Here is a 115,343-nt window from a genome sequence, read left to right on the forward strand (position 1 = left end):
CTTGCGTGATCTAATTACAAATTATTTAGAATACTTTAATATTAAGCAAGAAGTTACATTCACTCTTAATATTTATCTAGATAAGAGTCTTAAGCATAAGCAAAACTTTGATGCTAAGCTTAAGTTTGCGCTACATAGTCTATTAGTTTTTATACTGTTAGGAGGAATTGGAAGGAAAACAAGTAGAGGATTTGGTGGTTTATCAATAGTTAATGCAGAATGTCACGACGGATTATGTGGTGAAATATATGGAATAGTAAATAATATGGAGTCAGAAAAAGAAAAAAAGGATCTCGCTACAGTTCTTCCAAATATCATTTTTTCGCAAACTATTGAACAATATTTTAGTGAGCTAATAAATAATGAAAGCTATAAATTGAGATCATGGAATAATAACTCAGATTTTTTTGTTTATTATTTTATAAAAGATATCAATATATTGAGAATTAATAGAATAGACACTAACGTTAACAGAAATGGGATAGAAAATATCTTAAATAGGATATCTAATGAACTATCAGCCTCTGGTAACTGCCTTAAAGACCTCATAATGCAAGAAATGAGAAGGAGAGCCTTTGCTTTAGCATTTCTTGGAAATAGAAAATTTAGAAATATTCATGAAATTTATCCTAGAATATTGGAATTTCTATACGCTAATTACATCAAAAGAGAATTTGTAAATTTGATAGGAAAAGAAAGAAGGTTATCCAACTTAAGGTTTAAGATTCTTGAGATCAATAATACTTATTATATAATTTCATATTTACTTTATTCCAGTTATCTTAAAGATCCAAATTCGAGCATAAAGGATACGTTATATCAGTTTGCTAGATGTGTGATTTAAAATGAAAATGAGTATAAGTACTCATTTACCAAGAATTTTAGACACATTAAATAGAAATAATATTAATCTATTCTCGGCACTGAGTTTAACCAGCATAGTATACAATAACTTTGGAGAATTTCTCTCGAATAAACAGTCATATAGTGCTAATAACCCACTATTAAAGTATCAAATTATAATCCTAAAAGATAAAAATAAAACTAAGGATGTCGAAGAGAAGAAAAGCCTATTTAAGAGGGAAATAGCTGAACTTGTCTCAAGGAACTTTAAATTAGAGGGCGAAAAAGTAAAGAAATATTTTGATAATCTCAAAGAAATACTAAAGTCGTTAAAATACACGATAGTAGACTTTGAAATAACTACTAGGACGAGGGCTTTAATAGGAGTTTCAACTTCTTTAGGTAAGCTGATTTTTGACTCTGGGATTTCTTTCGATCCATACATGAACTTGCCTTACATACCTGCATCTGAAATTAAAGGTATTGTGAGAAGTTATATTGAGGATAAACTAGGCGAGCAAGATGCTGAGGAAATTTTCGGTAATGAGGAAATGGAAGGTAATGTAAACTTTACAGATGCCTATCCTACTAGGCCTGAGAATTTCTTGTTTGTACCAGACGTAATTACACCTCATTATAATAAGAAGAAGTCTGAGGCTGATGCTGAGCCTAAGCCGGCTATTCATTTAACTATAGCTCCTAAAGTTTCGTTTAGATTTTTAATTTACTATAAGAGGGAAGATGTAGGAAAACCAATTTGTGATTCCTTACCTCTGGTGATTATGAAAGGTTTAGGTGCTAGATCTTCTGTTGGATATTCCTTATTTGAATTAAGTAAGATAGAGGTGATTAGATGAGTACTGATGATAATTCTAGAGAAGAATTCTTAAACTACAAAATTATGGCATTACTTCATGATCCTCCAAATAAGGCGTGGGTGATAACAAGTCGTGCACATAATCTAACAGTGCAGTTAAGAAGCGTAAGAGCTAGGAAAAGTCATGAAAGAGTGGCTAAGTATATAATCAATCAATTATTCGGCGATATTAATTCTAAAACAGTTGATAATGCAGACAAATTAGCTAGTTCCATAGATAGATATCTAGGTAGTATCGTATATAAAGAATATAGCTTATTCAGAAATAGATCAATATTCTTAAAGAACATACTTCTATCAAATATTCAAAGGGATGTAGGCAATTTATTTCCTAAAGATAAATCTAAACTAGATAATTTAATATCAGAATATAAAAAGCTATTAAATGTTACAAATACAACTAATCTTAATATTTTGAAATATCAATTGTTTTATCTAATTTATGAACTAATATGGATAGATTCTAGATATGAAAATACTCCTGCAGAGACTAGAAACCCTACTCACACAATATTTGACCATTTATATGCAACTGCTGCAATGATGAACTGGATATTTAGTCTAGAGAAAGAAGCAAAAGGTTACTTACTAGGAATAGATACTATAGGAGTTGCGGACTTCATAAGCAAGGGAAAGAAGACTAGGGACTTATGGATTTCTAGTTATTTAGTGTCAGCCCTACTCTGGTACGTAATTACCTGGTTTATTGAGGAGTACGGCCCTGACGTTATACTTTTCCCCTCGTTAAGGTTTAATCAATTTTATGCGTTTTACCTTTTAGAAAAATTAAGAAAAGAAAAAATATCAGAGGATGTTATAGATGAAATAAAGGAGTTAATAACTAAGTACATATTTAATGGTGACGATCTGTTTGAGAAATTGGAAATCCCGCCCTATCCGATAATACCTGGTAGGATTACGTTAATCTTACCGGGGTTAATAAGGGAAGGTGAAGAATATACGCAAGTTCCAGACGATAATTACTTCATTTCTAAGGTAAAGGAGAGATATAATGAAGGTTGGCGTAAGCTAATTGAGGGATTAAAGTGTTATTCTGAACTAAAGAGGGAAGATGGTTTCTGGAATTTAGTATGTAGAGTGTTAAAACTGACGGAGGATTTACTTCAAACTACTCCTTTAAACATTCGTGTGAAACAAGTGAGTGTAACTAAGGATGAGATATTTAACAATAGCAAATTACGCTCAGATTCGTGGAAGATTTACGACAATAAATATCGTCAATTAGTTAGTGAGTTTAAGAAGAGTAAATTAGTGAAAGTTACTCCCGAGTCACGCTTAAAATTATTTGAATTAACTAAATTTGACAAGTTACCTCAAATTGGTGAGAAATCTAAAAGAGGTTACGAATTCTGTACTTCATGTGGTGTTTTGCCAGCGGTAATTATAATGCCCAAGGAAGACGAATTCGAGAAAAAATTAATTGAGCTCGGAATTGCGAGAGACGAGAAAGACGTAAGATCTATAAAGAATATGATTTCACCAGGTGAGAGGCTTTGCCCATGGTGTTTAGTGAAAAGGGCCTTAGGTGCTGAGCCCAGACTTATGAGAATTCTTTTGCTAGGAGATCTTTGCAGCGTTGAGAAGATTGTAAATGAAATCGTTAGTAAAGATGTTAAGATAGAAATTCCGTCAACTAGTGATATTGCATCGATTAAAACTTTTGAGGAAATGATTGAGAAGAAAAACGAAATCTGTGAAGATCTAAAGGAAGAGGAAGTTTGCGAGAAGCCTAATGAGAGTATGCTTTCTATGTGGCAGCGGTTTAATAAAAATTACTATACTGGGATAAATCTTACTATAGATCCTGAGGAGTATTGGTTTAGTGAAAAGAGGAGGAGATATTATTTCTCTCTCTTTAGAAGACATAGAATAACTTTTCCATCACCTTATTACGCTTTAGTTAGGGCTGATAGCGATTACTTAGGGGATTTGTTAGAAGGTAAGTTAACTCCTTATTTGGCTGGAATTATTGATTCTGGAGATTATGCTAATATTAGTGAGAAGAAAGAGGAAGTAAATAAATTATTAGAGGAATATTTAGTAAATGCCGGAAGTGGGCCAATAGTAGATTACGTTAAGACAGTATTAGAGTGTATAAGGGGAAATTTAAATAAGTGTTCATGTGCAGTGAAAATTTATTCTAACGAAGTTGCCGAAGTAATGTTTAGGGCAAATCGTCTGTTACGTAAAAAACTCGAAAAGATAGACGTAGAGAGAGAAGTCGAAAACAGTCTTAAATATTTTAGAACTATTTTGAAAGAGGGAAGGATAATAGTTACTCCCGCTTGGCATGTATCGATTTCTTCAGCACTCAATAGGGGGCTTCTCGTAGAATTAGAATTGATTAATAAACATAAGGGATTTGTAATTTATGCGGGGGGAGATGATTTATTGGCAATGTTGCCAGTAGATGAAGTTTTAGATTTTGTTAAGGAGAGTAGGAGGGCATTTGCAGGAGTTAGTACTGGAAGATTAGGTAACATGTGCTTAGAGAATGGATTCGCTAGAATCAATAATGCTTACTATCCTTCATTACCTATAGTAGGCAGATCGTATTCTGTAATTATAGCACATTATGCCGATCCTCTATTTTTCGTCATAAATGATTCTTATAATCTTTTAGAGGAGGGGAAGGAAATGATAAGATATAGAGTAATGTATAACGGAGAATATAAGGACGCTAAGAAGGATGTTGCAATATTTAGATATCAAGGTTTAACATCAGTAATTCCATTATCGTTAAAGAGACCTATAGTTAACTCTGTGAGTGACTTTAATGAAATAGCCTCTATCATAGACTTAATATTAGAATTAAAGAAGAGGATCGATGAGGGTCATATTTCCGTGTCCTTACTTTATGATTATGAGGAGTATAAACACTTAATCGTAGCTAGTGATGAGAAGTATTTAACTGAATTCTTAGTAAAGGATTGGATAAAAAGAAATTCTCTTAGAAAACACGTTGAGTTTACTATAGACGAGAAGTTATACGGTGTTAGGTTAACTATTGAAAATTATCCGATTAAAATTCCTAATGACCTAATTTCTAACATTGTTTATACTCTTAGAATAATTTACGGTGGCGAGAAGTGATGAAGAGAGTGTTAATAAAACCATTAGAACCGTTAATGTTTAGAAGTCAGGGGGAATTTGAGCCCTTAATTACCGGTTCCCACACTGCAGCACAGTCTTTAATAATACCAAGACCTTCTACAATTGCCGGAATGTTAGGTTATATATTATTTAACAAGAGTTCTGGGACTGGGGACTGGTTATCGGACTTAACGAATTTGCTAGATACTATATATGGAACTTTCATAGAGACTAATGGAGAGTATTTATTTCCTCTCAGAATGGGCAATCATTTAGCTTTAGTAGACCAACAACATCTTATAAATCTACCTATTTTGCTAGAAAAAGAGTACGAACAACGGGAGAAGGGGATTTATGAACTTTTTTATGATAAAAATAAACTATTCCAGATCATAAATCATCAAGATAGGATAGGAATAAGTATAGATAAAAGTACCAGAACTGTTAAGGAACATTATCTTTACTCAGCTAGATATTTAGCATTTAAGAAGGAGGTTAATTACGTAATATTCATAGATAATGATGCGATAAGTGATAAGATAAATGGTAAAATAGTGAACTTTGGAGGAGAAAATAGAATAGCTAAGCTTGAAGTTGATGATTATAAAGTGGATACAAGTATTGAAGAAGAGTATTACTTAACACTATCTCCTATCTTAATTCCCGATGAAGCTTTAGATGATTTACTTGATAACATAAGCGATTATGTTACAATGGGTAAGGTGGATAAGATAAGCTTAGGATTCGATATTGCTAATACTAAAAGAAAAGAGATGCTAACGGCTATTTTAGAGGGTAGTATAGTCAAGAGAAGTATTATTGATTTTATTAAAAAGGAGATTAACAACAATTTGCTAGATAGGTTTACTAAATATGAAAAAATAGGATATAACACTCTTATGAATCTTTGCAAGTTAGCGTTCAGAAAGATATTAAGCTAATTAATGCTATTACATTCCTACGTTTGTCCCTACACTTTCATCTCACTCCTATCCTTAGAAAGCCTATATATGGAGTGAATTATCGAATATTGGGGATGTCCACAATTAAGGGTCATTCAAGGTTTTCACAATTTTCTGAAAAACTTCTAATTTATAGACCGTATTTAAGTCTATGTTTCTTATACGTTTAGGTAAGTCACTCTTTTCATATCTATCATGCGTTCTCAAATATTCTAACGGATTGTTCTCTTGTGGTGCTAAGAGTATTTCAATATGAGGATTGAAAACAATGATACAAACTCTATTCATATCTACACCATTTCTTTTTAACATATCTTTTATCCTATTTTCCAGTATTTGGGAGTCTTCATTATCGCTGTCCACAAAGATCATGATTTTGTCGTATCCTTTAAAAATGGAACTTTTTACAATTCTTACTGTCTTTGCAGAGATTATATTTCCTTTTCCGCCCATAGAATGACAATCTAATTTGATTTCATTTTCTATCTTTTTGTTCTCTTCAAGTTTTCTGATTAATTCAGCGATTGCACTGCAACCGTATTTATCTTCTGTAATTGCTAGAATTATTTTCATTATTTTTCACTTAGTATAATAACCATTCACTTAACAAGATACCGTTCTCAGTCAACTTTTCCTTCAATTTCTCTGGCTCTTGTACTTTATTAACTTTAGTCTCTCCTCTTTCTTTATCAAGAATTATTATTTCTGAAGGATCCATGAAGTCGATAATTAGTGGCGAATGTGTAGTTGCTATGAACTGTGAGTCGGAATAGCGCATTATATCAACTAGTCTTTCAATGTACTTAAGGTGGAGGGAGTTCTCTATTTCGTCGATAATGATTGTCGACATTTTTAACAGATACACAGCTATAATGATTGTCAACATTTTTATAAAACCGTCAGGCACTGATGCGGGCAGTAAAATCAGCTCTTTGTTGTTTTCACTCTTTTCAATGAAATGTAGTCTTATATTTCCGTCCTCAGTGAAAACCGGTCTTAGAGAGATGTTGTTTTCAACTAAGAAATCATAAACTTGTTTAGTCTCATTAATTCTAGACAAGTTATTGCTTATCACCTTAACTAACCCGCGACCGTTTTCGTCTAACGCTTCTGGGAATGTGAAATGGACTGGAGATACTGCTATTTGAGGAACTATTCTAAACACTCCTACGTCATTTAGGAAATTCGTCATAAAATTCAAGAGTTCAGGTGGAAGGGTGAAATTGAGATTATATGCTATTATAAAAGGTTGTGCAAAAAATAAGTTAAATACACTTAAATTATCAGGAATTGTCATCTCTTTATTTTCATATCTTATTACGTTGCCTCTTCTTTCCATACTGTAAGAGTCAAAATTTATAATTTCCTTTTTTATCTGCAACTTATTTAGCGAAATCTCATAATGGTAATCTTTACCCTTATATTCACCATCGATCTCAAAGGAGATGTCCAAATTCTCATCTTGCATAAATACAACGTTCTTGTAATCTCCCCATCGAATGAAAGGATAAGGCGGGTAAGATAGAGGTCTGATAAGTTGCTTTAGAAAACTAAAAGCGTCGACAAGATTAGTTTTACCAGAACCGTTAGGCCCTACAACGATACTTACTTTCTCAAACTCAAACTCGCTGTCACGGTAACTCTTGAAGTTCTTTATCTTTAATCTTTTTATCACATGATAAAATAAGAAATCTCGTTTAAAACTCTTGCTTTGTTGATGACTTTACGCTTTAATATTTTCTGGCATTAAGCTCTAGGGTTTGGGCTTCATAGGATTTCATAATATTTAATATCAATCCTCAGCCCTTGGACTTCACCAGAGTCACGGGGACATTGTCCCCTTCACACCCCTCCGCCCCTTTACGGTAGACCCAAAATCGTATTATGAAAAATAATTCTGACAGAATAATATCGATTCATGATAGATAACAGGATTTATATGAGTATTAAGAATTCAGTTGAAGAAAGGTTTAAGGTGAGGGAGATGTGGTATTACCACGTGAGTAAGTGAGATGGTAACACCGGTACTCCCTCACCAAACATTCAACAAATAGGATATAAATTACTTTCCATGTTGAACTTCCAAGGGGAAAAGGTAGAGAAGGTAGCGAAAACTCTCATCCCCGCGTGTTTGTGGAACAACTCTGTAGAGAACAAGTCCAGAGCGTATGACGTATCCCCACAGACCGTGAGGAATTACGTAGAGAAACAAGGGATGGAAGTGATTGAAAAGCTATTGGAAAGAGCTAGGAAAATATCCTTGAAGGTACTGAAGGGAGTCAAGGAGATAGATCTTTCAATAGACTGGACAACCAAGACGTGGTATGGGAAACCAGTGAAAGGGAGCTCTGAAAAAGGAAACTCGTGGAACTACGCAACAACCAAGTATAAGGGGAAAGTACTTTTACTTGCCTTTATTCCGCAAGTGAACGGTATGACTAAGGACGAGATAGTGAAGGTTCTTGTGGAGCAAGTAATGGCAATGGGATTCAAGATAAGGTTGATAACTCTTGACGCTGGTTTCTACACAGTTGATGTGCTCAATTTCATTTCACAGTTTAAGTATATAGTTGCTGTGCCTGTTGGGGATGTTAAGGTGTATGAGGAGTTTGACGGGGATTACAAGACTAATAGTAAGAGGCATAGGAGGGATGAGCAGGTCAAGTTCAGGCTTCTCGTGTACAGCAAGGGAAAAGTGAGGAGAAAGAGTCTTGTTTATTTTGCTAGGGCTACTAACCTAGACCTATCCAAGAGGGAAGTGTTGGATTTATACAATAAGGTAAGAGGTCCCATAGAGACCTCTTATAGGAACATTAAGGCTTTTCTTCCATTTACTGGTTCTACTAAGTTTGTTTTCCGCACGTTGATCTTCGTGCTGGCCCTTGTACTCTATATACCATATTCAAGGGGGAGGTGGGGAGAGAGGAGTTTAGATTATTATTAATTCTTTTATTTCCTGATTTATTCAATCCAGAGAATTTTACATTTAATCTAGTAGATACACTTATTTACACTATAGATTTATTTTTAAGGAGGTGATTTTGGGTCTACCGTTTAGGGCGGGGAGGAAGTCATCTTCTACTTTCAATTCTATAGTAGATTAGCAACACATTGCTCATATAACTACACCATTCACTATTGCCTCCTTTCAATTCTATAGTAGATTAGCACAATGTATGACTATGGATATCAATGGAGCGTCGGCTTAACTTTCAATTCTATAGTAGATTAGCCAAATAATCTAGCATTTTCTTCATAAAGTTCATTACATACCTTTCAATTCTATAGTAGATTAGCCTTAAAAGTGTTGGAGTTTGTGCAGTTAGTTGAATTTCACTCTTTCAATTCTATAGTAGATTAGCGTTATTCCTAATTGTTTTCGGAAATTATTTTGAGAATGAACTTTCAATTCTATAGTAGATTAGCGCCGTACTGACTTCTCCCCTGCCAGCGAGGGTTCTCCTCATCTTTCAATTCTATAGTAGATTAGCTTCCCCACCATTATGTACCACTATTATGCTTCCATTTATTCTTTCAATTCTATAGTAGATTAGCATGTTCTTTTTCCAGAACTGTAACTATAATTTTGTTGATACTTTCAATTCTATAGTAGATTAGCTATTTTTGCGTATTTACACGATTTATTTATTTCGCAGAATTCTTTCAATTCTATAGTAGATTAGCAGTGATGCGTACTACGACCGTGAAAATGAGTTGAAAAAACTTTCAATTCTATAGTAGATTAGCCATCACGCAGAATAATGGTTCAGGTAACTTTTTAAGGCTTTCAATTCTATAGTAGATTAGCTGATTATATTCAAGGACAATATGTTGAAACGCCGATTTTATCTTTCAATTCTATAGTAGATTAGCAGATGCTATTGGAGGATTTCACCAGGTTGGGTTATAATGTCAAATACTTTCAATTCTATAGTAGATTAGCTCAGAGTTTTTTTATTTTTTCTATTTGAAATTAAGCACGCTTTCAATTCTATAGTAGATTAGCTTGGGTGTTTTGTTTAGGTTTGAAAAAGATTATCTTATTTTCTCTTTCAATTCTATAGTAGATTAGCCCAACGGCTCTTACGCCCTCCTCGGCATGTACAACGGGACGCTTTCAATTCTATAGTAGATTAGCAAGATACCACAACACTTGGAGTTAATGCATTATTGAATATGGATACATCTTTCAATTCTATAGTAGATTAGCGGAAAGGCTAATGGAGACAAAAAGAAGTCTAAAAAGCAGCTTTCAATTCTATAGTAGATTAGCTTCTTCAGCTTCTTCCCAACGCTATATGTGCTATTAGGTGTAACCTTTCAATTCTATAGTAGATTAGCCGGCACAGTACTACTATCTGAAAGTGTTGCATCTCCAAATACTTTCAATTCTATAGTAGATTAGCAACACGTCCTTTTTCATTTGTAATATCTGAACCTGGAACTTTCAATTCTATAGTAGATTAGCCCTAATATCCTCGGGTACTTATAGAACCCTCCTTCTGGTCCTTTCAATTCTATAGTAGATTAGCCTGTTAGTAAGCCCCTTGCTACAACTCTATAGAAGTGCGGGTTTTAAACAGCTGTTTGAGAATATAAACATGGGGTAAAAAAGCTACAACTCTATAGAAGTGCGGGCTTTCAATTCTATAGTAGATTAGCATATTTAAAGTTTTTGCTCAACCAGTTAGGTAACAAGTATTCTCTTTCAATTCTATAGTAGATTAGCAAAGCGGTTGTTTTCCAGTTCCAGAAACTGGAATTCTTATCTTTCAATTCTATAGTAGATTAGCGGATTTTTAAATGGAGTGAATTGATAAAATGATAAAGCCTTTCAATTCTATAGTAGATTAGCTTGGTGGGGCGATGAACGGCAACGATATGTTGGACGTCATCTTTCAATTCTATAGTAGATTAGCCTGGAAAACAAATTGAAGAAAGTAAAAAAATTGAAATTTTAACTTTCAATTCTATAGTAGATTAGCGATAGAGAAAAGTTTATAAAGGAGAGTGAAGATATGTATATCTTTCAATTCTATAGTAGATTAGCTCTAACACTTTATGATTTCAAGAACTTTGCAAGAAATAACTTTCAATTCTATAGTAGATTAGCTTAGCATGCGAAACAAATGAAGAATTCAGAAGAGAGTTAGCTTTCAATTCTATAGTAGATTAGCAAAGAATGAGGAAAGAGGCATTGGAAGGCATTGAAGAAGGTACTTTCAATTCTATAGTAGATTAGCTGGAGATTTAATTAGATATCATCACTTCGTTCCTTTCTCTCCTTTCAATTCTATAGTAGATTAGCCTGTTACGCCGGTGCTGGAGGGTAAGTTAGTTGGAGAGCTCTTTCAATTCTATAGTAGATTAGCTTTCCCAGACTTAGTAAAGGACATTTGGAAGGTTCTAATCTTTCAATTCTATAGTAGATTAGCATGAAACAGAAAAAGTTAACATTTTAGACCACCAATTAAACTTTCAATTCTATAGTAGATTAGCAAGACCCCGACTTTTTAAGGTTTACAGATCCCGCAGAAAACTTTCAATTCTATAGTAGATTAGCATGAGGTTCGTCGTGTAGGGATTAATCCCGTGTCTAAAGCTTTCAATTCTATAGTAGATTAGCTAATTATCAATGGCAAACCGCATATAATTGGATGAGATTACTTTCAATTCTATAGTAGATTAGCTTTACTACACATGTAATAAGTATGTTGATTATGGAATAGAATCTTTCAATTCTATAGTAGATTAGCTTGAACACGTGATATAGAACCAGTTGTTCTAATACGTTCTTTCAATTCTATAGTAGATTAGCAACAATAGCAATAGCTTTGCTTATAGTCGGTGTAATAATCTTTCAATTCTATAGTAGATTAGCTTGTAAAGACTAGGTAAAACTTTGTTATCATAATAGCAGTACTTTCAATTCTATAGTAGATTAGCAGGAGGGGCTATACGTACGATCACGAATGTAACATTATCGTGACTTTCAATTCTATAGTAGATTAGCAGTATCTGGCTTTTCGACACAAAACTTCCTTTACCAACCTTTCAATTCTATAGTAGATTAGCACGACGATGCTATGTGTTGCACTGTATTTGATCACGGTTATCTTTCAATTCTATAGTAGATTAGCTACGGTTAAAAGTTGGCAAAAAGCTTAAATTTTTGCATCTTTCAATTCTATAGTAGATTAGCCTTATGAGCCTCTTTGAGATGTGTCTCTGACTTCTGACTTTCAATTCTATAGTAGATTAGCATAAATAAACTAGGTTTGTATTTATCACCTCCAACAATTCACTTTCAATTCTATAGTAGATTAGCAAACGATAAATTAGCACTATATTATAACTATGATTCTACACACTTTCAATTCTATAGTAGATTAGCAACTGTAACTGGTAGCCTTGGTCAGGTGTTACTGACAGTGTCGATGCTTTCAATTCTATAGTAGATTAGCCAAAATGATATACATATAGTACCATCACCTAGCGCAAGACCTTTCAATTCTATAGTAGATTAGCGGATATCCAGCAATTGCAACAGGTGGGTCGGGGATATCATTGCCTTTCAATTCTATAGTAGATTAGCTTTAACTATGACTTTTCAGAATACAACAATTTCGCCAATTCTTTCAATTCTATAGTAGATTAGCATGTATACAATAGATCATATGTTATATATAGAGAATGTACCAATCTTTCAATTCTATAGTAGATTAGCTCTTGTACAAACTCTCATACACGTTCATTGCAAAACAGTTCATCTTTCAATTCTATAGTAGATTAGCTACACTGTTGCTTTCCTAACGCTCTACATCGCGTTGTCTTTCAATTCTATAGTAGATTAGCTGCAGGAGGGCGAGGAAGAATGATAAAGATGGAGGAAAACTTTCAATTCTATAGTAGATTAGCTTGTCCCTTCCATGGGCATTTGTCACTTTCACAAAACCTACTTTCAATTCTATAGTAGATTAGCATAAAAAAAGAATTATAACTTATTCATCATTCTTTTAATACTTTCAATTCTATAGTAGATTAGCTTATAATCCCCGTGACACAGAAAGAATTTTAAATATCATAATCTTTCAATTCTATAGTAGATTAGCTAAACTAACAAGTAAAATTATAACTCCTAACGGAATTGCCTTTCAATTCTATAGTAGATTAGCTGACGATTATAACACTGAACATGAGTATGCAGTAAGTGAAGTCTTTCAATTCTATAGTAGATTAGCAGAATAATCAGTGATGAACAGTGTGAGAAACTTGTCCAAGTTTTCTTTCAATTCTATAGTAGATTAGCATGATGTTGAAAATGGACTAAAACTTTTAGATGAAAAACTCTTTCAATTCTATAGTAGATTAGCTGAACGGAACATCTATTTTTACTCCTAACATCATTCAATCACTTTCAATTCTATAGTAGATTAGCAAATAATGATAAATAAGGATGAGGTGATAGTACAATGAAATTCTTTCAATTCTATAGTAGATTAGCAGCCCTCCAAAATCGTAAAACCTTGAATATATGAAGTTAAATTTACTTTCAATTCTATAGTAGATTAGCGTGCTGTAGGCTGTAGGACTGTCGAGGTAGCGTTTGAAGCTTTCAATTCTATAGTAGATTAGCAGAGTTAATAAACATTTCGAATCCCCACGCTAACGAAAAGCTTTCAATTCTATAGTAGATTAGCACAAATAACGAAACGAATAAATATAATAAATTATGAATACTTTCAATTCTATAGTAGATTAGCTTGGTGAACCGGTGATAATATTCGTTACGGCGTCCAATACTGTCTTTCAATTCTATAGTAGATTAGCCCTTACCCTTCAGGAAGCTGCAGAAGATGGTGGAGTACACTTTCAATTCTATAGTAGATTAGCCATCCGTTACGCTGAGCATACTAAGATCTGTCCTATTTGCCATACTTTCAATTCTATAGTAGATTAGCTATGGGGGTCAGTGACACTTATTCCACCGTTCAGTATTTCTTTCAATTCTATAGTAGATTAGCTGGAATTTTGAATTTTTTGCACCGCTCCAATTATTATTTGGCTTTCAATTCTATAGTAGATTAGCTTGTCTGTCGGTGAAGCAGTAGTATTTCTAAGAGGCCGTCCCTTTCAATTCTATAGTAGATTAGCTCTACTTCTGTCTTCTTAGCCATTCAGCTCACCTTTGCTTTCAATTCTATAGTAGATTAGCGTAAGAATAATTTTACAAAATCTTAGTAATTATATAGTTTATATCTTTCAATTCTATAGTAGATTAGCCCTCGCTTTAACCGAGGTGTCTCGGTGACGCTTGCTCCGTCTTTCAATTCTATAGTAGATTAGCAGATTGGTGTATAGTAACAGAAAAGCAGACAACGAAAGGACTTTCAATTCTATAGTAGATTAGCATGTTAGTTATCGGCGTTATAATGGGTATCGGAATCGGTGTAGCTTTCAATTCTATAGTAGATTAGCCTATTTTTGTCAATAATTTTTTTATTTTTGCATTTTTCGAAATCTTTCAATTCTATAGTAGATTAGCGTAATCTTATTTCTGCGGTAAATTGAGATTATAGATGGTACCTTTCAATTCTATAGTAGATTAGCATCATTTATGCACATTTCAACTCCATTTCCAATATGAATCTTTCAATTCTATAGTAGATTAGCCCACGTTTTTTGTCTTAACTTTAATTGATTTATTAGAATCTTTCAATTCTATAGTAGATTAGCAAGGTCAATCCATTCTGGGGGCGTTAAACCCGCATCCCTGTCTTTCAATTCTATAGTAGATTAGCGGCAGTGTTAGAATACTAACGGGCGAAGAAGAATGGGTTTATTCTTTCAATTCTATAGTAGATTAGCAAGAAGAGAAGGAGGGTATCATAGTGAGGGTAGCCAACTTGTTGGCTGTGGGCTTCCTCTATAGCGAGTCTCCAACACTAGTGGATAGGTTTGCTAATGCCTTATCCAAAGAGGCTGTGACTAAGGTTCTATATGATGTTCAAAGGATTGTACAGATGGGTATTGATAGGGGTGAGATAGTGAGCACGACAACTATGATTCAAGGAAAGGAATATCCCGCTGTTAACGTGTCTTCAAGTGAGGGGAAGTACACGGTAGTGGGTTATCTACCGACTAACCAAGATATAGAATATTTTCTTAGGATGATTGAGGAAGATGTGTATTATGCTAGGAAGGCTGGTGCGTTAGCCATGAGTATAGCAAATAGGACTAAGTTAGTTAGTAAGAGTGAACAAGGTGGTGAAAAGAAATGATAGGCGGTTCAGGTAGATTTTTAGTAAATCTGGAGTCGCTGAATGGTGTTGAGAGTATAGGGAACTTAACCAAGCACAGAACCGCTCCAGTTGTGTTAAAGACTTCAACCGGTTATTTAGTGAGATATGTTCCAGTGATTTCCGGAGAAGCCTTAGCTCATGCCTATCAAGCAAGCCTAGTGGATATAGCTAAAAAAGAGGGATTGCCTGTAGGTAATTTATCTTCTCAATACGAGTTCATAAAGTTCTCAACCGATGAGGCGTTAAAGATTGAAGGGATAAAGGAACCCAAGGATTATAATGATGCGAGGAGGTTCGAGGTAGAGGTGATGCTTAAGGACGTCATTGCTGATGTTGGAGGTTTCATGTACGCTGGAAGTGCTCCGGTGAGAAGAACATCAAGGATAAAGTTAGGTTATATGATACCGGCTTTAAGGGGAGACGAAATACCTGCACAACTAGAAGCGCAATTTCACGTGAGATTCTCAAATAAGCCTGTTAAAGGTTCTCAAGCTATCTTCAACGTGGAAGTGTCCTCTGCTCTCTACACGTTTTCGTTTGAACTTGACGAAGATTTGATAGCAGTTCCATCTACTGTGGGGGAAAAGGTTAAAGGCGAAGAGGAGTTAGAGAGGCAAAAGGCTCGAAGGGTTGACTCTGCAATTAAAGCCCTTTACTCTTTGCTAGCGGGTAATTTCGGAGGGAAGAGGTCTAGGTTCTTACCATCCATGAAGTTGATGTCTTTAGTAGTGGTGAAGACTGATTTCCCATTCATACCGGAACCTGGGCATGACGATAGTTACATTAAGACCACTGTTATGAGGTTAGAGAAGGCTAAAAGTGTGTTGAACGGAAATGTAGCTAAGGTCTATGTGATTAACAATGAGGGTATAGAAGTGGGTGAAGGAGCTACAGTACTGTCAAGTGTTGAGGATTTGGTAGCTAAATTAAAGGAAAAGTAGTGAGGCAGGGGAGATTTGATCTACTCTAAGGTTTTTTTAAAACTTCATTGGGGTTTTTCCGTAGTTAAGCCCTCAGCAGCTAAGGCAAAGTCAGGGTTCTATTTACCACCTCCTACTACATTGATTGGAGCTTTATCCTACGGTAAATTTAGGGGGATTGATAATACTAATTTAGGCAAGATTTACGGTAGTCCGGCGTATAATTTTAGGAACGTTATGGCTACTGCTAGATTAGAGTCTGAGGGAGCTTACACTGAGGATATTGTTAGAAACGTTATATCTTATTTCCAACGTAAGGATAGGAGGGATAATCCGAGATATATTTACGGAGTGATCCCTACTGGTAAAGTGTATATGCCTAACGGTACGTTAGTTGTCGTCTACGTAACTGATTCCATGAGCAAGGAAGAGCTGGAAAAACTCAGCTGGAGTATAACTAGGATAGGAGGTAAGGAGTGTTTGGTAAGTGTGGAGAACGTTGAAATTGGGGAGGCTAAGAAGGTTTCAGGTAGGATGAAAACTAGATATTATTTTAGAGATACTGTAAAGGTAGTAGGTAAGAAGGAGTTTTTGGAATATGTTACTTTTTGGGAAGAGAACGGGTATATATGGGGAAAGGAGGGAGGACCAATAAGGTACATCTTGCCGGTGGCTACCTATCCCTTAGCTAGTAAGGAGGTTGAAGTTGAGGCTAAGGAAGCATATGAGGTTGGTGGAGAATATGTTGTCTTTAGCTGATTTCTATAACGATTTCATAACTCGTCATGGCTTTGAGGAAAGGAAGGGTATTGAAGAGACTTTACTAAATTTGGAAAACGGGCATAGCGTTATACTTAAGGCTCCCACTGGTTACGGTAAAACAACGTTAACTATGATTTTAGCTAATGCCGTTAGTAGTGATATTGACCTAGGTAGTAGGGTTATTCACGTATTGCCGTATAGGGCTATTGTGCAAGATTTGTATCTAAAGCTGAAAAATTACGCTGATAGAGGGGTAATTTACACTAAGAATATTGGTGCCCAAGACATGGATTATCAAGATTCCCCTTTTTTCATGAAGAAAGTTAACGTTACGACTCTAGATACCTTCATTCTCAATTTGTTTAAATTACCTACTGTTGATTTTAAGTTAATTTTTAAAAATTACGGTTCTCATTATGAGTTCCCTAGGGCGTTAATATATAGTAGTATTGTAATATTTGATGAATTTCACTTATTGGGAGAGGATGGTAAGAGTTTAGGAGCTGGACTTGCCGCTTTAGAAGTTTTGAGGGATGCGGGTGTTCCGATAGTAGTTACTTCAGCTACAATAGATAAGGGGTTGGAGAGGGTTTTGATGAACAAGCTGGGTAAGAATGTAAAGGTAGTTAACGCGGATGATTTTAAAATTGATAGAAAGATATACGTTAACGTATTGGAGAATGATGAGATTTCCATTACTGAGGAAAAGGTAAAAGAGGGTAAGAGGGTTCTTTTGGTTTACAATACGAGAATGGGGGCAATTGAAGCCTATAAGAAGTTAAAGGGAAGGGGGTTATCTCCTATTCTAATTCACAGTAAGTTCAGTAAAAAGGATAGGATAGATAAAGTGAACAAGATAAACGAGGCAAAGCTGGTAGTTTCAACTCAAGTTATAGAGGCCGGTATTGATACTTCTTTTGACGTTTTAATAACTGAAGCTTCTCCCTCTCATAATCTAATTCAAAGGGCTGGTAGGGTTGCGAGGTATGGGAAGGGAGGAAGAGGGAAATTAGAGGGCGAGGTTTACATTTTCCCGTTTAGTGGAAAGGTTTATGATGAGAGGGAGGTTAAGGAGACTGTGGAAAGGGTAAGGGAACTAAAGACTATTGATGAGAACTTACTCATTGAAAGGGATTACACAGAGGTGATTGATTCGATTCTGGCTAAGGATCTATCTGTAATAGATAACTCCGTTTTCGTGGACTCTAAAAAGGTGAAGTCGATATACGAGAAGATTTGTTCTATTACTAGGAATGCAAGTATCATATTGGGATTTCCGCCAAACAGTAATGACGTTAATGATGCTATACCCTTAACTGAGGAGGAGGCAATTAAAATAATAGAGAGTAAGGGAAGTTCTGCGTTTGTTGGGAATGGTAATGTTAAATTATATAACAAGAAATGCCTTCAATTGGAAATGTTGAAGAATGATATTTTAGGAGTTAGGATTCAAGATTATAATAGTGAAATAGGTGGTGTGTATTGATCAAGCCTTGCGCTTATGAGAAACAAGGTTTAATTGATCACGCTATTGGTTCTTATAGGGTTTTAGATGGTAAAATAAGTGAGTCTTATTATAAGATTATCTCGAGAAGATTGGAGAGATATGGAATAGTTCTTGATCTAAACGGTGTTAAGGAAATGGTTAAGGACGTCGTTGTCCTTCACGATATGGGAAAAGCCGGCGAGTATTACCAGAATCAGTTCGACGATAATTGTAATCCTCTAAAGAGTAACTTCTCTTTCATATATCATGAACTCGGTTCGGCTCTATTTTTCTATTATGATTATGAACCTATTGACGTCGAGAAAGCTGAGGAGGTTAAGTCTTTGTTGACTTTAGCTGTTCTAAATCACTTGAACGCAATTAGGGTGATATCTGATTATCTAGTGAATAAGTTTCCAGACAATTTTGATGAAAGGATGATAAAGCTTAATAAGTACGGGAGTATTATGTTGCAAAACCTAAGAGGTGTGATTTCCAAGAGCTTAAAAGTTAGGGATTACACTTTTGATGACTACCATGATATGCTGTATGCGTTTTCTAAGAAGAGTGATAAATATTTAAAGTTGTATAATCTTTTTTTAGCCCCAATAATGTTGGGGGATAATTTAGATAGTAGTTTAGTTCGAAATAATGGAAGTAAAACCGGATTTGTTCGTATATTGGAGGGTGAGTTAAATGGAGGTTCCACTCTATAATATATTTGGAGATAATTACATAATTCAGGTCGCAACGGAAGCAGAGAATTCATCTATATACAATAATAAAGTGGAAATAGACGATGACGAGTTAAGAAATGTACTGAACTTAGCTTATAAGATAGCTAAAAATAATGAGGATGCGGCAGCGGAGAGGAGAGGCAAGGCAAAAAAGAAAAAGGGAGAGGAAGGGGAGACCACTACGTCAAACGTAATTTTACCTTTAAGCGGAAATGACAAGAACCCTTGGACAGAGACGTTAAAATGTTATAATTTCCCCACGACTGTAGCTCTATCTGAGGTCTTTAAGAACTTCTCACAAGTGAAGGAGTGTGAGGAAGTAAGTGCGCCATCCTTTGTAAAGCCTGAGTTTTATGAGTTTGGAAGATCACCGGGAATGGTGGAGAGAACTAGAAGGGTGAAACTGGAAGTAGAGCCACATTACCTAATTATAGCTGCTGCTGGGTGGGTTTTAACTAGACTAGGAAAGGCTATGGTTAGTGAGGGTGACTACGTAGGAGTAAACGTGTTTACTCCAACGAGGGGTATTCTCTACAGTTTGATTCAAAACGTTAACGGAATTATACCCGGTATAAAGCCAGAGACTGCCTTTGGGCTTTGGATAGCTAGAAAGGTGGTAAGTAGTGTTACTAATCCCAACGTTAGTGTGATGAGAATTTATACCATTTCTGATGCTGCTGGGCAGAACCCCACCACAATAAATGGAGGCTTCTCCATAGACTTGACTAAATTATTGGAAAAGAGGGATCTATTGAGTGAAAGGTTAGAGGCAATAGCTAGGAATGCATTAAGTATAAGTAGTAATATGAGAGAAAGATACATCGTTTTAGCAAATTACATTTATGAGTACTTGACTGGATCTAAAAGGCTCGAGGACTTGCTATATTTCGCCAATAGGGACTTAATTATGAACTTAAACTCCGATGAGGAAAGGGTTAGAGATCTTAAGTTAATTTCAACATATGTTAATGGAGAGTTAATAAGAGGAGAAGGATAGTGCCATTAATTTTTAAGATAGGGTATAACGTTATCCCTCTACAAGACGTTATTTTGCCTACTCCATCATCTAAGGTGTTAAAATACTTAATACAGAGTGGAAAATTAATCCCTTCGTTAAAGGACTTAATTACATCAAGGGATAAATACAAACCAATTTTTATATCCCATCTCGGTTTCAACCAGAGGAGGATTTTCCAGACTAATGGAAACTTGAAGACTATAACCAAGGGAAGCAGGCTTTCCTCAATAATAGCCTTTTCTACACAAGCTAACGTTTTGTCTGAAGTTGCAGATGAGGGTATCTTCGAAACTGTTTATGGCAAATTTCACATAATGATTGAGAGTATAGAAATAGTGGAAGTTGAGAAGCTAAAGGAAGAGGTTGAAAAGCACATGAACGATAATATAAGAGTGAGGTTTGTTTCCCCTACATTGCTTTCGTCTAAGGTTTTACTTCCTCCTTCCCTTTCTGAAAGGTATAAGAAAATCCATGCGGGTTACTCAACTTTGCCATCAGTTGGCTTAATTGTTGCTTACGCTTATAATGTATATTGCAATTTGATTGGGAAGAAGGAAGTTGAGGTCAGAGCGTTTAAATTTGGCATTCTTTCTAATGCCTTATCTAGAATTATAGGTTATGATTTACATCCAGTTACCGTTGCCATTGGTGAGGATAGTAAGGGAAATTTAAGAAAAGCGAGGGGTGTTATGGGTTGGATTGAGTTCGACATTCCAGATGAGAGGTTGAAGAGGAGAGCTTTGAATTATTTGTTAACATCTTCTTACTTGGGTATAGGAAGAAGTAGGGGTATTGGGTTTGGTGAGATAAGATTGGAGTTTAGGAAAATAGAGGAAAAAGAGGGTTAAATATACTTCCTCAGACTTTAAAGGTTAAGGTCAGCATTGCTTTGTGGACTAATTCAATTTTCTAAGATGTTAAGCTCATCAATCTTTCTTAAATTCAAAATCAAGCGTTGATTTAAAAGTAAGCTTAACGTTAGCTTTGATAAAAATTGAAGAAATCCATAAAGTAGGTCAGCATAAGTCTACTCATAAGTTATTAGTTCACACGTTATCATTACCCAATTTTACCTTGCCCTTTAATGGTAATTAGAAAACCGTGTATATCATTACATACGTTTTCAATCGCTTCATTCTCTGATGTTGCAGCCTTTGTATCATCTAATGTTGATTCTAGTTTATATCCTCTGAGTCCAATTCCAGCTTTACATAATTCATTAGCATGTTTACCACCTAATGTTATATAGACTTCAGCAAGATAGACTGAATGCCAATGCTTTAGTGAGTTACCAGTTAATACGGGTATGTCATAAACTCTAATTTCAACTACTATTCTAGCAGTTGTGTTAGTATTTCCAAAAAGTTTATAGACTAGTATTTCCAAATTGAATTATACAAGATTTGGTTCAAGCTTATGAGGAAGAGAAGGACGCTAGGATTAAGGAGAGAATTCTCTCAGTAAAGTTGCACTTAGTTGACGGTAAATCGGAGAAGAAAGTTTCGAAAATGCTGAACAAGGGTTATTCCACAATAAAATTGTGGGTTGGCAAGTACAAGAAAGAAGGTCTTAATGGACTAAGAGACAAGCCCAGATCGGGAAGACCGAGAAAAGCTGAAAAAGGAAAAATAAAACAAATTCTAGAAGACCAGCCGCAAAAATATGGAATACAAGAAGAGTACTGGACAATGAGAACATTCAAGATAGCATTACAAGAACAAGGAATAGAATACAAGAAATCCAGGCTATACGAGCTAGTTCACGAACTAGGATATAACTTGGTAAAACCTAGGCCTACTAACGTTCAAGCAAAAAAGGACATGTGGGACGACTTTAAAATTGGAAGGAGAGGCTCTCTTCTTTCTAGACGAGAGTAGGATAGTCATTAGTACGGCAATTAGGAAGGTTTTGGCTAAGATTTATAGTAAGCCAGTAATGCACGTTAATATGGGTTTTTCTTCACTTCACGTTTTTCTCGCTATAAACGCGTGGACTGGTGAAGTGGTTGTTGGTATTCTTAGGAGGACTAATTCTGAGTCTTTGAAGTACTTCTTGAGGTACTTTAAGATGGTAATGGGAGGGTCTACATGGTTATGGATAATTATTCTCCTCACAAGACTAGGCTTGAGGTTTGTCGCAGGAAGGGCATTCATCCCATATTTACTCCTCCCTATTCGCTTTAGCTTAATATGGCAGAGGCGGTCTTCAAGCCCTTCAAGATATACATAAGTAATAAAGTATTTCACTCGATAGATGAGGTTGTAAATTGTATTAAACAGTTCTTTGAGGAAAATAAGTATAAGTTTAATCTTAAGGCAATAAAATACTTAGGATTAGATAAAATTGAGGTCTAAAGACTTTCCGGCGTTCTATATAGGAAATACTAGTGATGTAAGTTCCCCGAAAAACATTAATACTAATATCGTGAGTATGAAGTGTGAAGTGTAAGGTTGCAATCGATATTGGAGGAACTTTTACTGATTTCATAATACTCTCCGAGGTAGGTGAAGTTAGTACGATAAAATTTTTAACTAATCCCAGAAATCCTGGTGAGGTAATACAAAATGTAATAAAAGGCTTAAACTGCGAGGTAGAGGAGGTAGTGCATGCCACGACATTAGCTACAAACGCTTTATTAGGGCAGGAGAATCTTAACATTCCCAGAACTGCTCTTCTTACTACTAAAGGTTTTAGAGATGTAATAGAAATAGGGAGACAAAATAGGCCTAGATTGTATGATCTGTATTTCGAAAAACCTAAACAAATAGTCCCCAGAGAGTTAAGAATAGAGGTAGATGAGAGAGTTAATGCAGATGGTGAAATTTTAAAAGAGGTAGATGAGATAGAGGTAGAGGAAAAGGTAAGCAAGATAAAAGCCGAAGCCGTAGCAGTGAGTTATTTACACTCTTATATTAATCCACATAATGAATTAAAGACTAAGGAGGTCTTAAAGAAATATTTTAAGTATATCTCAATATCCTCAGAAGTAGCTCCAGAACCACGAGAGTACGAAAGAACTTCTACCACGGTAATTAATGCAGCTTTAATGCCAATAGTCTCCTCTTATCTTGAAAATATCCAGTCTTCTTTACCGACTGATAATTTTTATATAATGTCAAGCTCTGGAGGGCTAGTAGATATTAATGAGGCTTTAAATAAGTCCGTCCAATTAATAGAATCTGGTCCTGCAGCTGGAGTGATAGCGTCAGCCAGTTTCCTTCCCGAGGAGAACTTAATAAGTTTTGATATGGGAGGGACTACAGCAAAAGCGGGAGTCGTAATAAACGGCAAATTCGAGATAACTTCTGAGTATGAAGTAGGAGGAGAGGTTCATCACGGTAGAGTGGTTAAGGGTAGCGGGTACCCGATAAGGTTTCCCTTTGTGGACTTAGCAGAAGTTTCAGCTGGAGGAGGTACGATTATATGGAGAGATGAGGCTAACGCTTTAAGGGTGGGACCGATAAGTGCTGGTGCAGATCCCGGACCGATATGTTATAACAAAGGGGGAAATAAACCAACGATAACTGATGCTAATTTAGTCTTAGGTAGACTTGGAGAGGAATTATTAGGAGGAAACATGAAACTTTATAAAGAGAAGGCCTTAGAGGGCTTATCTAGACTAGGTGATCCATATGAGGTAAGTAAAGTCGCGTTAGATTTAGTCAATTTAGAAATGGCTAGGGCTATAAGGTTAGTTACTGTTGAGAGGGGCTTAGATCCGTCAAATTTCTCTCTTATAGCTTTTGGAGGGGCTGGTCCTCAACATGCGTTATATTTAGCCGATGAGATAGGTATAAAAAGGGTAATAATTCCACCTTATCCTGGACTGTTTAGTGCATTAGGACTTTTACTTGCTGACTGGCGTTTTGAGGCTAGGAAATCTTACCCTAAAGACTTAGAGAGGGACTTCAAGGAGTTAGAAAATAAATTAATTGAAAGGCTCAAAAAGGTTGATTACTTCATTAGATATGCCGATGTTAGATATAAGGGGCAGGGATGGGAACTGACAATTCAGGTTCCAGAAAACGTTAATGAAATTAGAAAGGTGTTCGAGGATAAACATTTAGCTACATATGGTTTCGTTATGAGTGATAGGGAAATAGAGATAGTTACTATAAGGGTGTTCGCAATTAGAAGGAGAGTTACGCCAAAAATATCACCTACATTTGGGAACGAAAACAAACCTAAGGAAATTAGAAAGGTTCTAATAGAAGATGATTGGGTTAATACAGAGGTCTACGTTAGGGAGAAGTTACCTAAGGGATTTGAAATAAGGGGTCCGGCAATTATTGAGGAGTATAGCTCTACTATCGTGGTCAAGCCAGGTTGGAAGGCTTTAGTAGATGATTCAATTATAATGGTGAGAGAATGACGAGTTGGGAAATAATTCATAAGGCTTTTGAATTTATTGCAGAAGAAATGGGAGTTATGTTAAAGAGATCGGCGATGTCACCTAATATTAGGGAGAGAATGGACCACAGTTGTGCCATTTTAGACGCTGAGGGAAATATCATAGCTCAGGCTGAGCATATACCCGTTCATCTAGGTTCCTTCAGTGTAGGAGTTAAGAATACTCTGAAAATCGTTAATTTAGAAGAGGGCGATATGGTTATATTAAATGACCCTTACATTTCTGGTACTCACTTAAATGACGTAATGCTGTTAGCCCCTATTTATTATAACGGTAAACTCATAGGATACGTTGTTAATAAAGCTCATCATGTAGACGTAGGAGGACCTTCTCCAGGGAGTTTAAACCCTTATGCCACTACAATATATGAGGAGGGACTTGTAATACCTCCAGTAAAGATAATTAAGAAGGGTAAGCTAAACGAGGAGATAGTTGAGATTATTAGAGAGAACTTTAAGGTTCCAGAAGTATCCTTAGGTGATTTAAATGCTCAGATCTCAGCTAACTTAAACGGTGTATTGAGAGTAAAGCAGCTAATAGATAAATACGGCTTAGATAGAGTTTTATCTTCCTGGGCAAAATCAATTGAATACGGAAGATCCTTAGCTCTTTCTGAAATTTCTAAATGGAATGAGGGTTCATTTGAGGATGAGGATTACTTAGAATTGGATACTTTAAAGAGAATAAGGGTTAAAATAACTATTAGTGATAAGGGAATAATTGCAGACTTTAATGGAACTGATAATCAAGTTGAAGCTCCATTTAACGCAGTATACGGTGTTACTTTTTCTGCAGTGAGTTTTGTGGTTAGGTCTTTAATAGGGAAGGACATTCCTACTAATGAGGGGTTTTATAGCGTAATTAAGGTAATAGCACCAGAGGGTACTATAGTTAATCCATTAAAGCCTGCAGCAGTCGGAGGAGGAAACGTTGAAACTTCACAGAGGATTGCAGATGTCACATTTAAAGCGTTTTCACACTCAATTCCAGTACCAGCTGCAAGCTCTGGTACCATGATGAACGTAATGATGGGGGGCACTTATAAGGGAAAATATTGGGCTTACTATGAGACTATAGGGGGAGGTATGGGGGGAAGACCAAATAAGGATGGAGTGTCTGGGGTTCATGTAAATATGACGAATACGTTAAATACTCCCATAGAAATAGCTGAAAGGCATTATCCAATACTTTTCACTACATATAGAATAAGAGAAGGAAGCGGAGGAAAGGGTATGTATAGGGGAGGAGATGGAATAATAAGAGCATTTAAGGTTTTAGAGAAAACTAAGCTCTCAATAATGGCTGAAAGATTTAAGGTTCCACCTTGGGGATTAAAGGGAGGAGAGAACGGAAAGCCAGGGAGGGTTACAATTATCAGAAAGGGTAATGTTGTAGAGGAAATGCCCAGTAAGTTCTCCACTATTTTAAATCCGGGAGATGAGGTAATAATTGAAACCCCAGGGGGAGGAGGATATGGAAGCGAGAAATAGTGATCTATTACTCTTTTTTCATTCAATTTTAGCTAAACATTTTAAATTATAAGAGGCATGTAAGTAACAGTTTATGGCTATAAAATTAGAAAAGTTAATTTTCTTTCATAATTTTACTATGCTTCGTAAACTGCCCACCCAGATACTCACCATCGTACCTAGCAAACTACTTCAAGGGGAAATCAGCCAGACAAGTCTTGAAGAAATTCCCAGAGTTAAGAAAATACACAAACCCCGTCTGGGTGAGGCTTGTCATTCTTTGTCAGAAAAAGTTAAAAGTGTGTTTTATAATGTTTATTGTAATGAGTATAAGTACTAGTGCAGAAATATATTACGAGGAAGCGGAGGAGTTTTTATCTAAGGGTGATCTTGTTCAAGCTTGTGAGAAGTATTATAAGGCTGCTGAGGAGGCTATAAAGCTTCTTGTTATAGAAAATAACCTAAAAGAAATAATAAATGAGGCAGAAGAGCACGGGTGGGATTCTAAGACATTAAATGATGCGGTAACTGAACTGTCTTATAAGCTTGGAGATAATATAATAGACATGTGGGCATCAGCGGTAACACTTTTTACTGCAAGGAAATTTATGGATAAAGATTTAATAGAGAATTATAAGAAAGACATTAAGACGCTAATTGAGGAGGCCAAGCAAAGATTTAGCATTAAAGTTCTTAAATGAGGCTGAGGAGTTTTTATCTAAGGGTGATCTTGTTCAAGCTTGTGAGAAGTATTATAAGGCTGCTGAGGAGGCTATAAAGCTTCTTGTTATAGAAAATAACCTAAAAGAAATAATAAATGATGTTGAGAGCAAGGGAAGATGGGAAAGCGAAAACTTGTTTAAAGCTTCCAAATTATTACGAAGTAATAATCTTGAAATACTAATTCTATGGAAAAGCGCATGGACTCTTCATGTGGAAGGATTCCATGAGCTTAGTTTAAACGAGAAGGAAGTTAAAAAACTTAAGGAAGATGTTAAGAAACTAGTTATATTTGCCATTAATAGTTAAGGATTTTACTCCTAATTATAGCTTTTTTCCTTAACCTTTCTTCTATACTTGATAATACTAAACATAAAATATTACTAGTAAGAATAAACTGCTTTTGAATTGTTCTTTAAGTGTTTACTCATAATTTATCTATATATTATATGAAATAATTATTTTTAGATATTTTATTAAAAATTTATCTCTTCCAAAGGGAGTGTGGATAACAATTTTGTTAATTCAGTATAAATTATATAAAGTATAATTTTATTTTCAATTCACCACAAGATTTATCAGTTATTAAAGTATGGTGCTGTAATTTTAACCTTATTCAAAATTTTTATTGTGAATCAGAGGTTTATAATGATATATGGCTTTTTTGGTGCTTTAATAGGAAACGAAGTATTGGTAGCATTAAGTGTCGAATGGAGTGGAAAAACTACTGATAATAGGCTAATAGCAGTTTATTTATCGTCTGCCATCTTAGGTTCAATTTCATTCCTTTTCCTTAGTCAACAATTGGGACTTATTTCTATCCTACTTAGTATGGGAATCCTCCTTTATCATTCAAAGGAATACTTAGGTGTATCAAAAATAGGCTTGTCACCTACAACCTACAATTGGTTACTATTTTACTCTATCATGATATCATCTGCTATAGTAGCGTTCCAACTTGGATTGGGATGTACAATACCTTACATAAACCTAATATTCCCTGCTAGCATGATTTTGGCAGTGATGGATAGAGATATCGCCCTTGTAACTGGAGTAAAAATTGCTAGACATTGGGAAAACGTATTGGCTTTCATACTATTAGCTATTGGGATGGGAATTTACCCTAATGGTAGTATTTTAATGATTTTAGCGTGGATTTTATCGTTTCACGCTTCTGGGTTATACAGATTTAAGGGAAGGAGGTATCCGATTCTCCACTTGGGCATTGCTTGGATATATCTTTTGATTGCGTCAATATTAGTTTTCAGTTATGATATATACATTCACGCAATAGCAGTGGGTTTTCTCTTCAACACAGTATTTGGAGTTGATGTAGTAATGATGGATTTGTTTGTCAATGCCTTCAATAGAAGGATACACGTAAAACCTTCATATATTCCATTTATCTTGTTAAATGTTGGTTTAACAATGAGGTTCTTGTACAATTTCGGATTATCAATACCAATTCTTTTATTGGCCTCTCCATTACAAGGAATTGGAATACTTTCATTTTTTGTATTAACACTTAAACAAGTGGTGAGGCTAAATGAATAGAGGTAAAGTTAGAAATCATGCGTTATATTTCCTAGGAGTACTCACTTATGTAGTTGCTCTACTACCGTTCCTCAGTGTTAATTTAGTAAAGGCATTGGTACTTATTCCAATAATAGCTTACACTTTACCTATAATGGAATATTTACAACCTAAAATTATGTCCTTAAAGATAGGATATAAGGACATTCTGGTAATGAAACCTCCGATTATCCCTTATGTATTTCTCCCTTATAACGAGATAAGGATAGTCTACGTTTCGATACCGTTAGTGCTAATGTTACTCACATTGACATTATATCTTACAAAATACACCATGTGGGGGAACGTAATAGGTACTGCATTTGAAGCATCTATATCGATTGTATGGGGATTATTCATTAATAACCCTCTCTTCCTTATACCATCAATATACTAGCTTCTCTACATTTTTACTGGCGCATTATACGTGGAATATAAGATACCGTATAGGAAACTAGATAGGAGGGTTGTACAGATAAGTTGGGTTATCTCATTAGTTCTACTAATAGTGCTGAGTTTAAAGAACCCAATCACTCTAATAACGTTAATTGAGCCGTCAACTAGATACCTAATACCGGGAGAAAAGCTGAAATCTCCTAAGGAAATAAGGGAATTAGGCAGGAGAGGATCAAAGAAGGATATACTCTTTGTAGTGTTGTTAATGATAACTTATACTTTATCAAGAATATTTCTCACCATCTAGTTTCTATAAGGGAAGTATTTGATCTGAGCAAAACTTTCGCTGTTGTTACCTTTTTCCCCCAACTTTTCCCTAAGTTAAATGACTAAGCATTCTACCTTCTGGGTCTCTAACCTGAGCCTAAGTTAAAGCCAATTATAAATATCAGAGTACTAGTCTATTAGAAAAATTGCATGACTTATAAATACAATCGACACTAAATATATTCAGAGAAAGTAAGAAATAACTCGATTAATGGGATAAGAGGTACTAAATTAAAAAAATTTGCATATATAAGAAGTTTTATAAACCATAAGGAGAATCTTATATTATGTCTCAAGAGGTTAGGATTGCAAAGACGTTAGATGCTAGGGGGATGTATTGCCCCGGCCCAGTTTTAGAAACTGCAAAGGCAATTAAGCAAATAAATGTTGGTGAGGTTTTGGAAATACTTGCAACTGATCCTGCTGCGAAACCTGACATTGAAGCGTGGGCTAGGAGAACCGGAAACCAAGTAGTTGACATACAACAACAAGGAGGAGTAACAAGGATATTAATTAAAAGAATGAAATAATTAGGAGTAAGTAATTATTGATTTCCTTTTTTTATACCATTTTCTTTAAATTTCGGTATTAAATTGATAGGATAGGATTGCCTTATATTCCATTTGTCAGTCTTAAATGGTTCTCCATCTATTGTAATTACTCTTTCAGCTATGATATCACAATATTTACATTCCTTGCAACTTCTCGTATCGCAATCGTTGGTAAGGAAGAACTTTATCCATCCCTCAGGGAACTTTGTATTGTCTATCTTCACTTTAGTTAGTACAGAATAGGATGATGGCCCATTAACCATCTGAATAGCCTTTGTTGCCGCTCTCCCTTGAGGGTAGCTAACAAGATCTAAGAGATCTCCTTCATACATTCTCTCGGTAAAAGCCTTAACCACGTTCAATATCCATTCTGTCTTTTTATTTCTCCCAGCGATCTTAAACCTATTTATCCCTATCTCCTCGTAGTATTTTATATCCTCTGGCCTAATCCACCTACTCCTTATCAAATTTACTGGATCGTTTAAGACATCAGTTGCACATAATAATATAGGATACTCAAACCAAACGTCATTTACTCCGTTTACCATAGAAGTAATTGATGAAATTCCGTCATGTGTAAGCCTAAACGGGCAACCGTAAAGACAAGAATTGTTGAGTATTAACTCCACGTCGAATTTATTAGTTTTAGATAATGAAGCAATCTCCTTTAATAATTTGAAATCCCTATTTGCATCCTCATGCATAATAATAGTGTTTACACCTAAATTCGCATACTCCTCAACTTCCCTCACATTGTGAATTCTAGAAAACGATGAGGCTGATACTTCTAAGTCAGGGTATTCACTTCTTATTAGCCTAATAAGAAAGGGTACTGCTATTATGAAACCATCAACTCCTAGACTTACTAACTTGTCGATCTCTTTCATTACTTTACCAATAAATTCTGCGTCATATTCCTTGCCTAATAATGTGTTAGTATTCATTGTGTAAAGAAATTTTATGCCATAAGAATGTGCTATACTAATGTGATTCTTGAACTGTTCTTCCTTAATATCGGGTATGATAAAACCAGCCCTACCGTGTCCAGTTATTGTCCTCTTAAAACTTCCAAAAATGTATTTAACCTCTGGATACTTTTTTAATTCTTCCAATAGGGAATCATCGAAATTTGTAGCAACTACCAGCTTCATATGATATCAGACTTTTTCCATTTAAATAAGATTGGCTAAGGAAAAACATGTGGGAAATAGTTTAACGGGGTTTATTAGGAAAAAGTTATTTAGGAACTTCACATCCAGCGGTCGTTATTTCCCTTTAAATACTGGTCTCCTTTTTTCAAAGAACGCCCTAGCTCCCTCCTTAGCGTCTTCTGACGCTAACGCTTGGTTTTGCATTTCCCTTTCTAGGGCAAACGCATTATACCAAGGTAAATCCATTCCTTCGTTTACCGCTAATTTCGTAAATCCTACAGCTAATGATGGACCTTTAGCCACTTGTCTTGCAAATTCAAAGGACTCTTCAAATAGTTTTTCGGGTTCTATTAATCTGTCCAATATTCCGAGTTCATAGGCCTCTTTAGGAGAGAGCGTCTTTCCGGTTACTATTAAGTATATTGCCTTAGATCTACCCACTAACCTAGCTAAAAACTGTGTTCCACCCTCCCCTGGTATTAGGGCCAAATTGGCTACTTCTGGCATACCAAATTTTATATTTTCATCGTTAGCTCCAAATCTTAAATCACTCGCCAACGCAAGTTCTAACCCACCTCCCATACAATGCCCGTTTATGCTAGCAATTATTAGTTTCTTAGTGGACATCATCCTAAGCATAACCTCCTTACTAAACTGACTCGATAATCCAATATACTCGGGGGACTTATCCTTTATTTCATTTATATCAAATCCTGCAGAGAAGAACCTAGGAATATTACTAGTTATGAGTATGGCTTTAACGTTTTGGTCGAATCTCGATTCAACTATTATATTATCTAATTCCCTCAACATCTCAAGATTATGTGCGTTTGCTGGAGATCTATTTAATTTAATAATTCCTACTCCGTCTTCGACTTCTATTTTGAAGTACTTTGGATTTAACTCACTTAAGCCCATCAGTCTCACCTAATATACCCTTCTATTCCTATTTATATCTGGTAACTCTAAACCTAGAGGAGTAATTAGTTCTTTAATATCCTTAATGTATAACTGTCTCATTTCATCATTCCTCATTTTCTTTATCCCATACTTGTATGCCAAATCTATTGTAATCGACTTAGAGTGGCCAAACATGTCCAAGCCTCTAGGGAACCACTTATTTATTAATGCCTGCGCTAAATCCCTCTTGCCTTCCTCAACTAGCTTCTTAATACCAGTATATCCAAAGTTGATATGAAATTCCTCCTCCATCATCATGGTGGGTATTATCCTAGATAAGGGACCAAAACTAGAATCCTCAAAGGCTAATAGCTGGAACATTCCTACTCTATCTATTAAAAAGGTGAAGCCTAAGGTATCTTCCCACATATTGAATGGAATATTAAATGCGTCGAGCTTATGTCTACCCATTCGCCTAGATAGTAGATCTTCAGCTATTTTCTTTCCCTCCTCACCGAATTCCTTTAATATCTGAATTACTTGCCATCCGTGCCTCATCTCATCTACCATAATTCTCGAGATAGTTACCCTATCAGATAGTTTTGGTGCATGAATTAACCAAGGCATATGCTGCTCTATTGACGCAAATTCTGTATCCCCTTGAACTGACAATAGCTTAAATAAGACTTCAACTGCTTCTGGTGGAAGATCATATATTGACTCAAACTTTCTTAATCCCTTATACTCTCCCCATCCAACGACTCTTTTAGGCTTTTTGTATTCCACAACTACCATCATTATACCAATTGTACTTAAAAGTATATAACGTTTTCTGTACGTAGAAAGAAAAAAGCGAAAAGCATAAAAGTTTCTAAAAAATAGATACTTAATGAGTTACTATGCAAAAATTTAACAGTGTAAGGGAACTGTCACAAGATCTAAAAAACACCTTAATAGAGATAATAGTGTTAAGGGCAGACTTCGAATTAGGCATGGTAGAACAAATTTCACCCTGGCTAGTTAACGCGCCAACAGTAGATGATAGATTATTTACGGCTAAGCTAGTTTCAGATGAGCTGAATCATGGTTGGCAACTAGTGAGATTACTGGAAGAGTTTAACGTTAAGGATAGAGTAGTTAAAATTGAAGAAGCTAGATTGGGAATCCATATGTTGGATATATCTAATATGCCTCTATTTAACTGGGAAGATGTCATAGCGTTTGTATTTCTAGTAGATAGAGCTGGGTTATATCAGTTGAGAGTAATTAAGGATTGTTCATTTGAACCATTAGCCAATTTGGCCTCTAGCATGATTAAGGAGGAAGAGAGCCATTTATTTTTCTCTAAAAACGTATTGAAGGCCTATCAGAATAAGAATAGGTTACAAGCTGCGCTCAACTTCTGGTTCCCTAGAGCCTTAGAGATGCTATATAAAGTGAAATCCCTAAATGAGGTTCATCTTAGAGACCTTAACGTTTCCGAATTGATAAGTGATAAACTCATTGAAGACTACGTAAGATCGACTAATGATGAGATGAGGAATTTTGGATTTGTTGAAGTAAACTACGATAAAAATCTCCACTATAATATTGTACTAAAATAAATTGCGAGATTTTAACGTACTAGATTAACAGCGTAAACTATATAAATTGGTTTAAAAAATTAAATAATAATGACTGCTAAGTATGGTAGAATTTTAAATGTAACTGATGCGTTGTTTTCAAAATGGGAAGATAGTGAGGCAGATAAAAGAATAGCAATTTATTATAAAGATGAAGTTTGGTCATATCGCAAGGTAATAGAGGAAATAAATAGGGTAGGTAATGCCCTAAGGGAATTAGGAGTGGAGAAAGAAAATAGAATATTGATAATAGCGTATGATACACCGTTCTTTATATCGATTTTCTATAGTGCCATGAAAATTGGTGCGATCCCGGTACCAGTTAACACTTATTTAAAACCAGAGGAGTATCTTTTCCTTTTGGAGGATACTGGAGCTAAGGTATTGGCAATTGAACCAGACATTTGGCCCAAGTTATCTCCATACCTTAAAGGTAGAGCTGATAAACTTAAACATGTTATAATTTTGCCCAGTATATCAGAAACGCAGAAGATCACTTTCGAGGATCATAATCACAAGGCAGAGTTGAGTTTTTATCATGGACTTGTTTCTACAGCCTCCACTCACTTAGAAGCTGAAAAGACTTCTCCAAACGATATGGCGTTTTGGCTCTATACGTCAGGGACTACGGGACATCCTAAAGCAGCAGTTCACTTACATAAAGACATATTAGTTGTTCTCGATACCTATGTGAAAAACGTTCTCAAAATCAGTGAAAAAGATAGACTATTCAGCGCCTCTAAACTATTTTTCGCTTATGGATTAGGAAATGGATCCTACTTCGCCTTTGGTAACGGTGCCTCGACAGTTCTGATGCCAGATAGAGTAGAACCCAGAAGGGTATTGGAGACCATACATAAATACAAGCCTACTATCTTCTTTGGAGTGCCTACTTTATATAACGCAATGCTACATGTAGAGGATTGGAAGAATTACAACTTAACTAGTTTAAGATTTTGCGTTTCTGCTGGAGAACCCTTACCCCCGTTAATATATATTAAATGGAAAGAGAGATACGGCGTAGAAATTCTAGATGGTATTGGTTCCACTGAGGCACTTCACATATATATCTCTAACATTCCAAGTAATTCTAAGCCTGGATGTACTGGGAAACCAGTCCCTGGATATGAGGTTAAAATAGTAGATGAAGATGGCAATGAGGTTCCTCCTAAAACTATAGGGGATCTCTACGTAAAAGGAGATAGTGTAGCCATGTTTTACTGGAATGATTACGAAAGTACTAGAAAGAACATGATGGGATCTTGGTTTAGAACTGGAGATAAGTTTTACAGAGATGACGAGGGATATTATTACTACGTTGGAAGGTCTGACGATATGGTTAAGACTGCGGGATTATGGGTTTCTCCAATAGAAGTGGAATCTGCGCTATTATCACATCCTGCAGTTCTTGAGGCTGCAGTTGTAGGTATTCCAGATGAAGTAGGATTAGTAAGGGTAGTTGGGTTTGTTACGCTAAAACAAGGGTATTCGCCAAGTAGTGAATTAGCTGAGGAGATAAGGAATTACCTTAGGGAAAAATTAGACCATTATAAGGTTCCTAAAGAAATAAGGTTTATTACGGAAATTCCTAAGACTGCAACCGGTAAGATACAACGATATAAGTTTAGGCTAGGGGAGATCAAATAATTTATAAGGACAGTTAAAAAAGAAACTAACCCTTTGTAAACATGTCGATGAGCTTTATAACACTTGCTACAACTAAGAAAATTTTTTAGTATTAATTTAAAGGTTATTATTAATGAAGATACAGTCATTGTTCTTTACACTCTATGGAGATTATGTGAAGGATTCTGGAGGAACGATAAGTTCTAAAAGTCTAATCGTAATCTTTAAGGAATTTGGATTTTCCGAAGGAGCAATAAGGGCAGGATTACATAGAATGAAGAAAGCAGGACTTATAGTAGGAATAAAAGGAGAAAATAGGAAAGTTAGCTACAAATTATCAGAAAAAGGTATGCTAAGATTATTGGAAGGAACTAGGAGGGTTTATGAAAAAGTTAGGAGAAGATGGGATAATAAGTGGAGGATAGTAGTATATAATATCCCAGAGAACAATAGAGAACTAAGAGATAAGTTAAGGAGAGAGCTGAAGTGGCTTGGATTTGGTATGTTAGCGCAATCGACGTGGATCTCACCAAACCCAATTGAAGATACCTTAAAGAATTTCATTAACGATCACTATGGTTCATCTAATGGTATACAAGTAGACATTTTCGTTGCAAATTATCTAGGAGAACCTAAGGGACTAGTAGAAAAATGTTGGAATTTATCTGAAGTTGAACAAGCTTATAGAGCGTTCTTAGAAAAATGGACTGGAGTACTAGAAAAGGTAAGTAGTCTAAAAAGTAATGAGGCGTTCGTAACTAGGATACTACTTGTCCACGAATATAGAAAATTTTTAAACATTGATCCAGATTTACCTGAGGATTTATTACCTCCAAATTGGATAGGGTATACAGCATATGATCTATTTATGAAATTAAGGGAGGAACTTACTCCTAAGGCTAACGAGTTCTTTTATAAGGTTTATGAACCATGAAACATTTTTATCCCCTCACATCATCTATTAAAATAACATGTGTAGAATGTTAGCATACCATGGAGATGATAAGGAGTACTTAAAGAGACTTACGAATTGCCTAGCTAAGGCATCACTAAATGACCCATTAACCAATGAAACCCATGGGGATGGCTGGGGAATTGTGGCAATTGCTAGTAATAATTTAATACATTACAGAAGCCATCTCCCAATATTTAAGGACGAAAATCTAGAGAAAATCCTAAACTTGCTAGATGGTGAAATGAAAGTAATAATTCACGCTAGGCAAGCCAGTGATAAGAGATTAATCTCCCCCTATTATTCCCATCCTTATTTAGAAAGTACTCCAAAATCAATACTATTCTTAGCCCATAATGGTAGTGTCGATAAATACAAATTGGGTAATGTACTAGGAATAGACCCCATGCTAATGGTAGACTCAGAACTTGTTGCCAAATATTTTGCAACATACAGCATTAAAGAGATTGACAAGTTGCAGGACGTTACACAATCCGCATTAAATCTGCTAATCATGGAGATAAATAGGATTGATAGATCCTCTACTATCTACTTCTATAACTATTATAGAAAGGATAGGATAAAAAGAAAGGAAGAGTACTATAAGTTATATTTTAATAAAGGTGCTATCTACTCTTCATCTTTAGCCTATACTGGTTGTGAAAAAGGTGAGGAGGTTAAGTTCGGTAATCTGGGAGAGCTATAATGAGTAACATTTTACTGAGGATACTCTGGAGTTAGGTTTTAACTAGAGTATCTTTGGAAGAGGCTAGAAATATTAACGCTAAATTTAGTATTTACGCTAAAAATAGGGAAGGTGTCGCAACAGTAGATCTAGATAGAATAATAGAGGCAAGAGATATGATGAGAGGACCAGTAATTATAGTTAATGGCGGTTTAGGAAGTAAGGAGCTCATAAAGGATAAGAGTTTTGGCGTTAAGGATTGGGAGGAAGCCTTGGATAGTATAAATGAGATTTTTGAGGAGGAAAATGAGTTTGAACTCATATATGGGAGATTGCTAAGAGTTTAAGATGGAAAACCACGCCGAAAGGTTAAAGGAATTGATGGAAGAGGCTAGTTTGCGTTGAGAATAGAGGAGTTAAAAACCAAACCTCCCTCATTAAGAGAATATCTTAACGTTAAACCTTCAAATTTCCCGTCTATATTATTCCTATTTTAAAACATACATTAACTTGAGGTATTTTAACAGATTTCTTAAAATAAATGAATGATATACCAAACTACTAAAGGTGGAATATGATGACATGACTTCAGCCTATGAGAGTAAGGGTAACAAGATTGTGGTTGACGCAGTTACTTTAGACTCTCTTGGCCTAAAAAAGGTAAAATTATTAAAGATTGATGTCGAGCGTGGTGAATTGGAAGTATTGAAAGGAACCACGAATACCTTAGATATAACTGATAAAATTTTGATAGAAGTTAGGAAGGAGTTAGAAAAAGATATAAACTCGTTATTACGTGCAAAGGGATTTAAACTAGTTAAAGTCTACATGACTTATGATAATATTGGAAATTTCTTATATAAGAGAGCTTTATAGCAATTATTGAATAGTTAAAACACTTTTTATATATTACATTCATCTAAGATTTAGTATTTCTATGAAAATACAGAGCCTTACAGTTAACTTTTTAACTATCACATTCTAATATCCCTCATGGATCTATCGAAGCTACTGGAACCAATAAGAATTGGAGATATTGTTTTAAAGAATAGAATAGCCATGTCACCAATGATCAGTAATCTAGGTACGCCGGAGGGTTATCCTAGTGATGCTCATATAGCTTACTTAGCTGAGAGAGCTAAGGGAGGAGTTGGGTTAATAATAACAGAATACACATACGTCAGTATGGGAATCTCATTTTTTGCGTAAAAAACGAGATGAATGGAATACAGAAAAAGTTGAGAGGATGAGAATTTCTGGAGAAAAGTTTGTATATACGAGGGCGAACCTGAATATATGAAACATGAGAATACAACTAAACCGGCGAAGTTCAACCGGGACTTCGCCAGGTCCGCCCTCAAGATAATTTACTCGGTCCTCACTAAAATACTTTTCCCTGAGGAACTCCTCAGTGCCTTGCTTAAGGCGAGTGGGAGCTACTTGAGCAGGTTGGGGAAAGATGGGAGAAGAGCGTTGAGAAAGTTGAACGCGGTTCAAGTTGAGGACGTGAGGGATGCGTTGAGGAAGATGGGAAGGATGACGTTAAGGGGAGTCAGGGACAGGAGGGTAGCAGTGGACTTCCATGCCATACCTCAATATCACGCTGACAAGAGTTTCTTGAGTAGGATAAAGCCAACTAAGGGGACGTCGTGGGGACTGGTTCAAGCTGCGATCTTCCTCCTGGGGAGGACGAGGAGCTTCTTGGACGTGATCCCAGTGACCGTGAAGAACGTAGCTGAAGGTTTCAAGGCGGTGATGGAGGTAATCGTGAAGGAGTTGGAGGAGGACAAGCTGAGGCTCGTCATGGTCTTCGCGGACAGGGAGTTCGCGGTGAACGAAGTGATTAGGTTCCTCTTGGAGTTGGGCTTGGACTTCGTCATATCTGCCAAGGCCCAGATGTACAAGAAGTACAAGGGGATGTTGCAAGATGTGGATGTGAGTTTTGGCGGAGTTAGATATACTGGATTTCTCTGCGTGAGACATGGGAGTGGAGCTTATCTCATTATTCTGAGGAAGGAAGACGGCAAGATTATTGCCTTCCTCGTGAGGAAGGAGATGGATCTTTATGATGCCATAGTCCTTGCCGAGATGTATAGGGAGAGGTGGGGGATAGAGAACGCCTTCCGCTCTCTTGAGGAGTTCAGGATCAGGACTAGGACTTGTGACGTGAGGAAGGAATTGGTTCTCGTTCTGCTTTCCTATCTTCTCTTGAATGTCTGGTTCTTGATCCGCTCTTGGAGGAAGGTAAAGTTGTGGGAGTTCTCGGTCTCCCTCTCGAATCTCCTCGATCGGGAGGTAAGAGTGGAACAAGAACGCGCGTTCCGTGAAGTGAAGACGTCATTCCCCCAGACTCCAGCTAACCCTATGCACCTCCTTCCAGCTACGTGAAATTAATTCTATATATTTATATTCTGCTATTGAAAACTGACTTATTAACTGTCATTTTCATAAAATATATGCAGTTATATTTGAATAAAACTGGTGCGGTTCAATCTTACATATATTATCATTTATATCAGAAAAATGAGATTCCCATACTGACGTTAATCACGTAGACGCTAGGGGATCAGTTAACGAACTGGGAATGGATTCAGATGAGTTAACGCCAAAGTTCATGAGGTTAACTGAGTTAATTCACGCTTTGGGAAGTAAGATTTTTGTGCAACTAGTTCACGTTGGTAGGAAGACTAGAAAGGATATAATTTGGGGTAACAAACCAATAGCCCCTTCTCCCATTCCTATAATGGACGAAGTAAGGGAGATGACTAAGGAGGATATAGAGAGGGTTAAAAACGATTTCATAGACGCATCAATAAGAGCTAAGAGGGCTGGATTTGACGGAATAGAACTTCATGGAGCTCATGGGTATCTATTAGCCCAATTCTTATCTCCCGCGACAAATAAGAGGAATGATGAGTACAAAGATGGTGTAAGGTTTATAGAGGAAATCCTTAAGGGCATAAAGGAAAAAGCTAAAATCACTGTAGGTATAAGAATCAGTGTAACCGAATTCGACAATGAGGGCTTAACTCCAGAAATTGTTGCTGAAATAGGTAAAAAGTTGGAGAAGGCTGGGATAGATTATATTCACTTATCAGCTGGAAGAGATGGTCCTTTGGGTTCCAGCATGCCATACTACTATAAGAGATTGGCATTTCTTGAAGAGGCAAAGGTAGTAAGGGATGCAGTTAATATTCCAATATTTCTTGTTGGATCTGTGATAACTCCAGTAGATGCGATTAAGGCGAGAGAAATTGCTGACGTCGTTGTATTAGGAAGACAATTATTAGCCGATCCCTATTGGCTAGAGAAAGCTAAAAGGGATCTACCAATAAGACCATGTATTAGGTGTAATCAGACATGTAGAGGGGTTGTATATAAAGAGGTAAGATGTGATGTCAACCCCGAATTAGGATGGGAGTTGTTACCACCATTAGAGAAGGGCAAGGGAGAGGTTATTGTAGTGGGAGGAGGCGTAATGGGTTTAGAAGCTGCTAGAGTCTTAGCTTTGAGGGGCTTCACGGTAACTTTATATGAGCAAAACAATAAGTTAGGAGGACAGTTCCTACTTTACAAGGATCCTTGGAAAGTTAAGGAGTTCCAAGAGTTAATTAATTACTATGAGAGGGAGTTAAAGAGACTTAATGTTGAGGTTAAGCTTAACTCTAAGATTGAGTGCTCTGACTGTATAATGGCTATACCTGACTATGAAATACCTAAAATGCCCGACGTCAAGGGAGAAAAATTGCTGATAGATTCTAACCTTTACGTTTATCATGACTATGCGTTTGAGCTAGCTAAATATAATGAGATTTACATTACTGAGAGATCGTTTAAGGGATTGGATAGAACTAGGGAGTACCTCCTAAGAAAGGAGTTAAGTGAAGTTGGTGTGAAGTTCTTAGAGGAAAAAAATAGTATGAAGTTTGACGTGGAAATACATAATATTGCTGATGACCAGCCGAGTATTGGTAAGGCTATACAAAGAGGTTATTGGTTAGGTAGAACTTTCAAGTCATATTAAAAACATTTCATCACGTTTTTTCAGTCCTGGCCACTTTAATCATTCAAATGACATATTGTGTTAACTCTTTTTAAAACTTATGAAGAATATGGTCGGAAACGACTATTTTATTTTGCTAATTATCAGACCAAACACAATATTTGCTCAACAAAACAACGATATAAATAAGAAAAACAAAAAGAATTTAGCTTTTAATACTCATTCATTAGCTTACTTCTTTTGTTTCTCTAACATTTGTAATAGCTCTTTTGGAGCATCTTTCTCGCTTACTGCTCCTCTACCAGTCTTTCCTCCACCCTCATCATAGGTAAAGCTTATCATCTTTCCGACTCTCCATACCTTCTTTATCTTACTTATGTCTACTTGTTTTTCTTCTCCTTTATACTTGAACTTTACTGTTGCCATATTTCTTCAAGATATCCTTATGTTATTCTCTTAAATATACTTTACGGTTTTAACTCAAGTATAACTTAAGGTAATATCATAAGACTAAAAAGAGTTAATCCTTTAAGAGAAGAATATAACTTATTTTCAGAAATATAGGTTCTAAATAACAAACATTCAAAAAGCTTAATTTAGAAGAAGATAGAAATTTAAAAAGGTTTTAGTTAAGGTTAGGAATACCAGATCCAACCATAATAAGATTTCTTTTCTTTTTGCAATGAACGCCACTCTTCTGGAAACTCATTTCTCAAGTATTCCTCTGGTAATCTAGCCATGTCGTAAGTAATGGGAGTGTTAACTCTAGAATTGTCATTCTTTTTATCTTCTTTCTTGTGACTAATTTTGAGACCTATCATATATTTCACCCTAACTATATATAAGTCTTCTAATTTATAAACTTATCTAACATAAGTTAAAAGGGTTAAAACGTATAAAACCTTAGGAATACTTTCCCATCTTCAATGAATAATACTTTCAGTGTACTGGATCTAATTCTTTTTTGAAGAAACGATAATGAGATGTACCCATACTTGATTGGAATAACTAGGAACACTTATTACATAGCGATGGAATCTGAGAGGAACCCATTAGAGTCATACCTAGTAAGGATAGTGTACAAGGATAAAAGCGTAATCAATTATTCGTGTAGTTGCAAGGGATTTGCAATGAGAGGAAAATGCAAACACATAGCAATTGCTAAAAATAAGGTGAGATTTATAAGCGAGGAGAGGGTATGAATCTTGTGAGGCTCAGAACCCATTACATCTTCTCAACCGGTTTATTAACGCTTCTGGACTCTGTACTCTTTCATGAATATTTTTACTACGCTTTAATCTTGAGCGGAATAGTTTCGGTAATAGGTAATTCCTTGATTGATAGGATTGGCCATAAGGAGATTGCCACTAGGTATGGGTATATCCCGGTAAGGACACCTTTAACCCATACAATTCCTAGAAGTGTAGTTTGGGGTATTGTCTCCGTAGTCCCGGTCTTTATTCTCTTATTGATTTATTATTATGGGTTTAGCTATCACGAGTACTATTTCTCCCTTAGCAATAAGGTGGTGTTGTTAATATTGTTAAATGGTGTAGTTGTTGGGCCCTCTCATTTGTTCCTGGACGTATTTACGGAAAGGGGAATTTACGTTAAAAAATACGGTAGATGGAGAAGATTTGCCTTGGCACATTTCAGATATGATAACCCCTTAGTAAACGGTTTAGCAATAATAGCTGGTGCCGTAATGATATATCTGGCTTATCTCTGAGAGCTTCGCCTTTAAGAAAAAGCTAGTTCTGATATCTTCCACGCCTTAAAAGGCAAGAGTTACGCTTATCCATTCGGGTCTACATCTTTAATATTAACTAATTTGTTGCACTACAGCCCATCTCTCCATTAAATTCTTTCCTTCTCTTATTATCTTAAATTGACCAAGTATTTTCTTCCATTCGTCTCCACTAACATCCATTTTATCCTTTATGAGAAAGCTTCTTGTAACGCTTATGTAAGCTAAACCATTATCCTTTAGAATCCTCTTAATTTCCTTTATAGCGCCATTGTGGTCTGAAGTACAACACAGCATTAGGTTAGAGAAAACAAAGTCAATACTTTTATCTTTAATAAATTCCAGTTTTTGAGCTGGAGCTACATACGGTATAACGTTATTCAAAGACAACTTTTGGACTTTTTCCTTTAATCTTCTTATTGCCCTCTCGTCAGGATCTACTGCGTAAACGGTTTTCACAATTCTAGCGAGGATTGTAGTGAAGAACCCAGGACCACATCCCAAATCCACTACCGTGTAGTCTTCTTTTAGATATTTCACGAATCTTGATAGTATCCTATTAGGAGGTGAAACCAAAGACCTTAAAGAATTATCAAGAACTAGTGGATTAATGTATCTATCGTTTTTGCTCATTAATGTGTACATTTCTCTCTATCTAATTAAATTTTTCCCAATATTTAAAGGGGAACAAAAGTATATAACCTTAAAAATTAGTGAAAACACGTGTATAGAGCGATTTTCGTAGACTTTGGAAACACGCTAGTTGGTTTTAAACCAGCATTTTATGAGAAATTACAAACTATTCTGAGAGAACACGGTTATGATGTTGACATTAGAAGGGTCTTCAGAGCTTATGTGAAAGCCATGGCTGTTAATAACTATTCCCAACCAACTGATATTAAGGAATTCCTATATAATTTGAATATTCCTCCAAGTGATAGATTGATCAGCCATATAAGGGGTTCTGATATAAGGGACGGGGAAGCGTTCATATATGATGATGTGATGGAATTTTTAGAAACTATTAGAAGTACCAACACTAAATTAATCTTATTAAGCAACTCATCACCTAGGACTAAAAAGTTGTTGGAAGAATTGGGATTAGTAAAGTACTTTGATGACTTAGTCTTATCTCACGAGATTGGTATTGTTAAGCCTAATCCTAAAATCTTCGCCATTGCAATTTTAAAGGGCGGATATCCAGCTTTGCATATAGGGGATATATATGAAATTGATTACGTGGGAGCTAGGAGAAGCTATGTAGATGCGATATTGTTGGACAGATACGACTTTTATCCAGAGATCAAGGAAAAGGTAAGGAATTTAAGAGAGATAATTCCAATGGTCACGAAAAATCTCTAAATTTCAGGTAGATATTACCAAAAGTAAACTATATAGTTTATAATATCAATATAGGAAATCCTTTTAAATATTTGTGCCAGAAATTAAATATGGCATTCAATGGGATAAAATTCGATACTTCTGTTCCAGGTATGGTGCCTTGGGAGATAGTTACTATCTACTTTATAGTAGGGCTTGCAATAGTATTTTACTTCGCTAGGAGATTCGGCTTAAAGAGTTTTACAACAATTGATTTAGTTTACATTGCAGTGGGAGCAGCTTTTAGCGTGGTTTGGGAATTCTATATAGGTAGTTTCATTGGTAGATTTTTACCTAGTACACCTTTCATAGGAGTAGGATTTTGGGGGAGAATGTTCATTCTCCTTATTGTAGCTGCCTTAGTTAGAAAACCAGGTACTGGGATACTGAGTTTACTGATCTTTAATATACTGTCAGATTTATTCTTCTATGGTTTTGGCGGAGAACCCATGTATACAATTTATGAAGCCCTAACTTATGGATTATTTCTTGACCTTGTAATTGTAGCTAGTAGGGGAAAATTATTCGGTATTGGATATAAAAGTAGCAATGGGTCATCTGTGTCAACTAAAACTGTTGTGGGATTGGCAATATTAGAAGGTATAATAATTGGTATATTGTTTGCAATTCCAGACCCAATCTTTTATCAATTCCAGACCCAATCTTTTATCTTGGCTTCTTTAGGCCCTTAATAAGTGGGGCTATAGTGAACTGGGCTACTATACAATTTGACTTTCTAGCCTTTATACCTGGAGATGTGGTCATAGGAATTTTAGGAGCTTTAGCCGGGCAGAGGATAGCTAAAGCGGTGGGACAGTGAAGTTTGTGGAGATTAGGGATCTCCAAGTAACCTATATGGGAAAAGATAAGCCCAGCATAGTGGTAGATAAGCTTGATATAGAAGAAGGAGAATCCGTTTTAATAACTGGTAGGTCGGGAAGTGGTAAGTCGACGCTAGTAAGTGTAATTAATGGCGTAATTCCACACTTAATTAACGCTGAAATAAAAGGAGAAGTTAGAGTTTTTGGATTTGACGTTAAGAGTACGCCAATACATGAAATATCTAAATATGTGGGTACACTATTACAAGATCCGGATACTCAAGCTTTTAATTATACTATAATAGATGAGGTGGCTTTCGGCGTCGAGAACTATATGATAAGTAGGGATGAGATGATAGAGAGAGTTGAAGAGTCAATGAAGATATATGGCATTTCACACTTAAGGGATAGGGAGATTAATACTTTATCTGGAGGGGAACTTCAAAGAACTATCTTAGCGTCAGTTTTAGCCATGAGACCTAAGGCGTTAATTTTAGATGAGCCAACTTCCAATATAGACCCTCAAGGTACTAGGGAAATTTTAGAACTAGTAAAGACCTTTAGATCTGAGGGAATTAGCCTAGTTTTAGTTGAGCATAAAATAGAGAGAGTATTACCCTTTGTTGATAGAATAATTGTAGTAGAAGAAGGAAAAATTGCTGTAGATGTCAGAAAAGATGAGATTGTGGATAAGGCCGATTTTCTCTACTCTTTGGGTCTTGAAATACCAGATTATATGCTATTTTTAAAGAAAAACGGTTTTAGGAAAATAGATTACGAGTATTTAAGGAAAACTTATACTTATAGACCACCTTCTAGAATTGGGGGAAAAGGAGAAGCGCTATACGCGAGCGTAAAGGTTAAGACGAAAAATGGAATTTATCTGATTAATACTAAAATATCATTAAAACAAGGTACTATAACAGCGTTAATGGGTAAGAATGGCTCTGGAAAAACTACTTTATTGAAGGTAATTGTTGGTTTAATAGACAAGAAGAGGCTGATCGTAGAGGAGGAGAAGGTCATAGTCAACGGTGTAGATTTAAGTAAGACTAAGCTGGTGGAAAGGGGAAAATTCATAGCGTATTTACCTCAGTTCTTTGACGTTATGTTTATAAAGAGAACTGTTGAGGATGAGATTAAGTTCTCAATGAAGAATAGAGGTACATACGACGAGAAGAGGTTAGGAGAGGTTTTGAAGATGTTCTCTCTAGATGCCTATAGGAAGGAAGATCCTTTAGTTCTCTCCATGGGGCAAAGGAGAAGAGTTGCAATGGCCTCAGTACTAGCAGGTGGGGCTAAGGTTATACTAATGGATGAGCCGACAAGTGGACAAGATTGGTATCATAGGCAAATCTTGGGAAAAGAACTCTTAGAATTGAGAGATAAGGGATATACTATACTGGTTGTGACTCATGATTCCAGATTTGTTGATAGATTTGCTGATTATCTGTTAGTAATGAATGAGGGAAAAATCGTATTGGAAGGGAAGCCAGAAGAGGTTTTCATTAAATCACTAAGACATGGCATAGAACCTCCATTAGAATATGAGTTGGGAGGATTGATAAAAAATGAACACTTTAGTTGATCAAATAATAAGTTGGATAATTGTTCTCTACGGATCCGCAGTGCCAGCTTTATTCGTAATTTTCTTGATAGGAATAACAGGTTTAAGGGAAATAACGCGTTATGAGACTGGAAATACGTTTCTATATAAGTTAAACCCCGTTACGAAGGTAGTACTCACAATAGTAGTTATGACTGTAGCTGCTACTACGATATGGTGGATAGGCGCCATATTAACCCTAGTTCTCTTATTATCATATCTTACGCTAAACGATGGAGTAAGGAAATTCGGATATGCGTTTTTCTTAGCGCTTTCAACAATATTGGGTGGAACGTGGAGCATTGCTCCTTACACTCCACCTAGTACACTACAGTTAGCCTTCCCTAGTGTGAAACAGTTTACGGTAATTTGGACATTCCCATCTTATTTCCAAGTAATGGGGTATGAGCAACAATTAACGTTAGAAGCTCTAATTTACGGCCTTCAGACTACCTTTAGAGTAGCTCCAGTATTATTGTCAGCCTTACTGTTCATTACTACAACAACTGGATCCGATATCTTCAGGATGTTCACTAAAATAAAGATACCTATAGCAATTACGTTTTCAGTGTTAGTTGGCATAAGGATGATACCTAGGATATTTGAGCTGTTAGACACTTCAGTGAAGATGCAGTATATAAGAGGTTTAGGGTATAGTAGACCGAAAATAGTTTCTTCACTGTTAATAGTTTACGCGATTTTTGAAGCAATAATACCAACTATGGTGTATTTGTTTAGGGGAGCTAAGAACTTGGCAATTTCAGCTGATACTAGGGGATTTAGAGCTTATCCAAGTAGGACTAGTCTAGTAGAACTTAAGTTTACAAGAGTTGACTACTACGGTACTGCAATAATTGCGGCATTAATAATTATAGCAATTGTAGCTAATTTACTTGGATTTGGGAGAACGATACCATACGTTGGACTTTAATTTTTTATAATTTTATAATAATTTATCACTTTTAGATTAAGATATTAATTTTAAAGCTTCTTTTATCTGGTAATTAAATAACAAAAGGAATCTGGTTAAGGCGAGAATACCAAGGAGGTATCAAGGAAAGTTGAAATATATTGAAGAGGAAACAAAAGAATTATTAAAGAGAATACTGACATTGTAGTTATTGAGATAGTAACTATGGCTATTGCTATAACCACTGGAATTAGGAGTTTCCTTTTTATATCATGAAGATGTTTGACAATATTTAAGAGTCTTTTCGAAGGATGCTGGTCGTAATTTAAGCTAACCTCCCTTTGTTCTTAGGCTTTCTACGTTATTCCTTACAAACTCCTATCTTTCTAAATCCTAAACATGCTTCACTTCCTCTACATTCCTAGCTTAATTTGATCATCGTCAATGGATGGCATTTGTTAATAGTTGTAATTTCCATTAATAATCATGTATTAATACGGGAGTGTATAGATGAGTTAATGAGATTTAAATGTTCAAGTAGCTTAATATCTCCTTTACCTGAGCAAATGAAGCTTGATACCCATCTAAGGTTATTTCTACTAAAGTTGAGCCCTTATAAGCAACTATAATTGTTTTAGGATACGTAAAAGAAGTAGCTGAATAAGTAATGTAATATCCGTTATATTTATAATAATTGGTATTATTACCGAAGATTTCACTCCAACTACTATTTGAAGAGAATTTTACGATAACTATAGTCATTTCCACTTTAGTATTATTTACGTCTCCCACAAGTACTTCTTCTTCAATTGATTCGACTTCTAGTGAATGTTGTGTAGTAAGATTTGTACTATTAGCATAATATATTGTTATCGTACCAATAGACTTTAAATTAGTATTGTTTTGCAGAACCTCCCAATTTCCCCCAAAGATAGCTTCAGCCTCTTGAGGAGAGAACAAAAGGTCTTTTGAGGGATATACCATTATTAAAGCAAAAGATATTATAACTATTAATACTATAAAAATCAAGATTTTCTTATCCATGTGGATATGCACAGCCTTACAGTTATTTAAATTTTCATCTCTTAACTGCTTTGTGGATTGCTTCAGAATTGTACAAAAAGTTTATAAATTATTCGTTTAAGTATTACCTATGGGAAAGAGTAAGTACAAGAGGGACTGGAGCAAGTACGACGAGAACGTCATTACTAGATATAAGTTGATGTTCCCCTTCTACGTATTCGAACATTGGTGGGACTTATTAGCAGAGGAGAACAGGAACGCTAGGACAAAGTATAAAGCTCCGAAGGAGTTCGACGAATTCCTAGCCTTCCTCCACATCTTCCTACCTTACAGAGCAATAGAAGGAGTATTAAGAGCCTTAGAACAATTGAAGATCATCCCCACAAGCCTCGATTACTCAACAATATGGAAGAGAGTGAGGAACATGAAAATAACCTTCCCCGAGGCAAGTGACGAACTTGAAGTAATTGCAGACGCTACAGGCATTAGCACAAACACGGGAGGACAATACATTGTTGCCAAGTGGGGTAAGACTAGGGATTCAAAATTCCTCAAGATCGAGATAGTAATGGACAATAACGAATTCAACGTGATAAACGCTGAGGTCACTAGCAACGAGGTTGAAAGCGCTGTAAAAACAGTTAAGGATCTTCAAGATAAGGGAAAGAAGGTCAAGAAGTTTTATGGAGATAAGACATATGACGCCAATGAGGTTTACAAGACCGGAGTTGAGGTTGTAGTTCCTCCCAAGAAGAACGCTTCTACTAAAAGGGGCCATCTTGCTAGACGTAAGGCTGTGCGGGAGTTTAGGAAGTTGGGTTATGATCGTTGGAGGGAGGAGAAGGGTTATGGCGTTAGGTGGAGGGTCGAGTCCTTGTTCTCTGCGGTGAAGCGTACTTTTGGGGAATCGGTTAGGGCAACAAGTTTTGCTGGACAAGTAGTTGAGGCTAAGCTCAAGTTCTGGGCTTACGCGTGGATGGTTCACTTGGCGAATTCTGTAGTCGGTAGGGCTCCGGGCATTAGGGTGTAAGCTTGAGAGGAACGTTGAAATAAATATTAATTACTGAAAAATTAGTGTTATACAATATCGTTTTAATGAGACAAATTGAACAAATCAACAAAGTATCTCTTAACCATAATATTATCATTCCAAAACATCTTGAAGAAAGCTACTGCAGTAATGGCAACTGGTATTATTAGGGCTGAAATGGAGAGTGATAATCCAACTATCTCTGATACAAATCCAATTGTAGCTGGTACTACTAAGAACAATAAATTGTTATAAGCTAAGAAATAGGAATTTACTGCATTCCTCTCAGCTATACTTGTAGCCCTACTTATCATTATGGTAGCCATAGGAAATATTGAACCGTGAGGTATTCCCAGTAGTGCTATAACTGCTAAGAAAATAGAGTAATTTGGGGCGTATAGGATTCCAAATAACCCCAAAATTGTTATAATGATAGAAATTAACATTGGCATTCTGAGGTTTTCGAAAGGTCTTATGGTCATCGTAAGTCTAGTTAAGAAAGACATTATATAGAATGGCAAAAAGACAAAGTAGGCATCGAAATTAGGTAAGTTGAATCTATCCTTTGCCAATATTGCCAAGAATGTGGTAAATGCTGCGAATGGCACATTATACGTGGTAATTGATAGTGCAGCAGCTGTTAGACCCTTATTTTTAATCACTGAAATCCCACTACTTTCTCTCTTAACATCTGGGAATCTAATACTCGATGAAATTATAATGCCTATAACTGCTATTGGAATAAACCATAAGAATACATCCCTATAGTCGTATTTAGTTAGTAAATAGACTTCAATTGCAGGACCTAGAATCAAACTGGTACTAAGGCTAGTTGAGTACAGGGATAGTAGCCTCTCAACTGATTTCTTATCATTTGCCAAACTCGCTGCTGTTATTAGGTTAGGCATTACTAAACCGAATGCGATTCCGGCTAAGATTGAGATTATCCATATTGATATTGCGTTAGACAGATAATAGAGTGGTAACGAAAATAAAATTATAACATTGGAAATTACAAATACTCTCCTTCTTACCCTCGAATTAAGTTCAGGATTAATAAATGTTGTGGCGATAAAATTGAAGGTAAATAGTAATGCCGATAAAAGTCCAACCAGAGAGTTAGATAGTTGAAGACTATACTTTGCTAATAATGGAACCGTTGTAGTAACCATGTTATTTGTAGCTCTGGCTGAGATTGTCATTAGTACAAGAATTATGGCCGAGTAAATCAATGAATGTTTTGAGCTGTGCATTGCAGATACATAGTTGACAAGTTAAATTTAAACTTACTTACAAAAGTAGTAAACGTGTTAATTTTTTATGATTCGAATAAGCATAGCTTTATTAGACCATCAAGAGCAGTTACCCAATATGTTTGAAAATTTAAGTGAAGATCTAAGAAAGGCTTTGAATGAAGCCGGTTACATTAAACCTACCAGAGTCCAAGAAGTTGTTATTCCAGAATTGATGAACGGTAAAAGTGTAATAGTTCAAGCTAAGACCGGATCTGGTAAGACTGCAGCGTATGTTATTCCAATTTTAGAAAGAAATAGTACCGCTTTAATTTTATCGCCTACTAGAGAATTAGCAACGCAAATTCTAGATGAGATAAAGAAACTAGGAAAATATAAACAAATTGACGTTAGCTTGATAATAGGTGGGATGAGTTACGACGATCAAAGACAATCCAAAATAGTCGTTGGTACCCCAGGAAGACTTTTGGATCTGTGGAGTAAGGGCAAGATTGACTTCTCTGGTTACGATTTCGTTATAGTTGACGAAGCGGATAGAATGCTGGATATGGGTTTTATAGATGACATTAGAATGATATTGAATCATTGTAATGCTAAAATTGCAGGGTTCTTCTCAGCTACAATACCAGATGAAATTATGACCCTTGCCAAAGAGTTCTCCAAGGATCTTAGAGAGATCGTATTGGATGAATATAAACCGGTAGAGGAGGTTAAACAGAAATTCGTGAAGGTTAGGAATGATTGGAATGATAAAGTATCGAAATTACTGGAGGAAATAAACGGTGAGAAAATTCTGGTATTCGCTAGGACTAGGGATAGGGCTAGGAAACTATACTATCTGTTAAAAGGGAAGGGAGTAAATGTGGGACTTTTAAGTGGAGATATGCCTCAGAGCGTTAGATTAAAGAACTTTTACGGGTTCAAAAAGGGAAAGTACAATGTTCTAGTTGCAACTGATTTGGCTTCTAGAGGAATTGATATAATAGATGTTAACAAGGTAATAAATTTCGATATTCCCAGAGACGTGGAGACTTACATACATAGAGTAGGAAGGACTGGTAGAATGGGAAGAGTGGGTCAAGCAATAACGTTCTATACGTTCAGAGAAGCTGACATGATTAAAAGAATCAATAACTTACTTGCAATTTAGGAAAACGTTTTTATTTTTGAACATTCATTTCCCTTACGTGCTAAGGAATACATTACTAATCCTCCTTTTGCTCTTACCAACACCATTACTGGCCATTTCATTACCAACTGGAGTAGTAGCTTATGACGGTCCTATATTCACAAATCAAGTATTAGGTTACGTGAATATAACATCACTTCAGGCTTATAATGCATCTGGTTCAAAATTTGGAGTTCCACCTTATGGTGCTTCGCTGCAATTAAACGTCATGCTACAAGTGAATACTAGCAATGAGGAGTACTATTTTTGGCTACAAAATGTAGCAGATTTCATTACAAATGAGAGCAAGATGTTCTTTAGTGAAAATATTTGGAACTCAACTACTCCATTAGCTGGAATAAATAACGTAATTGGCAAGGGTGAAATATACTCCACCTCAGACCTTTTCTCTCATTCTTCATACTACGCTTACGGCACTTATTATATTAAATACGATTTCCCATTTTCGTTTTACCTTATAGTAAATGAAAGCCATAATAATCAAGGAGTATATGTTAGTTTCGGTTACGTTATTCTTCAGAACGGAAATATAACTCCACCCAATCCAACGTTTTACGATACAGTTTTCATCCCAGTTAATAATTTGACCTCTGCCTCAATTATAATAGCTAATCAGACTACTCCTAATTTAAACTTAGGTATTATAACATATTTGGGAAGCTACTTAGATGCTGAATTGGTATGGGGAGGATTTGGAAATGGTGCATCTACAACGTTCTTAAACATGTCCTCTTATCTAGCATTACTGTACATGAAAAACGGTAAATGGGTCCCATTTTCACAAGTATATAATTACGGGAGTGACACAGCAGAGTCCACTAATAATTTACGTGTTACCATAGCAAAAAATGGAGATGCATACGTTACAATAGGAAAGCAGAATCCAGGATTGTTAACTACTAACTTTAACCCTTCAATCCCTGGTTTCTTATACTTGAATATTAGTAGTAAAATACCGTTTCTAGTTAATAACATCATTTCACGTACTTTCTCTGGTTACGTTTCAGCCCCAATTAAATTAGGCTTCTTTATGAATTATTCCATTAACTCATCCTCCTTTGCAGTCCTCAATGGAAACTATCCTAGCTTAATAGAACCTAACGTCAGTTGGTTCAAGATTTTGAACATTATCCCTAACTACACATATTACTACTTGGTGAGAGTAAACTCATCTATTCCAGTTATTGGCACGATAAATGGTAAACAAATTACCTTAAATGATACAAATTGGTTTGCCCAAGGTACTCAAATCAAAATAGTTAATTACACGTATTATAATGGTAGCGATGAGAGGTATGTTATTTCATCAATTTTACCATCGCTATCGTTTAACATTAGCTCGCCTTTAAACGTTACCATAAACACTATAAAACAATATCGAGTTATAATAAACTCCGATTTGCCAACATACTTAAATGATAAAAGGGTAAATGGAAGCATATGGATTAACACTGGTACAATTGTTAAATTAAGTGCAAGTATCCCCTTTTATGAAGTGGGAAGGTTTATCGGGACTTATAACTTAACACTAGGAGGGACCATAGTAGTGAATAAACCGATAGTTGAAAAATTGCAATTATCTATTAATAATTTACTATTAGAAATAACGGCTATAATAATAGTAATAGTTATTATCATGTTAATACTGAGAAAGAGAAGATAAAATTATAGCGTGACTTTTTTAAACCTAAGTCTTACGTGAATATAAGCCAAAAATAACCCAACAAGCATTGAGACTATTATAAGAACTAATGTATTGAAATTGATTATGGGTTTCATGGGCGAATACAGATTTATACCTTGAAATAGAATGAGTGATAGGCCTAAAGCCATTACGCCAAGTATTACATATTTCAATTTACTATTTAAATTTTGAAACTGCAATCTTCTTCTCCATAATTCTCCTGTGAAGTAAAATAGCACTATTCCGATTACAATAAAGGTAAATTTTACAAACACAGTGTATAGAAATATTTTCCACCATTCAGCAAGATGATTTAACTCATATAATTGGATGAACACGAAAGAAGAATAGAATATCATCCAATCAACTAGTCTACTGTTTTTAAAGGGACCATAAATTCTGATCCAAGGCATCTTAACTACTTCTTTCAACCCAGGATCTGCCGTCTTATTTATTATTCTCATTGGATCTTCAAGATACCACATTATCCCCCTGCTTTTCCTTATATTACCGTCGTAGTCCAGTTCATAATTTTTAACCAATCTACCTAAAGGGAAAAACAATTCTACACCCCTATCCGTAGGTGATGTAAGTAGATCCAAAGCCATATGAAGAAATATTCCCAATCCTAAGTAAAAGTTTAAATAGACCATTGCAAGAGCGAAAAAGATGTTATGGAAGAGAGCTCTGTGTAGTTGATATTTTGCAAATATTTTCCTCTTAGTTAATACATATTCCCTATCCAGGTCAGGTATTGCCGCTCCAATCCCTACTAACACAGCTAAGGTTATGTCATTGTGGAAGAAAATTAGCCCAAATGCCAAGGCTAATATTATGTGAGTGTGTAAATTCATATAAAATTATTACCTTTTCTCATTCTAATAAATTTTATGACAGCATGAAATTAATAAAAAGCTTGGTTCTAACCTTCAGATAATTAAGTTAAAATATTCACTTAGTTAATAATAAATGTTAAGATTGTTTAAGATGAGGAAAAATACCTAAAATAGTAAACTATTTATAAAATTTAGTAGAAAATCATCTCTTCTATAAAATAACGAGATTTTTAGATCCTATAATTTATCTATAATTTACTTAAAAATTTTTCAGTTATATTGTAAAAGTCTCTTCATTATGATAGAATACTGTTTAACTTTTAATGAGTAAAAAATTGAAGGAAGAAACAAACGATTGTAAAATATGAAGGAAGAAACAAAAGTTTCAATCGCAGCAATGATAGGTATAGCATTCGAATTCTATGATTTTTTGATATTCGGATTCGTAGCTGGCATCTTGGCTAACTTATTCTTCCCATCTGGAAATAAAATAGTGTCGCTTCTTGACACGTTTGCAGTATTTGCTACAGGCTTTGCTGGTAGACCGCTGGGAGCAATAGTGTTTGGTCATCTAGGTGATAAGATAGGAAGGAAATATACATTAATAATTACTATGACATTAATGGGGCTATCGTCATTATTTACGGGTTTATTACCAGGTTACGCTATATTAGGTGTTTTAGCACCCACGTTGCTGACGATTTTGAGATTACTTCAAGGATTTTCACTAGGAGGCGAATTTGGAGGAGGAATTACTCTCTCAGCGGAATTTGCAGAACCTGGGAAAAGAGCTTTTTATACCGGAATTGCTCAAATGGCCCAAGGTATAGGCCCGCTAATGGCTACTGGATTAATATTCGTCTTTAGTAGTATTATGTTACCTAGTGCTTTCGCATCTATTGGTTGGAGAATACTTTTCATAATTGGCGCATTTATCGCAGTAATAGGAGTCATGATAAGACTAAAAATTTCTGAATCACCAGTATTCAAAAAAGTTAAGGAGAAGAATGAGATTTCTCATTTTCCACTAGTTGATGCTTTCAGAATTTATTGGAAAAGGATACTATTGGGTTTAGGATTCATAATAGGTGGTACTACAATGACATATGCTACTAGTGTTTTCGCATCATCATATTTAGAAAATGTGATAGGAGTACCTGCACGACTCGTTTCATTAGCCTTGACTATAGGATACATCGTTGAGGCAATATCTATACTCTTGTTCGCAATGTTGGCTGATAAAGTAGGGAGAAAGCCATTAATGGTTGCAACTGCAGTAGGTTTATTAATCCTCGTATACCCGTATTTCTTATTAATCTCTACTGGCCAATTCTCACTAATATTGTTAGCTCAAATAATGTACTCCGTTATAGGTTCAATGTCAACTGGTGCATATGCAACTGCCTTAACTGAGTTATTCCCAACCAAAGTAAGATATACAGCCTTATCCTTCGACTACCATGTGGGAGTTGCGGTATTTGGAGGAACCACGCCATTCATTGCAAGCTATCTGATTTACGCTACTGGTTATAAATTAGCACCTGTTTATTGGGGAATAGCTGGAATGATCTTAACATTAATAGCTTATTTATTGTATAAAGAAACTAAAGGAACAGTATTTGAGGGACAAGAAGTATTGAAAAGATAAGGGATAATCATGGAGCTAGCCATAAGAAACGGGATCGTTTTTAACGGAAAAGAAATAATAGGAAAAACTAACATCTATGTGAGAGAAGGAAAAATTGTAGAAGTCTCTAGAGAAGATCACAGTGCGAAAATGGAAATTGATGCCAAAGACATGTTTGTAATGCCCGGATTAATTGACGCTCATATTCATCTTTCTGGAATCAAAGGTGGTAGTCTATTAAAGATAATGTTTGAGAAACCAGAATATAGGGTACTTCGCGCTGCTAAATGGCTAGAAAAGCTACTGTTAGCTGGATTTACAACTGTCAGGGACTGTGGAGAAACAGTGTCTTTAGCCTTAAAGAGGGCTTTAAATGACGGAATTATAGGTGGGCCTAAGGTAATTGCTGCCGGCAAACCTATTACACAGACTTTTGGACATGGGGAATTAAGTCATGATGTACCGTTAGAGTTCTCAAAAACCATGAGCTTTTCTGAATTTTGTGACGGAATGGAATCATGTATTCACGCTGCCAGGAAAGTTCTAAGGGATGGCGCTGATTTCATCAAAATATTCGCAACTGGCGGAGTGCTATCACAGAGGGATAGACCAGAACATCCCCAGCTAAGTTACGAGGAGATTAGGGCAATAGTTAACGAAGCTGAAAAAGTCAATACTTACGTAGCAGCTCATGCTCATGGAGATAGAGGAGCAAGGATTGCAATAGAGGCTGGAGTAAAAACGTTAGAACACGGTACCTTACTTAAGGATGAGACGCTAAAGTTAATGAAGGAGAAAAACGTAACGTTAACTCCAACATTGACGATTCAAGAGTTAATATTCAAATATGGTAAACAGATTGGAGTCGATGAGTGGGGACTCCAAAAGATCACTTCCGTAAGGGAGAATATTGCAAATGTTGTTAGAAAAGCTAAGGAGTATGGAGTTACGATAATAAGTGGTACTGATTTGGGTTTTGAAACGGGATTAGAGGAGATTGATATGGGAAAGAATTGGATGGAGACTGTTTTACTTGTTGAAAGAGGAGGGCTGTCTCCAATAGAGGCTTTAAGAGCCTCAACTTATAATGCTGCGATGGCTATTGGAATTAACGCTGGTGTAATAGAGATTGGAAAAGATGCTGATATCATAATCATTAATGGTGATCCTACGCTAAATGTGAGGGAAATATCTAAGATTACACATGTAGTCAAGAATGGAAAATTAACGGTGGAGAATAAGTCAATTAAGGGTTAGTTTTTCTTTTTATAAACCTTTTAAGTTTTAAATGTATAATTAACTTATGGCTAGTTATGAAGAAGTTAGGAGAAGTTTTTCGTGGAGTGAGGTAATTAGATATTTAGACGAGAACCCATTAGACGTTTTGACTTCTCATGACGGTATAGCAGTTAAGAGATTCACTAAGAACGCTATGGAGGAGATAAGCTTCTCAGATCTTAAAAGAAAGGCATTAAGACTTGCCTTATATCTCAAGGAGTTTCATAACATTAAAAAGGGTGATGTAATAGCAATATTAGCTTCAAAGAAGATTCAACAAATCATAGTATTTTTAGCAACTCTCTCCCTAGGAGCAATTTATCAACCATTATTTACTGCATTTGGGCCAGAGGCAATTAAGATGAGGACTAGAGATGTAAAACCAAAAATTATCTTTTGTCAAGATGACCAAAAGGATAAGATAAATGATGCAATACTCTTCTCCAAGTTTGATGAATTATTAAGTTACGGTGAATTGAAAGAGATTGAAAAGATAAATTGGGATGATGCAATAATTTTACTTTACACTTCTGGTACTACGGGAACACCTAAAGGGGCCCTAATCGCTAAGAGGCTATTTCTTAACATTTATGTCTACATGAAATATGGTATAGGTGTTAGGGAAAATGACGTGTTTTGGAACCCCGCAGATCCTGGATGGGCTTATGGGCTATATTATGGTATAATAGGACCGCTAATGTTTGGGAAAACTATAATCTTTCTTGACGAACCATTTAACCCAGAAAGGACAATGGAGTTCATGGAGGAAAATAAGGTTACTAATTTTGCTTTCGCACCTACGGCATATAGAATGATAGCTGGAACGGTTAAGAAGAAGTATGATTTAGTATTGGAAAGAGCGAGTTCTGCAGGTGAACCACTTAACCCAGAAGTTATAAGATGGTTTATGGATAAGTACAATGTTACTATCAAGGATCATTATGGACAAACTGAAGTTGGAATGGTAGTTTATAATGGCTGGGGATATGACGCAAAAGTAAAAATAGGGAGTATGGGACTACCTGCACCTGGTTATGAGGTCGATATAATAGAGGATATTATAGCTGTCAAGAGAGATTCTCCAGGTTTCCACTTCTTGGGATATCTAAACAATCCAGAGAAGACCAAGGAATCATTTCGAGGCGATTGGTACTTGACTGGTGATAATGCGTATAAAGATGAGGAAGGATATTTATGGTTTGTTGGAAGGAAGGACGATGTGGTTAAGGTATCTGGTTACAGGATAGGTCCATTTGAAGTTGAGAGCGTACTTCTAGAATTTCCCGCAGTACTAGAATCTGCTGTTGTTGCCGATGAAGATCCAATACGAGGACATGTATTACATGCTTATATTGTACTCAAAAGTGGATATACTCCAAGTGAGGAACTAAAGAAGGAGATTATTGATTTTGTAAATACTAAATATTCTAGGCACGTACATCTAGAAAGGGTTGACTTTGTTGATAAATTGCCAAAGACTGAGAGTGGTAAAATACAAAGATATCTACTTAGAAAGAAATAAAAAATTAAGGTTCCATTTTCACTTCTCTTTTTCTCTCCAATCCCAAATATATTGCTATACTCAAAAATAATCCAAGATACCAACCATAGTCATATAGCAAGGATAGTTTAGGAATTAGAAATCCTATTACTGGTACAGAGAACCCTATGATCATTGCAACTAACGCATTAACGTTATAGCCTGACACATACCAATATCTTCCATTTGGCTTAAATAGATCTGCAAGTTTAATTTCAGTTTTTCCTAATATCCAGTAGTGGGCTATCATGACTCCGGCGACAGAACCTAGACCGGCACCAATCAAATTTATCACATTTTCTATACTTGAAGCGTTATTGTACCATAACCATGGGGCGTAAAGTAAACCCAGAATTGCAGATACAATAGCTGATTTAGACCACGTGTTAAGCTTCTTTGGGAATAAACTTATCAAGTCGTAAACGGGTGATACAATATTTGCTGCAACGTTAACTGAGATTGTTGCAATAACTAGACTGATTCCTAAGATTAACGTTATGTAAGGATTGTCAGTAAAGAGATACATTATATTTACTGGGTTTACATAATTAATTGTGTCATTACTTGGAATATTGTAAATATAAATTACTGCCGATGCTAACCCAACTGCTATGAAGCTGAAAAGCAACGTAAGTATAGGTAGACCAATAGTTTGTCCTATTAGTTGGTCCTTTTGGCTTCTAGAAAATCTCGTAAAGTCCGGAATGTTTAGGACTAGGGTTGCCCAAAAACCTGCCATTGTGGATATTGCTAAGGCTATGTTAGGTAATGAAACGTTATTGCCCCTTATTTGAAACAATGATGATAGACCATTTGCAAGAGTAATTGCGTGAATCATCAAACCTCCTAAGATTATTATTACCAAGGGACCAGCAATTAGTTCAAATTTCTTTATATCATCCATTCCCTTAAATAAGACTAATACATTAAGGAACCAAAAGAGGAAGAACGAAATTGTCAGATGGAGTGGCATTCCTAAGAGGTCTGCTGAGATTGTTGACCATGAGGGATAAAAGATTGAGATTAGCGCATCTAATATTAGACCGCCAGCATAGGTCTCAACGGAGAACCAAAACAATGCTGAAATTGCCCTCATTATTACTGGTACTCTAGCACCCCTTATTCCGAACATTGGTCTAATTGATGAGGGGAATGGAATTCCCCATTTTGTACCTATATGCCCATTTAAGTATAGCGCTATTAGCAAGGTAAAGTAGGCTATTGCGATGATCATTAATGCTATTAGTGGGCCGAACTCAAATGTTAATAGCCCCGCAAGCATAAATGCGGGGACGTTATGTATCATTCCAGCCCATATGGTAGCATAATTTATCCATGTCCATGTTTTTGCGTTTTTAGGAAGCGGTGCTATGTTTGGATTATAGTAACTGTCTGGTACTACAGTCGTTCCTTGATTATATTCCGTTAAGTCTAAATTAACGTGGTTTATTTCTTGTTCTGACATCTTTCAGTATTGCTAAAAAGGGGTATATAAATTAAACTGATTAAAAGAGAGAGTAATTTTTAATCTAATCGTGAATTAGGAAATACCAAAAATCTCCAATATTCTCTAATTATATTTTTCTAATTTACTAGAGTCAATGTAACTAGATAAGAGGAAAAGTGACTTATACGATATTATATATACATTATTTATGAGGTGTGTTTTTTGACATATAATAATTCTGAGAAAAAATTGAGAATTCATCCTAGTTCATCTCTCCTGAGGTCACCAATTCAGTAAGAGTTCGATACCGCATTTACGAACTACGAAATCATTACCTCTCAAACTGTACGATTAGCGTACGTTTCTTTAGATATTACTTTAAAAAGACCTATCTTATTTCGTAAATAATTTGTATGACAAGCGTCAGTAACTCCGATAAGTTGTTAAGGAAAGAGTTGGGCCTCTTGGATCTAACCTTTTTATCTTTAAGTGCAATGATAGGTTCTGGTTGGTTACTAGCTTCCTTAAGCGTGGCATCCATAGCGGGGCCATCTGGAATTTTATCTTGGATAATAGCTGGGATAATGGTAATGTTTATAGGGTTAGCTTATGCCGAACTTGGAAGTTCAATACCTAAAACTGGTGGTATAGTTAGATATCCAGTTTATTCCCACGGAAGTTACACTGGATTTGTCATAGCATTTCTATATCTTCTCTCGGCAATCTCTACACCTTCTATAGAAGCTTTAGCAACAATCGAATACTTAACTAATGTAAACCCTACTTTGAGTAAATTGCTTACTAACTCAACAGTTGTTAACGGCACACCAGTTACTATATTGACGCTTCCCGGATTACTGTTTTCCATTCTTTTACTATTTATCTATTTCTTAGTAAATTATTACGGTATAAAGATCTTAGGGAAAACGAATTCAGCCATAACAGTTTGGAAATTGATCATACCAGTTGTTACATTTATGTTATTATTTTTCGCATTTAAATCAAGTAATTTTACAAATTATGGAGGATTATTTCCGAAAAGTGTTGCATCAAATTATGGTGGTCCAGTTGGTATGCTGTATGCAATACCCTCGGCTGGGATAATCTACTCGTATTTAGGATTTAGACAACCCATAGAGTATTCTGGAGAGGCCAAAAACCCTGAAAGGAACGTATGGAGAGCCATAATTCTCTCAATAGTAATTGCCATACTAATTTACACTTTCCTACAAATAGCTTTTATAGGTGCAATAAATTGGGTATCTGCTGGAGTAACACCAGGCAATTGGTCAGCATTGCTAAATAGTAAGTGGGCTAACAGTCCATTCTACAGTGAGCTGGAAGCTGAAGGTCTAGCAATAGCTGGAGCTTGGGGATATGTACTTTTAATAGATGCGGTTCTATCTCCCAGTGGAACTGGACTAGTTTATACTGGGACATCAGCTAGGACGCTTTACGGGTTATCAGCAGAAGAATATTTCCCACTAATATTTAAAAAATTAAATAGCTATAGAATCCCTATATGGTCCTTAATCGTATCCTTAATAGCCAGTATCATATTCCTACTTCCGTTTCCAAGTTGGTATTTATTAGTTGGATTCAACTCCTCAGCTACTGTACTTACGTATATTATGGGCGGTATAGGTTTACAAACCTTGAGAAAAACAGCCCCCGATTTAAAGAGAGGAATTAAGATACCGTTTGCTAGCATAATAGCGCCAGTTGCTACAATAGTTTCCTTGCTAATAGTGTATTGGTCAGGGTTTACAACATTGTTTTATATCATCTCTGCTTTATTTATTGGAATTCCAATCTTCTGGATAAATTATGCTGTGAAGATTCTAGGGCTAAAGAAATGGATTGGTATTAGCTTAGGAATATCACAACTAGTTGTAAATATCATATTAACTATAATCGGATATTATAGCCTAGTTTTGAATAACGATAATCCTATACTATACTTTGCACTATTTATATTAATGGCGTTAACACCCCTAGTAGTTGCTTATCTAACTGTAAACACTAATGAGAAAGTACACCTGAAGAGTGGATTTTGGCTTATGGGCTTAATTATTACAATTTACATTATCAGTTATCCTAGTGAGTTTGGACCATCAAGCAACTCTGCTCCTATAAGATTCCCTTATGATATTGCAATAATTTCGATAATAGGTATAATATTCCATTATTTAGCCGTTTTAAGTGGTTTTAGAACAAGGGAAATAGAAGAAATTATTGAAGATCAGAAGGAGAGAAGAGATTAATTGAAAAAATGTTATTTCGAATCTTAATGGAAACTTTTTAATCAAGAAATTATGCCTTATTTTAGGTCGAAAAATCATGCTAAAATAATGAAAAGTAGAAACTGTTTATTATAATAGTTGTGAGTTTCCAAACAATTTCTAAAAAGCAAATAACAACTAAAAACCATTTATTACATTTTGGTAGCATATCAATTAATAAATTCCCTTTTTATATCGTTTTGACTTTTTCACCTAAAGAAAATTGTGAGTTAAGAAAATTTTAAAGCTATGCTGGAATAAATTTTTATTCCGGGAAAACGAATTTATATTGATGGAAGAAGTTCTTAGTTCGAGTCTGTATACTCAACAAGTCAAAAAGTTATATAAAGTCGGAGAATTATTGGGTCTTGATAACGAAACTTTAGAAACGCTTTCTCAGCCCGAAAGAATAATTCAAGTTAAGATACAAATTAGAGGGTCTGATGGTAAATTAAAAACATTTATGGGTTGGAGAAGTCAGCACAACTCGGCTTTAGGCCCATACAAGGGCGGAATTAGGTATCATCCTAATGTTACACAAGATGAGGTAGAAGCGTTATCTATGATAATGACGTGGAAGAACTCATTACTATTATTACCATATGGAGGAGGAAAAGGTGGAATTAGAGTAGATCCTAAAAAGTTGACTAAAGAAGAATTAGAACAATTATCGAGAAAGTTTATCCAAGCTATTTATAAATATTTAGGTAGCGAATTAGATATCCCAGCCCCAGATGTGAACACAGATTCACAAACCATGGCATGGTACCTAGATGAGTACATAAAGATAACTGGAAATGTTGATTTCGCAGTATTTACTGGGAAGCCAGTGGAACTAGGTGGAATAGGTGTTAGATTATACAGTACTGGACTTGGAGTTGCTACCATAGCTAAGGAAGCTGCGAATAAGTTTATAGGAGGTATTGAGGAAGCTAGGGTAATAATTCAAGGCTTCGGAAATGTTGGGTATTATGCAGCTAAATTCCTAAGCGATATGGGAGCTAAAATAGTAGGAATTAGTGACTCTAAAGGTGGAGTAATTAATGAGAATGGAATAGATGTTGGAAAGGCTATGGAAATAAAGGAGAAAACTGGAAGTGTGACAAATTATCCTGAGGGAAGAAAGGTCACAAATGAGGAACTACTAATATCGGACTGTAATATATTAGTACCTGCAGCGCTTGAAAACGTCATAAATAAGTTTAATGCTCCCAAGATTAAGGCTAAGCTTATTGTTGAGGGTGCAAATGGTCCATTGACTGCTGATGCAGATGAAATAATGAGACAAAGGGGCATAGTAGTTGTGCCAGATATACTTGCTAATGCTGGTGGAGTTGTTGGAAGTTATGTAGAGTGGGCTAATAATAAAATGGGTCAAATAATAAGCGATGAAGAGGCTAAGAAGCTTATAGTCGACAGAATGAACAATGCTTTCAATACCCTATACGATTATCATCAAAAGAAATTAGAAGATCACGATCTGAGAACTGCTGCCATGGCATTAGCTGTGGATAGAGTAGTAAGAGCTATGAAAGCTAGAGGTCTATTATAATATTTTTTCCTTGGGCTTAATCCTAGACCCCTTAAAGAGAAAGATAAGACAAGGTAGGATAATAATGAAATAAAGAATAGAGCTTGATTAGAGTTCAACTTTCATAATTTATTACTTAGCCCCTTAAATGTATAAGTTTTACTAATTTTTGATCACTTAATATCATTAGCATAAATCGATAAAATGTCATTAAAATAATGTTGGTAAAAGCGTTATTGTTAACGTTAGTTACATAAAGTATTACGATAACAATATTTAAATATAACATGGTATCCACTTTTACACATGAGATTGCTTAAAATACTACTTTTGGCAATGTTAATTCTTCCATTATTTTCCTTTTTTACTTTATCCATATCTTTATATGACCAAATACAATTACCTCCTCACTACCTTTTCTATATTAGTGAAAATGCTACACAGGGAAGCGGTATTGACGTAATTTTTTACACATCGTCACCAATAACGTTCATGATTATGACTCCTTCACAATTTTATCAATTTAATCAAACGGGTTCATCTCAGTCAATATATTCAATTACTACTAATTCCCTTAGTAAATTCTTTCCTCTAAGTGGGCAATATTATATTGTTTTCTATAATAACATTAGTAATAATCCTGTTACGTTAAATTACTATATTCTAACAAGACCCTTGCCTACTGGTATAGCCGATTATGGTCTTAAGATTAACAACGGTGTTATTAGTCCTTATATAGAGAAAATTAAAAGTGTAATAGGTGCTGTTGAAATTAACAAATTACTAGCTTATAATTCGACACCACCAGCTGGTGTAAGTCAATACTCTGCATCTATTCAGTTAAATGTAGTTCTTCAAGTTAATACTATAGGTGGTTCTCAACAACTTTGGTTACAGAATGTTATACAAATTTATACCAATAACGATTCCTACATATTTTTAGATAATATATGGAATTTCACTGGTAAAATCTCAATTCTATCTAATAGTACTGTGAAGGGTAATGGAATAGTTTACGTTACTAATAATGGAAATGATTATTACGCATATGGTACCAATTTCTCAACACTCTTGATACCCTCTTTAAAATACTTACTCATAAACACATCATACACTTCTCAAGGTCCCATGATATCTTTTGGTTATATGAACCAGAGTGGTTCACCCATATGGTACGATAATGTCACCATATTAATACCTAATACTTTATCAGCATATATCCTAGTAGATGGTTATAACTTCACTGCAGGAGGGCTTGCTTACGATGCAGAGCTAATATTAGGTGGTGGAGGTAATGGCGAGTTTACGTTCTTTAATGAATCAAATGTAGAATTAGCTATGATCTATCAATATTTAAACGGAACTTTAGCACCCCCTAAATTCCTCTTCCCCTTTGGTCTTGATACTGAGGAATCTGCAGATAACTTATATTCTATTTCATATAATGGCGTTTATTTAGTGAGTAGTGGTTATCAAGTTATAAACAACTTAAACGAAAACGTATCACAGTTGAGATTTAACGTTGTTAATTACACTAAAGCTACAGACCAGAATTTCCCATACATATTTACTATAAACGTCTCTGGCGGAGTTTTACCGTATAAGTTAAACGTTACAATTAGCAATAGCAGTGGAAACGAGTTATCTGGATATACTTACGTTCTATTCCCCTCTGTATCAACGTATTATTTATTCTTAAGTCCGCTTTCTCCAGGTAATTATACTGTTAAAATAAAACTTACTGATTTTAATGGAAATTCAAAATCTTACGAATTCTCACTTACAATAAACCCACCCTTAAAAGTACAAATACTCAACGTAACCAATTATATAGATCTTGCATTGCCATACTTTAACTTTACCTCAATAATAAGCGGAGGTACTAAGCCATATAACATCATTATTACAATATCTAATGATAGCGGGATATTATCAGAAACATATAAAATTATAAATTACACTTCAATTACATATTACGCAGTAAACATGAAGGGCTATAGTATAGGAAAATACACCATTCAAATAGAAGTTGAGGATTACGCAGGTAGTATAAATATTTCAAAATATAATTTCACTATCAATCCCAATCCCTATATTTCTACATTAAGTTATACCTCTGAGACAGATAAGGGATTAAGGGAAGTAATAAAGGCTATAGGTAAAGGAGGATCTGGAAGCCTTATATATTACTGGTACGTTAATAACTCTTTAGTAAGTAGTGGAATTGGGGATGAACTGTATAATTTCACGCCTTCTAATATTGGCGAATATAACATTACTGTTATGGTAAAAGACGTTCTAGGGGTATCGTCAGCGAAGAGCGTTATTATAAAGGTTAACCCTGATCCCGTAGTTGAGTTATCAGTACCTAAAACTACTATAGATTCTGGAGCTGAGTTTCCAGTTAACGCTACAGTATCTCTAGGAACACCACCCTACTATATTTCTTGGTATATTAACGGAAGTTATGTGGGTAATGAATCCATTAAGGAACTAAATTTAAGCAGTATAGGAGTTTATATAATAACGGTAACGGTAAGAGATTCTGCAGGTTATATAATAAATATGAGTAAACCAGTGTTAATAGTCCCACCTCCTTCGTTAAGTGTTAAAGAACAAACTCAAGGAAACTTCATTCAGTATAATACATCAATTGCATTATCGGCTTCAGTTAATGGCGGAACTGATCCGTATTATCTTATCTTCTTAAACGGTAAACTTGTAGGTAACTACTCATCAACAACCCAGTTACAGTTTAAGTTGCAAAACGGTGAAAATAATATTACGCTAATAGCTAAAGATTTATGGGGTAAGACTGCTGTGAAAACGTTAATAGTTAACTCTGGATATAATTACGTAGGCATAGGAATTATTGCGGGTATAATCTTAATAATAGTTATAGTTGTTATACTAGTAATCAGTAAAAGAAAATAATTTTTAATTCTTTCTGCTATTCTCTACAGCTTAGACAGCAGTTTCGTTAATTTAGTATCATATAGATTAGAAACTCATTTTCAATTCAACATAAAATTCTATAGTAAAAATTGAATATTATAGTTTTTCCTTCTAATTTCTACTAAATATTTACATGTCAATGAAAGCCGATTTAAGGGAATTTAAACTACGCTTCATGAGTGAAATTGTTGCCTACACTGAAGGGAGCATTAAACTTATTTATGACGTTTTCAAGCGCTACAAGTACTAATATATTACAGTCCGATATTAGTAATTCCTTATTTGCGACCTTTCTTCCTTCAAGCTATCTATTATAACACTTTTCCCTTCTTTTGTTTCAATCAATCGTAACCTATTATTAAAATTTTATCCATAAGCTTATAAGAATAAAGGATTGTAAAATTAAAACTATTTCTTGACATAGATATAAGCTCATCTTTTACTTTTTCATTTTTTACGTTGTCTGGCACTATCACTACATAATACTTAGCAGTAGGTACAAAAGTCTTGAAAAATTTCTGAGCATCAACTATCAAACTGGGACTAACGAACCTAACAAACTTCACACTTCCACTTTTACTTATCATTTTAATTAGGCTATCCTCAACATGTTCTGATAACTCCTCAATTGGTATAACTACCATTATATTTATGTATATTTTCCATGGTTAATAAGTATACATGTATAATATTCCATAAGAAGTATATAGGATTTATACAATTTATACTGCAATACTTAAATAGAAAAGATAAGTAGAAAGCTCACGCATGTTGCCCCGTCTTAATTACGTAATTCCTAGTGAATAAAGCAACGATAAGGTTTAGGACCATTATACCGACTGCAGCAGTATACATGTAATGAAAGGCTGAATAAGATGGTACTTGAGCTAACGGTACAATTTGATCGTTAAAATCGTATATTATCCATGTAGTGTAGGTGTCCATAAACACTGTTGAGATTACTGGGCCAATTGAACTTCCGATAGTTCTTATTAAAGTGTTCATTCCTATTCCTATTCCTCTTTGTTCCTCTGGTAAAGATACTGCGACCATATTAACTAATGGAATCATAATATTAACTAACCCTACAGCAGTTATCATGACATCAAGTACAACTTCATATACGCTATACCTAAAAGTATCTAGAAGCAAATAACCAAAAATGCTAATTACAGAACCTATGATAAGTAATGGCTTAGGTCCAGTAGCGTTAATCAATCTACCTACTATCGGTCCGACAATCATCATTACTAAAGCTACAGGTGCCATTAACAGCCCAGATTCTATTATGGATAAGCCTAGTCCATAGGGTTGAGGTAGTTGAAGATAATAGACTAATCCTGTAAACATTAAAAACATTCCAGCTCCAGATATTAGCCCAGCTATATTTGCTACCATTATATTTCTTACTCCAAATAACTCAAGTCTCATCAAGGGTTCATTGGCTCTTCTCTCTACCAATAAAAATATGGGAAATGCTATTACTGAAATCGCAATCAATAACAATTGACTAAGTGAAGTCCAACCAACATTAGGACCATTAGATAAATATACTAATAACGGAACTACTGTTAGCATAAGAAATGTTGCCCCTAAATAATCTATCTTCTCCCTAGTCTTCTCGGGGATCTCAACTATGTACTTTGCGGAAATTATTACTAGAATTATTGATAGTAAAAATGCGGTATGAAACGCATAAGGCCATCCAAGATCTTGAACTATATAGGAACCTACTAATAATCCTAAGGCTGGACCGGCTGCGAGTGTCGCACTTAAAATACCTTGAGCCCATGCAACTCGCTCTTTGGGAAATAGGTCAGTTATAATGGCTATTGCAAGAGGAAACGTTGCATAGCCTAATCCTTGAATCGCCCTAGCGAAAATTAAAAAGTAGATGTTAGTTGAGAACCCAGCTAATAATACAGCTAACGAGTAAAACCCAATAGATAAGAGGTAAACTTTCTTCTTCCCATATCTATCACCAAGTTTTCCAAAAAGTGGTGATGCAATTGCACCAACTATGAGATAGGCTGATGTTATCCATGCAACCGTTGTGGCTGTAGTAGAGAATTGTGTTTCGATTTTCGGCAGTGCAGGTATAACCATTGTCTCAACGTAATTTACTAAAGTTAACATTAGAGTGAGGGTAATTAAAGTACGCATTGCTTCTTTAGAGTCCATAAAGAAAAGAGCGATATAAAGACAAATAAATTTTTCGATATATCTTTTTCAATGAACATAAAAGAATGATATAGTGTTAACTCTTTACCATAAATAGTAATGCTTTTAGTTACAACTTAGTTATGATAAGCAACTATACTTCATCACACTTTAAAGGGCAATGCATTTTCATTCAATATTGACGTCTAAGGTTGACCAAACCTTTTTACTGATATTTCTTATATAGGTGGAGGGGTATGAGTGGGGCAATGCCCCGTGACTTTGGTGAGGCCCAAGGGCTGAGAATTAGATACAAATTCATGAAAATTCAATAAAGCCCAAACCCCACTCTCTATCATCATTTTGAGTGCCTTCCTAATGCGTCCCTTTCAGCCTCCTTTTCAGTAATTTCTTTCAGCTCCTTAACACTAAGCTCAGTTCTAATTATGCCGTAAGTTTCAGCCAAGGGGTCCTTAGGAATAGGTATACCGACGAAGAAAGTCCCTGCCTCAATTATTATTACCGAGTCAGCATTAGCTAGATTTTTAGGAAGCTTTATCTACCTCTATCATCCACTTTTACAACATATGCCATGATTTATATTATAAATCCCCGAGATTATTAACTTTTCCCCACTTATGCAGATTTGTCCCACATAGCCTCAAGCTTGTTATGCTTTATTACGATCTTGTTTTTTATCTTGCTACCCCAAGAGTGTTTGGAGTAGTTAAGGTCTAATAATTTGATTGAGTCTTTGCTTGAGTAGTAGGTGTTTTGGTACGTTTCATTCTCCTTGGAGGATTTTGTAGATCACCTTGACCATTGCTTTTGAGTATAGATTATCAAATTATTGTTCATAATAATATTATTACTATGCTTCTTATTTTTCTCGATACACTGTTATTTAATCAAGTATTCCCTTATAGACTTACACTAATCTAGAGATAATATTATAATTACTAACGGATCCTAATCGCTTCTCTCCCTAACATACTTAAGGTTTTTGCATAAATTTAGAGAGATCCTTGCCCTTTAAACTACAAGTATATTTACACACATAAACCTTGTCCTTGAAATCTGATGAAGTGTAAAGAAGTTAAATTAATATATAACTTAGGATACTTTATATATGATGGAACACTTAAGTGTTAAAGAACTTGAAAATTATCTTGATGATGATTTATTAAAGCTTTTAAAGAAAGAAGATATAAGACACATATTCCTTATAAATACAAAAATCATCTCAAACTTTGAAAAATTCTTTAGCACGTTCCTTCCATACAGTGTCAAATATTTCGTAGTAATATCTTCTGATTTACCAGTTAAGATAATTAAGGAAAGTTTAATTAGAGCTAAAGATACACTAGAAGTATCGTGCTATATCACATCTAAACTACCACAGAAATCAATGATAATAATTGGACTACAATCCGTAAGTGAGAGAGAAGAATCAAAGGAGCTTTCAGCATTCCGAACTTAATCTTTCCTCTTATTTTCTCTTCTTCTTGGTCTGTAAAATTGTATATAAGACTATTGAAAATGTTGCAACTAGTACCATTACAATAACCCCATTACTGTAAAAAGTGTTTAAGGCTAAAGGAGATGAAGAGGTAGAAATGAATGAAACATTCGTAAGATTTCCACCAAAATTATTACTGTCGTTTACTTGCACAGAGCTTATTGTAATGTTTGCATAATAACTCCCATTATAAACTATTGAGAATGTTTTGTTAATCAGATAATAAGGTACAATTATTTCCGAGAAATTGGTGCTATTCTTTATTGCTAATAACTTATCAATAGTTTGAGGTTCTACTGTAAAGTTCTTTACACTTACTACAAATTTTATACCAATAGTGGAGTTCTCAACGCTTTGAACTAATGGAAAATTCTCATTTACGTTAACATGTATTATATAATTGCCTAGCATAAACGTTTTCGAAATTACGGTTATTATCAGTAATAGAAGAAATGAGAATTTCATTACTATCTCTACACTTTTCACTCTTCAATAAAAGGTTTTTTAGTAATCCCAACATTAATGAAAATATGGACTTAATAGAACTACTTAAATTTGAACATGGTATATTTAGAATAAGGTTCTATTTTCTGGAAAAAGTTGATAATTCTTTGCAGGAATTGGAAACATTACATGACTTCATAGTTAATGTTCACGCGAAGATGGAGGACTTGTATGTCTTTAAAGATATACCAGAAGCCAAGCCTTATTCAAACGACCATAAACTAATTGAGAAGTACGGTGATACGATAATAAAGGAGAAGAGAAAAGATTGGGTACCTAGGTATATGAAAATAGTGTTAGATCATAATCTGAATGAAGAGAAATACGTATTTCCGAAGGTAAAAGAAAGAAAAGGTTTGGTCTTAGACATTATAGAACAATATGGCTTTGAAAACTATCAAAAAATTACTGGTATAGATATAAGAAATTTCTAAATAGTGTAAACAAAGCTACACGTCATGCACCTATACAATCTTTTCTTCTTATTAAGTAATATAGCTCTCGCCGAACCGCATCTAGGACAAAAACGCATGTCTAAAAATGAGTCTTTTACTCATAAAAGCTTGCGGCTAGCATACTAACTCCGGGCCAAGGTGTATCATATCCTAGTATCTCAGCCTTCTTTGGTTTAATATACCCTAAGAGCATGTGTAGAGTATTTAAATTTCCCTCTGGCATTGCAGTCTGATACTCCTTAGGATAAAGTTCACTAATTTTTAATATTTTCTCAAATTCACCAGATTTTATTAGATCCATTAATATCGCATCGAATTTTGTAGGTTTAGGAGTTATCTTAAAGTAAAACAAGTCTAACCTATGAGTTGGTGAACCAGTGGCTAAAAACACTGCTTTCCTTCCAAGTTTCTCTACTGCTTTCCTAATCTTTTCACCTATTTCATAGTGTGATTCTGGCGAATTGTCAGTAATTGATATTGTTACAACTTTTGGTTTATACTCGGGAAACATGTAGAAGAGGGGAATCCACGCACCGTGATCTAATCCCCATTTATCATCTTTCACTACTTTTCCCTCAGCGTTTTTCACTATTTCTTCAACTAGTTCAGTGTCATTTAACGCGTTATAACAGTATTTATAAGTCTCATCTGGGAAATCGTAATAATCTTGAATACACTCTAGCTTCTCACTGCTTTCAATATAGAAGGTTTCCGTCCATGAGACGAAATGGGGACTTGAGACTATTATTGTTTCTGGTTTATACTTCTCCTCAATTTCCTTTCCTACTCTTCTCAATAAGTCCTTCCACTTATTCTCATCAATCAGTATTGTAGGAGAACCATGAGATATAAATAAGCCAATTGTCATTAACAAGAACTCCAAAAATATAAATAAAAAATTAAGTTAACTTTTGTTCACTTAAGCTTTAGGATTAGGCATCTGATCGATTATATCCTTAACCAATTTGACGAATTCGTGCTTTCTATCCTTGAATACCTCAGTATAAGTTTGAGCCCATCTTATTGTGGGATCACCCCTACTGAACCTATCATATTGTTCATATCTCATCCCTGCTTCAGATCCTATAACGTCCCACAGTAGGTTAAACATCTTAACTCTTTCTAGGGCATCAAGACCTTTCATTGCCATGTACTTATCCAATAATTTTCTTTCCTCGGGATTTTCAAAATCTTTAATACCAGCAGGTATAGGTATTGATGATCCTGCACTAATTGACCTTAATATCTCATTTGCTCTGGGAACTGTCTTCATGTTGAAGTGACTGGCTGAAATGGAAATATAGGGATCTGGTCTAGTAATATTGGGCAATTCTTGGGCTCTTTCAACTGATGCATAGAGGGCTGCCTCATTTAGAGCTACATATATCAGTATCTCACCTATCTTTTCTTGAACGTTAATGAAATTACTGGTGCCAGAAGCTTCAGCAATGGCGATAGCTAAACCAGCAAGGAATTTTAACCTGCTATAATGTTGAATTACGAAGTGCCAGTTAAACCATCCCCTTAACTGAACGGTATGCCACATTAGGTCTTCGATTAACTCAGGCTTCTTGAAGAATATTATCCTTTCCCAAGGAATTAGGACGTTATCTAACACTAAAACTGCATCGGATTCCTCAAATCTAGAAGATATTGGGTATTCAAATTCTCCTCCTTCCCTAGGCTGGAACCCCCTTCTAGACAAGAACTTAACTCCTTTAGTGTTTGTTGGGATAGAGAAGTATATTGCATATCTAGGATCACTATCTCTTCTGACATTTGGTAGATACCATAACATCTCCGCATAAGGACCGGCGGTACATATCATTGCGGCTCCTCTTACTACTACACCTTCTGGTTTTTCCTCAACTATTCCCACTTGAATGTATGGATCTTCCCATTGAGAAGGTGGTCTAGATCTATCGTACATTGGGGCCACAATTGCGTGGGTATAGAACAAATCTCTCTTTGTAGCTTCTTTGTAAATTTCAATCGCATTTTCCATGAACTTTGAACCGAACTGTTTTCCAAAGTAGTCCTCAGCGTGTGCATAGAATACCATTGTCCATAAGTTTAGGTAGTCTGGACTTCTACCGAAGAATCCCCTATAGTAATCATATATCTTTACTAGGCCATCCCTTAATTTGCCTAAATCTTTCTTGTTTTTAGGTCTTAGAAAACTTATGCTAGTTTCCTCTCCCACATCAAGGTTATAAACCCTTAGGTACTCCTTATATTTCTCATCCCAATGTAGATCATAATATTTCGCAACAGTAGATATCGGTATTTTAAATGCTGAATGTTCTGTAACATCCTTTACTACTTCTCCTTCATAGTAAACTACTGGTGGGTTTTCCTTTATACTTTTTATGTAATCTGTTCCCCTTCTTATCATCCAGACCACCCCTTTAATTGACCCGTGGAAATATCCTCCACGGCAACCCATTCAGTTAACCAAGATTGAGGAATCGGCCTTCCCCAAAAATCACTTCTATACCTTAATTGATCATAGGTCCAAACTATTGGTTTCCACTTATCCGGATCCAGAACCACGTAATCGTTGGTGAAGAACTCAATTCTATTTTTATCAAAATCTCTCAAATAAATATAATAACCCTCAGTTACACCATGTCTACCGGGACCCCTTTCTATACTATCCCACAATCCCACTGAGGCTAGAATATCTGGGGCTTTAATGACATCTTTTACATCATGAACGTAATACGTCTCATGGTGAAATCCCGGAACGTTTTTACTTGACTTCGCTATTGCTATTTCGTGTGAATCCCCTCTTCTAGTTAACCACACTACTGCCAAATTCCCATCCTTATCCAAGAACCTCTCAGTCTCATAGTAACCCATGAATCTCTTAAAGAACTCCAATTCTCTCTCCAAGTCCTTAACCATATAATTTACGTGGGCTAACCTGACTGGACTCACTCCCCTATGCCTATGAAATGCTAATCTTAAATCGCCTACATACTCCATGTCATAGTATAGAAGTATTGGGATTCCTTCGGGGGATTCAAATAATAGAGCTTCATTAATACCCTTTTCCCTAAATTTCCTAACCTTATGACCTAGGTTTTCCAATTCTTCTCTGGCCTTATCTAATTCCTCTCCTTTACTTACCCTAAAGCCTATATACGATAAACCAGCCGAGTTGGCCTTTTTTAGTATTAAGCTATGATGCTGACCTTCCTCAATCCCTCTCAAATAAATATAATCGCCATCCTTTTCTGTCTCCACAAATCCTAAGAGTTCTGAGTAGAAGTATCTCGCCTTATCCAAATCGCTAACTCTTATACACACATGAGATGTACGTAAAGTGTTGATCATCAAACACTATCACGTGCAAAAAGATAAATTAATTCACTATTAAACTGATTTAAGGTTATCTACATAACTTCCAATAATTTCTATTGTAATAGACTAAGGGTGAGAAATTATCTCTAACAATCTTTCCATTAATTACCTCACCAACTACAATGGTGTGATCACCAATATCAATAGTCTTATACTTCTTAACTTCCATGTAAGCGTAACTGTCAGCCAATACGGGTATTCCATCTAAACCTTCGAAGAACTTTGCCTCCTTGAATCTCTCCTTTATGGGCTTAAAGGCAAATGTATTGAAGATTTTTTCGTCATCGACAAAATTTACTATAAAACCATTACTCTCGATAAAAGGTACATCATTACCCTTAGTTTTATCTGCGGTAAACATAACTAATGGTGGATTTAAAGAAAGCGAATTAAATGTGTTGACCGTCATTCCTACTAAATTATCACTCCATTTAGTTGTAACTACTACTATTCCTAGTGGAAATAATCTCATTATATTCCTTATCGTCTCGCTCATGAGAGTATATACTTAAAAAAATTATTTAAGTTTATCATTAAACTGAGTTGATGTCTTAGGGTGAAACCTCATCCAATCTCTTATTAGCAGACCTATGTCCTATTGCTATTGCAATTATTGTTGAAATTACTTGGAATAAGGCTATTAGCAAAAATACCTCTATTGCCAAAGCTGTAGTGACCCCAGAAGCTATCAGAGAACCTATGAAAGAGGAAATTGCAATAATCCCTATCCCACCCCCTATATGACCTACACCGTCACATAAGGCGAAACCAGTACTCCTAGCCCTAGTCGGAAAACTCTCAGCAGTCCAAGCGTATGATGTTGGAACCCATAAATTAAAACCATAAAAGAGAATTATAGATCCTAGGAAAGATAATGCTATGTTAGTACCAGCTATAGCTATTAATAATCCCCCAATTATTGTGAAGACTACTGAAATGACTGTCCACGTCTTTCTTTCAAGTCTATCTCCAACAAAGAAGGTTGTTATAGGAACTAATATGAAACCTATAACACCTATTGCCGCAATCATTCCAGCTTCTGGTGGAGCAAATCCCAGTGAGGCTAATACAGATGTTAAACCAGCTGCCAAGGTATAGACGGTCATATAACCAAATAACCACATTGAGACAAGTATTCCAAACCTCTTTATATAAAGTGAGGAACTAAATATGGTCTTTAATGCATCTAAATAGGAATACCTCTCTGCAATATAAGGCTGAATTATATTGGGTAATGGTGGGAGATTACCTAACTTGCCAGTAGCTTTCTTCTCCATCACCTCAACTATCCTTTCAGCTTCAGTTAATTTACCCTTAGATATTAACCATCTTGGAGATTCAGGTAAGCTAAACCTTAAGAGCAATCCTATTAAAGCCAATAACGCACCTATCCCGTACATTACTCTCCATCCATTAACCGCAAAGAACCCACTTCCACCAAGTGCAAACGGTAATCCAAGAGGAAATGGAGCAGAGGGCGTTGTTAAGAACAATCCTAACCATATGCCTAGTGTTGCGCCTAGTGTTGAAAATAAGAATACTAGACTAGTGTATCTAGCCCTTCCGTTAATGGGAGCTACTTCTCCAATATAAGTATTAACTATTGCTAAATCAGCACCAACACCAATACCAGTTATGGTCCTTGCTACTAAAAAATTAACATAATTATTCGCCAATGCGTTATATAAACTGCCAAGGCCTGTAATGATCATAGTTATCATTAGCATCCTCCTCCGGCCTATTACGTCAGATATTGGAGAAAGTATAAGGGCTCCTATTATATACCCTACTAGGTTTAATAGGACTATGGGGCCTAGTAATGCTGGAATCTGAGGAGAAGTTGGATTGCTAACGTGAAATAGCGTTAATGCCGTTTGTATAAATGATACATTTATATCGAAAATGTCATAAAATGTGAAGAGAAACCCTATACCTAATATTCCTATAAAAATATATGAAAGTCCCCATATTGGGATTCTATCCATTCTAGCAATCGCTTCCCCTGCTTTTACTGCAGCCTTTTCTGCCATATTTGGCTTTTCAAATCAATAATTTAATATTCTATATTAAACTAGTTTAATAAACATACGACTAACAGTATACTATATTATAGTTTCTTATAATACATAACATTTATATTTTTAAAGAGTTTAAATAGTACATGATTAACTTGATTAAACATGTAGATATAGTTGTAAGCCATGAAGATTGTTGGACTTCACACATGCCATTTACCGCATATACTATTAATTTAGAAGTTTATCCACATAAGAACTATTTAAGGAGTAGGATTCTTATCGATTCAATGGAAAATAAGGTTATATCAAACTTAATGAAAACACACAGAAGCGTTATAAAGGTTATGAAGGTAGATAGGTTTAAGGGAGGAACTTATGTGGATTTTTTAAATAAATACAAGGGATCAATAGCTGGGGTCCTCTACGATAAGGAAGTGTTGATTCTGGGTAATCTCATAGAAGGTAAAGACGAAAAATGGTCATTTGTAACTTCCAGCAAAAATCTTCGAGAGATTCTTACTGAGATCGAAAGTTTAGGAAAGGTGAAAAGAGTGGAGACAACTGACTTTAACCCAATTCTCTACCCTAATCTGACTGAATGGGAAAAGAAAGTGCTTACGGTATCCTATTCCTATGGTTATTTAGACTATCCCAGAAGAGCAACTGCCGATGAATTAGCTAAGCTATTAGGAATAAGTAAAGTAACGTTCCTCTATCATTTGAGAAATGCCCAAAGGAAGTTAATTGCGTTTTCCATAAAAAACATTTTAGCTTAGGCTCTTCAACGCCTCCTTAAGTTCCTCCATTATCCTTATATCGTCCAATGTTGATACATCACCTGGATTCTCGTTAGCTAGGATAGCCTTTAGTAGCCTTCTCATTATCTTCCCGCTTTTGGTTTTAGGCAGTCTCTTCACAAACACTACTTTATCAACTATGTAACCAGCGTTCCTACAATAGTTCTTAATGTCATTTCTGAGTGCGTCACCAACCTCAACCCCTTGTCTTGGGACTACAAACGCTATTATGTTACCGCCTTGACCTATTACGGCAGCTTCGGCCACGTTGGGATGAGTTACTATTACACTTTCAACTTCAAGTGTTCCTATCCTCTCCCCTTCAGCTCTTATTACATCATCAGCTCTTCCCAGCACGAACAGATATCCATCCTCATCAACATAACCGTAATCTCCAGTGTAGAAGTATCCTGGGAACCTAGACCAATACTTCTCCTTTATCTTCTCGTAATTGGGATCATTCCACATTTTAGCTAAGGCTGGGTTAAGCGGTTTTAACACTATATATCCCTTTTGCTTAGGAGGTAATGGTTTTCCCTCATCGTCAACAATTAAGAAATATGTTCCTCCTGGGAATTGTATACCAGCGGAACCTGCCTTAAAGGGAATTTCGCCGATTCCGTAAGGAGTTGCACCAACTGGCGATAAATGCTCTGTCATCCAGTACGCATCTGCTATCTTAACTTGAGGAAGATTCTGATTTAACCACATCCACGCTCCAACGTTTAAAGGTTCTCCTGTATTAAGAATCATTCTTAAGCTTGATGTATCTCCGCTCTTAACTGACTCCTCTCCTAAACTCTTGAGAGTGTAAAGAGTTGTGGTAGAACTCCAAACTAGGCTTACATTATATCTCTCAATTACTCTCGAGAATAGATCCCTTTTATAACCAACATATCCCTCAAAAAGCACACCAGGTATTCCCATTACTGGTATCGTGTATAAATTTGCCATTGGCCATACTGGCCAACCTAATTCTGAAACAGTCCACCAAACGTCATTCTCTGTTGGGTTAAATATTGCCTTAAAAGCCCAATTGAGTGCTATCACATACCCTCCATTACTATGGTATAATCCCTTAGGTCTTCCCGTAGTTCCAGACGTGTAATAAACTGTCGCTGGCTCGTTAGCCTCAACTTCCACTGGTTTAACGTAAACTTTCCCTTTAGGTTTCACACCATCATACACAACATCCCTTTTCCCATTAACATTAAAATCTGAATATCCCCTCGGCACTGTCAAGACTTTCTGTATGGGTGTAGTATGAGATTCCAAAACTTTATCCACAAAATCCTTAATTCTTATCTCATTTCCATTCCTAAACGTCTTTGAAGCAACAATCAATACTTTTGAACCGCAATCATTAAACCTATATGCCACTGTTTCCTCGCTCAAACCTACATAATGTATTATTAGAATTGCCCCCAGTCTGTGTGTTGCTAAGGAGAAGTATACAGCTTCTGGTATATTAGGCATTAGCATGGATACCGTATCGCCTTTTTTCACGCCCAATTCACTTAAGACATAGGCTGCCTTGTTTACTTCTTGATAAAGATCTTGAAAGGATATTGACCTAAAACTATCTAATCTCTCATTGGTCCAATAAAATGCCACCTTATCTTTCTTATCTGGTAAATGCCTATCTATGGCATTATAGGATATATTAAGTGTTCCTCCGACGAACCATTTCTCGTATGGTGGTTCTCCCTCAAGTATTTTCTCTGGTTGCCTAAACCAACTTACGTAATTAGCCTTATCCCGCCAGAAGGCTTCTGGATTTTCCATGGAGAATTTTGCCAGTGCTTTAATCTGATCTAGAGAATATATTTTCCAACTCATGTTATCATATATATTTGTAAATTAAAAATTATATATACCTTTCGTTCAACAATGATAGATTTGTATAAGATTTAAAAGTTATTTAATGTAAGATAAATATATGAGCGAAAAAGAGCTCTTTATACAATCATTAAGGGAGTTTCTAAACAGAGATGTTGAGAAGATAGTGAATAAAATAGACAAAGAAGATTACTACCCCAGAGATTTAGTTAGAAAGCTTGGAGAGTTAGGCTTTCTAATCCCTTTAACTAGTGGTCTATCAAACTACGACATGATGATTATTTTAGAAGAGATTGCAAAGGTTAGCGGGTCTTTAGCATTAATTGCTGATGCTCAAGGAGAGTTAGCCGGTGAGATGATTAGATTGTATGCAAATGAAAGGCAAAAGAAGGAGTTTATGGAACCATTGAGTAAGGGAGAAATTATAGGTAGTTTTGCCTTAACTGAACCTTCAGGTGGAAGCGATATAGGTTCCATGAAGACTCTCGCTGAGAAAAGAAATGGATCGTGGATAATAAAGGGACATAAGATGTGGATAACTCAAGGGCTTTACGCTGACGTTTTCATCACAGTAGCGAAAACGGGTTCATCTAGACGTGATTTATCAGTTTTTATAGTGCCCAGAAGTAATTGCGTTGAGACTAGAAAAATAGAAGTCATGGGTAATAGGGGAACTGGGACCGCTGAGGTAATCTTTCATAATTGCGAAGTGTCAAACGATTACGTTGTTGGGGAGGTGAATAATGGGTGGAACATGGTCAACTCAGTATTAGAAATAGGTAGGCTTGCTATCTCAGGTATTGCAATAGGTTTGGCTGAGGCGGCTTTGGAAGAAGCTTTTAAGTGGGCTAAATCAAGATTTGCATTTGGGAATTCGATTTATGATTTTCAAGGGATAAGATGGTATTTCGCAGATGCCATAGCTAAACTTAACGCAGTTAAGTCAATGGCTAAGGATGTCAGTAGTAAGTTCGATGAGAATTCAAAGGATAAGGGAGTTTACGTCTCAATGTTAAAGTTATTATCTGCAAATATTGCTAACGAAGTAATAGACATCTCCTTACAAGTATTCGGTGGTATGGGTTACGCTAAGGGAACTAACATAGAACGAATATATCGTGATGCTAGACTACTTAGGATAGGTGAGGGAACTGATGAAGTACAGAGGCACATTATAGCTAAATATATTGAACAGTATGGAATACCGTATATCTAGTTACTTTTGATCCTTTCTGACATTAGGCTAAAAAGTTTTAATAGGATGAGAAGAGAATATTTTTGGGGACTTTTTTGAATCGAATCGCAATAATAGGCTTAGGTTGGTACGGCTTCAAGCCTACGACTCATGAGGTCTCGTTTAGGGAAATGGTTTTTGAGGCTGCATCGAGAGCATATAAAGATGCAGGGGGTATAAATCCTAGAAGCGATGTTGACTCCTTTATATCTTGCCAAGAGGATTTCTGGGAGGGAATATCAATAGCAGATGAATTCGCACCAGACCAAATGGGGGGTGCAATGAGACCCACAATGACTGTAGCTGGAGATTCTCTTCAAGGATTAGCCCATGCGGCAATGCATATCAATTCCGGTGTAGCTAACGTAGTGTCAATTGAAGCCCATTCTAAGGTAAGTGATATACTAACATTTAGTGACCTGGAGAAATTCGCAATGGATCCAATATACATCAGATCCATTAATCCACCAAATTTCCACTTTATTGCAGGGTTAGATGCTGTAAAGTTCATGCATAGAAAAGGGATAACAAGAGAAGATCTGGCATTAGTAGTGGAGAAAAATAAGAAAGCTGGACTCTCATCTCCTAGAGCTTCTTTTGCCAGTAATATATCTGCTGTAGACGTGATGAAGAAAAATTATGTAGTTTACCCTCTTAGTGAATTAGATATTGCGCCTTTTGTGGATGGAGCAATAGTCATAGTAGTTGCTGATGAGGAAGTCGCTAAAAAGCTTAAAAAAGATGATTATCTAGTAGTCAAGGGAATAGGATTCGCGACAGATTCTTCAAACTTAGAAACTGCAGAGCTAGGAAAGGCAAATTACATGAAGATAGCCTCTGATATGGCATATAAAATGGCTGGAGTTGAGACGCCTAGAAGGTATTTTGATGCCGTTTTCGTTGATGATAGATATAGTTACAAAGAATTACAGCACTTGGAGGGATTAAGAGTTTCTGAAGAACCATCAAAGGATTTAAGGGAAGGTAATTTCTCTCCTCAAGGAGAAGTTCCTGTAAATCCATTAGGGGGACATATGGCTAAAGGAGTTCCTTTAGAAGCTTCCGGTTTTTCATTATTGCTAGACGCGATAGAGTATATTAAGCAAGGGAAGGGTGAAAGAGCTGTAGTCGCGTCTTGGCGTGGAATTCCCACGCTTACTGGATCAGTCGTGGTGGTGGAAAAGCCATGAAGGTAAATATTCATTTAAATAAAAGGGTTGCAATAATAGGAGCTGGCTTAACTCTATTTAGGAGAAGACTACTAGAAACTCCACAAGAAATAGCATGGGAGGCTGCAAGTAAGGCACTGGACGAAGCTGGACTAGAGTTAAAGGATATCGACTGTGTCGTTATTGGAAGTGCACCAGATGCTTTTGATGGGGTTAACCTAAAGGGTGAATACTTATCACATGGTGCTGGAGGAATCAAGAAGCCAGTAAGTAGAGTTTATGTGGGTGGTGCTACTGGAGTTATGACTGCAATAACAGGCTGGTATCATGTCGCCAGTGGGTTGTGCCAGAAAGTATTGGCTGTAGCTGAGGAAAAGATGAGTCCAGCTAGACCTCATCCACAATCAATATTCAGATATATATGGGATCCAATTTTAGAAAAGCCCTTGAATCCTAATCTGATATGGATATTCGCAATGGAAATGCACAGATATATGGCAACTTATGGAATTAAAAAAGAGGAGATTGCACTAGTCTCTGTAAAGAACAAAAGGAATGCAATAAACAACCCATACGCACAACTAGGTTCAAATATAACAGTAGAAGACGTACTAAAGAGTGAAGTCTTAGTTTGGCCAGTTCAACTCTTAGATGTTAGCCCAGTTAGTGATGGCGGGGCAGCGATTGTATTGGCCTCAGAAGACGTTGCAAGAAGGTACACTGATACACCGGTATGGGTTGAAGGTGTTGGATGGACCTTAGATAATACGGAATGGCCTGCCAGAGATTTAGCCTATGCTAGATATGTGGAATTCGCAGCTAGAATGGCTTATAAGATGGCTGGGATTGAGAGGCCAAATAAGGAAATAGATGTTGCTGAACCATATGATCCGTTTGATTACAAAGAACTACATCATTTAGAGGCATTACAATTAGCTAAAAGGGGAGAAGCTCCAAAATTATTAAAGGAGGGAGTATTCGACATTGATGGCGATATACCCAGTAGTCCTAGTGGAGGTTTACTGGGAGTGGGTAATCCTATTGCAGCTGCTGGCTTAATGAAGGTTATAAGTATATATTGGCAACTTAAGGGGATTGCTGGAAAAATGCAAGTTAAGAGACCAGTACATACTGGCGTAGCCCAAGCTTGGGGAGATTTAATGCAAGCGGGTACGGTTATAGTTTTACGTAATTGAGGGATATGAGATGGTAACTCCTCTTAAAGAAGAAGAATTAAGTAAACATTACATAATATCATATAAGCCAAATGCTAAGTACGCATACACTGCGGGACAAGCTCAAAGCAAATATCTACTTGGACTTAAGGAAGGGAAAATTTATGGAAGAAAATGTAATAAATGCGGTAGAATCCACGTACCACCAAAAATGTATTGTGAGGAATGCTTTAGACCTACTGACGAGTGGGTTGAGGTAAAAGATGAAGGGATTGTAATGACTGCAGTTGCCAGCTTCATAAGTTGGACTAGGGCTAAACTGGAAGAGCCAGAGATAGTAGGGGTAATAAGACTATTACCTTCTAATGATAGAGATTTCGTATACCCAGGAATATTCCATAGAATATGTGCAAGTTATGAACAAGTGAAGAGTATGGAAATCATAGGGAAGAGAGTTAAGGCAGTATGGAGGCCAAAGGAGGAAAGGAAAGGAAGTATTGAAGATATTCAATGCTTTAAGGTGATCTAAATGTCTTGGGAAAAGAGTGGAAAAGAAGGAAGCCTATTGAGATGGTATGACGTAATGGAAGCTGAGAGATACGAGTATACAGTAGGTCCAGCGGGTGAACAATTCTTTAACGGATTGAAACAAAATAAGATTATAGGAAGTAAGTGTAGTAAGTGTGGAAGAATATTCGTCCCCGCTAGATCCTATTGTGAACACTGTTTTGTCAAGATAGAGAATTACGTGGAAATAAATAAGGATGAAGCTTACGTGGATTCGTATACAATAATTTACAATGATGATGAAGGTAACAAATTAGCACAGCCAGTGTATATTGCCCTAATTAGATTTCCTAATATTGAAGGAGGATTACTATGTTACGCTGAAGGAAATGTTAAAGTAGGAGCAAAAGCTAAGATTTTGAGCTTCCAGTGGCCTTTACGAGTCAAGGTTGACTAATTTTTTCGAAGATATTCTCACCCTTATATGTATATACTGAATTCACATCCAACTCAACGTTGCAAGAAACCATTCCATATAACGTGCTACCAGATAAGAATATGCAGAAATCCTCTACTTTACGCAAAAGCTTCACTGAGATATTTGGGCTTTCCCTTAAATTCAATATTTCCTTAGCGGTAGCGAAACTTATCAAAACGTTTATAATTCTTCCCTCTTTGTCCTTTACCTTACTAATAGTAAAAACTTCGCCCATAAGTTTCTTATTTCTTATTTTATCTTCCTCATCTAATAACAATTTTAACGCATTACTAAGTCTAAAACTATCAGAGGACTTCTTTTCATTATCGCTTAATCCATTAATTTTTAACTCATATATATTATTACCCAGAATTAAATTAAACACCTCGTCCCTCATTATAAGAAACGCCTCATCGGCTTCACCTTGTATGGAAGCTAGATAATTGATCAAAATTTTTTTCATATCGCTGATAGTTTCAATACTCTTCCCCAATTGAACATCCTTAACCTCTTTTTTCTTATTAAGTTCTAATAGATAATTCTCCAATTCTTCTAATTCTTTCCATGCTAAATCTATGTTATATTCCGTTACTATTCTACTAAGTTTATCCATTAAAAGATAATATAACTCTGGAGTGGTAGGTGTTGATTGTAACCATAAATATGCGTTACTTAGACCTTCTTTTATTTTCTTAGTTTTGTCATTACCAAATTTTCTCCTCGCGATACCTATGGATAGATCCACTGCAATATCACTAGATACTTTCAAAAGTCTATCTAAATTATTGGCGTCGATATCTATGTTCATTAACTCGCTTATAATTACTAATTTAAGAAAATTATTTAAAAATTTCTCTAACATTTCATGAGTTTGAGCCATACAATACAGTTTGCGTTGATAGATTAAAAAGATTAAACTACTTATGTACTAAAATAAACTTTACTTCTGAAGTTTAATCGAATTGTTAAGATCTTAAACTTTAGAAAGCAACACTTATTAACATATAAACTATAATTATAAATGTGATTGAACTTTCTACGACCAAAAGGCTAATCTTGGGAAATGAGGCAATAGCTTTTGGTGCGTTAAGTGCTGGAGTATCAGTAGCTGCAGGGTATCCAGGCACACCATCTACTGAAATAATAGAAACATTAATGAAATTTGGAAAAATATATGCTGAATGGAGTACTAATGAGAAAGTGGCATTTGAAACAGCCTATGGGGCAGCTATCAATGGAGCTTTTGCCCTAACCACAATGAAGCATGTAGGGTTAAACGTAGCTGCCGACCCATTAATAAGCTCATCATATACTGGAGTTGAAGGAGCGTTAGTTATAGTTTCTGCTGACGATCCTTCCATGTGGTCGTCGCAAAACGAGCAAGACAACAGATACTACGGTTTACATGCGTTAATCCCGGTTGTAGAGCCGTATGATCCGCAATCCGCTCACGACTTAACCATAGAGGCCTTTAAGTTAAGTAACAAAGTTAAACACCCAGTAATTTTCAGATCTACTACTAGAATAGGTCACATTAGAGGACCAGTAGAACTTAAACCTCCATCTCGACCAGTCATGGGCAAAGTTATTAAAAACCCTAAACGTTATGTTTTAGTACCAGAAAACGCTAGAAGGGATAGAGTTGAACAGTTAAAGAGATGGGAGAGAATTGAAGAGGAGGTAGAGGGTTTAAACGAGCTAATTGATAACGATAGTGAAAATCTAATAATTGCCTCGGGTATTTCATTCGGTTATGTAATCGATGCCATAAAAGAGTTAGAAATTAAGGCAAATATATTGAGATTAACCACTCCCGTCCCTATACCTAAAAGGTTAATTCTTAAGGCTGTGAGTAACTCTAAGAGGGTTTTAATAGTCGAGGAGGGTGAGCCCATAGTAGAATATCAGGTAAAGGATCTCCTATATGATCAAGGAGTAAGAGTAGAACTACATGGAAAGGATTTGGTAAGTAGAGTTGGAGAGATGACATTAGACAAGGTATATTATGCCTTTAGCAAATTCTTTGGATTGGACATAGTGACGGATTACTTAGAAGTTCCCCAAGATATACCACCAAGACCTCCAGCTCTGTGTCCAGGGTGTCCACATAGAAGTTCGTTCATAGATTTAAAGAAGGCGATTACAATGGCTTCCTTCAAGCCTAATGAAACCTTCATTTCTGGCGATATTGGGTGTTATACATTAGGATTATTGCCACCCTTTGACGCTCAAGACTCCTCTACAGATATGGGATCTAGTATAGGAATTGCCAACGGTGTTTATAGGGCTACTGGGAACATACCGATAGCAGTTATTGGAGATTCCACATTCTTTCACAGCGGTATTTCAGCCCTTGCAAATGCCGTATATAATCAAACTCCAATGCTTGTTCTCGTCTTAGATAATAGGTCGACTGCGATGACGGGACAACAGCCAAGCCCATCAAAGGAAATCGATATAGGAGAGGTTGCTAAGGGTTTAGGAGTAAAATATGTAAGGTATGTTGATCCTTTTGATGTTAACTCCTCAATAAGAGAGTTATCCAATGCGTTAAAGTGGGTTAAAGATAATAAGCAACCAGCAGTTGTTATAGCTAAAAGAGCTTGCGCGTTACTAGTCATGGATAACGTTGAGGAGAGCAATTTACCAAAGGCCATAGTCGATCTAGAGAAATGTACTGGTTGTAGCATATGCTATGACTACTTTACGTGTCCAGCAATTATTCCTAGAAATGATAAGAAAGCTGAAATAGATAATTACACTTGTATAGGCTGTGGAGCTTGTGTACCAATTTGCCCATTTAAGGCAATATCCTTAAAGGGTGACAAGCCAGAAAAATGGGATGAATTATGGCTTGGGTAAATATTTTAATAGCTGGTGTTGGAGGCCAAGGTATAATAACTGCTGGTAAGATAATAGCTGAGGCTGGAAATTATTCAAATACTAAGGTCTTAATAGCTGAAACTCATGGCTTAGCCCAGAGAGGTGGAGGGGTTAACGTTCATGTGAGAATAGGTGACGTTAACTCTCCATTAATACCGTTAGGAAAGGCTGATTACCTAGTTGGTTTAGAGGCTATCGAGGTTTTAAGAAATTTAAATTATGCTTCTAGAAAGCATACTACAATCGTTGTAAATAACTATGTTGTGAGGCCCGTCTTACCTAAAGTTAAGTTACTTACTTTGCAGGAGATTTTCGATAAACTAAAAGGTTGTAAAGTCTATGTAATTGATGCTAATCAAATAGCCATAAAGGCTGGGAATATTAAGGCAGCAAATGCTGCAATGCTAGGGTTTTTATACTCACTGGGGGCATTTGAAGGTTTGATAAACGAGGAATCTTTCATTAAAGCATTGAAGTACGAGAGTAATATAAAAGCGTTTAAAATTGCCCAAGCTATAAAAATTAATGGGATAGATATTAATGGTATTTAATCCAGATAAGGAATGGATAGAGAACAGTAACGTATATAAGTTCATGATTAAAAGGAACCTTAATAGATTAGAAGACTTCGTAAGGTATACATATGAGAATCCTGAATTTTGGGACCAGTTTGTAAAGCTTATTGGAGTGGAATTTAAAGAACCTTATGCCAAGGTTTTGGATCTGAGCAGAGGAAAACAATGGCCACAATGGTTCATAGGAGGGAAGTTAAACATTGGAGATCAATTACGTGATAGTTCTGATGTGTTCATTAAGTGGATGGATGAAGACCTCAACACCAGAACTGTAACTTATTCTCAAATACTAAATGAGAGCAAGTCTATTGCAAGTTGGTTAAAGAAGATAGGTTTGAAGAAGGGAGATAGGGTCGCTATTTACATGCCAATGATCCCGGAAATAGTATCAGTAATGCTGGGAGCAATAAGGGTAGGGACGATAATCGTACCCTTATTTTCCGGATTTGGTCCAGAGCCCATAAGGGTTAGAGTGGAGGATAGTGAGGCGAAAGTAATCTTCACAGTTGATAAGAGCATTAGAAGAGGAAAAGAAGTCGACATGTTAAAAAATCTAGAAGGACTAAACGATAATATAACTAAAGTAGTATTGAATAGAGGAGGCACTAAGGGTGATTTTTATGAGTATAAGGATGTCATAAAAACTGCTGGAGATTATGTAGAAGATACCAGTACTGAAGACCCAATGATGATAATTTACACTTCTGGAACTACTGGAAAACCCAAAGGATGCGTTCATACTCACGATGGGTTTCCAATAAAAGCTTCAGCTGACATTTACTTCCAATTCGATTTGAAAAATGGAGAGACGTTAATGTGGGTTACTGACATGGGGTGGATGATGGGACCCTGGATGGTATTTGGATCACTCTTACTAAACGCTAAAATGGGAATGATTGAAGGATATACAAGTGGGGAAGTCCTACAGAAATTCGTTGAAGATATGAAAGTTGATGTTTTAGGGGTCTCAGCTAGTCTAGTTAGGGCACTGAGAAGTCAAGGCGAAGTTAAGCTAAACGTTAGGTTAACTGGAAACACTGGAGAACCAATTGATTCGGAAAGCTGGTATTGGTTATTCAACGCCAGTGGAAAGAACCCCATAATAAACTACTCTGGAGGTACTGAAATCTCTGGAGGTATTTTGGGGAATTACGTTATAAAGAAGATAAAGCCATCTTCATTTAATGGACCTTCTCCGGGAATTAACGCCTCAGTATTTAATGAGGAAGGAAAAGACGCCCCACCAAATGTTGAAGGAGAGTTAGTCGTATTAAGTGTTTGGCCAGGTATGACTAGAGGATTTTGGAGAAACCCGGAAAGGTATATAGAGACCTACTGGTCAGTGTGGAAAGATGTATGGGTTCATGGAGATTTGGCTTATAGAGACGAAGAAGGGTATTTTTACATCGTAGGTAGGAGTGATGATACGATAAAGGTTGCTGGGAAGAGAGTAGGTCCGGCTGAAATCGAAAGCGTATTAAATTCATTCCCAAACGTAGTGGAATCAGCATGTATAGGAATACCTGATCCGATGAAGGGGGAGAAAATAGTCTGTTTTGTAGTCTCTAAGGTTAGTGGGATTGAAAATCAATTAATAGAATACACAGAGGATAAACTGGGTAAGGCATTTGCACCATCTGAAATAAAGATTGTTAAGGAGCTACCTAAGACTAGAAATGCTAAAATAATGAGGAGATTGATAAGAGCCATATATTTAAATAAACCCTTAGGAGATATATCCTCACTGGAAAATCCGTCAGCTTTGGAGGAAATTAAGAAGGCCATCAGTTAGCTGATCTCTTCCTCTTTAATTTGTTTTAATGCCTTAAGAGCCTCATTAACGTGATTAGCTGGATTCATCTGCGAATTGTATATATGCCTTATTATTCCCTTCTTATCAATAACAAACGTTATCCTTGCTGGTAATATGAAGCCTTTTGCCCCATAAAGTTCTCTTATTTTCTTATCCGGATCACTAACTAGGATAAACGGGAGTTTATATTTTTCCTTGAACCTTTTGTGAGAGTTTATATCATCTGAACTAACTCCTATAACTACAACATCATAATCCTTAAGGAGATCCCAATTGTCTCTAAATGCACAAGCTTCCCTTGTACACCCTGGTGTATCATCTTTAGGGTAGAAGTAAAGGACTATATTATGTTTCCCTATATAATCGGAAAGGGAAATCTTCTCACCATTATCTGCTATCCCCTCGAATAAAGGTGCCTTATCCCCCACTTTTACCATAATATAGATATATCTAACTATGGTAAAAAACTTACCTTATAAATCTTTCAGATTTTTCGTAGTTTGCTGAAAAATATCACTTAGAAGTTAAACTCGGGAGATTCAGTTACCCATTGTAAATTTACTTTATTTCAAAGATTCCTACGAAATTAACTAAATGAAGGCGACTAACTTGCAGAGAAATACAATTAGCATTTATAGGAAAATCGTTACACTTTTACGTTACGTTAAAAATATATAATAAATCTTTCCTGATTAGATGAAAAATGTTTATTGATAAGCTATAATATTAAGAAGTACAATGAAAGATATTTATAAATACATGGATAAATATTTTGACTTTTTATGATAAGGGAATTTCCTAAAACTACTATACAATTATCAATGCTAACATTTTTACAACTATATTGTTTACAAATTACATTCCACAAAGAAGACTTGAATCACCCTTAAACTCCTATCCTTAACTCCTTAAATTCTCTTTCATAGACGCTTTTTACCTTAAATAGTTCCCACCTATTAGTTATCAGTTTATAATTGTGTTTTATAAGCGTAATTCAAAATTTCGAAATGTTTTAAAATATTTCACTTTCTTGCTTTATGGGCTTATTGAATTTTCTTAAAGAGTTAAGAGGTATTAGAAATCTAAATTGAATATATAATCATTAGTTGAAAGGAAGAGATAATACTAGCTCATCGGAAAAAATTCAACAGATCAACTAAGCATCATCTCTTTTTTCTTAAATCACACCTTCTAAATTCTTCCTTATGTAATCATCAAATTCCTTAGGCTTAGGCATTTTAACTTCTCTAATTCTATTTACGAATTCATCTTTATTGTTTATTCTAAATAAACTATTGAATCTCTTTTCAAAACCTATTGTAGAACTAGGTTTTCCGCTTATACCAATACCACATACTGAACCAGCAGTATGTGCTGGATAAATTTCAACATAGTCAGGCAATTCTTTTAGTTTAGCTAGACTGTAGTATAAATTCTCCTCTGCGTTTTCCCCGCCTATATCAATTCTTCCCAGACCACCCACAAATAATGTGTCCCCAGTTAATATAGCCCACGGTTCATTCCAACTTTCGTCTCTTCTTCTATCATATATTAGAACTGAAATACTATCTGGAGTATGTCCGGGAGTATGAAGTACCTTTATTTTAACATTTCCAGCCTTTATTTCCTCTCCATTCTTAACCCTTTCCACCTTGAATTTGACCTGCGATAACTCATGATAGTAAACGTTAGCATTAGTTAAAGACGCCAATTTCTTAGCACCAGATAGGTGATCAGCATGAGTGTGTGTATCTATTATATAAGCTATTTTCATATCCCCTAAATCTCGGGCAAGCTCAATAATTTCATCTACCATTTCATACTTAGGATCCACTACAAACAACTCTCCAGCTTGAGTGCAACCGAAAACGTAAGTAGCGCAACCGCCACTTTTGCTTATAATCTGCCTGAATATCATCAATTTACTTTAAATAAGTAATTAGATATAAGAGTTATTCACTCTTATAAGTTAATAGATCAAAGTGCTCTTCTGCTTGAAGTACACATCCTCTACAAGAGTCCACAACAATCTCATCTTGATCATTGAAAGTAACCAATACTGAATCGTCAAATATTATAAATTTCGATTTGATATTCTTAACATATTTAACCTCAGCATTCAAGCTTAAATTATTGGAAGAAGTTATCACAGTTAAATTACCCTTATACTTTTTAAGAATCTTAATCAACCACTCAGGCAGGATATCCCAGACCACCTTAATCTTGTTACTTTTATCCACCAATTCCCTTATCATTCTCATGACAATCGTTTTACCCTTAATGTGCAAACTACGGTCAGCTTCTCCTTTTCCCTTTTCACTCCAATAAGAAATAACATTACCTATCGCATAGTCTAATTCACTAACAATTTTATCCCTATATACCTTTAAAGATATCGACGGATCTATTAGTTTGACCTTTTTTGGTCTTCCTTCAATTACCCTCACTAAACCCTTATCCTCTAACGACTTCACCACTTCATAAACTTTTTGATAAGGTATTTCAGCATTTTCTGAAAGCTCCTTCATCGTGGAGTTGCAAAGGTTCAATAACGTTAGATAAACTTTGGCCTCATACACTGAAAACCCTAACTTTCTCAAATTGATTTCTAATTCACTATTCATAGTGAATAATCGTTTTTATCACTTTTAAATCTTAGTACTTATGATGAATAGACAGTTTATTTTGTTTACAATATTAGTCTTTTTTACAGGATTATATCTAGGAACTCTAAGAATAATTATTCCGGTATTTGAGAAACAAATAAACATCTCAATAATGTTAAGCCTATTATTACCCTTGGTATCCTTTGGGTTTGTAAAAGGCGCATTTAACTTCATTGCGGGAAAGCTCTCTGATGACTTGGGAAGAAAGAGAGTACTCGTAATAGGCTGGTTAGTGGCGTTGATTTCAGTCCCTTTATTTCTCTCAATTAACATATATACAGTCATCATTATTTCGATTCTGCTTGCAATAAATCAAGCTTTGACGTGGACTACTACCGTCACTTCACAAATAGACATTAGCGGTAAATTAAGAGCAGGCTTCGCTACTGGAATAAATGAAATGTCGGGATATTTGGGAGTCTCTTTTGGAAGTCTCTTCGCTAGTTATTTATTTAAGCTAAGTAGTATTTTCATCGGAATAATTTGCTTGATAGCATTAATTTCTTCCTTTAACGTAATTGAGACTAAAACATTAATACCAAATGCCACTTTATCGAAAAAGGAAAATAATCATATAAATTACTTTTCCATTACTAAAATAAGCATTGCAGGACTCCTAGAGAAGTTTGTAGATTCAGCATTCTTTATCTTGATACCCACATTTCTATTATTACAACATTATACGTTATTTTTGATAGGAATAACTGTATCTAGCTATACGTTTACTTGGTCACTTTCGCAACCACTATTCGGGTACTTGGCAGATACTTACAACAAAAGAAGACTAATACTTGTAATAGGTTTTTTATTAATGTTTGTTGGCTTTATAAAATATTCTGAACTTCCGATTTTATTTTCAATAATAGAAGGTATTGGTATGGGCATGATCTATCCTAATTTAATAGCTTTTGTTAACGATAAGATTAACGAGAGTGTAAGAGGAAAAGCATTAGGCTATTACAGGTTATATAGGGATAGTGGATATGGTGTGGCTGGCTTACTACTACCATTACTTTACTCGTTTTATGGATACGAATATACTTTATTGATAGTAGGAATATTGCAAGTTGTAGCTCTCTTACTAGTAGTAAGATCTTAATCTCTCATATTTTCACAAATAAAGTATTTCAACTCTTGATAAAAATAATGATGATCACCATAATCCCCAGACGGACACCGAAATATTAAGGTATAAGGTGCTTAAGGTAGATTTTCCTAAAGTACTGACTATACTTGAATTTGATCTATATTACTTACTCAATGGAGGTAGGCTATTAGATGTAATACTTATAAGTGCAGTATTCCCACAAGCCCTCCCGCTACAATCATAGCAACGGTAAGGAAATACGCTAATAATCTGGTCTTAGTGTAGGCGTATTTACCCATGATCCTCTTATTGCTTATTAATATACCCACTAGTACTGCTGGTATTGCAATTACTACGGGTGATAGAGATAATAGGGTTAAGGCGAAGTTAATTATGGAAGAGTATTTGCCGAGCATTAGGGAAACTATTAATATGGCTGGTATTGACTCAATAATGTAAACCTTCACAGAGTTTTTGTAGTTGTTTTTCCCTAAAGCTTCTAGTAGCACTTTACGGTTTTCTCCTCCTCTTGAACAGTTTTTTGATCCCACCCGCCTCACGGTAAATACTTTTTATCAATCTGGCCAACCTTTTGGCCCCGAGCATCAGACCCGTGGAGTACTTGAAGTATTGAACAACGAGGAGGGAGAGAGCCTTCAAGGCCACGAAGCCTGAGTTCCTAACCCAGGTCAAGAAGGACCCACCCTCGAGTCCCAAGGCCTTGAGCTCCCTGATCAAGACCTCTATGTCCCAACGGTTCTCCCAGGTCGTTATGATATCTTCAGCCGTGTCGTTAAGGTCGGTGGAGAAGAAATACCTCCTCCCGTAACCCTTATAGTCATCTATAACAAGTAACTTTATGGGAGTCCCCAAGTACTCTACCAGGTACTCCCCTTGGGGGAACTCGCTAACGGGCACGGATCTGCCACCCTCGACGACTCGCGCGCTGGACTTGAGTTCCCCCACAGTATTCCCTTGGAGAGTCCTCGAGTTCACGTACCATGAGTCGAAGACCCTAGCTTTTACATTCAAACCTGAGAGGGAGGAGAGAAACTCCAAGAGGGCATCTATCTTGGTCTTGAACTTCACCTCCTCACCCCTACGCTTGAGCTCCTCTTCCACCTTTCGGGGTATGTAGGCAATTATGTGGATCACGTAGATCTGGTTGTTCACCAGATCCTTGACGCCAATCACAAGGAGTTGGATCGCGGGTTCGAACCTCTTGTGCGCCCTACAGTAGAAGATCTGCGCCCCGTTTCTGGAGACCGGCATGGCCCTAGCGTAGAGCTTGTGGTCGTGGGTGTCGTCCACTATGAGAAGGACAGGATGATCCCCGACTAACTTCTTCACGACCTCGATTAGTTTGGCTTGAGCTGCCTTGTCCAAGTTATTCAGTACGGTCTCGTAGTCCATCTCGGCCTCTTGAGCTATCTCGGTAGCATTTCTTCCCACAACCGCCCCCAAGAGTAGCCTCTTGGCAACGTCCTTCCTCGTTCCAGTCATGGATAGTATGACCTCGTTAACTGCCTTTTCCAATGCCTTATAGTACTCCTCCCTCGTCAATTCTTTGGTCATACCAAAATTAAAGGTTCTAATTTTAAAAAGTTTTTATGGGCCTCTTGAACTGCCAGGATTTTCCGATAAATGCTATTCTAGTAGTCCCCACGCACTACTTAGAGATACAACTATTAGGGTTAAGAACCCAGCGCTTATTAACGTTATTCCAAATATGTAATGAACACTCCCTAAGTTATATAGTAATTGGGCCGGATCAATAGGATCTATATTACCGATCGATGTTCCTATCATTTCAGATAGTACTATTATCAGTTCAGTTATTATAGCCCCCAGTAATGTCTCTATGCCTATCCACGACGTCTTTTTAGAGTTATCAATACCTATCTTAGAATACTTAATTGCTGTAGCCGAACTTTGATAAACCAACATACAAGGTGGAGTTACCACAGCACCAACGTTTACTGCGATGAAGAAAAGGAAATTCTTAGACGTAGAGAAGTAGAAGACGTCTTGTCCAGTAAAGCTCAGTTTAGGCCCAACCATAATTAAGGCTGATAATAATAGAATTACGGAAATCACTACTAAATATTTTTCAGTTATTTCATAATTTTTAGTTAACACCACTAGAACGTGAAGGATGAAGAATACTATCAAGCCGAATAGAGGATTGACACCAATTAAGTAACACCCAATTGCAATTCCCGCATACTCACTTAGATATGTAAAGAAATCAACTAAGAATATGGGGAAAATAGATAAAATGGATATTCTGGTAGAGTAATGTTCTCTGATAAGCTCTCCAATACCCTTCCCAGCTATGGCACCCAATCTCCCTGAAGCCTCTTGTATTATGAAGATAGGAAGAGATAATAACATCACGAACCATATTAGCTTATACCCATATTCTTCTCCAGTTGATAACCCTCCTAATATACTCGCAGCATCGGCATCTGCCAATAGTGCTATCCAAGCTGGTCCGAAGAGTTTTGCAGAATCCCTTATGCTCAATCTTAAAACACCTCGCTTAAGTAATTATAAATTCCTTTTTTAGGTAAAAAGCTATTATAATAAAGAGTAAGTGCAAATGTTGTATTCATTATGTAACCACTATTATACTCTAATAAGCTCTAACTTATAAAGATTTCTATTTCAGAATAACTATTAAATAGTATAAACTTCACATTATCTTAGTTAGGTTTTCTGTAATCTTAAAAGATAGACCTTTGTTTGCCTTATCATTAGTTTGAAACTACTTTTAACTATAAGTTAAAATGACTCTTAAATAGAAGGATTTATTAACTAGAAATGAGTATTGACTATTAGGGTGTATGAATGCAAGAGAAACCCCAAGAACCAAAGGTAGTCGGAGTAGAAATCTTGGAAAAATCTGGGTTAGATATCAAAAAGTTAGTAGATAAACTAGTTAAAGCAACAGCTGCAGAGTTCACCACATATTACTACTATACCATATTGAGAATGCACCTAACTGGTATGGAAGGAGAGGGTCTTAAGGAAATAGCTGAGGACGCTAGGCTTGAGGATAGACTTCACTTCGAACTAATGACTCAAAGGATTTATGAACTGGGAGGAGGTCTACCTAGAGACATAAGGCAGCTTGCTGATATTTCAGCTTGCTCCGATGCGTATTTACCAGAGAATTGGAAAGACCCTAAGGAGATATTAAAGGTTTTGTTAGAAGCTGAGCAATGCGCGATAAGAACTTGGAAAGAAGTATGTGATATGACGTATGGAAAAGATCCTAGAACTTACGATTTAGCGCAGAGGATACTTCAAGAAGAGATAGAGCACGAAGCGTGGTTCTTAGAGTTACTATACGGAAGACCATCGGGTCATTTCAGAAGAAGTTCACCAGGGAACGCTCCATATTCCAAGAAATAATAAAAGGTAACTGTATTTTTTCCTATTTCTATTTTTAATTGGTGATTATTCAATGCTAGTCAGAGTGTCTAGCTTATCAGACTTGGAAGAGAAGAAACCAAGAAAATTCTCCATCAACGGCATAGAAGTAGTCATAGTTAGGGTTGGTGATAAAGTGTTTGCTATAGAAGCATATTGTCCTCATAAGGGAAGGAATCTGGAATATGGAGAGGTAGAGGGATATAAAATAAGGTGCGATTTACACGGATATGAATATAGTCTTGAAAACGGTGAGTTGATATTTAATCCTTATGGTAAAACGTCAGGGTGGTACTTCTCACCTAACTTAAGGATTTACAAAGTGGAGATAAAGGGCAAAGATATTTTTATACAAATTTAAATTTCAAATTCTATTGATCTAGCGTCTTGCACAATTAAACTGCAATAGGTTTCCTTCATTTCTTGCCTACATTCACCTCTATTCTTGATCTCGGGTATTTCCTTTAACTCCCTTACTTTCTTGGAAATCTTATTGTAATCGTCTTGTGGGATTATTGAAGTTATTATTTTGACCCCCTTATTTTTAGCTGCTAAAGCGGCAGCAACACTCATACTCTTCCTCCCTCCGGTTATATCTAAATAGTCCCCCTCACCTAACTGTTTTTCAACGAATTCCCTAACTTTCCTTAAGTCATCTTCACTGTAAATATCTTCAATATCAAGTGGATGCTCACTAATTTCTACCTTAGGGAATTTCTCTTGAATACAACATACAAACATTAATCTTACTATTCTCCATGCCTTCTTTACTTCTGCATTAGATGTAGTCACTACTCTTACTTCATCGATGTTTTCTCCCTTTTTTACTAGGTAAAGAAAAGATTCTATTACTCCACCCGGGGATGTACCTAATGTAGCTACTAGTTTAACCATGTTATGGATAAAAAGTTCAAGTTAGTATTTATTTTTTATTGTCTTTTGCCTCTACCTCTGAGGAATAGTACTAAACCAACTAATAGCACAATTACACCGATAATAGCTAGAAAGAAACCAAGGCCAGTATATAACGCAACGTTTATCAATGAGGACGCAAACTCTTGGCTCAAGACGTATTTCACTGAAATGGGAGTAGTGAGATTGTTTACCATTATAGCGTCATATTTAGGACTTAATAACGCTAATATATATCCTTTTTCTGCAATTTGTGGAACTGACTGGTTCGTCCCATTTACTTCCTGTAATATCTTTAACACTTGTCCAGAACTGGTATTGTAAAGTAATATTGATAGTTTGCTGGGAACTCCTAAGTCCTGCGATGACCCAGGCTGTAAAGTAGTTGGAGATGCTGTACTTAGTGTGTTAACTATTTTAATGAGTCCAGAGGAGGCTAAATACCCTCCTATAAAGAATAGTGCAATACCAACTATTAATATTATTGCCCCTACTATTAGAACTGTTTTACCTATAGCCATAATTTAATAAAGTTTAAAGGAAATATTAAGTCTTTTCAAAAGTTATATTACGTCTAACGGATTAGTGGACACGAACTCAATATTTTTTATAACATACTTGCTGACATTTACGCTCCCGAAGCTCTTCAACTCCTTATGAACTTCGAATGTGACTATCGAAGGATCACCCAATTGATATAAACTACCAGGGTTTATTGCGATAGTCTCGCCTACCTTATCCATTGATGTACTTTCGTGAACGTGACCATGAAGTGAAATAATAGGTTGAAATTCAGTAATTAAATCAAGTACTGCCTTTGAACCTACATGGGACTTCCTCAAACCGACCTTCGCATTATCCAATTTTGTGTTTAAAGGGGGCATGTGGAAGTTCATAATTAATCTTTCCTTATCAGCGTCCTTAAGTAACGATTTACCTTTTATGTATAATTCAGAGTCTGGAATTTCTCTGTATGAATTACCTATTGGAGAACCAAAACCTAGTGAGACTATCTGAATTTCCTCTAGATTTATAACGTTTTCGTTAATCAGATTACTGCCATAATTCTTAAGAATGGAATCCAATTGCGGAATATCTCCATGTGCTGGGGACCAAAATACCTTTTCTAAACGAAAAATTTCCTCAGCTATTTTAACCCATCTTGACATTTGCTCAGATGCTTTCTCAATAACTATTTTCTCCAGTTTACTCTTATCACTCTTTATATCCTCAATAACCTCTTTTTTGTCTACTACTATATATTTCCCAGACCTTAACGCATCTTCATTAAGGTTATTCAAATTAACCTTTTTACCGTTTAAAAAATATCTTCCTCCGATATCCTCTACAAAGAGTATTTCTTTAGCAATTAACCCCCCACTTATAATGAGAAAGTCGACTCTCTTCGATTTTGCAATATTTAGTGACCTCTTAAATGAATACTCCGAACCATGAAGATCGGTGAAGAATCCTAACTTAAATTTAAAGACCATCCTAACTTAAATTTGCAATTACAAATTAAAAAATTAATTAGTCCCTTTTCTCCTTCTTTTCTAATACTTCTAGCAAGTGAACCCACGCCAAAAAACACGGATCCACTTGTTGCTTATTATTCTTCTTTTCCTCGCTCACTTTGACACCCTCCTTAGAAAGCTCTTTACTCTTTCCCAAGCATCTTCAGCTGCTTCCTTATTATACGAACGCCCTCTATCATTAAAGAACGCATGATACGCTCCGGGGTAAATTTTGAGTTCTAAATCCTTCTTATATTTTATTATAGCGGAAATTAGATCTGGTAACCCCGCATCTATTGGCGGGTCCTCTCCAGCATATAGACCTAATATTGGCCCCTTTATCTTCTGGATTGCCTCCAATGGTTGTGGATTTCTGCCGTAAAAGACTATTGTCCCATCTAGTGGTACTTCGGTCGCTAACTGAAATGCCAAACCCCCACCCATACAGAAGCCCATACTGACTATCTTTTTAACACCTTGTGAGCTTACGTACTCGTAAGCCTTAATAGCGTCCTTTATCATCTGTTCCTCCGTCTTTTGTCTATTTAAGACCAATAACTCAGCTACTTTTTTACCTTTTTCATCTAACGCTGACATTATTTGTTGATAAGAATTTGGATCATTCCTCTTCTCTGGTGGTATACTCCATACTTTCATCATTACATTTTGAATGTTCCCCTCGTTTAGAACATCCTCATTCCTAGTGTATAATTGAGGAGCTAGTGCCATATAGCCCTCATTTGCTAACCTTCTTGAAATATCTTTTATATTATCATTAAGACCCCATATTTCATGTATTACTATTACTGCCAATTTAGGATTTTCTGGGGTAGCTAGGAAAGCCCTTATTTTAGCTCCGTCTGAATCATAAAATATCTCCTTTTCCATATTAACTTTTACTGGTGAATGGTTTAAAAGTTAACTATCTATTTTTGTTAGATAAAAAAATAATTAACTTTCAATTAAGCCAGAATATAGCAACAAATCGTAAACCATTGCGTACGCATTATATGTTCCTGGACCTGTGACATAGTTCCATCCATAATGGGCTGGAAGTGGATTATTTCCACTAGTTATTGGTATCCAGGCAACCTTACCGACAAAATTGCCTAGTGGAGATTCTATTATACCTTGATACGAAATGTGATACAATGCGAAGTTGAGTGCACCTAATCTGGTACCAGCTAAGGCTACCATTGCAGCAGTCATTGGTGCAGCTCCACTGGTTCCATACCATACGAACAATTGACCTTGAAATACTAAAGGCAGACCGAAACCGAATTCTGGAATATTATAACCCCCAGCTGAGACGAATGCGATATCTGGATAAGTCCTTACAATAACGGGAGTAAATGGAATCAGTGAAGTTATTTCATAAATTTGTGCTGGATAAACAACACTATTACCTCCAGTACTATAATCCCACCCACTAATTTCCACAATACTACCATTAGACGACGCATTAAGAAATATCCCGCCAACTGACGTTACGTAGGGATCAGACTCAGGGTACCATATCGTATTATATGTTCCGATATGGAAATTAGGAGGCGGGTGATCACTCTCATATCCCCAGTCTCCAGAGGCTGCTAAGACAGAAATTCCTTGCGCTGCAGCTTGCAACATTATGTTATGAATCATGTCTAACATTGCTGGATAGTATGCTGCTAGAAAACTTTCTGGAACGGTTACAGAAATTGAAATGACGTTAGGATTTAAGTAGTTAACCATGTAATAATACTCATAATAATAGTTTAGTAAATTGCCCACTAGCTGGGGACCGCCCACGTAACCGTTACTGAAGACTATTGTAACGTTAGCTGCTGGTGCGAAGGCACCAGACCATTCCGCATCAAGCTCATTCTCTCCTGATTGCCCTCCAGTTGTAACATTCCCGAAATATATAACGTTTAGATGACCAGTTCTAGGTATACCATAAAGTTGCCAAAAACTATAGATGTCTGATACGTTTACAAAGGACTCAGGTACTCCCTCAATCGCAATATTACTACCTCCGCCAGTATAACCTCGCTCATAGGCTAAGGTAAAGTTAAAATATTGCTCTATTGTTATCGGTGAAATTATGGCTTTTGAAACCAGTCCGCTTTGGGCTTTAACCATAGGTAAATGCCATGTTTGTGTAACCACGTTAACTACCTTGGGATCTAGACTATCTATCCCAACTACTCCTAATACATATTTTCCAATATTAAATGGTAATGATGGAGTAACGTTATTTGAGTAGTAGTAAAATGGACCAATGTTCTTAATTCCTAGTAGACCAAACCAATAGAGGTTCTTGAATGGATAGTAGTAAACGTTAATGTAAGTGTTGAATGCTTTCTCTATATTCCCCACAGTTCCACTAAATACTAGTATTAAACCATAATTACCTAAAAATTGTAAGTTATAAGATTCCAGATACTTTATTAGTGAGTTTACATAGGACCTTGAAGGATAATAATATTCTCTAAACTGTGATGGAGTCAACCAGTGATGGAACTGTGGGGCAGAGAGGTAAATTTCGTTAAGGTATGATTGTAAAGAGGCTAAATTAGTGAAATTTAAGAGAACTGCTATGTATAAGGTTTGACTACTGTTGAGGGGTTCTACAAATACTGATCCGGGAATTATTGTGTATTGTGGAGAAGATGTTTGTATATAATAGTATTGTGCTTGACTTTGCGCTATAATTGTTAGGAAAGTTGTAGTGCTTAAAATCAACACTAGAAGTAACATTACCCTTTTTAATATTACATTCTTACTTTCCATTTATGCTTTATATGCCATTTTTTAATATTAAACTTTACTCTCATTTCAATTACTGTTAATGAGTTGTATATACTGAGTCCCAGAAGGACTTCTCATAATATTGAATAGTGTAAGCGATTCCCCTAAGCCTCTCAACTTGACTGTTCTCAACTAATCTGACTATTCTATCCTCTAACTCCTTATAAGAACCTCTGAAAGCTTCGAAGAAGCCCGTCTCCCTTATATTAAATTTCTCTTTTATCATATCTCCGAATCTAGTGACAACACTAGCCCATACTGGTAAATTCACAATCCCGGCAAATAGGAACTCGGAGGGCTTAGCATAACTAGCTAGCCAAGATAAATAATGAGTATAACTTACAGCCGGAGGTGATACGTTATACAGTAGTGGATCCTTTACCTCAATCCCTAGCTCGTTCATAAGCTTTACTATTTCCTTTAACGCATGGTAATCCCCATCCACTAGTATCTTAAATATATCAAGTTCTTCTAAATTAGTACTCCTTGATAGACCTATTGCCAGCGATCTTAAATCGTGATTGACAATATACCACTGATTTATAACAAAACTATGAACTACTTCCTTCTTCAACTCCTTCTCCTTTAATAAGGGGTGGTTGATTATTTGATCATTTAATCCTTCTAGCTCTTTTCTTATCTGTTCTAGTACGTTCACATTTATAAATTACAAAGCTAGATTATAAATTATTTTATAACTTACTTATATCTATCTATGATAAATTGCTTCTTCATGATAACTAGATAAATTTTTATGTTAGTTAACTAACAAACAAGCAATGAGAAGAATAGACGCATATGACCTATTAATAGGAAAGGGTAATTATGTAGATGATATATCGTATAAGGGAAAATACGCAGTATTTATCAGAAGCCCATACGCCCATGCTAGAATAGTCAACATCAATAAAGAAGATGCAGAAAGAAGAGGCGCATTAGTTCTAACAGGTAAAGATTTAGTATCTAGAAATGTAGAATCTGGCGAAAGAGAAGGAGCAAGTTTGACAACTCCATTAATGGCGATAAATAAGGCACTATACGTTGGCCAACCAGTAGCTTTAGTTATTGCAAATGATCCATATGAGGCTACGGATTTAGCGGAATTAGTTCAAATCGATTATGAACCTTTGGAAGGCATAGGAAATATTGAAAAAGCTTTAGAGAATAAGGTAACAGTATTTGAGGATTTGAAGACAAACGTAGTAAGAGAACAAACCTTTGAATTCGGAAAACTGAGCACACAAGGTAGGCACTTAGAATTAGACCTATACTGGTCTAGAAGCTCTGGAAATCCAATAGAACCTTATGGGGCAATCACAATTCCAACAGATGATAGTTTGACCATAATTTCGAATCAGCAAGCAGGGAACGTAGTATCCAACGAAATACAGAAGGCGTTAGGAGTTAAGGTAGTACATAAAAACGCTAGGCAAGGAGGAAGCTTCGGTGAGAAGTTCTCCCTAGTCAGATACTTGACAGTATTAGGCTTTGCAGCATTGAAGTTTAAAGTACCAATAAAGTGGATTGAGACTAGAAATGAGCATTTAATGGCATCAAATGGAAGTGGACCAGAGAGGAAATTCAAAATCCACGCCTATTATTCCTCTGATGGAAGGGTAAATAGTTTAGATGTTCACATATGGGAAGACGTTGGTGCCTCTAGGGATGCTGGTCAACCTTTTAAACCTTTAGCGTTCTTAACTGGACCATATAAAATTGGAGGTATAAGATATACTGGAACTTTAGTTGCCACAAATAAGAACCCAGCTGGAGCATTTAGAGGTGCTGGCACTCCGCCTCATACTTGGGCGCTAGAAAGAACAATGGATGCCATAGCTGATGACTTAGGTATTAGTAAGGCTGATGTGAGAAAGATTAACGCAATAGATACTTTCCCCTACGATTCTGGATTTGCATACTACGATTCTGGAAATCCAAGAGGCTTACTAGATTTAGCGTTATCAAGAAAAGACATCTTTGCATTGAGGAATAAGAACACTGGAGTAGGTTTAGCGTTATCAACTGATCCCAGTACACCTTCTGGCAGCGAGAGAGTGAAAATTAAGGTTAAGAATAATAAAATTGTAATCGGTTTGGGATTTGGTCCGGAGGGTCAAGGTAACGAGCATTCAGCAGTGGTAATGGCTTCAAGACTATTAGGGATAACCCCAGATGACGTCGCATATGAGATTCTAGATAACACTGAATTGCCAACGTCCTTTGGACCTGGAGGAAGTAGAATGGCGATTTACACTTTTGGAGCTGTTTCTGGGGCAGTGGAGGAGCTAAAAGCTAGATTGAGGAGGAAGGCAGAAGTTGTCCTAAACGATAAAGTCATTGATTACAGAGATGGGTACTTTATAGGAGAAAACGGAGGAAAAGTTAGAATTACGTCACTCGAGGGAGAAGAGGTCGACTTCACTTACACATTACAAGGTAAGTATAGATTCAATGCCTATCCATTCGCTTGTGACTTGGCAGTTGTTAGAATTGAAGACGGCAAGATAAAGCCAATAAAACACGTAGTTTACATTGATCCAGGAACTCCGATAGACGAGGATTTAGTAAAGGAACAAGTAATAGGAGGTACTGCAATTGGAATTTCTCTAGCATTATACGAACATTACGTATACGATGAGAACGCTAACTTACTAACTACAAACCTAGCGGACTATGGAATGCCAACCGCTGCTGATTTACCGGAAATAGAGGTCAACATAGTTCCGACTCCCTCTCCATCAACTCCTTATGGAGCTAAGGGAATAGGGGAAATCCCAGTTGGAATAGCTGCAGCTGCAGTAACTAGCGCCATTGAAGACGTTATAAAGAGAAGGATAAATAGAGTTCCAGTAAGCCTAGAAGACCTTTTTGAATAGGAGTTTTAATATCATAATATCATTTAAATTTATTTTTTGGAACATGAAGAGTAAACCTATGAATGTAATTTTCGATGTACTAAACGAGATTCATGGGTTTTTTGGCGCCTTGTGGGCAGGAGCGGCATTACTCAATTTCTTAATTAAACCTCAAGATAAGAGGCAATTTGAGAGAATAGGGAGATTCTTTCTAATAACGTCAATTATTACAATAATAACTGGGATAATAATCTTTGCCTACATTTACCTAGCTCCTTATCAAGGGAATCTATTCCTAGTTGCGGCAATTCTGCGTTCAAGTTTAGATATTAGAATAAGGGCCTTTCTAAACTTAATAGGAGGAGCATTTGGGTTATTGGCGTTTGGGGCGGGGATTGTAATAAGCAATAGGATAAGGCTTATGGTACGTGTTAAGGAAGGAGATGTTACAATATTGGAATTAAGAAATAGCGTAAGCAATTTATCTAAAATAAGCCTAGTCTTCCTACTCATCTCATTGGCAATGATGATACTAGCTGGTTCAATAGCACAAGTTATAACTTAGATAAGTGAGGAAACGTATATATGACGTTTGGTTATAAATTAGATGAAGACGGCGTAACCTTTAATTTATGGGCTCCCTATCAAAGGAAAGTTAAGTTAAAGATATTAAATAGGGGAATTTATGAGATGGAAAGAGATGACAAGGGATACTTTACTATTACTCTAGATAACGTGAGAGTTGGTGATAGATATAAGTACATTCTAGATGACAACAGTGAAGTACCAGATCCAGCTTCTAGGTATCAGCCCGAGGGAGTTCACGGCTATTCTGAAATTATTTCACCAGATTTCGAATGGGATGATGAGAATAGCGTAAAGGTAAAAAGGGAGGATCTCGTAATTTATGAACTTCATATAGGTACATTTACATCAGAAGGTACTTTTGAAGGGGTGATAAAGAAGCTAAACTACTTAAAGGAACTTGGAGTAACTGCAATAGAGATAATGCCAATTGCACAGTTTCCAGGGAAAAAAGACTGGGGCTATGATGGGGTTTACTTGTACGCTGTACAGAACTCTTATGGAGGACCAAGTGGATTTAGGAAACTAGTAAATGAGGCCCATAAGCTGGGATTAGCGGTAATATTAGACGTAGTTTATAATCACGTTGGGCCAGAAGGAAATTATATGGTAAAGTTAGGGCCCTATTTCTCAGAGAAATATAAAACCCCTTGGGGTTTAACATTTAATTTTGACGATGCTGGAAGTGATGAAGTTAGAAAGTTCATACTGGAAAATGTTGAATATTGGATAAATGAGTTTCACGTTGATGGATTTAGACTTGACGCTGTTCACGCCATTATTGATAATTCTCCAAAACATATCTTAGAGGATATTGCTGATGTAGTCCACAAATATGACAAGATTGTAATAGCCGAGAGTGATTTAAATGATCCCAGAGTTGTTAATCCTAAAGAGAAGTGTGGATATAATATTGATGCCCAGTGGGTAGATGATTTTCATCATGCAATACATGCTTTCTTGACCGGTGAGAGACAAGGTTATTATAGTGACTTTGGTAGTATAGGTGATATAGTTAAATCGTACAAAGATGTCTTCATATATGATGGGAAGTACTCGAACTTTAGAAGAAAAACTCACGGAAAATCGGTCGGCGATCTAGATGGTTGTAAGTTCGTAGTTTATATACAAAATCACGATCAAGTTGGCAATAGGGGTGGAGGGGAAAGATTAATTAAACTGGTTGATAAGGAGAGCTATAAGATCGCTGCAGCGCTTTACATACTTTCACCATATATTCCAATGATCTTTATGGGAGAGGAATACGGTGAGGAAAATCCGTTTTACTACTTTTCCGACTTTTCTGATCCTAAACTAATACAAGGAGTTAGAGAGGGTAGAAGAAGAGAGAATGGACAAGAGACTGATCCACAGTCCGACTGCACATTTAACGATTCTAAGTTAAGCTGGAAGATAAATGACGATATTCTTTCATTTTACAAGAGTTTAATAAAAATAAGGAAAGAGTATGGTTTAGCTTGTAATAGAAAATTGAGTGTTGAAAATGGGAATTATTGGTTAACCGTGAAAGGAAATGGGTGTTTAGCTGTTTACGTGTTTTCCAAATCTGTAATTGAAATGAAATATAGTGGGACTTTAGTTCTATCCTCCAATAGCTCTTTTCCATCACAAATTACAGAAAGTAAGTACGAATTAGATAAGGGATTTGCTTTATATAAACTTTAGGGCAGGAGAGTTTAAAAATTCCTATAAATGATTATACTTTAGATGACAAGTAAAAATAAAATAGATGAGGAAGAGAGAAGGAGAAGAGAAGAAGTTAAAAGGTTAATAATGCTCTTAGCAATGTTAAGATAAGGTTTTTAAAAAACTAAATAATAGTTAAGTACAACTATGGCATTATTCTTCAGAACTAGAGATAGGCCTCTTCGTCCCGGAGATCCATATCCATTAGGTTCGAATTGGATAGAAGATGATGATGGTGTGAATTTTTCATTATTCTCAGAAAATGCAGAAAAAGTCGAATTACTCCTTTACTCACTGACAAACCAAAAGTACCCAAAGGAGATAATAGAGGTTAAAAACAAAACGGGAGATATTTGGCACGTCTTCGTCCCGGGACTGAGACCCGGGCAACTTTACGCATATAGGGTTTATGGCCCATATAAACCGGAGTTGGGATTAAGGTTTAATCCAAATAAGGTTTTAATAGACCCTTATGCTAAAGCCATAAACGGTAGTGTAATTTGGAACGACGCGGTATTTGGTTATAAGATAGGAGATCAAAATCAAGATTTGACCTATGACGAGAGGGATTCCGGCGAATATGTTCCTAAAAGTGTTGTGATTAATCCATACTTTGAGTGGGACGATGAGGATTTCATTAAGGGAAAGAAAGTTCCATTAAAGGATACAGTAATTTACGAAGTTCACGTAAAAGGGTTTACAAAACTTAGGTTGGATTTGCCGGAAAACATAAGGGGAACTTATGAAGGTCTTGCCTCAGAACAAATGATCAGCTATCTCAAAGATCTAGGGATTACTACTGTGGAACTAATGCCAGTTTTCCATTTTATCGATCAAAGATTTCTGACAGATAAGGGGCTAACGAATTACTGGGGGTATGACCCAATAAATTTCTTCTCTCCTGAATGTAGATATTCCAGTACTGGCTGTTTAGGAGGGCAAGTATTAAGTTTCAAAAAAATGGTAAACGAATTACATAACGCAGGAATTGAGGTTATAATCGATGTAGTTTATAATCACACTGCTGAGGGGAATCATTTAGGCCCAACGTTAAGTTTCAGAGGTATTGATAATACAGCATATTACATGCTCCAACCAGATAATAAAAGATATTATTTAGACTTTACCGGAACTGGCAATACGTTAAATCTTAGCCATCCTAGAGTCATCCAGATGGTCTTAGATAGCTTAAGATATTGGGTTACAGAGATGCACGTAGATGGCTTTAGATTTGACTTAGCAGCAGCTTTAGCCAGGGAATTATACAGCGTTAATATGTTAAATACGTTCTTCATTGCTCTACAGCAAGACCCAATATTGTCACAAGTAAAACTGATAGCTGAGCCTTGGGATGTGGGACAAGGGGGATATCAAGTAGGGAATTTCCCATATCAATGGGCAGAGTGGAATGGAAAGTATAGGGATTCGATAAGGAGATTTTGGAGAGGAGAAGCGTTACCCTATAGCGAGATTGCTAACAGATTATTAGGCTCGCCGGACATTTACTTAGGTAATAATAAAACACCATTTGCCAGTATAAATTACGTAACTTCTCATGATGGTTTCACATTAGAGGATTTAGTCAGTTATAATCAAAAACACAATGAAGCGAATGGATTTAACAATCAAGATGGAATGAACGAGAACTATAGTTGGAATTGTGGTGCAGAAGGACCAACAAATGACCAAAACGTGGTAATATGCAGGGAGAAACAAAAAAGGAACTTTATGATAACGTTACTCGTTAGTCAAGGAACCCCTATGATATTGGGAGGAGATGAGCTAAGCAGGACACAAAGAGGAAATAATAACGCGTTTTGTCAAGACAACGAGATAACTTGGTTTGATTGGAATTTAGATGAGAGAAAATCAAAATTTTTAGAGTTTGTTAAAAAGATGATCCAATTTTATAGGGCACATCCAGCATTCAGAAGGGAAAGATATTTTCAAGGAAAGAAATTATTCGGCATGCCGTTAAAAGATGTGACCTTCTATACTCTAGAAGGTAGGGAAGTTGATGAGAAAACATGGAGTTCCCCGACGCAACTAGTTATTTTCGTGTTGGAGGGAAGTGTTATGGACGAGATTAATATGTATGGAGAGAGAATTGCTGATGATTCCTTCTTAATAATACTTAACGCAAATCCCAATAACGTAAAGGTGAAATTCCCAAAAGGTAAATGGGAACTAGTTATCAGTTCTTATTTGAGAGAAATAAAACCAGAAGAGAGAATCATAGAAGGTGAGAAGGAACTGGAAATAGAGGGAAGGACGGCATTAGTTTATAGGAGGATAGAATTATGATAATAGGTACGTATAGGCTACAGCTCAATAAGAAATTCACTTTTTATGATGTAATAGAAAATTTGGATTATTTTAAAGAATTAGGAGTATCACATCTATACCTATCTCCAATACTTAAGGCTAGGCCAGGGAGTGCTCACGGTTACGATGTAGTAGACCATAGTGAAATTAATGAGGAATTAGGAGGGAAAGAGGGATATTTTACACTAGTCAAGGAAGCTAAGAGTAGAGGTTTAGGAATCATACAAGATATAGTGCCAAATCACATGGCAATACATCATACTAATTGGAGGCTTATGGATCTACTAAAGAATTGGAAAAATAGTAAATATTACAACTATTTTGATCATTATGATGATAACAAAATAATCCTTCCAATTCTTGAGGACGAGTTGGATACCGTTATAGATAAGGGATTGATAAAAGTACAAAAGGATAAAATAGAGTATAGGGGATTCATATTACCAATAAATGATGAAGGAGTCGAGTTCTTGAAAAAAATTAATTGCTTTGATAATTCATGTTTAAAGAAAGAGGATATAAAGAAATTACTATTAATGCAATACTATAGGTTAACTTACTGGAAAAAAGATTACCCAAATTATAGGAGATTTTTCGCGGTAAATGATTTGATAGCTGTTAGAGTAGAGTTGGATGAAGTATTTAGAGAGTCCCATGAGATAATTGGCAAGCTACTTGTTGACGGTTTAAGAATTGACCACATAGATGGACTATATAACCCTAAGGAGTATTTAGATAAGCTAAGACAGTTAGTAGGAAATGATAAGATAATATACGTAGAGAAGATATTATCAATCAACGAGAAATTAAGAGATGATTGGAAAGTAGATGGTACTACTGGATATGATTTCCTGAACTACGTTAATATGCTATTAGTAGATGGAAGTGGTGAGGAGGAGTTAACTAAGTTTTATGAGAATTTCATTGGAAGAAAAATCAATATAGACGAGTTAATAATACAAAGTAAAAAGTTAGTTGCAAATCAGTTGTTTAAAGGTGATATTGAAAGATTAAGCAAGTTACTGAACGTTAATTACGATTATTTAGTAGATTTTCTAGCATGTATGAAAAAATACAGGACGTATTTACCATATGAGGATATTAACGGAATAAGGGAATGCGATAAGGAGGGAAAGTTAAAAGATGAAAAGGGAATCATGAGACTCCAACAATACATGCCAGCAATCTTCGCTAAGGGCTATGAGGATACTACCCTCTTCATCTACAATAGATTAATTTCCCTTAACGAGGTTGGGAGCGACCTAAGAAGATTCAGTTTAAGCATAGACGATTTTCATAACTTTAACCAAAGCAGAGTAAATACCATTTCAATGAACACTCTCTCTACGCATGATACTAAGTTCAGTGAAGACGTTAGAGCTAGAATATCAGTACTATCTGAGATACCAAAGGAGTGGGAGGAGAGGGTAATATACTGGCATGATTTGTTAAGGCCAAATATAGATAAAAATGACGAGTATAGATTTTATCAAACACTTGTAGGAAGTTACGAGGGATTTGATAATAAGGAGAGAATTAAGAACCACATGATTAAGGTCATAAGAGAAGCTAAGGTACATACAACGTGGGAAAATCCTAATATAGAGTATGAAAATAAAGTTTTGGATTTCATAGATGAAGCGTTCGAGAACAGTAATTTTAGAAATGATTTTGAAAGTTTTGAAAAGAAAATAGTTTATTTCGGTTATATGAAATCATTAGTTGCAACGACACTTAAATTCCTTTCGCCTGGTGTACCAGATATTTATCAAGGAACTGAAGTTTGGAGATTCTTACTTACAGACCCAGATAACAGAATGCCGGTGGATTTCAAGAAACTAAGGGAATTATTAAATAATTTGACTGAAAAGAACTTAGAACTCTCAGATCCAAGAGTCAAAATGTTATATGTTAAGAAATTGCTACAACTTAGAAGAGAGTACTCACTAAACGATTATAAACCATTACCCTTTGGCTTCCAAAGGGGAAAAGTAACTGTCCTTTTCTCACCAATAGTGACTAGGGAGGTTAAAGAGAAGATTAGTATAAGGCAAAAAAGCGTTGATTGGATCAGAAATGAGGAAATTAGTAGTGGAGTATACAATTTAAGTGAGTTGATTGGGGAGCATAGAGTCGTTATATTAACTGAAAAAGTGGGTGAACTACCTATATAGATTTATTCCTGAACTACTCTTGTCAGATATGCATTACTCAGATCTGAGTAATATGTTTTATATAAGAGATGAAGCATGTGATTCCTCTGGGCCATTTAGGTTTCCATTACAAATTCACTATATTTTCATGAATTATGATAAATTTAACTGAGTAAAAACGGTTAATAAAGGGAATTCATGCTTAATCGCGTCATGGTGTCATTATTAAGCTATAAATTTTCTTTCTAATATTCAAACGTATATTAAGTATATCAGTTTAACGTCTTCTCCTCATGAAGATCATTTAACCTAATTAATTTGTAGCTCAGTGATTACACTATGAATCGCGTTAACACATTTATACTTATACTGTTTATAAATTACAATTCGCAACGGATCCAGGAGTCCTCCAAATGACGTTTTGCATGCCTCAATCAAGCTGAGGAGCACCATTAACATTACTAAGAAATATTTTGAAAAAAGAGGTGTTTAAATATAGGACTATCCATCCCATAGGGGTTTGGGCTTCATAGGATTTCATGATATTTCATCTCAATCCTCAGCCCTTGGGCTTCACCAAAGTCACGGACGTTCATCCCTCTCCGCCCCATTAGCGGAATAACCCCAACCCACACCCGTGAACGGATGTGAGGAAATCCGCACATCCTGTATCTCAACACCAGCCTTTCGGGATACGAACCCACATTTGGTGGTGCGTCATCAGATTATATTATATGTGTTTTTCATATTATCCTATATAAACTTTACGGTTTATCGGAAACCGTTGGCAACGGTGAATTTTCCGCCGCCCCCAACTTTACAGAAATTACATTATCATGTGTATGTGCTTAGTTGATCTGTTGGATATTTTTACACTAAACCACTATTATCTTCATTTCAATTAATCTCAAGGTCTACAATTTAGGCTTGTGAGATATCTTAAACGTTTGCTAAAAATTCAACAAGTCCACAAAGCAATGTGTATGATAAACTTTATATAATCATGTAATTATATAACTATGTGTGAAGTCAACAATAACTGTCAGTAAAAAAGTCAAGGAAGTCCTTGAGAGGAAGAAGAAGGAAATGGAAATTAAGTTAAACAAACCGTTAAGTTGGGACGAATTTTTCCAGAACATATTTAGAGAGGAAGAGGAGAGAATACCGAAATTAACTGAGGAAGAGGCTGAAATTCTTAAGGATTTGACTAAGGAGGATAGGAAGAATTGGAGAATAAGAGAATTTGTTTAGATACGGATGTACTTATAGATGCTTTTAGAAATGATATTAAGAAATTCATAGGTTATTACACTACCTGTATTAATCTTTATGAATTCTTGAGAGGATTAGCCTTTATTGGGAAAAATATAGATGAGTTCAAATCGTGGATAGAACTTAACCTTAACGTAGTATGTATTGATAATAACTCCCTAAAAACTGCTTCAAGAATTTACGCAGAACTTAGAAAGATGGGAGAAATAATTGAAGATCCAGATTTATTAATAGCTTCGATATGCATAGCTAATGACTTCTCTCTAATGACACATAATAAGAAACATTTTAAAAGATTAGAGAAATACGGCTTAAAACTAATTTAGACAAGCGTTTTTAAAACATATTAAACATATTTATTACAGAAACTAGAGAATATAGTGTAAATTTGCTTTACTGTTAAATTCACTAAAAATTCACATTTGAGTGTATACCTAACTAAAGAATAGCAGAACAAAGTTTGCCTGGTTGGTTTTTGACAAATCTCTCTGCAAAACAGTAAAGCTATCTCGATATTACTTGATGAATACAGATTATGTCATTCTTTATAGTTTGATATAATGTATAATTATATAATATAAAACATTTGAATTATGATCATTTCTCAATTTTACTCAGATCGCCAACGCCTCTCAGTGCTGGAGAGAGTAAATGAAGAGTGGAATAAATATCTCAATACACTAGGCGAAACAATCAACGGACTCATAGTAATCATCATAGATGAAACCTTCAACAACAGAAATACGCCAGAATCAAGAATGGATTAAGCAAACGAGGAAACTACAAGATCCGATATCAAACCAGCGAAACCTTCCAATACGGAGTATAATTCCTAACATAACAATCTACGACTTGAACATTAGATAAAGCCTACGTGGTAAGAGCCTTTTTATACGTCACAAGGAAAATGCTTAAGAAGTGGAGGTAAATGAGTTGCAAGCCAAGATCTGGATGGCTTCCACTATTACTGCTTTGAATATTAAAGCGTAAACTCGGGAAAAGCGTCGAAATAAATATTGAGCAAGCCGACAAAGTATTGGGGAACATAAGGTCTTTATATTAACTAAAAAGTGGTTAAAGTTGTTTTAATGCCAACTCTATTGCCGTATCTAATTGAGTATCCCTATTATTTACATAATCATCTGGCTTAATCTCAACAACTATATCTGGGTCTACTCCGTAATTCTCAATACCAAAACCTACATCCTCGAAGTTAACAGCAAACTCTGGTTGACTAATATAAGTTTTATCCACTAATCTATATCTAGGTCTTATACCGACAACACCTCCCCACGTTCTTCTACCAATAAGTACTCCTAGCTTGTACTTCTTGAACAAGAATGAAAAGATATCGCCATCGGACCCAGCATGCTCATTAGTTATTCCCACTAAAACCTTAGGAGAAGAGAAATAAGGCATAGGTATTGGTTTTCCATTTCTAGGATAATCATAGCCAACTCTTTTCAAGAGTAGCTTCTCTAAGAGTAAACCTGAGACAAAGCCACCCCTATTAAACCTAACGTCAACTACTAGCCCTTCTCTGTGGAATTCAGACATGAAAAGTCTGTAAAACTCAGCGAATCCTTGATACATCATATCTGGTATGTGAATATATCCTAATCTACCCTTGCTCTTCTCGTGAACATATTCCCTATTCTTCTCAACCCAATACCTATATATTAAGAACCTTTCATCTTTTAATACTTTAACCGTGACGCGTTTATTCTTACCGTCAGCAGTTATTACGTCAAGAATAACTTGATCCTTATTTATTAGATGAGAGTAAATGTTACCATTTGCATCTTCCCCGTCAATATTTTTTATACAATCTCCAACATTCAATTGAACACCAGGATCCCGTAATGGACTTCTCTCATTCTCATTGGTAGAATCCCCAACATAAATCTTTGTAATTTTGTAACATTTATTGCTCTCATCATACTCAAACTCAGCACCTAAACCACCAACTGACAACGGCTCCGGAGTATCGTAATCGTAAGCTGTTTCGTAGGAATGAGAAGTCCTAGTCTCGCCTTGCATCTCTTGAATTACATCAGAAAGCTCAAATCTAGTACTTATCCTATCTAAAAGTCTCTCGTATTTGGGTAAGATAGAGTCCCAATTCTTTAATCTCTCCTCATTCCAATAATTCTGCTTCATCAACTTCCACGTTTCCCTAAGCATTTGCCTCCATTCCTTCTCCGGCTCAACATAAACCTTAACTCTAGATAAATCTATTACCCCACCTTTTCTTCCAGTTGAGTTAAAATCTGGTTTTACATTAACATCAAATAGCCTTAGACTATCCTTAAGTATTAAAAGTATTTTACTTTTATCGCTAGACAAAGAGAAGCTTGAAACGTTATCTGCATATAACTCCTTCGCCTTATTCTCTAGATCATAAACCTCTAACCTACCAAACACATCTCCAGTTTGTGATCTAAGCCCCCTTATTGGATAGGAAAATAGGAAGATCTTGTTGTTCTTAGCTCCAGCTATTTGCACGTAATTTTCCTCTTCAATCGGGAATGGAACTACCCTATCTTCGATTCCCTCAATTATGACGTTTTTGTCGTTGCTATTAGCCTCATCTAATGGTTGGTTAAATGGGGAATAATAATTTCCTAAAACTACTAGGTATGGCTTAACAACCCTCTGGAAACTTAAATTAAATATTACCTTATCGTTAGTTGGGTCCAAATGCCTAGCAGCCAAGAAGTATAAATATCTACCATCTGGGTCAAATGATGGTGAAAAGTCATATCCATAGGGAGTCGTTATCCTAACAACCTTCCCATCAATGTGGGCAAGCTTTATTGATTGAGTATAATAGCCTTCTGGAAAAGCGTAAGCAAACCACTCAGCATTTGGATGCCAATCAAACTCTAAAATTAAGTCGTACTCGCTCTTATCTATTAATCTAGCGTTATCATTATCAATCTCGTAAACCCATAATTCAAGTTTATTGTTAGATAATAATACTTTCTTACCATCTGGAGAAACCT

The 115,343-nt window shown here is 35.9% G+C and carries 93 protein-coding genes, 12 pseudogenes and 2 CRISPR repeat arrays (2 of these 107 cut by a window edge); of the genes and pseudogenes, 66 read left to right on the forward strand and 39 right to left on the reverse strand.

The window, feature by feature from the left end:
* The 4 genes in view from cmr1 to cmr3 are tightly spaced (at most 1 nt apart) and all read left to right on the forward strand, a layout consistent with a single transcriptional unit that may run on beyond the window.
* Positions 1-844 carry the 3' portion of a type III-B CRISPR module RAMP protein Cmr1 gene (gene cmr1 / locus SSOP1_RS10100; RefSeq protein WP_009992994.1) on the forward strand. The gene continues 560 nt to the left of window position 1, outside the view, so only the last 844 of its 1,404 coding nucleotides appear in the window; the start codon falls outside the window, past its left edge; it ends in the stop codon at positions 842-844.
* Position 845: 1 nt separating this feature from the next.
* Positions 846-1,700, forward strand: a complete 855-nt coding sequence (gene cmr6, locus SSOP1_RS10105) for a type III-B CRISPR module RAMP protein Cmr6 (RefSeq protein WP_009992993.1) — start codon at positions 846-848, stop codon at positions 1,698-1,700.
* Positions 1,697-4,834 carry a type III-B CRISPR-associated protein Cas10/Cmr2 gene (gene cas10, locus SSOP1_RS10110; RefSeq protein ID WP_009992992.1) on the forward strand — a complete coding sequence of 1,046 codons (3,138 nt, stop codon included), beginning with the start codon at positions 1,697-1,699 and terminating at the stop codon, positions 4,832-4,834. The genes cmr6 and cas10 overlap by 4 nt, the downstream gene beginning before the upstream one ends.
* Positions 4,834-5,775 (forward strand): type III-B CRISPR module-associated protein Cmr3, encoded by a 942-nt coding sequence (cmr3, locus tag SSOP1_RS10115; RefSeq protein WP_009992988.1) that lies wholly within the window; start codon positions 4,834-4,836, stop codon positions 5,773-5,775. Before cas10 ends, cmr3 begins: the two co-directional genes overlap by 1 nt.
* A 105-nt stretch (positions 5,776-5,880) precedes the next feature.
* On the opposite strand, the gene SSOP1_RS10120 is transcribed toward cmr3, so the two are convergent.
* Positions 5,881-6,369: a hypothetical protein gene (locus SSOP1_RS10120; RefSeq protein WP_009992986.1), complete on the reverse strand. Its 489-nt coding sequence runs from the start codon at positions 6,367-6,369 to the stop codon at positions 5,881-5,883.
* Positions 6,370-6,379: 10 nt separating this feature from the next.
* A complete protein-coding gene (locus SSOP1_RS10125; RefSeq protein WP_009992984.1) occupies positions 6,380-7,471 on the reverse strand; it encodes an AAA family ATPase in 1,092 nt (363 codons plus the stop codon).
* A gap of 337 nt (positions 7,472-7,808) precedes the next feature.
* Between SSOP1_RS10125 and SSOP1_RS10130 the strand changes: the two are divergent.
* From SSOP1_RS10130 to cas6, 8 genes and pseudogenes are all read left to right on the forward strand, one after another.
* A pseudogene (locus SSOP1_RS10130) lies at positions 7,809-8,835 on the forward strand (ISH3 family transposase).
* A 42-nt stretch (positions 8,836-8,877) separates the two neighbouring features.
* A CRISPR array of direct repeats spans positions 8,878-10,329; the repeat unit is 24 nt; unit sequence CTTTCAATTCTATAGTAGATTAGC.
* A 105-nt stretch (positions 10,330-10,434) separates the two neighbouring features.
* A CRISPR array of direct repeats spans positions 10,435-14,664; the repeat unit is 24 nt; unit sequence CTTTCAATTCTATAGTAGATTAGC.
* A gap of 23 nt (positions 14,665-14,687) precedes the next feature.
* Positions 14,688-15,077: a type I-A CRISPR-associated protein Csa5 gene (csa5, locus tag SSOP1_RS10135; RefSeq protein ID WP_010923715.1), complete on the forward strand. Its 390-nt coding sequence runs from the start codon at positions 14,688-14,690 to the stop codon at positions 15,075-15,077.
* Positions 15,074-16,039 carry a type I-A CRISPR-associated protein Cas7/Csa2 gene (cas7a, locus tag SSOP1_RS10140; protein ID WP_009991625.1) on the forward strand — a complete coding sequence of 322 codons (966 nt, stop codon included), beginning with the start codon at positions 15,074-15,076 and terminating at the stop codon, positions 16,037-16,039. Before csa5 ends, cas7a begins: the two co-directional genes overlap by 4 nt.
* 15 nt (positions 16,040-16,054) lie before the next feature.
* Positions 16,055-16,777, forward strand: a complete 723-nt coding sequence (gene cas5a / locus SSOP1_RS10145; protein WP_009991627.1) for a type I-A CRISPR-associated protein Cas5a — start codon at positions 16,055-16,057, stop codon at positions 16,775-16,777.
* Positions 16,761-18,266, forward strand: coding sequence for a CRISPR-associated helicase Cas3' (gene cas3 / locus SSOP1_RS10150; protein ID WP_009991629.1), 1,506 nt, complete (start codon positions 16,761-16,763; stop codon positions 18,264-18,266). The genes cas5a and cas3 overlap by 17 nt, the downstream gene beginning before the upstream one ends.
* Positions 18,263-18,982, forward strand: a complete 720-nt coding sequence (locus SSOP1_RS10155) for a CRISPR-associated endonuclease Cas3'' (protein WP_010923717.1) — start codon at positions 18,263-18,265, stop codon at positions 18,980-18,982. The genes cas3 and SSOP1_RS10155 overlap by 4 nt, the downstream gene beginning before the upstream one ends.
* On the forward strand, positions 18,963-20,000 hold the full coding sequence (gene csaX / locus SSOP1_RS10160; RefSeq protein ID WP_009992199.1) for a type I-A CRISPR-associated protein CsaX: 1,038 nt from the start codon (positions 18,963-18,965) through the stop codon (positions 19,998-20,000). Before SSOP1_RS10155 ends, csaX begins: the two co-directional genes overlap by 20 nt.
* On the forward strand, positions 20,000-20,869 hold the full coding sequence (gene cas6, locus SSOP1_RS10165) for a CRISPR-associated endoribonuclease Cas6 (RefSeq protein WP_009992200.1): 870 nt from the start codon (positions 20,000-20,002) through the stop codon (positions 20,867-20,869). The genes csaX and cas6 overlap by 1 nt, the downstream gene beginning before the upstream one ends.
* A 211-nt stretch (positions 20,870-21,080) precedes the next feature.
* Here the strand turns inward: cas6 and SSOP1_RS10170 are convergent, their stop codons facing one another.
* Positions 21,081-21,407: a hypothetical protein gene (locus SSOP1_RS10170; protein ID WP_009992201.1), complete on the reverse strand. Its 327-nt coding sequence runs from the start codon at positions 21,405-21,407 to the stop codon at positions 21,081-21,083.
* 8 nt (positions 21,408-21,415) lie between these two features.
* On the opposite strand from SSOP1_RS10170, the pseudogene SSOP1_RS16555 reads away from it, so the two are divergent.
* From SSOP1_RS16555 to SSOP1_RS10220, 9 genes and pseudogenes are all read left to right on the forward strand, one after another.
* A pseudogene (locus tag SSOP1_RS16555) lies at positions 21,416-22,375 on the forward strand (IS630 family transposase).
* 83 nt (positions 22,376-22,458) lie between these two features.
* On the forward strand, positions 22,459-24,393 hold the full coding sequence (locus SSOP1_RS10185; protein WP_010923719.1) for a hydantoinase/oxoprolinase family protein: 1,935 nt from the start codon (positions 22,459-22,461) through the stop codon (positions 24,391-24,393).
* Positions 24,390-25,922, forward strand: a complete 1,533-nt coding sequence (locus SSOP1_RS10190; RefSeq protein ID WP_010923720.1) for a hydantoinase B/oxoprolinase family protein — start codon at positions 24,390-24,392, stop codon at positions 25,920-25,922. Before SSOP1_RS10185 ends, SSOP1_RS10190 begins: the two co-directional genes overlap by 4 nt.
* A gap of 122 nt (positions 25,923-26,044) precedes the next feature.
* A pseudogene (locus SSOP1_RS17720) lies at positions 26,045-26,170 on the forward strand (transposase); the annotation flags it as partial.
* 54 nt (positions 26,171-26,224) lie between these two features.
* Positions 26,225-26,602 (forward strand): PaREP1 family protein, encoded by a 378-nt coding sequence (locus SSOP1_RS10200; protein ID WP_048050306.1) that lies wholly within the window; start codon positions 26,225-26,227, stop codon positions 26,600-26,602.
* Positions 26,559-26,930 carry a PaREP1 family protein gene (locus SSOP1_RS10205; protein WP_010923722.1) on the forward strand — a complete coding sequence of 124 codons (372 nt, stop codon included), beginning with the start codon at positions 26,559-26,561 and terminating at the stop codon, positions 26,928-26,930. The genes SSOP1_RS10200 and SSOP1_RS10205 overlap by 44 nt, the downstream gene beginning before the upstream one ends.
* A gap of 339 nt (positions 26,931-27,269) precedes the next feature.
* Positions 27,270-28,175 carry a nitric oxide response protein gene (locus tag SSOP1_RS10210; RefSeq protein ID WP_173645080.1) on the forward strand — a complete coding sequence of 302 codons (906 nt, stop codon included), beginning with the start codon at positions 27,270-27,272 and terminating at the stop codon, positions 28,173-28,175.
* Positions 28,168-28,896, forward strand: a pseudogene (locus tag SSOP1_RS10215) (hypothetical protein). The gene SSOP1_RS10210 and the pseudogene SSOP1_RS10215 overlap by 8 nt, the downstream one beginning before the upstream one ends.
* 307 nt (positions 28,897-29,203) lie before the next feature.
* Positions 29,204-29,446, forward strand: a complete 243-nt coding sequence (locus SSOP1_RS10220; RefSeq protein WP_009989047.1) for a sulfurtransferase TusA family protein — start codon at positions 29,204-29,206, stop codon at positions 29,444-29,446.
* 14 nt (positions 29,447-29,460) lie between these two features.
* Here the strand turns inward: SSOP1_RS10220 and SSOP1_RS10225 are convergent, their stop codons facing one another.
* The 3 genes from SSOP1_RS10225 to SSOP1_RS10235 form a co-directional block, all read right to left on the reverse strand.
* On the reverse strand, positions 29,461-30,618 hold the full coding sequence (locus SSOP1_RS10225) for a peptidase U32 family protein (RefSeq protein WP_009989050.1): 1,158 nt from the start codon (positions 30,616-30,618) through the stop codon (positions 29,461-29,463).
* A gap of 114 nt (positions 30,619-30,732) precedes the next feature.
* Positions 30,733-31,536, reverse strand: a complete 804-nt coding sequence (locus tag SSOP1_RS10230; RefSeq protein WP_012713327.1) for an enoyl-CoA hydratase/isomerase family protein — start codon at positions 31,534-31,536, stop codon at positions 30,733-30,735.
* Between the two features lie 9 nt (positions 31,537-31,545).
* The gene (locus SSOP1_RS10235) at positions 31,546-32,316 is read right to left on the reverse strand and encodes a 1,2-phenylacetyl-CoA epoxidase subunit PaaC (protein WP_010923726.1); all 771 of its coding nucleotides are present in this window, start codon (positions 32,314-32,316) and stop codon (positions 31,546-31,548) included.
* Positions 32,317-32,417: 101 nt separating this feature from the next.
* Here SSOP1_RS10235 and SSOP1_RS10240 point away from each other — a divergent pair, with 101 nt between their 5' ends.
* The 9 genes and pseudogenes from SSOP1_RS10240 to SSOP1_RS10280 form a co-directional block, all read left to right on the forward strand.
* The gene (locus SSOP1_RS10240) at positions 32,418-33,122 is read left to right on the forward strand and encodes a 1,2-phenylacetyl-CoA epoxidase subunit PaaC (RefSeq protein WP_010923727.1); all 705 of its coding nucleotides are present in this window, start codon (positions 32,418-32,420) and stop codon (positions 33,120-33,122) included.
* A gap of 69 nt (positions 33,123-33,191) precedes the next feature.
* Positions 33,192-34,787 (forward strand): benzoate-CoA ligase family protein, encoded by a 1,596-nt coding sequence (locus SSOP1_RS10245; protein WP_063492825.1) that lies wholly within the window; start codon positions 33,192-33,194, stop codon positions 34,785-34,787.
* 112 nt (positions 34,788-34,899) lie between these two features.
* Positions 34,900-35,700 (forward strand): transcriptional regulator PaaX, encoded by an 801-nt coding sequence (locus SSOP1_RS10250; protein WP_010923730.1) that lies wholly within the window; start codon positions 34,900-34,902, stop codon positions 35,698-35,700.
* Positions 35,701-35,737: 37 nt separating this feature from the next.
* Entirely contained in the window at positions 35,738-36,424 is a 687-nt protein-coding gene (locus SSOP1_RS10255; protein WP_010923731.1) for a class II glutamine amidotransferase, read from the forward strand.
* A 53-nt stretch (positions 36,425-36,477) separates the two neighbouring features.
* Entirely contained in the window at positions 36,478-36,750 is a 273-nt protein-coding gene (locus SSOP1_RS10260) for a hypothetical protein (protein ID WP_012713331.1), read from the forward strand.
* A gap of 220 nt (positions 36,751-36,970) precedes the next feature.
* Positions 36,971-37,279: an FkbM family methyltransferase gene (locus SSOP1_RS10265; protein WP_010923732.1), complete on the forward strand. Its 309-nt coding sequence runs from the start codon at positions 36,971-36,973 to the stop codon at positions 37,277-37,279.
* A gap of 117 nt (positions 37,280-37,396) precedes the next feature.
* Positions 37,397-37,588: pseudogene (locus SSOP1_RS10270) on the forward strand (oxidoreductase); the annotation flags it as partial.
* 111 nt (positions 37,589-37,699) lie between these two features.
* Positions 37,700-38,791, forward strand: coding sequence for an ISH3-like element ISC1359 family transposase (locus tag SSOP1_RS10275; protein ID WP_010923018.1), 1,092 nt, complete (start codon positions 37,700-37,702; stop codon positions 38,789-38,791).
* A 145-nt stretch (positions 38,792-38,936) separates the two neighbouring features.
* Positions 38,937-40,427, forward strand: a pseudogene (locus tag SSOP1_RS10280) (FAD-dependent oxidoreductase); the annotation flags it as partial.
* A 210-nt stretch (positions 40,428-40,637) separates the two neighbouring features.
* Here SSOP1_RS10280 and ssh7a read toward each other — a convergent pair.
* Entirely contained in the window at positions 40,638-40,832 is a 195-nt protein-coding gene (gene ssh7a / locus SSOP1_RS10285) for a chromatin protein Ssh7a (RefSeq protein ID WP_009992021.1), read from the reverse strand.
* Positions 40,833-41,041: 209 nt separating this feature from the next.
* Entirely contained in the window at positions 41,042-41,227 is a 186-nt protein-coding gene (locus SSOP1_RS10290; RefSeq protein WP_012952491.1) for a hypothetical protein, read from the reverse strand.
* A 162-nt stretch (positions 41,228-41,389) separates the two neighbouring features.
* Between SSOP1_RS10290 and SSOP1_RS10295 the strand changes: the two genes are divergently transcribed.
* Positions 41,390-41,608, forward strand: a complete 219-nt coding sequence (locus SSOP1_RS10295; RefSeq protein ID WP_012717621.1) for an SWIM zinc finger family protein — start codon at positions 41,390-41,392, stop codon at positions 41,606-41,608.
* Positions 41,605-42,135 (forward strand): DUF1286 domain-containing protein, encoded by a 531-nt coding sequence (locus SSOP1_RS10300; protein WP_010923734.1) that lies wholly within the window; start codon positions 41,605-41,607, stop codon positions 42,133-42,135. The genes SSOP1_RS10295 and SSOP1_RS10300 overlap by 4 nt, the downstream gene beginning before the upstream one ends.
* 93 nt (positions 42,136-42,228) lie before the next feature.
* Here SSOP1_RS10300 and SSOP1_RS10305 read toward each other — a convergent pair whose 3' ends face one another.
* A complete protein-coding gene (locus SSOP1_RS10305) occupies positions 42,229-42,798 on the reverse strand; it encodes a class I SAM-dependent methyltransferase (RefSeq protein ID WP_010923735.1) in 570 nt (189 codons plus the stop codon).
* 78 nt (positions 42,799-42,876) lie between these two features.
* Here SSOP1_RS10305 and SSOP1_RS10310 point away from each other — a divergent pair, with 78 nt between their 5' ends.
* From SSOP1_RS10310 to SSOP1_RS10325, 4 genes and pseudogenes are all read left to right on the forward strand, one after another.
* Entirely contained in the window at positions 42,877-43,515 is a 639-nt protein-coding gene (locus SSOP1_RS10310) for an HAD family hydrolase (protein WP_010923736.1), read from the forward strand.
* 89 nt (positions 43,516-43,604) lie between these two features.
* Positions 43,605-44,353 (forward strand): annotated as a pseudogene (locus tag SSOP1_RS10315) (hypothetical protein).
* A complete protein-coding gene (locus tag SSOP1_RS10320; protein ID WP_010923738.1) occupies positions 44,350-45,942 on the forward strand; it encodes an ABC transporter ATP-binding protein in 1,593 nt (530 codons plus the stop codon). Before SSOP1_RS10315 ends, SSOP1_RS10320 begins: the two are co-directional and overlap by 4 nt.
* Entirely contained in the window at positions 45,926-46,891 is a 966-nt protein-coding gene (locus SSOP1_RS10325) for an energy-coupling factor transporter transmembrane component T family protein (protein WP_010923739.1), read from the forward strand. Before SSOP1_RS10320 ends, SSOP1_RS10325 begins: the two co-directional genes overlap by 17 nt.
* 504 nt (positions 46,892-47,395) lie before the next feature.
* On the opposite strand, the gene SSOP1_RS10330 is transcribed toward SSOP1_RS10325, so the two are convergent.
* Complete coding sequence (locus SSOP1_RS10330; protein WP_048054251.1) at positions 47,396-47,914, reverse strand: hypothetical protein; 519 nt, start codon at positions 47,912-47,914, stop codon at positions 47,396-47,398.
* Positions 47,915-48,023: 109 nt separating this feature from the next.
* On the opposite strand from SSOP1_RS10330, the gene SSOP1_RS10335 reads away from it, so the two are divergent.
* Positions 48,024-48,923, forward strand: coding sequence for an IS5-like element ISC1058 family transposase (locus tag SSOP1_RS10335; RefSeq protein WP_010923619.1), 900 nt, complete (start codon positions 48,024-48,026; stop codon positions 48,921-48,923).
* Positions 48,924-48,985: 62 nt separating this feature from the next.
* On the opposite strand, the gene SSOP1_RS10340 is transcribed toward SSOP1_RS10335, so the two are convergent.
* Positions 48,986-50,176, reverse strand: coding sequence for an MFS transporter (locus SSOP1_RS10340; protein WP_010923741.1), 1,191 nt, complete (start codon positions 50,174-50,176; stop codon positions 48,986-48,988).
* Between the two features lie 67 nt (positions 50,177-50,243).
* On the opposite strand from SSOP1_RS10340, the gene SSOP1_RS10345 reads away from it, so the two are divergent.
* Positions 50,244-51,326, forward strand: a complete 1,083-nt coding sequence (locus tag SSOP1_RS10345) for a DEAD/DEAH box helicase (RefSeq protein WP_010923742.1) — start codon at positions 50,244-50,246, stop codon at positions 51,324-51,326.
* A 37-nt stretch (positions 51,327-51,363) separates the two neighbouring features.
* A complete protein-coding gene (locus SSOP1_RS10350) occupies positions 51,364-53,028 on the forward strand; it encodes a thermopsin family protease (RefSeq protein WP_048052563.1) in 1,665 nt (554 codons plus the stop codon).
* A gap of 2 nt (positions 53,029-53,030) precedes the next feature.
* Here SSOP1_RS10350 and SSOP1_RS10355 read toward each other — a convergent pair whose 3' ends face one another.
* On the reverse strand, positions 53,031-53,903 hold the full coding sequence (locus SSOP1_RS10355) for a metal-dependent hydrolase (protein WP_010923744.1): 873 nt from the start codon (positions 53,901-53,903) through the stop codon (positions 53,031-53,033).
* Positions 53,904-54,249: 346 nt separating this feature from the next.
* On the opposite strand from SSOP1_RS10355, the gene SSOP1_RS10360 reads away from it, so the two are divergent.
* The 3 genes from SSOP1_RS10360 to SSOP1_RS10370 are packed head-to-tail and all read left to right on the forward strand — an operon-like array spanning position 54,250 to position 58,312.
* On the forward strand, positions 54,250-55,533 hold the full coding sequence (locus tag SSOP1_RS10360; protein ID WP_010923745.1) for an MFS transporter: 1,284 nt from the start codon (positions 54,250-54,252) through the stop codon (positions 55,531-55,533).
* A gap of 9 nt (positions 55,534-55,542) precedes the next feature.
* The gene (locus SSOP1_RS10365; protein ID WP_010923746.1) at positions 55,543-56,769 is read left to right on the forward strand and encodes a metal-dependent hydrolase family protein; all 1,227 of its coding nucleotides are present in this window, start codon (positions 55,543-55,545) and stop codon (positions 56,767-56,769) included.
* A 46-nt stretch (positions 56,770-56,815) separates the two neighbouring features.
* Entirely contained in the window at positions 56,816-58,312 is a 1,497-nt protein-coding gene (locus SSOP1_RS10370) for an acetate--CoA ligase (protein WP_010923747.1), read from the forward strand.
* Positions 58,313-58,316: 4 nt separating this feature from the next.
* On the opposite strand, the gene SSOP1_RS10375 is transcribed toward SSOP1_RS10370, so the two are convergent.
* Positions 58,317-59,795, reverse strand: coding sequence for an NCS1 family nucleobase:cation symporter-1 (locus SSOP1_RS10375; RefSeq protein WP_010923748.1), 1,479 nt, complete (start codon positions 59,793-59,795; stop codon positions 58,317-58,319).
* A 395-nt stretch (positions 59,796-60,190) separates the two neighbouring features.
* On the opposite strand from SSOP1_RS10375, the gene SSOP1_RS10380 reads away from it, so the two are divergent.
* The 3 genes from SSOP1_RS10380 (at position 60,191) to SSOP1_RS10390 (ending at position 66,524) form a co-directional block, all read left to right on the forward strand.
* On the forward strand, positions 60,191-62,041 hold the full coding sequence (locus SSOP1_RS10380; protein ID WP_010923749.1) for an APC family permease: 1,851 nt from the start codon (positions 60,191-60,193) through the stop codon (positions 62,039-62,041).
* Positions 62,042-62,351: 310 nt separating this feature from the next.
* On the forward strand, positions 62,352-63,611 hold the full coding sequence (locus SSOP1_RS10385) for a Glu/Leu/Phe/Val family dehydrogenase (protein ID WP_012713349.1): 1,260 nt from the start codon (positions 62,352-62,354) through the stop codon (positions 63,609-63,611).
* Positions 63,612-63,896: 285 nt separating this feature from the next.
* Complete coding sequence (locus tag SSOP1_RS10390) at positions 63,897-66,524, forward strand: thermopsin (protein ID WP_010923751.1); 2,628 nt, start codon at positions 63,897-63,899, stop codon at positions 66,522-66,524.
* Positions 66,525-66,886: 362 nt separating this feature from the next.
* Here SSOP1_RS10390 and SSOP1_RS10395 read toward each other — a convergent pair whose 3' ends face one another.
* The 3 genes and pseudogenes from SSOP1_RS10395 to SSOP1_RS10405 all read right to left on the reverse strand — a co-directional run bounded on the left by SSOP1_RS10395 (position 66,887) and on the right by SSOP1_RS10405 (position 69,299).
* A complete protein-coding gene (locus tag SSOP1_RS10395) occupies positions 66,887-67,189 on the reverse strand; it encodes a DUF4898 domain-containing protein (protein ID WP_010923752.1) in 303 nt (100 codons plus the stop codon).
* 118 nt (positions 67,190-67,307) lie between these two features.
* Positions 67,308-68,726, reverse strand: a complete 1,419-nt coding sequence (locus tag SSOP1_RS10400; protein ID WP_010923753.1) for an MFS transporter — start codon at positions 68,724-68,726, stop codon at positions 67,308-67,310.
* A 337-nt stretch (positions 68,727-69,063) separates the two neighbouring features.
* Positions 69,064-69,299 (reverse strand): annotated as a pseudogene (locus SSOP1_RS10405) (VapB-type antitoxin).
* Positions 69,300-69,834: 535 nt separating this feature from the next.
* Between SSOP1_RS10405 and SSOP1_RS10410 the strand changes: the two are divergent.
* On the forward strand, positions 69,835-70,185 hold the full coding sequence (locus SSOP1_RS10410) for a DUF4898 domain-containing protein (RefSeq protein ID WP_010923754.1): 351 nt from the start codon (positions 69,835-69,837) through the stop codon (positions 70,183-70,185).
* Positions 70,186-70,194: 9 nt separating this feature from the next.
* Here the strand turns inward: SSOP1_RS10410 and SSOP1_RS10415 are convergent, their stop codons facing one another.
* A complete protein-coding gene (locus SSOP1_RS10415) occupies positions 70,195-70,689 on the reverse strand; it encodes a hypothetical protein (RefSeq protein WP_012716018.1) in 495 nt (164 codons plus the stop codon).
* Positions 70,690-70,754: 65 nt separating this feature from the next.
* On the opposite strand from SSOP1_RS10415, the gene SSOP1_RS10420 reads away from it, so the two are divergent.
* Positions 70,755-71,162: a hemerythrin gene (locus SSOP1_RS10420; RefSeq protein WP_048051878.1), complete on the forward strand. Its 408-nt coding sequence runs from the start codon at positions 70,755-70,757 to the stop codon at positions 71,160-71,162.
* On the opposite strand, the pseudogene SSOP1_RS17725 reads toward SSOP1_RS10420, so the two are convergent.
* The 6 genes and pseudogenes from SSOP1_RS17725 to SSOP1_RS10445 all read right to left on the reverse strand — a co-directional run.
* Positions 71,159-71,251 (reverse strand): annotated as a pseudogene (locus SSOP1_RS17725) (DNA-directed RNA polymerase subunit M); the annotation flags it as partial. The gene SSOP1_RS10420 and the pseudogene SSOP1_RS17725 sit on opposite strands and share 4 nt — an antisense overlap.
* 26 nt (positions 71,252-71,277) lie before the next feature.
* Complete coding sequence (locus tag SSOP1_RS10425) at positions 71,278-72,051, reverse strand: DODA-type extradiol aromatic ring-opening family dioxygenase (protein ID WP_012713355.1); 774 nt, start codon at positions 72,049-72,051, stop codon at positions 71,278-71,280.
* Between the two features lie 51 nt (positions 72,052-72,102).
* Entirely contained in the window at positions 72,103-73,578 is a 1,476-nt protein-coding gene (locus SSOP1_RS10430) for a 4-hydroxyphenylacetate 3-hydroxylase family protein (protein WP_012716019.1), read from the reverse strand.
* The gene (gene hpaD / locus SSOP1_RS10435; protein WP_012713357.1) at positions 73,575-74,522 is read right to left on the reverse strand and encodes a 3,4-dihydroxyphenylacetate 2,3-dioxygenase; all 948 of its coding nucleotides are present in this window, start codon (positions 74,520-74,522) and stop codon (positions 73,575-73,577) included. Before hpaD ends, SSOP1_RS10430 begins: the two co-directional genes overlap by 4 nt.
* Before the next feature lie 55 nt (positions 74,523-74,577).
* Positions 74,578-75,045 (reverse strand): flavin reductase family protein, encoded by a 468-nt coding sequence (locus SSOP1_RS10440; protein WP_010923760.1) that lies wholly within the window; start codon positions 75,043-75,045, stop codon positions 74,578-74,580.
* 55 nt (positions 75,046-75,100) lie between these two features.
* Positions 75,101-76,579: an MFS transporter gene (locus SSOP1_RS10445; RefSeq protein WP_010923761.1), complete on the reverse strand. Its 1,479-nt coding sequence runs from the start codon at positions 76,577-76,579 to the stop codon at positions 75,101-75,103.
* A gap of 131 nt (positions 76,580-76,710) precedes the next feature.
* Between SSOP1_RS10445 and SSOP1_RS10450 the strand changes: the two genes are divergently transcribed.
* Positions 76,711-77,343, forward strand: coding sequence for a helix-turn-helix domain-containing protein (locus SSOP1_RS10450; protein ID WP_010923762.1), 633 nt, complete (start codon positions 76,711-76,713; stop codon positions 77,341-77,343).
* Here SSOP1_RS10450 and SSOP1_RS10455 read toward each other — a convergent pair.
* Positions 77,335-79,203 carry an AMP-binding protein gene (locus SSOP1_RS10455; protein WP_010923763.1) on the reverse strand — a complete coding sequence of 623 codons (1,869 nt, stop codon included), beginning with the start codon at positions 79,201-79,203 and terminating at the stop codon, positions 77,335-77,337. The genes SSOP1_RS10450 and SSOP1_RS10455 overlap by 9 nt on opposite strands.
* A gap of 100 nt (positions 79,204-79,303) precedes the next feature.
* Here SSOP1_RS10455 and SSOP1_RS10460 point away from each other — a divergent pair, with 100 nt between their 5' ends.
* The 5 genes from SSOP1_RS10460 (at position 79,304) to SSOP1_RS10480 (ending at position 83,745) form a co-directional block, all read left to right on the forward strand.
* Positions 79,304-80,419 (forward strand): acyl-CoA dehydrogenase family protein, encoded by a 1,116-nt coding sequence (locus SSOP1_RS10460; RefSeq protein WP_009988843.1) that lies wholly within the window; start codon positions 79,304-79,306, stop codon positions 80,417-80,419.
* A gap of 62 nt (positions 80,420-80,481) precedes the next feature.
* A complete protein-coding gene (locus SSOP1_RS10465; protein ID WP_009988841.1) occupies positions 80,482-81,627 on the forward strand; it encodes a thiolase domain-containing protein in 1,146 nt (381 codons plus the stop codon).
* A complete protein-coding gene (locus SSOP1_RS10470) occupies positions 81,624-82,802 on the forward strand; it encodes a thiolase domain-containing protein (protein WP_009988839.1) in 1,179 nt (392 codons plus the stop codon). The genes SSOP1_RS10465 and SSOP1_RS10470 overlap by 4 nt, the downstream gene beginning before the upstream one ends.
* A 10-nt stretch (positions 82,803-82,812) precedes the next feature.
* Positions 82,813-83,310, forward strand: coding sequence for a Zn-ribbon domain-containing OB-fold protein (locus tag SSOP1_RS10475; protein ID WP_009988837.1), 498 nt, complete (start codon positions 82,813-82,815; stop codon positions 83,308-83,310).
* Complete coding sequence (locus SSOP1_RS10480; protein ID WP_009988836.1) at positions 83,311-83,745, forward strand: Zn-ribbon domain-containing OB-fold protein; 435 nt, start codon at positions 83,311-83,313, stop codon at positions 83,743-83,745.
* Here SSOP1_RS10480 and SSOP1_RS17730 read toward each other — a convergent pair.
* A complete protein-coding gene (locus tag SSOP1_RS17730) occupies positions 83,732-84,646 on the reverse strand; it encodes a hypothetical protein (RefSeq protein ID WP_009988835.1) in 915 nt (304 codons plus the stop codon). The genes SSOP1_RS10480 and SSOP1_RS17730 overlap by 14 nt on opposite strands.
* A gap of 143 nt (positions 84,647-84,789) precedes the next feature.
* On the opposite strand from SSOP1_RS17730, the gene iorA reads away from it, so the two are divergent.
* The 3 genes from iorA to SSOP1_RS10500 are packed head-to-tail and all read left to right on the forward strand — an operon-like array spanning position 84,790 to position 89,016.
* Positions 84,790-86,628, forward strand: coding sequence for an indolepyruvate ferredoxin oxidoreductase subunit alpha (iorA, locus tag SSOP1_RS10490; protein ID WP_009990194.1), 1,839 nt, complete (start codon positions 84,790-84,792; stop codon positions 86,626-86,628).
* Positions 86,616-87,200: an indolepyruvate oxidoreductase subunit beta gene (locus SSOP1_RS10495; protein ID WP_009990192.1), complete on the forward strand. Its 585-nt coding sequence runs from the start codon at positions 86,616-86,618 to the stop codon at positions 87,198-87,200. Before iorA ends, SSOP1_RS10495 begins: the two co-directional genes overlap by 13 nt.
* The gene (locus SSOP1_RS10500) at positions 87,190-89,016 is read left to right on the forward strand and encodes an AMP-binding protein (RefSeq protein WP_009990190.1); all 1,827 of its coding nucleotides are present in this window, start codon (positions 87,190-87,192) and stop codon (positions 89,014-89,016) included. The genes SSOP1_RS10495 and SSOP1_RS10500 overlap by 11 nt, the downstream gene beginning before the upstream one ends.
* Here the strand turns inward: SSOP1_RS10500 and SSOP1_RS10505 are convergent.
* From SSOP1_RS10505 to SSOP1_RS10515, 3 genes are all read right to left on the reverse strand, one after another.
* Positions 89,013-89,474: a peroxiredoxin gene (locus tag SSOP1_RS10505; RefSeq protein ID WP_009990189.1), complete on the reverse strand. Its 462-nt coding sequence runs from the start codon at positions 89,472-89,474 to the stop codon at positions 89,013-89,015. The two genes, SSOP1_RS10500 and SSOP1_RS10505, sit on opposite strands and share 4 nt — an antisense overlap.
* Positions 89,475-90,214: 740 nt before the next feature.
* Positions 90,215-90,955, reverse strand: coding sequence for an MBL fold metallo-hydrolase (locus SSOP1_RS10510; protein WP_014511732.1), 741 nt, complete (start codon positions 90,953-90,955; stop codon positions 90,215-90,217).
* Between the two features lie 34 nt (positions 90,956-90,989).
* The gene (locus tag SSOP1_RS10515) at positions 90,990-91,661 is read right to left on the reverse strand and encodes a TrmB family transcriptional regulator (protein WP_009990185.1); all 672 of its coding nucleotides are present in this window, start codon (positions 91,659-91,661) and stop codon (positions 90,990-90,992) included.
* 43 nt (positions 91,662-91,704) lie between these two features.
* Between SSOP1_RS10515 and SSOP1_RS10520 the strand changes: the two genes are divergently transcribed.
* Positions 91,705-92,802, forward strand: a complete 1,098-nt coding sequence (locus SSOP1_RS10520) for an MFS transporter (RefSeq protein WP_173645067.1) — start codon at positions 91,705-91,707, stop codon at positions 92,800-92,802.
* 188 nt (positions 92,803-92,990) lie between these two features.
* Here SSOP1_RS10520 and SSOP1_RS10525 read toward each other — a convergent pair.
* From SSOP1_RS10525 to SSOP1_RS10535, 3 genes and pseudogenes are all read right to left on the reverse strand, one after another.
* Positions 92,991-93,296 (reverse strand): annotated as a pseudogene (locus tag SSOP1_RS10525) (divalent metal cation transporter); the annotation flags it as partial.
* Between the two features lie 4 nt (positions 93,297-93,300).
* Complete coding sequence (locus SSOP1_RS10530; protein WP_010923767.1) at positions 93,301-94,365, reverse strand: ISNCY-like element ISC1217 family transposase; 1,065 nt, start codon at positions 94,363-94,365, stop codon at positions 93,301-93,303.
* 75 nt (positions 94,366-94,440) lie between these two features.
* A pseudogene (locus SSOP1_RS10535) lies at positions 94,441-95,316 on the reverse strand (divalent metal cation transporter); the annotation flags it as partial.
* Between the two features lie 324 nt (positions 95,317-95,640).
* Between SSOP1_RS10535 and dps the strand changes: the two are divergent.
* Positions 95,641-96,207: a DNA protection during starvation protein gene (dps, locus tag SSOP1_RS10540; protein ID WP_009989805.1), complete on the forward strand. Its 567-nt coding sequence runs from the start codon at positions 95,641-95,643 to the stop codon at positions 96,205-96,207.
* 52 nt (positions 96,208-96,259) lie between these two features.
* Positions 96,260-96,586 carry a Rieske (2Fe-2S) protein gene (locus SSOP1_RS10545; RefSeq protein ID WP_009989803.1) on the forward strand — a complete coding sequence of 109 codons (327 nt, stop codon included), beginning with the start codon at positions 96,260-96,262 and terminating at the stop codon, positions 96,584-96,586.
* Here the strand turns inward: SSOP1_RS10545 and crn1 are convergent.
* From crn1 to SSOP1_RS10575, 6 genes are all read right to left on the reverse strand, one after another.
* Complete coding sequence (gene crn1 / locus SSOP1_RS10550) at positions 96,583-97,119, reverse strand: CRISPR-associated ring nuclease Crn1 (protein WP_009989802.1); 537 nt, start codon at positions 97,117-97,119, stop codon at positions 96,583-96,585. The genes SSOP1_RS10545 and crn1 overlap by 4 nt on opposite strands.
* Before the next feature lie 35 nt (positions 97,120-97,154).
* On the reverse strand, positions 97,155-97,658 hold the full coding sequence (locus SSOP1_RS10555; protein ID WP_009989801.1) for a hypothetical protein: 504 nt from the start codon (positions 97,656-97,658) through the stop codon (positions 97,155-97,157).
* Positions 97,659-97,700: 42 nt separating this feature from the next.
* On the reverse strand, positions 97,701-98,630 hold the full coding sequence (locus SSOP1_RS10560) for a metallophosphoesterase family protein (protein ID WP_009989800.1): 930 nt from the start codon (positions 98,628-98,630) through the stop codon (positions 97,701-97,703).
* Between the two features lie 135 nt (positions 98,631-98,765).
* Positions 98,766-99,539 carry a dienelactone hydrolase family protein gene (locus SSOP1_RS10565; RefSeq protein WP_009989796.1) on the reverse strand — a complete coding sequence of 258 codons (774 nt, stop codon included), beginning with the start codon at positions 99,537-99,539 and terminating at the stop codon, positions 98,766-98,768.
* Positions 99,540-99,602: 63 nt separating this feature from the next.
* Positions 99,603-101,423 (reverse strand): S53 family peptidase, encoded by a 1,821-nt coding sequence (locus SSOP1_RS10570; protein ID WP_009989795.1) that lies wholly within the window; start codon positions 101,421-101,423, stop codon positions 99,603-99,605.
* 55 nt (positions 101,424-101,478) lie between these two features.
* Positions 101,479-102,099: a thiaminase II/PqqC family protein gene (locus tag SSOP1_RS10575; RefSeq protein ID WP_009989794.1), complete on the reverse strand. Its 621-nt coding sequence runs from the start codon at positions 102,097-102,099 to the stop codon at positions 101,479-101,481.
* Positions 102,100-102,220: 121 nt separating this feature from the next.
* Here SSOP1_RS10575 and SSOP1_RS10580 point away from each other — a divergent pair, with 121 nt between their 5' ends.
* The 5 genes from SSOP1_RS10580 (at position 102,221) to SSOP1_RS10600 (ending at position 111,087) form a co-directional block, all read left to right on the forward strand.
* On the forward strand, positions 102,221-104,317 hold the full coding sequence (locus SSOP1_RS10580) for a xanthine dehydrogenase family protein molybdopterin-binding subunit (protein WP_009989792.1): 2,097 nt from the start codon (positions 102,221-102,223) through the stop codon (positions 104,315-104,317).
* Positions 104,318-104,375: 58 nt separating this feature from the next.
* Positions 104,376-104,861 carry a hypothetical protein gene (locus SSOP1_RS10585; RefSeq protein ID WP_029552525.1) on the forward strand — a complete coding sequence of 162 codons (486 nt, stop codon included), beginning with the start codon at positions 104,376-104,378 and terminating at the stop codon, positions 104,859-104,861.
* A 20-nt stretch (positions 104,862-104,881) separates the two neighbouring features.
* Positions 104,882-106,567 carry a malto-oligosyltrehalose trehalohydrolase gene (gene treZ, locus SSOP1_RS10590; RefSeq protein ID WP_009989788.1) on the forward strand — a complete coding sequence of 562 codons (1,686 nt, stop codon included), beginning with the start codon at positions 104,882-104,884 and terminating at the stop codon, positions 106,565-106,567.
* Positions 106,568-106,735: 168 nt separating this feature from the next.
* Complete coding sequence (glgX, locus tag SSOP1_RS10595) at positions 106,736-108,892, forward strand: glycogen debranching protein GlgX (protein WP_009989784.1); 2,157 nt, start codon at positions 106,736-106,738, stop codon at positions 108,890-108,892.
* Complete coding sequence (locus SSOP1_RS10600; protein WP_009989783.1) at positions 108,889-111,087, forward strand: malto-oligosyltrehalose synthase; 2,199 nt, start codon at positions 108,889-108,891, stop codon at positions 111,085-111,087. Before glgX ends, SSOP1_RS10600 begins: the two co-directional genes overlap by 4 nt.
* A gap of 506 nt (positions 111,088-111,593) precedes the next feature.
* Here SSOP1_RS10600 and SSOP1_RS17145 read toward each other — a convergent pair.
* A pseudogene (locus tag SSOP1_RS17145) lies at positions 111,594-111,734 on the reverse strand (RNA-guided endonuclease TnpB family protein); the annotation flags it as partial.
* A gap of 355 nt (positions 111,735-112,089) precedes the next feature.
* Between SSOP1_RS17145 and SSOP1_RS10605 the strand changes: the two are divergent.
* Both SSOP1_RS10605 and SSOP1_RS10610 read left to right on the forward strand, forming a co-directional pair.
* Entirely contained in the window at positions 112,090-112,317 is a 228-nt protein-coding gene (locus tag SSOP1_RS10605) for a hypothetical protein (RefSeq protein WP_009989781.1), read from the forward strand.
* Positions 112,293-112,664 (forward strand): PIN domain-containing protein, encoded by a 372-nt coding sequence (locus SSOP1_RS10610; RefSeq protein WP_009989778.1) that lies wholly within the window; start codon positions 112,293-112,295, stop codon positions 112,662-112,664. Before SSOP1_RS10605 ends, SSOP1_RS10610 begins: the two co-directional genes overlap by 25 nt.
* Before the next feature lie 748 nt (positions 112,665-113,412).
* Here the strand turns inward: SSOP1_RS10610 and SSOP1_RS10615 are convergent.
* A protein-coding gene (locus SSOP1_RS10615; RefSeq protein ID WP_009989776.1) for a S41 family peptidase crosses the window boundary here: on the reverse strand, positions 113,413-115,343 show its 3' portion. Its footprint extends 1,096 nt past the window's final position; only the last 1,931 of its 3,027 coding nucleotides appear in the window; its start codon lies beyond the right edge, outside the window; its stop codon occupies positions 113,413-113,415.

The organism is Saccharolobus solfataricus (assembly GCF_900079115.1).
Lineage (GTDB): Archaea > Thermoproteota > Thermoprotei_A > Sulfolobales > Sulfolobaceae > Saccharolobus > Saccharolobus solfataricus.

Excerpts from the sequence above, each read along its gene's own strand:
- cmr6 (WP_009992993.1), top strand. The coding sequence starts at position 846 with ATGAAAATGAGTATAAGTACTCATTTACCAAGAATTTTAGACACATTA.
- cas10 (WP_009992992.1), top strand. The coding sequence starts at position 1,697 with ATGAGTACTGATGATAATTCTAGAGAAGAATTCTTAAACTACAAAATT.
- cmr3 (WP_009992988.1), top strand. The coding sequence starts at position 4,834 with ATGAAGAGAGTGTTAATAAAACCATTAGAACCGTTAATGTTTAGAAGT.
- SSOP1_RS10120 (WP_009992986.1), bottom strand. The coding sequence starts at position 6,369 with ATGAAAATAATTCTAGCAATTACAGAAGATAAATACGGTTGCAGTGCA.
- cas7a (WP_009991625.1), top strand. The coding sequence starts at position 15,074 with ATGATAGGCGGTTCAGGTAGATTTTTAGTAAATCTGGAGTCGCTGAAT.
- cas3 (WP_009991629.1), top strand. The coding sequence starts at position 16,761 with ATGTTGTCTTTAGCTGATTTCTATAACGATTTCATAACTCGTCATGGC.
- csaX (WP_009992199.1), top strand. The coding sequence starts at position 18,963 with ATGGAGGTTCCACTCTATAATATATTTGGAGATAATTACATAATTCAG.
- SSOP1_RS10190 (WP_010923720.1), top strand. The coding sequence starts at position 24,390 with ATGACGAGTTGGGAAATAATTCATAAGGCTTTTGAATTTATTGCAGAA.
- SSOP1_RS10200 (WP_048050306.1), top strand. The coding sequence starts at position 26,225 with ATGAGTATAAGTACTAGTGCAGAAATATATTACGAGGAAGCGGAGGAG.
- SSOP1_RS10210 (WP_173645080.1), top strand. The coding sequence starts at position 27,270 with ATGATATATGGCTTTTTTGGTGCTTTAATAGGAAACGAAGTATTGGTA.
- SSOP1_RS10220 (WP_009989047.1), top strand. The coding sequence starts at position 29,204 with ATGTCTCAAGAGGTTAGGATTGCAAAGACGTTAGATGCTAGGGGGATG.
- SSOP1_RS10225 (WP_009989050.1), bottom strand. The coding sequence starts at position 30,618 with ATGAAGCTGGTAGTTGCTACAAATTTCGATGATTCCCTATTGGAAGAA.
- SSOP1_RS10230 (WP_012713327.1), bottom strand. The coding sequence starts at position 31,536 with ATGGGCTTAAGTGAGTTAAATCCAAAGTACTTCAAAATAGAAGTCGAA.
- SSOP1_RS10235 (WP_010923726.1), bottom strand. The coding sequence starts at position 32,316 with ATGATGGTAGTTGTGGAATACAAAAAGCCTAAAAGAGTCGTTGGATGG.
- SSOP1_RS10240 (WP_010923727.1), top strand. The coding sequence starts at position 32,418 with ATGCAAAAATTTAACAGTGTAAGGGAACTGTCACAAGATCTAAAAAAC.
- SSOP1_RS10245 (WP_063492825.1), top strand. The coding sequence starts at position 33,192 with ATGACTGCTAAGTATGGTAGAATTTTAAATGTAACTGATGCGTTGTTT.
- SSOP1_RS10250 (WP_010923730.1), top strand. The coding sequence starts at position 34,900 with ATGAAGATACAGTCATTGTTCTTTACACTCTATGGAGATTATGTGAAG.
- SSOP1_RS10255 (WP_010923731.1), top strand. The coding sequence starts at position 35,738 with ATGTGTAGAATGTTAGCATACCATGGAGATGATAAGGAGTACTTAAAG.
- SSOP1_RS10275 (WP_010923018.1), top strand. The coding sequence starts at position 37,700 with ATGAAACATGAGAATACAACTAAACCGGCGAAGTTCAACCGGGACTTC.
- ssh7a (WP_009992021.1), bottom strand. The coding sequence starts at position 40,832 with ATGGCAACAGTAAAGTTCAAGTATAAAGGAGAAGAAAAACAAGTAGAC.
- SSOP1_RS10290 (WP_012952491.1), bottom strand. The coding sequence starts at position 41,227 with ATGATAGGTCTCAAAATTAGTCACAAGAAAGAAGATAAAAAGAATGAC.
- SSOP1_RS10295 (WP_012717621.1), top strand. The coding sequence starts at position 41,390 with ATGTACCCATACTTGATTGGAATAACTAGGAACACTTATTACATAGCG.
- SSOP1_RS10300 (WP_010923734.1), top strand. The coding sequence starts at position 41,605 with ATGAATCTTGTGAGGCTCAGAACCCATTACATCTTCTCAACCGGTTTA.
- SSOP1_RS10305 (WP_010923735.1), bottom strand. The coding sequence starts at position 42,798 with ATGTACACATTAATGAGCAAAAACGATAGATACATTAATCCACTAGTT.
- SSOP1_RS10325 (WP_010923739.1), top strand. The coding sequence starts at position 45,926 with ATGAACACTTTAGTTGATCAAATAATAAGTTGGATAATTGTTCTCTAC.
- SSOP1_RS10330 (WP_048054251.1), bottom strand. The coding sequence starts at position 47,914 with ATGGATAAGAAAATCTTGATTTTTATAGTATTAATAGTTATAATATCT.
- SSOP1_RS10335 (WP_010923619.1), top strand. The coding sequence starts at position 48,024 with ATGGGAAAGAGTAAGTACAAGAGGGACTGGAGCAAGTACGACGAGAAC.
- SSOP1_RS10340 (WP_010923741.1), bottom strand. The coding sequence starts at position 50,176 with ATGCACAGCTCAAAACATTCATTGATTTACTCGGCCATAATTCTTGTA.
- SSOP1_RS10345 (WP_010923742.1), top strand. The coding sequence starts at position 50,244 with ATGATTCGAATAAGCATAGCTTTATTAGACCATCAAGAGCAGTTACCC.
- SSOP1_RS10355 (WP_010923744.1), bottom strand. The coding sequence starts at position 53,903 with ATGAATTTACACACTCACATAATATTAGCCTTGGCATTTGGGCTAATT.
- SSOP1_RS10360 (WP_010923745.1), top strand. The coding sequence starts at position 54,250 with ATGAAGGAAGAAACAAAAGTTTCAATCGCAGCAATGATAGGTATAGCA.
- SSOP1_RS10365 (WP_010923746.1), top strand. The coding sequence starts at position 55,543 with ATGGAGCTAGCCATAAGAAACGGGATCGTTTTTAACGGAAAAGAAATA.
- SSOP1_RS10370 (WP_010923747.1), top strand. The coding sequence starts at position 56,816 with ATGGCTAGTTATGAAGAAGTTAGGAGAAGTTTTTCGTGGAGTGAGGTA.
- SSOP1_RS10375 (WP_010923748.1), bottom strand. The coding sequence starts at position 59,795 with ATGTCAGAACAAGAAATAAACCACGTTAATTTAGACTTAACGGAATAT.
- SSOP1_RS10380 (WP_010923749.1), top strand. The coding sequence starts at position 60,191 with ATGACAAGCGTCAGTAACTCCGATAAGTTGTTAAGGAAAGAGTTGGGC.
- SSOP1_RS10385 (WP_012713349.1), top strand. The coding sequence starts at position 62,352 with ATGGAAGAAGTTCTTAGTTCGAGTCTGTATACTCAACAAGTCAAAAAG.
- SSOP1_RS10390 (WP_010923751.1), top strand. The coding sequence starts at position 63,897 with ATGAGATTGCTTAAAATACTACTTTTGGCAATGTTAATTCTTCCATTA.
- SSOP1_RS10395 (WP_010923752.1), bottom strand. The coding sequence starts at position 67,189 with ATGGTAGTTATACCAATTGAGGAGTTATCAGAACATGTTGAGGATAGC.
- SSOP1_RS10400 (WP_010923753.1), bottom strand. The coding sequence starts at position 68,726 with ATGGACTCTAAAGAAGCAATGCGTACTTTAATTACCCTCACTCTAATG.
- SSOP1_RS10410 (WP_010923754.1), top strand. The coding sequence starts at position 69,835 with ATGATGGAACACTTAAGTGTTAAAGAACTTGAAAATTATCTTGATGAT.
- SSOP1_RS10415 (WP_012716018.1), bottom strand. The coding sequence starts at position 70,689 with ATGAAATTCTCATTTCTTCTATTACTGATAATAACCGTAATTTCGAAA.
- SSOP1_RS10420 (WP_048051878.1), top strand. The coding sequence starts at position 70,755 with ATGGACTTAATAGAACTACTTAAATTTGAACATGGTATATTTAGAATA.
- SSOP1_RS10425 (WP_012713355.1), bottom strand. The coding sequence starts at position 72,051 with ATGACAATTGGCTTATTTATATCTCATGGTTCTCCTACAATACTGATT.
- SSOP1_RS10430 (WP_012716019.1), bottom strand. The coding sequence starts at position 73,578 with ATGATAAGAAGGGGAACAGATTACATAAAAAGTATAAAGGAAAACCCA.
- hpaD (WP_012713357.1), bottom strand. The coding sequence starts at position 74,522 with ATGATCAACACTTTACGTACATCTCATGTGTGTATAAGAGTTAGCGAT.
- SSOP1_RS10440 (WP_010923760.1), bottom strand. The coding sequence starts at position 75,045 with ATGAGCGAGACGATAAGGAATATAATGAGATTATTTCCACTAGGAATA.
- SSOP1_RS10445 (WP_010923761.1), bottom strand. The coding sequence starts at position 76,579 with ATGGCAGAAAAGGCTGCAGTAAAAGCAGGGGAAGCGATTGCTAGAATG.
- SSOP1_RS10450 (WP_010923762.1), top strand. The coding sequence starts at position 76,711 with ATGATTAACTTGATTAAACATGTAGATATAGTTGTAAGCCATGAAGAT.
- SSOP1_RS10455 (WP_010923763.1), bottom strand. The coding sequence starts at position 79,203 with ATGAGTTGGAAAATATATTCTCTAGATCAGATTAAAGCACTGGCAAAA.
- SSOP1_RS10460 (WP_009988843.1), top strand. The coding sequence starts at position 79,304 with ATGAGCGAAAAAGAGCTCTTTATACAATCATTAAGGGAGTTTCTAAAC.
- SSOP1_RS10470 (WP_009988839.1), top strand. The coding sequence starts at position 81,624 with ATGAAGGTAAATATTCATTTAAATAAAAGGGTTGCAATAATAGGAGCT.
- SSOP1_RS10475 (WP_009988837.1), top strand. The coding sequence starts at position 82,813 with ATGGTAACTCCTCTTAAAGAAGAAGAATTAAGTAAACATTACATAATA.
- SSOP1_RS10480 (WP_009988836.1), top strand. The coding sequence starts at position 83,311 with ATGTCTTGGGAAAAGAGTGGAAAAGAAGGAAGCCTATTGAGATGGTAT.
- SSOP1_RS17730 (WP_009988835.1), bottom strand. The coding sequence starts at position 84,646 with ATGGCTCAAACTCATGAAATGTTAGAGAAATTTTTAAATAATTTTCTT.
- SSOP1_RS10495 (WP_009990192.1), top strand. The coding sequence starts at position 86,616 with ATGGCTTGGGTAAATATTTTAATAGCTGGTGTTGGAGGCCAAGGTATA.
- SSOP1_RS10500 (WP_009990190.1), top strand. The coding sequence starts at position 87,190 with ATGGTATTTAATCCAGATAAGGAATGGATAGAGAACAGTAACGTATAT.
- SSOP1_RS10505 (WP_009990189.1), bottom strand. The coding sequence starts at position 89,474 with ATGGTAAAAGTGGGGGATAAGGCACCTTTATTCGAGGGGATAGCAGAT.
- SSOP1_RS10510 (WP_014511732.1), bottom strand. The coding sequence starts at position 90,955 with ATGATATTCAGGCAGATTATAAGCAAAAGTGGCGGTTGCGCTACTTAC.
- SSOP1_RS10515 (WP_009990185.1), bottom strand. The coding sequence starts at position 91,661 with ATGAATAGTGAATTAGAAATCAATTTGAGAAAGTTAGGGTTTTCAGTG.
- SSOP1_RS10520 (WP_173645067.1), top strand. The coding sequence starts at position 91,705 with ATGAATAGACAGTTTATTTTGTTTACAATATTAGTCTTTTTTACAGGA.
- SSOP1_RS10530 (WP_010923767.1), bottom strand. The coding sequence starts at position 94,365 with ATGACCAAAGAATTGACGAGGGAGGAGTACTATAAGGCATTGGAAAAG.
- dps (WP_009989805.1), top strand. The coding sequence starts at position 95,641 with ATGCAAGAGAAACCCCAAGAACCAAAGGTAGTCGGAGTAGAAATCTTG.
- SSOP1_RS10545 (WP_009989803.1), top strand. The coding sequence starts at position 96,260 with ATGCTAGTCAGAGTGTCTAGCTTATCAGACTTGGAAGAGAAGAAACCA.
- crn1 (WP_009989802.1), bottom strand. The coding sequence starts at position 97,119 with ATGGTTAAACTAGTAGCTACATTAGGTACATCCCCGGGTGGAGTAATA.
- SSOP1_RS10555 (WP_009989801.1), bottom strand. The coding sequence starts at position 97,658 with ATGGCTATAGGTAAAACAGTTCTAATAGTAGGGGCAATAATATTAATA.
- SSOP1_RS10560 (WP_009989800.1), bottom strand. The coding sequence starts at position 98,630 with ATGGTCTTTAAATTTAAGTTAGGATTCTTCACCGATCTTCATGGTTCG.
- SSOP1_RS10565 (WP_009989796.1), bottom strand. The coding sequence starts at position 99,539 with ATGGAAAAGGAGATATTTTATGATTCAGACGGAGCTAAAATAAGGGCT.
- SSOP1_RS10570 (WP_009989795.1), bottom strand. The coding sequence starts at position 101,423 with ATGGAAAGTAAGAATGTAATATTAAAAAGGGTAATGTTACTTCTAGTG.
- SSOP1_RS10580 (WP_009989792.1), top strand. The coding sequence starts at position 102,221 with ATGAGAAGAATAGACGCATATGACCTATTAATAGGAAAGGGTAATTAT.
- SSOP1_RS10585 (WP_029552525.1), top strand. The coding sequence starts at position 104,376 with ATGAATGTAATTTTCGATGTACTAAACGAGATTCATGGGTTTTTTGGC.
- treZ (WP_009989788.1), top strand. The coding sequence starts at position 104,882 with ATGACGTTTGGTTATAAATTAGATGAAGACGGCGTAACCTTTAATTTA.
- glgX (WP_009989784.1), top strand. The coding sequence starts at position 106,736 with ATGGCATTATTCTTCAGAACTAGAGATAGGCCTCTTCGTCCCGGAGAT.
- SSOP1_RS10600 (WP_009989783.1), top strand. The coding sequence starts at position 108,889 with ATGATAATAGGTACGTATAGGCTACAGCTCAATAAGAAATTCACTTTT.